Here is a 113,215-nt window from a genome sequence, read left to right as displayed (position 1 = left end):
GGTGTTCTCCGCGGTCGGCATCGTCTTCAAGGGCTCCGGGTTCTACCGCAACGACTCCCGCGGCTCCACGTCGAGCAGCAGCCCGGCGTCGAAGCCGGCCGGCTCGTCGTCCGACGCGAAGTCCTCGACCTCGTCCTCTTCGACGTCGTCGTCCTCGTCTTCGTCGTCTTCGTCGAGCTCCACCAGCAGCTCCGCCGCCTGAGATCTCTCATCCGTGACCCTGCCGTCGTCCGACGGCGGGGTCTTCGGCGTCCCGGCACCGGCCCGGCTGTCCGCGCGACGGCTCCCCCGCCGTTTCGCGGCCCGCTAGTGTGCTGGTCATGGCGAACGCAGAGATCGGCGTAATCGGCGGTTCGGGGTTCTACTCCTTCCTGGACGACGTGACCGAGGTCCAGGTGGACACCCCCTACGGGGCGCCCAGTGACTCCCTCTTCCTCGGCGAGGTCGCCGGGCGGCGGGTCGCCTTCCTGCCCCGCCACGGCCGCGGCCACCATCTGCCGCCGCACCGCATCAACTACCGCGCCAACCTCTGGGCGCTGCGCTCGGTCGGCGTCCGGCAGGTGCTCGGCCCGTGCGCGGTGGGCGGACTGCGCCCCGAGCACGGCCCGGGCACCCTGCTGATCCCGGACCAGCTGGTGGACCGTACGAAGTCCAGGGCGCAGACCTACTTCGACGGGCTGCCGCTGCCCGACGGCACCGTGCCGAACGTGGTCCATGTGTCCATGGCCGACCCCTACTGCCCCACCGGCCGGGCCGTCGCGCTGAAGGCGGCGCGCGGACGGGACTGGGAGCCGGTGGACGGCGGCACGCTGGTCGTGGTGGAGGGCCCGCGCTTCTCCACCCGTGCCGAATCGTTGTGGCACCAGGCCCAGGGCTGGTCGGTGGTGGGCATGACCGGCCACCCCGAAGCGGCGCTCGCCCGGGAACTGGAGCTGTGCTACACCTCGCTGACCCTGGTCACCGACCTCGACGCGGGCGCCGAGACCGGCGAGGGCGTCTCGCACGAGGAGGTCCTGCGGGTCTTCTCGGCCAACGTCGCCCGCCTGCGCGGCGTCCTGTTCGACGCGGTCGCGGCCCTGCCGGCCTCCGACGCCCGCGACTGCCTGTGCGTGAACGCCCTCGGCGGGATGAACCCGGGGTTCGCGCTGCCGTAGGGCGGGGTGGGCGGCGGATTGCCGACGCGGTTTGCCGGCGGGGCTTTGCCGGCGGGACTCGGCTGTCGGGGCTCGGCTGTCGGGCGTGGCGTGGGCTGGGGCAGGGTGGGCTTGGCTGCCCGGGCGTGCCGTGAGCTGGGGGCAGGGTGAGCTCGGGGCAGCGGGAGCCGGGGGACGCGGTCGCCGTGGGGCCTCTGACGTGGCGTCGGCGGGGCGGTCGGGGTGGTCTCGTCGGGGGTGGGGCCGAGCCGGGCGGCGGGCGGACGGTGGGCGGAATCTCTCGTTCGGGTGAGCGAGTTATCCACAAGCCGTTCGTCGTCCACCGGTCCCGGCGGGATCCGGCGGGAGCCGTCATCGTGGCACCGCAAGCCGAAATCCCTCGCCGCAGGCGGTGATCCCATGCCCTCGCCCGTACCTCCGCTCCCCTTCGGCCCGGCCCCGTCCCCCCGCCGGCCCTTCCCGCACCCGCACTCACCCGCCCGCTCCTCCTTCCCATCCCCCTTCCGGCTGCCGCGCCCGCTGGGTACGGACGCCCCGGCGACCCGCGAGGTGCCCCCCTTCGATCCGGTACGGGTGCGCGGCGGGCGGTATCAGCTGCAACGGCTGGTACGGCACCGCAGGCGCGCCCTGGCCGTCGGCCTCGCGGTGACCGCGGCGGCACTGGTGGCCGCGGGCCCCGGGACGGGACCGGAGCCGCCCGGACCGCAGCGGCCCCGCGGGCACCCCGTCGCCGGCCCGGCACGGCCGCGCCCGGCGGCGGAGCTGGTGACGGCCCCGGTGCGGATCGCCGACGCCGCCACGGTGCGGCTGCTGCGGCCCGGCGACCGGGTCGACGTCATCGCGGCGCAGGACCCGCCCGCCAGCGGTGCCCGGGTGCTCGCGCGCGGTGTCCGGGTGACGGAGGTGCCGGAGCCGCCGGACGGCACCGCCGAGAGCGGAGCCCTGGTGGTGCTGTCGGTACCCCGGGCCGCGGCCGCCCGGCTGGTCGGCGCGAGTGCCACCGCGCGCCTGGCGGTGACGCTGTGCTGAACCAGCTTGAACGGTCCGTCGACGGCTTCCTGTCAAGTCGCTCGATCGAGTTACCGGAATGGACACCGGGACCGCACCCTGCCGTAGGTTGCGGAGCGTTTTGTTCCACACCCTGTGCATGCGAGGAGAGTCCCCGAGTTGAGCGCGAAGAAGGAACCGAGCGTCTGGCATGGCTTCAAGGCCTTCCTGATGCGCGGCAACGTCGTCGATCTGGCAGTCGCGGTGGTCATCGGCGCGGCTTTCACCAACATCGTCAACTCGGTGGTGAAGGGGGTCATCAACCCGCTGGTCGGAGCGATCGGCACGCAGAACCTCGACCACTACAGCTCCTGCCTGAAGGACCCGTGCAAGGTGGCCGCCGACGGCACCGTGCAAAGCGGTGTGCCGATCCTGTGGGGCTCCGTCCTGGGCGCCACGCTCACCTTCGTGATCACCGCGGCGGTGGTCTACTTCCTGATGGTCCTGCCGATGTCGAAGTACCTGGCCCGGCAGGCGGACCGGAAGGCGGCGCGCGAGGGCACCAAGGAGGTCGTGGAGGTGAGCGAGCTGGAGGTGCTCAAGGAGATCCGGGACGCCCTGGTCGCCCAGCGCGGCCCGGGACGCGCCGACGAGCGCTAGCGGCGCTCCCACGGCCCGCTCACCGTCGGTCCCCCGCGCACAAGAGGACGCCCGCCCGGAGGCGGTGGACCGCTCGAAGGCGGCGGCCCGTTCAGAGGTGGCGGCCGGTTGAGAGGTGGCTGCCCGTTCAGAGGTGGTGGGGCGGCTTCTCGTCCAGGAAGCGCTTGAGGTCGGCGGCGCTGTCGCCGTCGGTCCGCTCGCCCCACCCGCGGTCGGTGTCGTCCGAGGACTGCTGGTCCAGCGGGTCGTCGAAGACCAGCGCGGGCTTCGGGGCGCGCGGCTCGGGGGAGGGTTCGGGAGCGGTGCTCATGCCACCAGGGTACGGCTCCCGTGCCGGCGGCCCGGCGGGCTGCCCGCCCCAGGCGCCGGACGGCCGGCCCGCCCCTCGTGCGCGGGAGAGCGTGAAGAGGATTTCCCGGCCGGTTTCTGCTGTGCTGGGAATCATGACGTCCCGTTCCGCTTCCCCGCCCGCCCCTTCCGGCGCACCACGGCCCCCGGGTCACCTGCGACGGCTCACCGCACGCGAGCGGGAGGAGGCGCACCGCGTCGCCTCCCCGCTGGAGTTGTTCTTCGACCTGTGCTTCGTCGTGGCGGTCGCGCAGGCGGGCGTACAGCTGGTGCACGCCGTCGCGGAAGGACACGCGGGCACCGGGATCCTGGACTACGCGATGGCGTTCTTCGCGATCTGGTGGGCCTGGATGAACTTCACCTGGTTCGCCTCGGCGTACGACAACGACGACGCGCTCTACCGGATCGTCACCCTGGTGCAGATCGCCGGCGTGCTGGTCCTGGCGGCCGGTGTCTCCCGGGCCTTCACGGTCCACGACTTCCTGCTGGTGTGGCTCGGCTACGCGATCATGCGGCTGGGGATGGTCTGGCAGTGGCTGAGAGCCGCGAGATCAGCCGGGGGCACGGAGCGGACCACGGCCCTGCGGTACGCGGGCGGGGTGCTGCTGTGCCAGGTGGGCTGGCTCGGCCTGGTGCTGCTGCCGGAGCCCGCGCGGCCCTGGGTGTTCCTGGTGATGGCGCTGGTGGAACTGTGCGTGCCGCTGTACGCCGAGCGGAAGCAGATGACTCCCTGGCACCCGCATCACATCGCCGAACGCTATGGACTGTTCACGATCATCGTGCTCGGCGAGACGATCGCCGCGGCCACGGTCGCCGTGAAGTCGGCCCTGGCCGAGCACAGCACCCCGGCCGAGCTGCTGCCCATCGCGGCGGGCGGACTGCTGATCGTCTTCGCCGCGTGGTGGATCTACTTCGTGGTCCCCATCCACGGTCATCTGCGCTCCAGCAGACGGGCGTTCGTCTGGGGCTACGGCCACTACGTGGTGTTCGCCTCGGCGGCGGCCGTCGGCGCGGGGCTGGAGGTGGCCGTGGAGCAGGCGACCGGCAAGGCGCACATCTCCGCCCTGGCCGCGTCGGCCGCCGTCACCCTGCCGACGGCGCTGTATCTGCTGACGGTGTGGGCGCTGCACTCCCGGCACTTCAAGGTGGGGCTCGCCCAGCAGCTGGTGCTGCCGGTCACGGCCCTGCTGGTGATCTGCTGCACGTTCCTCGGCGACTGGGCGGTGCTCGCGGCGGGGCTGGTGTCCGCGGCCTCGGTGGTGACCGGGGTGGTGCTGACGGCGCGCACGGCCGCCCGGGAGCACCGGCCGGGCTCCGCCGCCCCGGCCGGCTGAGCCCTCCGGAGAGGGCACTCGGTCACACTGGCGTCCATGACAGCTGACGCTTTGACGGATGTCGCCGGGCTGCGGGTGGGGCACGCCACCCGGGTCGGCGACGGCTGGCTCACCGGCACCACGGTGGTCCTCGCGCCCGAGGGCGGCGCCGTCGCCGCCGTGGACGTGCGCGGCGGCGGACCCGGCACCAAGGAGACCGACGCGCTCGACCCGCGCAACGTGGTCCAGAGGGTCGACGCGGTGGTGCTGACCGGGGGGAGCGCGTACGGGCTCGACGCGGCGTCCGGGGTGATGGCCTGGCTGGAGGAGCGGGGCCGCGGGGTGCCCGTGGGGCCGGACCCGGCACATGTCGTGCCGGTGGTGCCCGCGGCGTGCGTCTTCGACCTGGGGCGCGGCGGGGACTTCCGGGCCCGCCCGGACGCGGCGACGGGCCGGGCGGCGGTGGAGGCCGCGGCGGCGAGCGCGCCGGGGGCGCCGGTGCCCGAGGGGTGCGTGGGCGCCGGCACGGGCGCGGTCGCCGGGCAGCTGAAGGGCGGGGTGGGCACCGCCAGCACGGTGCTCGGTTCGGGGATCACGGTGGCGGCGCTGGTGGTCGTCAACGCGGCGGGAGCGGTGCTGGATCCGGAGACGGGGGTGTTGTACGGGGAGTTGTTCCAGGGGCGGGTGGCCTATCCGGAGGAACGGGTGCACGAGGCCGCGCGGGAGCGCCTGGCGAAGGCCGCCGCCGGCAACGCGCCGCCGCCGCTCAACACGACGCTGGCGGTGGTCGCGACGGACGCCGCCCTGACCAAGGCACAGGCGCAGAAGCTGGCGGGCACCGCGCACGACGGGATCGCGCGGGCGGTGCGGCCGGTGCACCTCCTGCACGACGGGGACACGGTGTTCGCGCTGGCGACCGGCGACCGCCCCCTCGATACGCACCCGTTGGCGCCGAACGACATCCTGGCGGCCGGCGCGGACCTGGTGACGCGGGCGATCGTACGGGCGGTGCGGGCCGCGGAGTCGGTCGAGGGGCCGGGCGGAGTCTGGCTGTCGTACGCGGAGTTGTACGGGAGGGGGTAGCGCGGGCGGGCCGATTGTCGCGGTTCTGTCACGTGATGGCGTCAACGGGGACCGGTGGGAACCTTCCCCGGCGCCCGCACCCTCTTTCCTCACGACCGGAACGGAACCCGCACATCACACGAACCTGGAGCAGCCCGTGACAACGCCGGACATTGCAGCGCGGCGCGCACTGGTGGCCTGTGCCGCCCTGATGGTCGGCGCCCTCACCCTGACCGCCTGCGGCGGCGACGCCAGTGCCAAGAACGACGGCAAGGGCGGCGATTCCCCCAAGACGTCGGCGGCGAAGATCGCGATATCGGCCAAGGACGGTTCGACCGGGGCGTCCATCAACGCCACCGGGGTGAAGGTCAGCGACGGCAAGCTGACCGAGGTGAAGATGACCGTGGCGGGCTCGGGGCAGGCCGTGCCCGGGGCGATATCGGCGGACGGCCACACCTGGAAGCCGGAGCGGCGGCTGGAGCGCGGGACGAAGTACGAGATAAACGCGACCGCGAAGGACTCCGAGGGGCGCCCGGCGGCGGCGAACGCCATCTTCACCACCGTCAGCCCGGCGAACAGCTTCATCGGCACCTACACGCCGGACGACGGCGCGACGGTCGGGGTGGGCATGCCCGTGTCGTTCACCTTCGACAAGTCGATCACGGACAAGAAGGCCGTGCAGTCGCACATCACGGTCAACACCAGCAGCGGCCAGCAGGTGGCCGGGCACTGGTTCGGCGACCGGCGGCTGGACTTCCGGCCGCAGGAGTACTGGAAGGCCGGCTCCAAGGTCACGATGAACATCGACCTGGACGGCGTACAGGGCGCGCAGGGCGTCTACGGCGTGCAGAAGAAGACCGTCTCCTTCACCGTCGGTCGGTCGCAGGTCTCCACGGTCGACGTCAACACGCAGACGATGACGGTCGTACGGGACGGGCAGACCATCAAGTCGGTGCCGATCTCGGCGGGCAGCCCGGAGCACACCACGTACAACGGGCAGATGGTCGTCTCCGAGAAGTTCACCCAGACCCGGATGAACGGCTCGACGGTCGGCTTCGGCGGGGAGTACGACATACCGGACGTGCCGCACGCGATGCGGCTGACGACGTCGGGGACGTTCATCCACGGCAACTACTGGTACAACAAGGGCAACCCGCCGTTCGGCCGGACGGGTACCAGCCACGGCTGCGTCGGCCTCGCGGACGTGCAGGGGGCGCAGGGCGACACGTCGGCCAAGTGGTTCTACGACAACACGCTCATCGGGGACGTGGTGATCGTGAAGAACTCCCCGGACACCACGGTCGCCCCCGACAACGGCCTCAACGGCTGGAACATGCAGTGGAGCGCCTGGACCGCGGGAAGTGCCGTCTGACCGGCGGTTTTTGACTCAACGGCGGGCCGCGCGGGAACTCTTCGCGCGGCCCGCGCGTTTTCCCGGCGTACGTTTTCCCGGTTCCCGGACATGACGCCCGGGCGAGGGGCTACGGTATGCACCCACAAGGTGACATGCAGCAACGCCGGGAGAAGCCTTGAGCGTTCCGTACGAGACCGAAGCGTACGAACCAGCCGAGTCGCCCGAGTCTCCGGAGGAGCATCTCGCGCGACTCCTCGGCCGTGCCCTGAACTCCTTCGAGCTGCCGGACGAGGTGATACGGCGTCTCGACTGCGCGCTGGCGCACGACAGTTCGCTGCACTCGGCCTACCACAGCTCGGGGCTGCGCCGGGAGACCCACCGGCACACCTGGCTGCTCGCCGACGGCTCGGCGGTCACGCTGTGGGAACTGGTGCACAACTCCACCCCGGGCAGCGAGCCGGAGCACGAGGTGTATCTGGACGAGGAGGAGCTGCGGACCGCCGCGGCCCGGCTCGGGATGCCGACGGACACCCCGGAGGCGGAACTGCCCGCGCTGATGCGGCTGTGGGCGATCCCCGAGCCCCGGCACGTGTTCGCCTCGGACGACTCGGCGGACCACGCGCGCCGGCTGCTGCGCCGGGCGGAGAACCCCGACCGCCCCGGCGCCGAGACGGCGGCGCTGCTGGCGACGGCGACCGCGCACGAGATCACCCAGGCGTTCGGCCGGCCGGGACGGGCCGGCCGGGCGGGTCTGAGCTACGCGCTGTACGAGCACGCCTTCCTGCTGCCGGACGGCACCGAGATCTCCCTGTGGGAGGTGGAGCACACGGCCACGCCCGACGGGCGGCACATGTGCGAGGTGTACAAGTCGGAGGAGGCGGCCCGGGAGGCGATGGAGCGGCGCGCGGCACGGCAGGGGTGACGCGGACGGCCCCGGTGCCCGCCGGGCGCGGGGCCGACCAAGCCGTGCGGCGGCGGCCGGGTGGTGCGGCGGGTCAGCCGTTGGCGAGGTGCCGTACCAGGCCCGCGAAGGCGTCCTGTTCGGCGGGGGTCAGCTCGACGGACTCCCGGGGCGGGCCGACCCGGGTCTGGCGCGGCACGGCCGGGAGCGGCACGGTGCGGCGCCGGGCGCCGGCCGCCCCGGCGGCGAGACCCGCGCGGCGCAGCAGGCGCAGCAGGACGCCGGCCCACACGACGGCCGCCACCGCGAGGACGGTCACGCCGATCAGCTGGAGAATCGGGGCGTGCTCAGGCATACACCCCAGTACACACCACGGTCCGGGACTTCCGCCCCGGACCGTGATGTATCTCGCAGGTGCCGTGAACAACTCACAGCGGTGCAAAGGGACAAGACGCCGTGAAGGGTCACGGCCGCGCGGTCAGGCGGCCACCGGCTGTCCGGTGTCCTCCCGGGCTCCGGCCGGGTGCGCGGCGGGGCCGGCGGTCCCGGACCCGGGGACCTGCCCGCGCATTCCCTTGAGGAGGACCACCAGGGCCGTGGTGACGCACACCCCGGCCGCGATGGCCACCAGGTACAGCAGCGGGCTGCCGATCAGCGGGACCACGAAGACGCCGCCGTGCGGGGCGCGCAGGGTGGCCCCGAAGGCCATCGACAGGGCGCCGGTGAGCGCGCCGCCCGCCATGGCGGACGGGATGACCCGCAGCGGGTCGGCCGCCGCGAACGGGATCGCGCCCTCGGAGATGAAGGACGCGCCCAGCACCCAGGCGGCCTTGCCGTTCTCGCGCTCGGCCGGGGTGAACAGCCGGCCGCGCACGGTGGTGGCCAGGGCCATCGCCAGCGGCGGGACCATACCGGCCGCCATCACCGCCGCCATGATCTGCATCGCCGAGTCGCTGGGGTCGGTGACGGCGATGCCGGCGGTGGCGAAGGCGTAGGCGACCTTGTTGACCGGGCCGCCCAGGTCGAAGCACATCATCAGGCCGAGCAGGGCGCCGAGCAGGACGGCGTTGGTGCCGGTGAGCCCGCTCAGCCAGTCGGTGAGGCCCTTCTGCGCGGAGGCGATCGGCTTGCCGATGACGACGAGCATCAGGAAGCCGGTGACCGCCGAGGAGAGCAGCGGGATCACCACCACCGGCATGATGCCGCGCAGCACCGCCGGGATGCGCACCCGCTGGATCGCCAGCACCACGCCACCGGCGATCAGACCGGCCGCCAGGCCGCCGAGGAAGCCCGCGCCCGCGTCCAGCGCTATCGCGCCGCCCACGAAGCCGGGGACGAGGCCGGGCCGGTCGGCCATGCCGTAGGCGATGTAGCCGGCCAGGACCGGGACGAGGAACTTGAAGGCGACGCCGCCGATCTGGAAGAGCAGCGCGCCCCAGCTGTCGGTCTGCGTCCACACGAAGTGGTCCATGACCGAGGGGGCCTTGTCGACCTGCCAGCCGCCGATCGCGAAGCCGAGGGCGATGAGGAGACCGCCGGCGGCGACGAACGGGACCATGTAGCTGACGCCGGACATCAGCCAGGTGCGGAGCTTGGTGCCGTAGCCCTCGGTGGCGTCGCCCGCGCGTTCGACCGGCGTGCCCGCCGGTGCGTGCGCCGGAGCGCTCACCTCGCCGCGCGCCGCCTTCTCGCGGACCTCGGCGATGAGTTCGGCCGCCCGGTTGATGCCCGCCTTCACGCCCACGTCGACGGTCGGCTTGCCCGCGAAACGGTCCTTGTCGCGTACGGGGACGTCGTGCGCGAGGATCACGCCGTCCGCAGCCGCGATCACCGCCGGGTCGAGCCGGGCGAAACCGGCCGAGCCCTGCGTCTCGACGACCAGCTCGATCCCCGCCTCCCGGCCCGCGTTCTCCAGGGACTCGGCCGCCATGTAGGTGTGGGCGATGCCGGTGGGACAGGAGGTGACGGCCACGATCCGGAAGGGCCGGGGCTCGCCCGGGCCGGGGACGACGCCGGCGCCGGCGGTATCGGTGGCGGGCCGACCGGACGCGACGGGCACACCCGGCTCGGCGGGAGCACCGGTCCCGGCGGACGTACCTGGCTCGGCGGACGTACCTGGCTCGGCGGACGTACCTGGCTCGGCGGCGCTCGCGGCCGCCATCCCGCTCGCGGCCGCCGTCTCCCCCGTACTGCCCGCTGTGGCTCCGGCGGAGGCCGCCGCCGGAGCCACAGCGGTGTCTTCGGCGGCGCCCGGGACGCTCGCGGGCCCCGCTTCCTCACCCGCCGGCGGCTCCTCGCCCCGGATCAGGGCCGCCGCCGTCCCGGCGCTGTCCGCCGCCCGCAGCGCGGCCGTGAACTCGGCGTTCATCAGCTTGCGGGCGAGGGAGGAGAGGATCGTGAGGTGGGCGTCGTCGGCGCCGGCCGGTGCCGCGATCAGGAAGACGAGGTCGGCCGGGCCGTCCGGGGCGCCGAAGTCGATACCGGTGGCGCTGCGGCCGAAGGCGAGGGTCGGCTCGGTGACATGGGCGCTGCGGCAGTGCGGGATGCCGATGCCGCCGTCGAGCCCGGTCGGCATCTGGGCCTCGCGGGCGGCCACGTCGGCGAGGAAACCCTCCAGGTCGGTCACCCGGCCCCGGGCCACCATGCGTGCGGCGAGGGCGCGGGCCGCCGCCTCCTTGGTGTCGGCGGACAGGTCGAGGTCGACCAGGTCCGCGCTGATCATGTCGCTCATCGCGGGCTCCTTCGCGCGCGTGCCGCCGGAGGGCAGGGGCCGGCGGGGGTGGGGACGGGGGTGCGGTCAGGGGGCGGGGTGGTACGGGGGACGGGGCCGGTCTGTCCGCCCAGCCGGCGAAAGCCCGGGCGGGTGCCGTGGCGGACGGGCGGGATCATGAGACCGGCTCCGTCAGTTCGCGGTCGAGCGGAATGTCCGCCGTGACGGTCACCGCCGCCGGATCCAGGTCGGCGGGCGTCGGCATCAGGCTGCCGGGGAGCCCGACCGCGGCGGCGCCGTGGGCGACGGCGGAGGCGAGGGCCTCGGGACCGGTGCCGCCGGCGATGAGGAAGCCGGCCAGGGAGGCGTCCCCGGCGCCGACGTTGCTGCGGACCGCGGACACCCGGGCGCTGCCGAACCAGGCACCGGCATCCGTCACCAGAAGCTGTCCGTCGGCGCCCAGGCTCGCCAGGACGGTGCGGGCGCCCAGCGCGCGCAGTTCCTCGGCCGCCTTGAGCGCGTCGCCGACGGTGGCCAGCGGGCGGCCGACGGCTTCCGCCAGTTCCTCGGCGTTCGGCTTCACCACGTCGGGCCGCGCGCGCAGCGCCTCCAGGAGGGCGCGCCCCGAGGTGTCCAGCGCGATCCGGGCGCCGGCGGCGTGCGCCCGGGTGACCAGGTCGGCGTACCAGGAGGGCGCGAGTCCCCGGGGGAGGCTGCCGCAGCAGGCGATCCAGTCGGCGGCGCGGGAGTGCGACCGTACGGTGTCCAGCAGGAGTTCCTGTTCGGCCGCCGACAGTTCGGGGCCCGGCGCGTTGATCTTCGTGAGCACCCCGTCGGCTTCCGCGAGCGCGATGTTGGAGCGGGTGGCGCCGGCGACCGGGACCGGCGCGACCTCGATGCCCTGCGCGTCCAGCAGGTCGGCGACGAGCGCGCCCGGCGCACCGCCCAGGGGCAGGACGGCGAGCGTGCGCCGGCCGGCGGCGGCGACGGCCCGGGAGACGTTCACGCCCTTGCCGCCGGGGTCCATGCGTTCGCCGTCGGCGCGGATGACCTCGCCGCGCTCCAGGGCGGGCACCTCGTAGGTGCGGTCGAGGGACGGGTTGGGGGTGACGGTGAGGATCATGCGCGTACCACTTCCGTGCCGCCGCGCTCGATGGCGGCGGCGTCGTCCGGGCTCAGCCCGCTGTCGGTGATCAGCAGGTCCACATCGTCGAGGCCGCCGAAGCGGGCGAAGTGCTCCTGGCCGTGCTTGCCGGAGTCGGCGAGCAGCACCACCCGCCGCGCGGCGCCGACCGCGGCCCGTTTGACCGCGGCCTCGGCGAGGTCGGGGGTGGTCAGGCCGTGCTCGGCGGAGAAGCCGTTGGCGGCGACGAACAGCGCGTCGGCGCGGATCTCGCCGTACGCGCGCAGCGCCCAGGCGTCCACGGCGGCGCGCGTACGGTGCCGTACCCGGCCGCCGACCAGGTGGAGCTGGATACCCGGGTGGTCGGCGAGCCGGGCGGCGATGGGCAGGCTGTGGGTGACGACGGTGAGGGACGCCTCCAGCGGGATCGTGGCGGCGAGGCGGGCCACCGTCGTACCGGCGTCGAGGATCACCGTGCCCCCGGCGGGCAGTTCGGCGAGGGCCGCCTTGGCGATGCGGTCCTTCTCGTCGGCGGCGGTGGACTCGCGCTCGGCGAGGTCCGGCTCGAAGTCGAGGCGGCCGACCGGGATGGCACCGCCGTGCACCCGGCGGACCAGGCCGGCGCGGTCGAGGGCCTTCAGGTCGCGGCGGATCGTCTCCGCGGTGACCTGGAACTCCTCGGCCAGCGACAGCACGTCCACCCGGCCGCCGTCCCGGGCGAGCCGGAGGATCTCCTGCTGCCGCTCCGGTGCGTACATGTCCGTTCGCCTCCGCCTCATGCCCGAACGTGTGGTTTCTCAGGGAGGCTACGTCCGGATGCCAGGAAAGTAAACAGGTTCAGACTCCAATCGGGCATGAACGGACTTCGAACCCTCCCTGTCAGCGTCCGGTAGTACGACGAGGGGCCCGGCACCTGACCGGTGCCGGGCCCCTCCTCGTACGCGGTCAGCCCGCCGGCTGCGGCTCGAGCTCCCGTTCCGGCGCCGACGCCTCCTCCCCCGCGCCCTCCGCGTGCTGGGCCGGGCGCTTCGGCAGGGCGCACATCAGCAGGAAGATCACGCCCATGATCCCGGCGACGTACCACAGCGCGTGCTGGAAGGCGTGCACGAAGGCCGGGCCGATCTCGGCGAGGGCGAGCCGGTCGCCGATCTGCCCGTAGAAGACCACCGACACCAGACCCAGCCCGAGCGCGTTGCCCATCTGCTGCACGGTGTTGATCAGCCCGGACGCGGAACCGGCGTGCTCGCGCGGCACCTCCGAGAGCACCGCGTCGGTCAGCGGGGCGACGATCAGGCCCATGCCGAGCCCCATCACGACCAGCGGCAGGGCCATCTGCCAGGAGGTGATGGCGAGGCCGTAGTGGTCGGCCTCCCACAGGTACAGCAGCACGCCAGCGCCCATCACCAGCGCGCCCGTCTGGAGCACCTTGCGGCCGAACCGGGGAACCAGCTGCTGCACCGACAGCCCGGCCGCCGTGGACACCGCGAGCGAGAACGGCACCCCGGTCAGCCCGGCCCGCAGCGCGCTCCAGCCCAGGCCGATCTGCATGTACAGCGTCCAGACCAGGAAGAAGATGCCGAGCGCGACACCGAACACGGTCTGCACGGCGATACCGGCGGCGAAGCTCTTCACCCGGAACAACGACAGCTCGACCAGCGGCGAGCCGTCCCGCGCCGCCTTGCGCCGCTCGTACGCCACCAGCCCCGCGAAGACGACGAAGGCACCGGCCATCGAGACGTACCCCCACAGCGGCCAGCCCAGCTCCCGCCCGCGGGTCAGCGGGTAGAGCAGCATGAGCAGGCCCAGCGTGACCAGGGCGACCCCGACGAGGTCCAGCTTCAGCGCCTTGGGGGCGCGGGACTCGGTGATGAACCGGCGGCCCAGCAGCCAGGCGAGCACGCCGACGGGCAGGTTGATGAGGAAGATGGGCCGCCATTCGAGGCCGAACAGGTTCCATTCCGTCAGCAGCGCGCCGAGCAGCGGACCGGATACCGCGCCGAGGCCGACGATCGCGCCGAACAGGCCGAAGACCTTGCCGCGTTCGTGGGCCGGGAAGGTGGCGTGCACGATCGACAGCACCTGCGGCACCATCAGCGCGGCCATACCGCCCTGGAGGAGGCGGGAGGCGACGAGCATCTCCGGGTTCGCCGCGAATCCGCACAGGGCGGAGGCGAGGGTGAAGCCGCCGATGCCGACGAGGAACAGCCGCTTGCGGCCGTGGATGTCACCGAGCCGGCCGCCGGTGATCAGGCCGGCGGCGAAGGCGAGGGCGTAGCCGGCGGTTATCCACTGGATCTGGCCCACCGAGGCGTGCTCGTTCCGCTGGATCGACGGGATGGCGATGTTGACGATCGTCACGTCCACGAGGTCCATGAAGGCCGCGGTCATGACGATGGCCAGGGCCAGCCAGCGGGTTCGGTCGGAGGGTGGGGCGGAAAGCGCCGTCGGAGTGGTCATGAGGAGGAACCTAGGGCCGCTATAGGTCAGATCCTGACCTATAGGCACGGCATGCTCGTAGGCATGACGACCGACACACCGGCCCGGCTGCTTCAGCTGCTGTCCCTGCTCCAGACGCCCCGTGAGTGGCCCGGGGGCGAGCTGGCCGGCCGGCTGGGGGTGTCCCGGCGGACCGTGCGGCGGGATGTGGACCGGCTGCGGGAGCTGGGGTATCCGGTGCAGGCGACGAGGGGTGCGGACGGCGGGTACCGGCTGGTCGCGGGCAAGGCGATGCCGCCGCTGGTGCTGGACGACGAGGAGGCCGTGGCGATCGCGGTGGGGCTGCGGGCCGGTGCCGGGCACGCCATCGAAGGGGTGGACGAGGCGGCCGTACGGGCGCTGGCCAAGCTGGAGCAGGTGCTGCCGTCCCGGCTGCGCCACCGGGTGTCCACGCTCCAGGCCGCGACGACACCGCTGACGCTCGGCGACGGGCCGGGCATCGCCCCGGAGACGCTGACCGTGATGGCGTCCACGGTGGCGGGCCACGAACGGCTGCGGTTCGCCTACCGCGACAAGGACGGCAGCGCCTCCCGCCGGCTGACCGAGCCGCACCGGCTGGTGTCGACGGGACGGCGCTGGTACCTGGTGGCCTACGACGTCGACCGGGCCGACTGGCGCACCTTCCGGGTGGACCGGGTGAGTGAGCCGTTCGCGACCGGCGTCCGGTTCGCGCCGCGGGAACTGCCCACGGGGAGCGCCGCCGAGTATCTGCGCCAGTCCATCCACCGGCGGCAGGAGACGTACGCCTTCGAGGTGCGGTTCGCCGCGCCGGCGGAACAGGTCTCCGCGCGCCTTCCCGCCTGGCTCGGGGTGCCCGAGGACGACGGCACGGGCGGCTGCGTCCTGCGGGGCACCACGGGCGACCCGATGGAGTGGCTGGCGGTCCGGCTGGCGATGACGGAGGCCGAGTTCGCGGTGCGCGGGCCGGCGGGACTGGTGGAGTGCGTACGGCGGTTGGGCGACCGCCTGACCAGGGCCGCGAACGCCGGACCGGAAGGGGCGGAGGGGGCGTACGTTCCCTAGGGAACCTCAGGGCTGTGGCACGGACGGGGTCCCGGGCCACTCGAAGTCCCGCAGCGCGCGCAGGTTGCGTACGGCCAGGCCGGCCGGGCCCTCGGGGCCGGTGGGGTGGGTCGCCGTGGCGGCCCAGGACTCCACGGCGACGCGTACGGCGGCCCCGGCCACGGCCGCCGCGAACCGCAGCCGCGGGGTGAGCGGCGCCGGGTCCTGGGCGCCGCACTCCACGCCGGGCCGCTCCGGACACGAAATCCCCTGGGGCGTCAGGGTCGCCGGTGCCGTCGGGGCGTTCTCCCGGGCCGCCAGGATCTCCGCCAGCGCGCCCTCCGACGCCTGGCACACCTCGGCCCACACCTTGCGCAGGGCCGGACTGGTGCCGGCCAGGCGGACCAGGGTGCGCAGCCACTCCCAGGAAGCGGCGGAGACGCCGAGGCCAGGGGTGAGGGTGTGGCGGACGGCGTGTTCCAGGGCCTGCGGGACGGGCAGGCCGGCCGGGGCCGTGCGGACCGCCTCGATCCAGCGCTGGGCGCCGGCGGCGTAGAGGGGGGCGACCGCCTCCTCCTTGGTGGCGAAGTAGCGGTAGAACGTGCGCGGTGCGATGCCCGCGGCCTGGGCGATGTCCTCGGCGCGGGTCGCCCGCAGGCCCTGCCGGACGAAGAGGGCCGCCGCCGCCCGGGCGATCTCCATCCGTGTCTCGGCCTTCCGGCGTTCGGTGAGGGACACCGGCGCGGAGGCGGAAAACGGCTGGTGGGCGGGGGTTTGGGTGGTGCTCATGCCCGGCAGGCTATGCCCGTGTGGCAGAATCTGCCATCCGGCGGTCCACCCCGGGGTTCAGGTACGGGGTGGGCCGCCGTTCCAGTACCCGGGGCCCTTACGGGACGGGCCCGGGAGGCTCCTCAGGGGAGAGAACCCCGCCGGGCAGAAGAGGCCGGGCCCCGGCGCCCGGGGGGGGTAGGCGCCGAAGCCCGGCTCGGGAGGTCCCGGCGCCGGGGGGGGGATTGCGTCGGGACGTGGCTTTGCGTGGGTCGGCCGGCGTCGTTGTCGGCCAGGGGTGCGGTGTGGGGGTGTGGGGAGTGCCGGCCCCGGGCCCGCTTGCGGGCCCGGAAGGGTTGTTCCCTCGGGCCCGGGCGTTGAAGCGACGGGACCGCGCCATGTTTGCGCCGTCTTTCGCCACCCGCACCACCCGGCGCGCGCACCGCACCGCGCAGTGCGCCCCGGAACCCTTCCCCAGGGGAGGGGCCCGCCGTCACGCGGCCGCGTCGAACCCCGTGTCGCGGGCCAGCTTCTTCAGCTCCAGCAGCGCGTGCTTCTCGATCTGGCGGATCCGCTCACGGGTGAGCCCGTGCTCCTTGCCGACCTCGGTCAGGGTGCGCTCGCGGCCGTCCTCGATGCCGTACCGCATCTTGATGATGGAGGCCGTGCGCTGGTCCAGGCGGCCGATCAGGTCGTCCAGCTCCTCGCTGCGCAGCAGGGTGAGGACCGACTGCTCCGGGGAGACCGCCGAGGTGTCCTCGAGCAGGTCGCCGAACTGGGTCTCGCCCTCGTCGTCCACCGACATGTTCAGCGAGACCGGGTCGCGGGCCCAGTCCAGGACGTCGACGACGCGCTCCGGCGTCGAGCCCAGCTCCGCGGCGATCTCCGCGGGCTCCGGGTCGCGGCCGTGCTCGCGGTTGAACTCGCGCTGGACGCGGCGGATGCGGCCCAGCTCCTCCACCAGGTGGACGGGGAGCCGGATCGTGCGGGACTGGTCGGCGATGGAGCGGGTGATGGCCTGACGGATCCACCAGGTGGCGTACGTGGAGAACTTGAAGCCCTTGCGGTAGTCGAACTTCTCCACGGCGCGGACCAGGCCGGCGTTGCCCTCCTGGATCAGGTCCAGCAGGGGCAGACCGCTGCGCGGGTAGCGCCGGGCGACCGCGACGACCAGGCGGAGGTTGGAGCGGATGAAGACGTCCTTGGCGCGCTCACCGGCGGCCACCAGGGCCTGAAGCTCCTCGCGGGTGGCGTCGGTGCGGGACTCCTCCTCGCCGTCGAGCACCTGCTGCGCGAAGACACCCGCCTCGATGGTCTGGGACAGCTCGACTTCCTTGGCGGCGTCGAGCAGCGGCGTACGCGCGATCTCGTCGAGGTACATGCCGACCAGGTCGCGGTCTGCGATCTCGCCGCCATGAGCGCGAACACTGCTTGCCGAGTCGGCCGTCTCGCCGGTGGCGGACTGACGACGGGCGACGGCACGGGTTGCCATGCGTGCTCCCTTGCGATGGTGGTCGGGCGGGTGGTCCTGCGAACGCGCGGCACTGAAGGGGCTGTCTCTGGGACTCTCTTCGAGTGCCCTGCATCCGTGGGAAACAACGACTGGAATCAGGACAGAATTCCCAACCCACCCCGCGATTTTTCTGATCATGCAGTACCCTGTCCGCCACACGGGGAGGCCAGATGCCGCCGGAAGACGCCGAAGTGCAGGTCAGGCCGGGAATCGAGGGGGACCTCGACGCTCTGACGTCGATCTACAACCACTACGTCCTTGAGACGGCCATCACATTCGACACCGCCGTGTTCACCCCTTCGGAGCGCCGCCCCTGGCTGCTCTCCCACCCGGAAGACGGCCCGCACCGGCTGATGGTTGCCGCGGACGCCCGCTCACAGCGGATCCTGGGGTACGCCACCTCGAGCCCCTATCGGCCGAAGCCGGGCGTACGGGACGTCCGTGGAGACCTCGGTGTACGTCGCCCCGGGTGCGGGCCGGCGCGGCATCGGCACGCTGCTCTACGACGCCCTGTTCAAGGCCCTGGCCGGACAGGACGTGCACCGCGCCTACGCCGGGATCGCCCAGCCCAACGAGCCCTCCGAGCGGCTGCACGCCCGCTTCGGCTTCCGGCACGTCGGCACGTTCCGCGAGGTCGGCCGCAAGTTCGGCCGCTACTGGGACGTGGCCTGGTACGAGAAGGAACTCTGAGCGGGGCGCTTCCCCCCGCACCGCTCTCTCATCCGAACTGCACGGACCGCTTCGCCATTCCCATCCAGAACCCGTCGATCACCGACTTCTGCGCGTCGAGCTCGCCGCCTGCCTCCGCCGCGCCCATGGTGACGAAGAGCGGGGCGAAGTGTTCGGTGCGCGGATGGGCGTAGCGGCCGGCCGGGGCCTTGTCCAGGAAGTCGAGCAGGGCGTCCCAGTCGCGGGCCTCCAGGGCGCGCCGGCCCCAGTCGTCGAACTCCGCCGACCAGCTCGGCACGCCCGGCCCGGTGTGCCGCAGGGCGGCGAGGTTGTGGGTGAAGAAGCCGGAGCCGACGATCAGCACGCCCTCGTCGCGCAGCGGGGCGAGCCTGCGGCCGAGGTCCATCAGGCGGACCGGGTCGAGGGTGGGCAGGGAGATCTGCAGGACGGGGATGTCGGCGTCCGGGTACATCTCGACGAGCGGGACGTAGGCGCCGTGGTCGAGGCCCCGGTCGGGGATGTCCTGTACGGGGAGCCCGGGGGCGCGCAGCAGCTTGCGGACGGAGTCGGCGAGCGCGGGGGCGCCCGGGGCGGCGTAGCGGACCGTGTAGTAGTGCTCGGGGAAGCCCCAGAAGTCGTAGACGAGCGGGACGGTCTCGACCGCGCCGAGGGCGAGCGGGGCCTCCTCCCAGTGGGCGGAGACCATGAGGATCGCGCGGGGGCGGGGCAGGGCGGCGGACCAGGCGGCGAGCTGGCCGGGCCAGACGGGGTCGTCGGCGAGCGGCGGGGCGCCGTGGCTGAGGTACAGGGCGGGCATGCGCTCCTGGACGGTGGCGGACATCGCGGCGGCTCCCGGGGATCTGACCTTGCTTGAACTCTCAAGTTTCCAGCCCGGAACCCTACCCGTCGCTTGTTCAAATTTCAAGAAGCCGCCTCGTAGAGTGGATGCATGAACAACGCACCGGACTCCGCCGCAGCACCCCGCTGGCTGACCGCCGAGGAACAGCACGTCTGGCGCGCCTACCTGCACGCCACCACCCTCCTGGAGGACCACCTCGACCGGCAGCTCCAGCGTGACGCGGGGATGCCGCACGTCTACTACGGCCTGCTCGTCGGCCTCGCCGAGGCCCCGCGCCGCCGGCTGCGGATGACCGAGCTGGCGATGCAGGCGAAGATCACCCGCTCCCGGCTCTCGCACGCCATCGCCCGGCTGGAGAAGAACGGCTGGGTCCGCCGGGAGGACTGCCCCGCCGACAAGCGCGGCCAGTTCGCCGTGCTCACCGACGAGGGCGTCGAGGTGCTGCGGCGCACCGCGCCCGGCCATGTGGCCGCCGTGCGCCAGGCGCTGTTCGACCGGCTGAGCCCGGAACAGCAGAAGGCCCTCGGCGAGATCATGGAGATCGTCGCCGAGGGCCTCCAGCCCAAGGAAGCGGGTGCGGACCTGCCCTGGCTCCGCTAGCTCACGGTCAGTGGGCCACCACCGGCACCGGGACCTCGTCCTCGGCGCCCTCGCCGCTCATCACGGCGGTCGCGTTCGGACGGCCGGCGTTGACGAAGGTGAAGGCGATCAGCGAGGCGAGCGCCAGGATGCCGACGGCCACCCAGATCGCGGCCGTGTAGCCGTGGACCATGCCCTGGAGCCCCACCAGCTGCTGCTGCGGCTTGCCGGTGGCGCCGGCGATGTGGTCCTTGACGTACGAGGTGGTCGCCGAGGAGGCGATCGTGTTCAGCAGGGCGGTGCCGATCGCGCCGCCCACCTGCTGCGAGGTGTTGACCATCGCGGAGGCGACACCGGCGTCCCGGGGCTGGACACCCTGGGTGGCCAGGGACATCGCCGGCATGAACGCCGTACCCATGCCGAGGCCGAGCAGCAGCATGGCGGGCAGCAGCAGCGCCGGGTACGAGGAGTCCATCTCCAGCTGGGTCAGCAGCAGCATGCCGACGCCGGCGACCAGGAAGCCGGGGCCCATCAGCAGCCGGGCCGGCAGCCGGGTCATCAGCCGGGCGCCGATCTGGGTGGAGCCGGTGATCATGCCGACCACCATCGGCAGGAAGGCGAAGCCGGTCTTGACCGGCGAGTAGCCCTTCACGATCTGCAGGTAGTAGGTCAGGAAGAGGAACAGGCCGAACATGCCGATGATGGCGAGGCCCAGCGAGAGGTAGATACCGCCGCGGTTGCGGTCGGTCACCACGCGCAGCGGCAGCAGCGGGGCCTTGACCTTGGCCTCGACCAGCACGAACGCGAGCAGCAGCACGACGGACGCGACGAACATCGTCACGGTCAGCGTGTCGCTCCAGCCGTCGGACTCGGCGCGGGTGAAGCCGTAGACGAGCGCGACCAGGCCGAGGGTGGAGAGCAGGACGCCCGGGATGTCGAGCGGGTTGCGGTTGCGGCCGCCCTCCGGCTCACGGATGACGAAGTAGGCGCCGGCCGCGGCGACCACGGCGAACGGGATGTTCACGAAGAAGGTCCAGCGCCAGTTCAGGTACTCGGTGAGGAAGCCGCCGAGGATCAGGCCGACGGCACCGCCGCCGCCCGCGATGGCGCCGTAGATGCCGAACGCCTTGGCGCGCTCCCTGGCGTCGGTGAACATCACGGCGAGCAGGGACAGCGCGGCCGGGGCGAGCAGCGCGCCGAAGACACCCTGGAGGGCACGGGCGCCGAACATCAGCGGGCCGGTGGTGGCGGCACCGCCGAGCGCGGAGGCGGCGGCGAAGCCGACCAGGCCGAGCACGAAGGTGCGCTTGCGGCCCCACAGGTCGGCGATCCGGCCACCGAACAGCAGCAGACCGCCGAAGGCGAGCGCGTAGGCCGTGATCACCCACTGCTTGTTGCCGTCGGATATGCCCAGGTCCTCCTGGGCGGCGGGCAGGGCGATGTTCACGATGGTGGCGTCCAGGACGACCATCAGCTGGGCGAGCGCGATGAAGACGAGCGCCTTCCAGCGGTTGGCGTCACCGCCGGGGGCGGCGAGGCCGGCAGCCTTGCGGGCTGTTTCGGACATGGGGATACCCACTTCGGTACTTCGGAGCCTTGGAACTCAGGGCTGGTGACGGACAGCGTGGTGAGAGTCGGCGTGGTGAAAAATGCTGAGAAAACGGGGTAAGGCGGGATGGTGAACAGGAAGGGAACGGCTGTACGAACCGCCGTACTGTCGTTGGACCGGGCGCGGGAGCTGAACTAATCGGTCAGGAGGCGCGCAGCTCCTTGATGCTGAGGGACTGACCCGGCAGGGCGGAGCGGGCGGGCGCCCGCAGGCCGTCGAGGAACAACTGGAGCAGGCGGTGGGCGAAGCGGTCGCCGCGCGGGCAGTCCGTGCCGGCCGGGGGCCGGCTCAGCTGGCCCACGCCGATCATCAGATCGCCCACGCCGATGTCCGGCCGGAGCTGCCCGGCCGCCTTGGCCCGGCCCATGAGCTCCTCGATGAGCCGCTCGACGCGCTCACGGGAGGCCTCCAGGTCGGGGTGGTGCTGGTCGAACGTGCCGGACACCATGGGGCACAGCGCGCCGATCCGCTCGTCCGCGGCGGCGTGCACGAAGTGCTCCAGGGCGGTGAAGGCGTCCCCGCTCTCCGCGAGGGCCAGCTCGGCCGCCGCGGCCGTGCGGTCCATGACGGAGCAGACGACCTCGCGCACGAGGGCGTCGCGGTCGGGGAAGTTGCGGTACACCGTGGCGTTGCCGACGCAGGCCCGGCGGGCGATCTCGTCGATCGGCACGTCCGGGCCGTTCTCGACGATCATCTCCCGGGCGGCGGCGACGATCCGCTCCCGGTTGCGCAGGGCGTCGGCGCGCGGCCGGGTCACCTTGCGCTCGGCGGGGGCGGTGGCGGCGGGCACGGCGTACTCCTTGGATCGAGGGGGCGATCCGGGGAAGGGCTCCCCGTTTCGCGCGGACACAGGGCTAAACGGGGAAAGCGTCCCCGGTTATTTCCCGCCCCGGCGAAGAATCGCTGTGACCTGGGACACAATCTCCGGCCGCCGGGTTTCACCCGGTCGCGGACCCGGTTTCCCACCATCGGTCTCCTCCAGCGCGCGCCCTCCTCCCCGCCGCCCCAGGGTGAGCGCAAGGGTGCAGCCGACAGACCGGCGGCTGCCGTGGCGCGAAAGGTCCCTGCATGCAGCCGCAGCCGCAGCCCCGCCGCCGCATACGCCCGCGCCGGGTGGCCGCCCTGACCCTGGTGAGCGCGCTGACCCTCGCGGTCGGCACCTCGGCCGGGACCGGACACCTGACGGCGCCGACCACCGCAGGGCCGCTCGGACCGGCCCGCTCCTCCGCGCTCCTGCCCTGCATGATCCGTGGCGGTCTGGACGTACAGATGACCGAGGGCCTGCCCACCCCGCCCGGCTACTCCCGCTCCACCGGCACCGTCCATGCCCTGACCCTGATGGTCGACTTCCCCGACGCGCCCGGCGAGGGCGACGCGATGGACCGCTTCCACGAGTTCTTCCCGCGCACCCAGGACTGGTTCCACACCGCGTCGTACGGCCGCCTCGACTACCGTCCCGAGACCCCCGTCACCACCTGGCTGCGCATGCCCAAGCCGTTCCACGAGTACGGCATAGAGCGCGGCGCGCCCTTCGACCCCGGCTACCGCAGCCTGGTGCAGGACCTCGTGGCCGCCGCCGACCCGGCGGTGGACTTCCGCGACTACGACCTGCTCAACGTGCTCGTCACCCCGAACGCCGGGCCCTCCGCCCTGGACACCGTGCTGTCCGTGACCTTCGCCGGCAACGACGACGCCCCGGTGGCCGACGGCGTGCGCATCTCCAACGCCTCCTTCGTCTACTCCCGCCAGGACGACGGCTCCGGGTCCTACGACCGCACCGGGTACCGGGTGCTGCCGCACGAGAACGGCCACACCTTCGGCCTGCCCGACCTGTACACACAGGACGGCGGGGGCGCGGTCGGGCACTGGGACATCATGAGCGAGGACTGGGGGGCCAACAACGACCTGCTCGGCTGGCACAAGTGGAAGCTGGGCTGGCTGGACGGCGGCCAGGTCGGCTGCGCGGCGGCACCGGGCAGCACGGAGTTCACCCTCTCCCCGCTGTACCAGCAGGGCGGCGGAAAGCTGGTCCTCATACCGGTCACCGCGCGCACCACCTACGCGCTGGAGGTCCGCGCCCAGGGCGGCAACGACGAGGCGGTGTGCCGTCCCGGCGTCCTCGTCTACCGGATCGACGCGGCGGTGGACACCGGCCGCGGCCCGGTCACCGTCTTCGACAGCCACCGCGGCAGCGGCGGCTGCACCCGCAGCCCCAACGTCCACGCGGAGCTCTCCGACGCCCCGTTCACCCCCGGCGAGACCTTCGAGGACCCACGGCACGGCGTCAGCGTGCGGGTGCTCTCGACCGACGCGGAGGGCAACTACCGGGTCCGGGTGAGCCGGGGCGGCAAGGTGGTGCAGGCGGCGGACGACTCCTGAGGGGGCGCGGGCGGCGCGGGCCCGGTTTACCGTAGGCGTGCCCCGACGCCGTACCGGAGAGACGATGCCCGCCATGACCGCAGTGGATGCCGACACCCGTGCCGGGGCCGGGGTGCCCGCGGAGGCGGTGGGGCCGCTGGTGCGCGGGGTCGGGGTGCTGCGCCGGCTGGCCGAGGCGGGCGGCACGCTGAGCCCGAGCGCGCTGGAGCGGGCCACCGGACTCGCCCGCTCCACGGTGGACCGGATCACCGCGACCCTGGCCCGCATGGGCTACGTACGCCTCGACGGCCGGGACGTCGTCCTCACCCCCGGCGTGCTGGAGCTGGGCAACGCCTTCCTGGCGGCCCTGCGGCTGCCCGCCCTGCTCGGCGCGCGCGCCGACGCCCTCGCCGACGAGCTGGACGAGTCGGTGTCGCTGGCGGTCGCCGACCGCGACGGCGTCCGCTTCATCCACCAGGCCACCCGCCGCCGGGCGCTGTCGGTCAGCTTCCGCATCGGCGACCTGCTGCCGGCCGAACGGACCGCGCCCGGCGCGCTGTTCGCCACCGAGTGGACGGAGCGGGACTGGGCCCGCTGGCGGACCCGCCGGGCCGAGGACCCGCGGGACACGGCGTTCCCGGCCGTCCCCCCGCGCCCGGAACCCGCCCCCGGCACCGCCCATGCCACCGCCGACGCCGTCGACGCGGCCTTCGCGGACCGGGTACGGGCGGCCCGCCGGGACGGCTGGGCCCTGGACGACCAGCTGATCGAGCCGGGCCTGGTCGCGGTGTCCGCCCCGGTGCGCGACCCCCGCACCGGCCGCGTGGCCTGCGTGGCGAGCGTGGTCAGCCACACCAGCCGGCACCCGGCGGCGGAGCTGCCCGCGACCCTGCTGCCCCGGCTGCGTACGGCGGTCGAGGCGATGGAGGCCGACCTGCGGACCGCGCCCCCGCCCGAGCCGGGCCCCGCACCCGCCGGCCTCGCGACCTGGACCACGGCCTCCAAGCAGGAACTCGGCCGGGACTTCGTGGAGTCGCTGGCCCGGGGCCTGACCGTGCTGACGGCGTTCGGCGAGGGCCGCCCCGCGCTGTCCCTGACGGACGTGGCCCGGGCGACCGGCCTGTCCCGGGCGACCGCCCGCCGGGCACTGCTCACCCACGAGCACCTGGGCCTGGTGACCGCCGCGCACGAGGACCGCGCCTTCACCCTCACCCCGCGCGTCCTGGACCTGGGCTTCCCGCCGCTGTCCCGGACGACGCTGCCCCGCCTGGCCCAGCCGCATCTGCGGGCGCTCGCCGACCGGGTGCGCGAGCCGGCCGCGCTGGCGGTGCTGACCGCCGACGGCACGGAGGTCCAGTACACGGCGGGCGCGGCCACGAGCGGTGTGCTGACCGTACGCATACCGGTGGGCGCGCGCCTGCCGGCCGCGGCGACCTCACTGGGCCGCGTCCTCCTGGCGGACGCGGACGGTCCCCTGTCCCCGGAGCTGACCCAGGTCAGGGCTCAGGGGTATGCCCTGGCCGACGAAGAACTGGAGTCGGGCCTGCGCTCGGTCGCCGTACCGGTCCGGGACCGCACGGGCCGCGCGGTCGCCGCCGTGAACGTGGCCACGCACGCGGCCCGCCGCACCCTGGAGGACTGCGTCCAACGCCTCCTGCCCGCGCTCCGCGCGACCGCGGACGACATCCAGCGCGACCTGCACCAGGTGTCCCGCTTCACCAAGGTCCCTACGACCTGACGTTCGCCGCGCGTCTTTCACCGGACCCGGGCCCGCAGGAGCACCCCGAGGGCGGCCACCGGCGACGGGCTCACCGAGCCGCGTAGCACCCGCGGGCCGCGGGCCCGTACGGCTGCGGCGGTCAGCAACTCCACCTCGACCAGCGCCTCCAGCAACGGCCGGCTGGACGCCGGGACGAGACCGGACACCGCCCGGGCCTGCCGCAGGGCGGCCTCCGCCAGCCCGACCTGGTCCCGGACCAGCTCCCCCACCCCGGGCACCACCCGCCCGGCCGCCAAGTCCTCCCTACGCACCGAGAAGCGCTCCAGCGTCTCGGCCGGGATCCCCAGCCGGCCCTCGGCCAGGTCCTCGGCGATGTCGTGGACGAAGTCCAGCCGCTGGCTGCCGTCGATGAACACCCGGCAGGCGGCGCGATAACGGCCGTCCTCGGCGTCCGGACCGAGCAGACAGCCGACCAGCATGAAGGCGGGCAGGGAGTAGGCGTCCACGTAGCCCTGGTAGTCGTCCTCACCGGCGAACCCGGCGAACTCCAGCTCGGCCGGCGCGGAGACCAGATACTCCTCCAGTGCCGCACGCAGCCGTGGATGAGCGGCAACGGTGTGGACGAGCGCCCGGAGCAGCGGGTCGTCACCGCGCCCCGTCTCCAGCGCCGCCCGCACCCGCCGCTCCCAGACCGCCCATCCGTCCGCCCGGTGCGCTCGCGACCCGGTGTCCAGGAGGTTGTCCCCGTGGTGCATGACGGCGGTCGCCACGACCACGTGGGGCAGCAGCGCCCCCGGCAGCAGCGCCCGAGCCGCCAGATAGGAGGTCCGCCGAAACCGCGCGACCAGCTCCCGCTGGATCCCGTAGTCCCGCCGCAACCCCGGCTCCAGGACACCGGCGGCGTCCAGCCCACGCTTCCACCCACTCACGGGCCCCCACCCTAACGGCGCCGCCGACAGGACCCGCCCCTCGCCCAACCGCACCCCCGGTACACCGAGCACACCACCCGCTACACTGACGACGGCGACCCGACCCTCACCGGTCGATCACCACCCCGCCTTCGTAGCTCAGGGGATAGAGCACCGCTCTCCTAAAGCGGGTGTCGCAGGTTCGAATCCTGCCGGGGGCACAGAGAGAAGGGCCAGCTCAGGAGGGGTTTCCTCCCGAGCTGGCCCTTCGGCCACTACGGGCCCGCAAGACGCCCGTCGGAGGTGCCGGAGGCCACTCCCCCACCGCCCCGGGACCACAACTCCGAGCCGGTCCCGCGATGGCCCGGTCCCGGTCACTGGTCATGTGCTTACAGATCATTGCGCCAGCATCAACGCCGGACTCCCCGGCCAGGTCCGCAACACGGCCTCGGTAACCACGAACCCCGACTCCCGCCCCGGCTCGTACAACACGCTCTGCCGATCGACACGGGCAGCGACAGCCCGACCGACAGCCTCGGGTGTCGAACGAGGGGCGCTCTGGAAGACGTGCCGGGCGTACTCCGCGCTCTGCAACATGGCCGGCAGAACAACGCACTGGAACGAGCGCACCGACCGAGCGGACCGCACCTCTTCGTCAACGGTCGTGCCCTCGGCGACGTCAACGACAGTCGGCTCGGCGTCCTCGGCGGCAACAACGCCCGCGAGCAGCTCCCGCACCTCACGAGAGACCGACTCATCCATGCCGAGGGCGCCCAGGATCCGGTCGAGCACATCCCGGCTCGGCACCATGCGCCCGGTCTCGATCTTGGACACAGTCGGCTGACCCACGCCGGCCCGTTGCGCCAGCACAGCACCCGTCAGACCCGACTCTCCACGAAGCACACGAAGACGCACACCCAGCGCCTTCATCCGCTCCCGCCGCTCACTCCCCATGTCCAGGGTTCTACACCACGAGCCAGCAAGCTCCGGTACGACCAGACACAGCGACCACCAGCCGAGCGTGATTCAAACTTTCTCTACTGGTTCAAGGCGGCTCGCTCCGCTCACCGCGCGCGGCCCGGCCCCCGGCCGGGCCTGCGCTCCTAATGGTGCCGTAAGCGGGTGGGCACGTGGTGATCCGTAGTCGCTCCTGAGGCCTGACCTCTTAAGACAGAGTCGGCCCCACGTGCCTTCCCGCTCTGTGAAGCAGCGCCGGGGGTGGCGGCTCTCGTCCGCGCTCCTGCCTTCGTCCCGCGCGGACCGGCCCCGCCACCCCCGCTCGCACACAATCAGCGGCATCGTTGGCTCTCGTGGTCCAAGCCGTCGCCAGGGAACACCTCTCACCGCTCGGCGAACGCTCCCAGTTCCGCAGCTGACCGAGACCCCTGGCGACCGCTGGGATTGCGAACGGCTAATCGGATGACGGGCCTATGAGCCCTGCCATTAGGGAGACGCGCAACCCCGCCACGGCGACCACTCCACCACCGGCACCCACCCAAGGACACCCGCCATGACCAGCGTGTTCTGCGGCATCGACTGGGCCACCGACCACCACGACATCGCACTGCTCGACGAGGCCGGCACCCTCCTGGACAAGCTCCGCATCGACGACACCCCTACCGGCCTCAACCAGCTCCTGGACCTGCTGGCCCAGCACGGCGACAGCCCAGAGAACCCGATCCCGGTCGCCATCGAGACGTCTCACGGACTCCTGGTCGCCTGCTTACGCGCCACCGGCCGACCCATCTACGTGATCAACCCGCTCACCGCCGCTCGCTACCGCGACCGCTACGCACTCAGCCGCAAGAAGTCCGACCACCTCGACGCCAAGGTCCTGGCCAACATCCTGCGCACCGACCCCGCAGAACACCGGCCCCTGCCCGCGGACAGCCACCTCGCCCAAGCCATCACCGTCCTGGCCCGAGCACACCAGGACGCCGTCTGGGACCGCGTCCAAACCGGCAACCGCCTCCCCTCCCACCTGCGCGAATACTTCCCCGGCTTCCTCACCGTCTTCCGCCACTTCCGCGAAGGCCTCGCCTCACCCGTCACCCGCACCCTGCTCGCCGCGGCCCCCACACCCACCCAGGCCGCCCAGCTCACCCGCCCGCAGCTGCGAGCGATCCTGAAGAAAGCCGGACGCCAGCGCGAGATCACCGGTGAAGTCGAACGCCTCCACGCCCTGCTCCGCGAACCTCAAATGCGGCAACCACCCATGATTGAGCAGGCCATGGGCACCAAAACCCTCGCTCTGCTCCGCCAGTTCGACGCGGCCTGCGCCAGCGCCGACGACCTCGAAGCAGCCACCACCGCAGCCTTCGCCGCCCATCAGGACGCCGAGATCATCATCAGCTTCCCTGGCCTCGGCGCACTAACCGGCGCCCGCGTCCTGGCCGAAATCGGCGACGACCACACCCGCTTCGCCAGCCCACGCGCCCTGAAGGCCTATGCCGGGTCCGCCCCCATCACCCGGTCTTCCGGACGCAAGACCACCGTCCTGGCCAGGCACATCAAGAACCAGCGTCTCGCTTCGGCCGGCTACATCTGGGCCTTCGCCGCCCTCACCGCATCCCCCGGAGCACGAGCCCACTACGACCGCCGCCGCGCAGCCGAAGACCGCCACGTCGCAGCCCAACGCAACCTCTTCAACCGGCTACTGGGCTGCTTGCACCACTGCCTCACCCACCGCATCCCCTACGACGAGCAGACCGCCTTCCCCAGCACCGCTTGACTGATCAACCGCATCGGATGTCTGTCTCCGCCCCGCTCCAGCCCGGCCGGCACCCGCGCCGCGCGCACAGCAGTCAGCCGCTTGCCGTCAGAGAAGGGGTACGTCGTGGCTGGGGCGGTCGGCTCCACGGCTTTAGGCAGCCACTTTGGCGCGAGCCTCGCAGATCATGGCCCCAACGTCGTGCTTTAGCGGGCAGGTCCACAGACTGCCCGACGCGCCGGAAGCTTACGGGGCCATGATCACTCGCGCCAAAGCAGCTCCAGCCCAAAGCCGCTCCACCGACCCCGCGGAAGCCCCCCATCGAGACCGCCTGTGCTTTAAGATTCTCTCTCTGACCACATGTCATGCCATCGAAAGCGGGAAGATGCAAAGCAAGTCGGTTCCGCGTGTTTTCATCTCCTACTCTCACGATTCCGATGAACACAGAGAGCGGGTGCTTGGCTTTATTCAAGCTTTGCGGCGAAACGGAGTGGACGCTTGGGCTGATTTCTTCGTCGAAAGCACCCCACCAACCAACTGGCCCGTTTGGATGCAGCGCCAGGTCGAGAACGCCGAGTACGTACTCAGCGTAGTTACGGAGACGTATGCGAGGAGATTCAATCAGAACGAGATTCCCGGAATCGGCGCAGGGGTCCGCTGGGAGGGAACTCTCATAACAGCAGACATCTACTACAGCACCAACGACAAGGTCAAATACATACCGGTGATTTTCTCGCCGGACGACTTCGAGCACATCCCAACTCCACTCAAGGTGACAAACAGGTACCTCGTATCCCCTGGAGACGATTCCAGCCTTATCCCCCTTCTCCGGCATCTACTGCAAGCGCCAGAGTTCATTCCGGCCCAGATTGGCGAAGCGCCGTCACTGATCAGCCGAGAAATTGGATCATCCGTAAGTCAAAAGATTGACCTGCGGATTGAATCAGCCATTCTCTTGAGTGATACCGATCCGAATGAAGCTCTGGATAATTTGACTGAACTGCTCAACCAGTTGCGTGGGCAGCAGCGCGCCGTTGCTTACTGCGCCATGGGAGAAATCTATCAGCGGATGGGGTTTTGGGCGCCAGCCCTAAGCGTGTACCACCGTGCGCTAGAAAGCGCTCCGGACAAGCAGACCTCGGAGGTGGCGACCAGAAACATACGTCTCGCAATTGAGGCTATGGAGTCATTTTTTCGTGATGGCGGCCCCGTAGACACCGCCCAAAAGTTTGTGCGTGCCGTCAAGAAGGGAAAGTTTAATCGAGCATGGGGGCTACTCACTCCGAAACTCCGACTGGTACTGGCGCAAGCATGGATCTGGGCAAATAAAGATCACGAGTCTCTGGCACCGTTCGACCGGGATGAGCTGGCTAAATCGCTATCTACCATCAAGCCAAATCACCCGCTCGCTAAAAGTTTCACCGCAATCCAACTGTACGAGTTTCAAACTTCCTTCCCGTCGATTGACGAAACGTGGGGAGCTGCCAGTAATCCCAGGCCTATCGGGGTCGATTACGAACTCGTGGTTCTTTCGCCCACCGATGGTGACCTCATGGTTTTCGATGAGAAGTCAGGTCCGGTTCAGACTGCACCGTTCCTCATGAGGCAACTGTTGGGCCAATGGCGCGTGGAGAACTTTTGGCCAGCCTATCCAATCCCTGGATGGCCACCGTCCAGTGAAGAGATCCCCGCAGAGGTGAGCAACCTAAGAATCCTCCAGGTCCCCAAGATTGACGAGGTCGAGAGTGAGTGACGAGTCCAACGAGTCATCCGTGAAGCATCTTGAGTTCATACAATCGACAGTCACTCGACTCGCCAACAACTCATTCCTTATTCGCGGTTGGAGCATAACGTTAACGGGTGCCCTAGCGGCGGCGTCACTGGGAAGCGGAAAGTCTTCACTCGCCATTGCTTCAATTATCCCAACTGCGGGATTTTGGCTTCTAGACTATTTCTACCTGAGGCAAGAAAGGCTTTTTCGCAAACTATACGAGGCTGTCTCTAGAGGGGATCGATCGGTTCCAGCGTGGTCAATGGATGTGACGGGATTCGCTTCACTAGTCAAAAAACGTGAGGTTTTCCTATCTTCTACTCTCTGTCTTTTCTATATCCCCATACTGGCTGTCAATGTGGCGGTATTGCTCTGGCGTTGACGAGCGGTTACCCATACCCAGCCCCACCCCCGTAGCGTCTCTGAACAGGACAGGCCCCGGAGTGCTCCGGGGCCTGACTTGTCGGTATGCGCTCGCTCTGTGCGCCCCCGAGGGACCTCCGTGGGCCGCCGTGCACCGCTGCGCGGAGCGGTGCGCCTTCACAGGGGACATGCGCCCGGCAATCCTGCACTGATCCGCACAACGGTCGAGATCGGGGGGTGGGAGACGTGGCTCGTACGCAGGACAGGTGTGGAGCGCTCACGGAGAAGGGCACTCGGTGCCGGCGGCTGGCGATGGTCGGTGCGTCGCGATGCAACCTGCACCGTGGCGAGTGGTCGTCTTACACCATCGAGAAGCGCAAGGAAGCCGAACGCAAGGCGAAGACACGCAAGCGTCGCAAGTGACCCCAGCCGGTGTGAGGTGACATCCATGGCTGACATCAACGACAGCGGACAGCGGCGGCATAGTGCGGTCTGACACGGCCACGGCCGCCCCGCGCAGCACGGGTGGACAGGCGGTCAGACCGAACTCCTGCAGCGGTGGTCAGCACGATTGCTGTACAACACGGAATTACAGCAACCACCGCAACGAGCCCCGGAACATCACCGGCCCTGAGTGACCGTCTGACGTGCCGGCCAGACCTCTGCGACCACCCTGCCCATAGTTCGGGACAAAGAGGTCGTGCCAGACGCGTGCCAGATCGTGTGGGGAACCGCGGGGAACACCGGGGAAACCAGAGGACCCGCTTACCGGCCGTCAGCACCTTCCACCGCAGGTCAGGTCAACGACAGGTCTCAGATCGTCTTAGCTTCCCAAGCTGATGTTCCTCAGAGCACCGACGGTGGTCACTCTTATGACGAGACCGGCCACCGTCGTAGACGATGGCTGCATGCGACAGCGGACAGCCGCGGCGCAGTGCGGTCTGACACGGCCACGGCCACCCCACGCAGCACGCGGGGACAGGTGGTCAGGCCGAACTCCTGAAGCGGGTGTCGCAGGTTCGAATCCTGCCGGGGGAACACGGTTGAACAGGGGGTAGGCCTCGGAACTCCCAGGCCAGGGGATCCGGGGTCTTTCTCGTACTCCGGAGAGACCGCAGCCTGACTGCACACTCGCTACGCGGTCCGGTCTTCAAAAATCTTCCGGGTCAACGCAGAAGAGAGCATCCCCCGCCCTCTGACCTCGCTCGGATGGCCTCGGTCTCCTCGTCGGCCAGGGCATCGAGGTCGGTGACGGGGATGACGCCCTCCAGGGTGATGATGAGACGGGCCGCCAGGGTCCAGCGGAGGCGCGGGGTGTCCGCGAACGGGACTCGGTGCATGCCGTCCCGGTGCTGGGGAGCGCTGGGCAATCGATCGAGGGTGAGCGGGTCGTAGAGGTGCCCGGCCACTCCCCAGATCGGCGTGTGCCGTACGAGGGCCGCCGTCCAGCCACGGTGGCGCAGCGGCGGACAGTGCTCGACGGCGAGTCGGGCGCACACCGCGTGCACGGGTGGGGACTCCGTCCGTTCCCCGTTCAGGAGCGGGTGGCCGTCGGCGTCGGCCGCGAGGAAGAGTGTCCACTCGTCCTTTCGGGAGCCGACCGTGGGGCCGCCGCAGAGTTGGCAGAGCATGCGGTTCATCGCCTGCCGCTGCCGCAGCGCGTGGACGAGGCCGGGCTGCGGCCGACCGCCGCGCGTCGCCGGCATGCGCATCCAGGACACGCCGAACTGCCGCTCTACGTCGGTCTCGTCCTGGAGGCCAAGAAACGTCGCCGAGGAGCGGTGGACCTTGACCAACTCCTGGGTCGGGATCTCTTCCTTGGACCAGGCGGTGATGAACGGTACCGGGACGCCGTCCCAGTACCGCACGGGACGGATGGGGCTGGTGTCGGTCATCGGCGTAGCTCCAGCAGGAGGTCGTGCAGGGCGCGCCGGGTGTCGCACAGGGCAGTAGGGCCCTTGCACTCGGTGCACCGATCGGGGTGCGTGTTGCGCGCGGCCCGTACGGCGCTCCGGGTACAGCGCAGGCAGGCGCGAGGGAACCAACTGAAGCCGTCGTCGGTCACGTGCTTGCCGAGGTCGATGGCCGTCTCGATGGTCAACCGTTCGCCGCCCCAGACGCACTCGGCGCCCCGCGTCCGGGCGTCGGACAGCAGCTCGAGGCGGGGCAGCACGATGTGCGGCACCAGCGTGGCGGGGATGACCATCAGGCGTGTGCTCGGCGTCGGCGTCTCAGGCACCCTTGGCCACCTTCAAGTCGGCCCAGACGTATTTCTCCCGGGGCAACCGGGTGCAGCCCCACGCCGTCGTCACGGCCTCCACCAGGGCCAGGCCGCGCCCACCACTGCCGAGAGGTCTCGCTGACCGGAGAGCGGGCCAGAGCTCGGGACGCTCGTCGATGACGATGATCCGGATCGCGTCCGAGGGCACCCGGCGCACCACGACCCGCACGCTCGGTGTCTCGGTGTGCCCGAACGCGTTGGTCACCAGTTCGGTCACGACCAGGGCGGCATCGTCCAGCACGCTGACCAGGCCCCAGTCCTTGAGGACGTCGACCACGAAGTGCCTCGCGGCCGGCACGGACGCCGACTCGCGGCACAGTACGCGGACCTGCGGCAGCTGCTGCCTCCATGCCATGGCCGTCACCACCAGTCCTGCCGGAACGGGGTCACTGGACACGCCCCTCGCTCGTCAGCGCCCTCTCCGGCTTCAGGTGACAGCCACACGACACGGCAGTCCACACCCGCTGGCCGGCGCTTCGCTGGACCCGGCCCACTGCCCTCATCCCCCGGACGACCGCGCCGCAGTACCAGCAGGCCCGTCCGTGGAGCCGGGCGATACTGACGGGTCCGGCAACTTTGAACAGCAGCTCGCTGCAATGTCGCATCCTGGCCTCCATCTGCCGTCTGTCTCGGACAGACAGAGGGTGGGCCGCGACAAGGGCTACAAGGGATACAGCGTGTATCCCCTCAGACAGCGCCGATCCACTCGGTGAACGCGGTCAGCGACTCGGCGTCCGCACGCTTCAGCCGGCGAACAGTGGCCGCAGCATCCCGCGCCCACGGGTGCTCGCGAGTGTGCTGCGGTGCGATGGACCGGGCGACCTTCAGCGACTCGAACGCGTCGTCCGGGCGTCCCGCCCACACCTGCGCTCGCGCCAGCTCGATCCAGAACCCGGATCGGCGTTCTGCCGGCATGGAGTCCGGCGGGGTCCACTCCTCGGCGACGTCCAGGGCTGTCTGGATGTGATCGCGGCCAAGGCTGACCGCGACGGACACCTCGTGGGCACGCACGGAGTCGGGGCCGAACCGGGTGCCGTCGTAGTCGGCCTCGGGAATGGTGTCACCGAGCCGGCGGGCTTCCGCCAGGTGGTGCTCTGCGGCCTCGGAGTCGTCGGCGCGGCCGGCGATGACGGCCGCTCGCATATGCAGGGCGCCGCGTGCTGCGGTCGTCTCCCGGCCGATCGGGATGGGACTCGCGTCGATGGCGCGCTCCAGAGCGGTGAGACCTTGGACGTGGGCGCGTGCGGCGAAGAACGTTTCCGTACGGACGTAGGCGGCGGTGGCCTGAGCGATGCGGTCCTCGGTCTGGTCGGCCGCCCATCGCATCAGGTCAACGAGCCTGGCTGACAGGTCCCAGTGCCCGAACTTGTACGCGACCGCGTCCGCTGACCTGGCGGTGACGGCGAGGAGTTGAGCGGCACGCAGTCGGTCCGCGCCGGTGCAGTGGTGCAGCGCGGTCAGAGAGCGGGTGAGGAGCCGGGGGGCGTGCTCGGCGATGCGGGCGTACTGTGCGGCCAGTCTCCACTCGGTCAGCTGGGCCACCTCCGCCGCGAGTTGGTCCAGCGGGAGCGGCGGGACGTCGGCAGGGATGTCGTAGGCGGCGATCGCGGCGGAGATGGCAGGGACGAAGGCGTGCACCCGGCTGTTGGTGCGCGTGCTGCCGGTGATGATGCGGCTCGGGTCGACGGCGAGCGCTGCGGCGATCGAATCGAGGGTGTCGTCACTGGGTGAGCGGGCACCGCGCTCGATGGCCTTGACGGTGGCCAGGGAGACGAAAGCAGCGCGCGCGAGGTCGGCTTGGGTCATCCGTCGGGCGCGGCGGAAGGTGGCGATGCGGCGGCCGACCTCGATGGCTGTGGAGGTGGGCATACGGGCTCTCCGTTCGGTACGTCCACCTCGAACAGTAGCGGCACCGTCACAGAGTGATGAGCGGCTACGGGGCGATGAGCGCCGGGAGTTCGGTGAGGTGGTCGATTCTCCAGTCCGCAGTCGCCACGACATCCGGGTCAGCTGCCCATAGATGTCCCCATGGGCCGCGCCTCAGGTGAGCAGTGCGCAGTCCGGCCGCCGCTGCGGGGATCGTGTCGTTGGCCGGGTGGTCGCCGACGTACAGCGTCTCACCGGGGGGCGCCTGTCCGGCCTCGACGGCTCGCTGGAAGAACTCGGGCCGCGGCTTGGCCACGCCCCACTCTCCGGACGTCGCAATCACGTCGGCCGGCAGGTCGAGGGCTCGCAGCAGTTCCCCCGCGCGAGCGGTCTGGTTACCGGCGATGACGACCCGGACACCGATCCGACGCAGCTCGGCCAAGGCGGGTCGGACGTCGTCGTACAGGTCGCTGTCATCCAGGTGCTCGCCGCGGCCGGCGGCCTCCCGTGCCCGGTACTCGGCCGCAACGTCGATGCCGGGGCGGAGGAGGCGGAGGGCATCGGCATTGTCGCGACCCTGCGCGACGACGGAACCGACGAGCGCGGACAGCGTGTGCCGGGGGACGTCCAGCCAGTCAGCCCACGATGCCCAGTAGCGATCGTCACGGACGAGAGTCTCGCCGACGTCGAAGATCACAGCGCGAATCATGCGGGCAGGGTACCGAGCGCAACGGAGAGGCCCCCCTTCCTGCCCGGAGGCGAGAGGTACACCTCCTGGTCCACGGACAGCCGGGTGAAGCCCCGCGCGCATGACAAGGCAGGGGCTCGGCCCGCGGTCTTCGTCGTGCGCTGGGCCGTGGTCCCGGCAATCATGGAGGTGTGTCCAGCGTCCCCACCCCGGGTGGCGGCACCGCGGAGCACCGGCCGGGCCAGCCGCGGACCGACTACGCGGGTGCGATCTACGGTGCGCTGCTGGCCGCGTCCGTCATTGCCGGGACCGGAGCGGTCGGTCCGTTCTCCCGCCTCGGGCTCGTGCTGTTCCTCCTCGTCACCGGCGTCGTGTTCTGGGCCGCCCATGTCTACGCCCGTCTGGCCGGGGAGCGGGCGCACGGACAACGCCTGAGCTGGAGCGAGGTACGTCATGTGGCCGGGCACGAGTGGCCGGTGGTCCAGGCCGCCGTTCCCCCGGCCGTCGCGGTGGCGATCAGTCCCCTGCTGGGGCTCGGACTCGCCGGAACAGCTTGGTTCGCGCTGGGGGTCGCCCTGTTCGAGCAGGTCATGTGGTCGACCGTTGCCGCCGTACGCGCCGGGGCCTCTCGTCGGCTGGTGGTGGTCTCCGGTCTGGTGAACCTGGCGCTCGGCCTGATCATCGTCGTCGCCAAGACGACCGTCCATCACTGAACAGGCAGCGGGCGCTCCTCCCGGCCGGCCTCCGGGCGCCGGGCCGCCATGGTCAACGTCAGGGTGACGCAGACCGAGCCCGCCGCCATCGCCGTCATCGCCGTCGCCGGTGAGGTGAGTTGGGCCAGGGTGCCCGCCGCTGTCGCGCTGAGGCCCTGGAGGGCCAGCATGCCCGCCGAGTGGAGGCCGAGGGCCTGGCCGGCCATGGTGTCGGGGGTCAGGCGCATCAGCCGCTCCTGCTGTATCAGGGCCGCCCCGAAGCCGGCCGACGCCACGGTCACGCAGGCCGCCGCCACCGGCAGCGGCGGGTGCGCGCAGAAGACCAGGAACGGTGTCGCCAGCAGGAGCAGCAGGGGGGTGGCCAGGCGGGCGCGTACGGGGGCGGGGAGCAGCCTCCCGACCGTCAGGTCCCCGGCGAACATGCCGAGCGCCCCGCACGCGAACAGAGTGCCGGCCGCGTGCGGGGCGTACGCCACGTACAGCGACTCGCAGCCGACGACCATGCCGTTCGGCAGCCACAGGCCCAGGTACGTCAGGCGGCGCGGCCGGGACGACCACAGCGCGGCGTTGACGCGCCAGGTCGCCGATACCGAGGGGCGGCCGGCCGCGCGGGGCGGGCGGGCGGTCAGGCCGAGCCTCAGGACGAGCGCGGCCGTCAGGTACAGGGCCGCCGCCAGCAGCAGGCAGGTGCGCGGGGACACGGCGGCGAGCAGGGCGCCGCCGATGGCGAAACCGGCCACCTGCGACAGCCCGTTCACCATGTTGAACAGCGAACGCCCGGGCAGATAACCGTCCTTGGTCAGGATCTCGTTCAGCAGACCCCAGCGGACCCCGCCGCCGAGCGACGCGACCAGGCCCAGCAGTACGAGGACGGCCAGGAGCGCGCCGGCCGGGAGGCCGGGCAGTGCCTGGGCCGCCGTACCGGCCGCGAAGGCCAGCGCGATCGCCGACAGCGCCGTACGCGGGGGCAGCCGGTCGGCGCCGGAGAGCAGGACGGTGGCGCCCAGCGCCTGGGCGAGCGACTGGCCGAACATGCTCACCGCCGACAGCAGCGGGGAGCCCGTCGCCCGGAACACCAGCGTGCCCAGCGCGAGGCCGCCGATGGTCTGGGCGGCGGTCTGCGCGGCCGTGCCGAGGAAGAGCGGGGTGAACTCCGGGGTGCGGAACAGGGATCGGTAGCCGGTCATGGTCCGGAGTCTCGGCCGGGCCGTCGAGCGCCCGTTATTGTTTCGCCCGCACGCGAAAGGTCATGCCTGGTACGGAACGCCGGGCGCGGAACGTCGTACGCGTGGAGTCCCGGGGGTACGGCTGGCATGGGGTGGTGGCAGCTCGACGCCGACACGCTCGCCCGGAGCCGGTTCGTCGTCTCGCCGCTCGCCGAGACCTTCGGGTGCCTGAAGCTGCTGCACTCCGGGCAGGGGGCACATCCCGGGGAGCACGCCTGGCTGGGTGCCCATCTGCCCGCCTACCGGGCCCGGCTCGCGGCCGACCCCGTGACCGCGCGGCTGGTGCGGGCGGGGCTGGGCCGGGAGTGGATCGCCGACTTCCTGACGCCCACCCCGCGCCCCGGGGAGGACTTCGCCACGGAGGTCGGCCGGGTGCGCGCGGTCGCTCCCGGTGCCGCCCGCGCCCATCTGCGGCTCTCGCTCGCCGGGCCGCTGCCCGCCGTGCTCGACCGGGACGACCTGGCGGAGCGGGCGGCCACGCTGTTGGAGTGGGTGTGGGAGGAGACCGTACGGCCCTCCTGGGAGCGGCGCCGGCGGGTGCTGGAGGCGGATGTGCTGGCGCGGACCGCGCAGGTGAGCCGGGGCGGCTGGGCGAGCGCGCTGGGCGGGCTGCGGCCGGGCGGGACGCGCTGGCTCGGGGACAACCGGTTCCAGGTCAATCTGCACGAGTATCCGCCGCGCGACATCTCCGGCGCCGAGCTGCTCTTCGTGCCGGTGACCCCGCAGCGGCAGGGCTGGGTGTCCTGGGCGGAGCGGGAGCGGTACGCCGTGGTCTACCCCTGCGCCGGCGTGCTGGCCGGGGACGGCGGGCGTACGGTGCCGGCGGGGCTGAGCGCGCTGCTGGGGCCGGCCCGGGCCGGGGTGCTCGTGCTGCTCGGCTCGCCCATGAGCACGACCCAGCTGACCGCCGTGACCGGGCAGGGCCTCGGCTCCGTCGGGCGGCATCTGAAGGTGCTGCGGGAGGCGGGTCTGGTGGAGCGGCGGCGGGCCGGACGGGCGGTGCTGTACGTGCGGACGACGGCGGGGGACGTACTGGTCGAGGCGAGCGGGACCCAGGCATGCGGGACCCAGACAACAACCAGGACTGAGACGGGCGGGCCGGACGCGTAACGCCAACAGCGACAGAGGTGGGGAGGACCGGGGGCTAGCATCCGGTGGCATGACGACTACTGAGCACAGCGGCTCCCCGCTGGACGTCGAGATCGGTGCCCTCCAGGGCGGTTCCGCGGATCTGCCGCGGTTCGCGGGCGACGCCGTCCTCATCGTGAACGTGGCCTCCAAGTGCGGCCTGACCCCGCAGTACTCGGCGCTGGAGGAGCTGCAGAAGCGCTACGCGGCGCGCGGCTTCACCGTGCTGGGCGTGCCCTGCAACCAGTTCCTCGGGCAGGAGCCGGGCAGCGCCGAGGAGATCGCGCAGTTCTGCTCGGCGACCTACGGCGTCACCTTCCCGCTGACCGAGAAGGTGGAGGTGAACGGCCCGGGCCGGCACCCGCTGTACGAGCGGCTCGTCGGATTCGCCGACGCCGAGGGGCACAGCGGGGACATCCGCTGGAACTTCGAGAAGTTCCTGATCGGCCGGGACGGCCGGGTCGTCGCCCGGTTCTCGCCGCAGACCGAGCCGGACTCGGCCGAGGTCGTCGCCGCGATCGAGTCCCAGCTGGGCTGAGCCCGGCGGCCCGTGAAGAGGCAGGAAAAAGGGAGAGCCCTCTCGGCTAGGACGGCGACTGGTCGAGAGGGCTCTTCGGTGCTGCGTATGCGGTTGTCGTGCCGGGCGGTGCCGGGAAGGACCCTTACCGCCTTGCCGGAGGGCCTTACGCCTTGACGGAGGCGACGAAGGCGTTCCAGGCGTCGGCGGGGAAGGCCAGCACCGGGCCCTCGAGGTCCTTGGAGTCACGGACGGCGAGCTCGGCGGCGGTCGGCGCCTTGACCTCGACGCAGGCGCCGTTGCCCCCGGAGTACGACGACTTCATCCACGTCTCCGAAGCGCCCTGAATCAGTGCCATGTCCACTCCTGTTGCGGTTGCGGTGGTCCGGTACGCGCCAACCGTGTCGTCCGATTGGCATGATCGACGCTAGCGGGCAACTTCCTCCGCTGGAGGGGCCGTTCACTCGACCGGATGGCATATTCCGGGCGAGCCTTCCACTGAAGCGGACCGGCGGTGTACGATCCCGCGCCCGTGCCCTCTCGTCTCAGTCGGCGTACCTTTTCGCCGCTTCCGCGATGAACTGCCGGGACACTTCCACATTGTGCGACTGCGCCCGCAAGTGCTCGTACATCACGGCGTACTTCTGCACGTCCTGCGCCTTCTCCAGGTACAGGTCGCTCGTGACGCCCTCCAGGTACACCACGCTGGAGTCGGCCGCGTCGGCGAACTCCAGGATCGCGTACTGGCCGTTGATGCCCGGGTGCGCGCCCACCTCGAACGGCAGCACCTGCACGGTGACGTGCGGCAGCTCGGACAGCTCGATGAGGTGCTCCAACTGCTCGCGCATCACCAGCCTGCTGCCCACCACCCGGTGCAGCGCGGCCTCGTCCAGCACCACCCACAGCCGCAGCGGGTTGCGCTCGGTGGTGATGCGTTCCTGCCGCCGCATCCGCACCTCGCCGCGCTTTTCGATCTCGTCCGCCGAGGTCTCCGGCAGCGCGCCGCGCACCAGCGCCTCGGCGTAGGGACGGGTCTGCAGCAGACCGGTGACGATCTGCGGTTCGTACACCCGCAGCGACTCCGCGTCGGTCTCCAGGCCGATGTACACGCTGTACGGGATGTCCCCGAAGGTGTGCCACCAGCCCTGCTGCCGCGAGTCCCGGGCCATCTCCATCAGCGAGTCGACGATCCGCTTGTCCTCGACCTCGTACACCCCGCACAGGTCGCGCACATCGCGCTGGCTGATGCTCCTCCGGCCGTTCTCCAGCCTGCTGATCTTCGACTGCGACACCAGCAGTCGCTCCGCCACCTCCTCGGCCGTCATGCCCTTGAGCTCGCGGAGTCTGCGCAGCTCCTGGCCCAGTCGGCGTCGCCTTACGGTGGGATTGACATTGGACGCCACGGGACGTGCACCTCCGGCTGCCTGCCTGCCACTCAACACTTTGCGTATCTGCTGTTGAGCAGACTGCCACCAAGGCGCTTGGCCGCGCTGGGAAACGGCGGATATGCAACGCCCATCGACGACGTCCCTCGAAGCCCGTCGAACGGGTGGACGCAGTCGAGCGGGACGGCGGGACCACGACAGCGGTCCCACCGTCCCGCTCCGACCAGCGGCTCCCGAACCGGGTCTGTGCGTACCGGGCGGGTGCGCACCGGGCCTGTGGCCCGGTCCGCGGTCGTGCGTGCGGCTCAGTGGGCCACGGCACGGGCCATGGACCCGTGGCGCGGCTGCATGGGAACCCCGCGTGCGGGTTCCGCCGCGACCCTGGCTCCGGGCGCGGCCTGCCGGCCGGCCGGGGCCGAGCCCCGGCGCGGCTGGGCCGCCGCGCCGTTCTGTACGTCCATGACGGCGTGCGCGACGAGCCCGCCCATGGGGTCGTGCCGGATCAGGTCCCGCAGCCGGGAGCGGGACGAGCGTCCCTCGTTCCCCGGATACAGGTGCTTGCCGAGCCCGACGGCGTGCGCCAGGGCGGCGAGCGCCGCGGTCCGCGGGTCCGGTGGTACGCCGGTGCGGATCGCGGAATCCAGCCGGGCTCGGATCTCCCGGCTGATGGCGGTGTCGGTCGCCTGGTAACGCGTGGTCGGCAGCACCCCGCACATCTGGCCGGGTACGGCGGCGACCATGCCGCACCGCTCCAGATGCGACAGATAGGTCTGCCTGAGCCCCAGCCGGGGCCCGCCGATCCAGTGGACGGCACGTACCGGAGCGCCACGCCTTCGCAGCAACTCCAACGCGCTGTCCAGAGTCGGATCTCCTGTCGGCCGTGGCACCACCACGGCGATACGATCCCCGTCTGGGGCTATCCGTCCGGCCAGCGCCAGCTCCACTAGCTGTGCACCGGCCAGACCGAGGTCGAGCGACTGCGGCTGCGCAGTGGTACCCGTGGCCGGGTCCAGTGCCAGCAACAGAAGCTCCTCCGGAAGTGTTCTGCGGCTCCTGCCCATCCATGCCTCCCCGCGTGGATGAATGACAGGGTGACCCCTCTCACATTGGTCTGTCGAGGGTGCGTGACCGGTTCGTAAGGGAACCGGCAGGTATGTCGTTCTCGTCTACCGCAGGGGCCATGCCCTCACACAGGACACTGGTACATGGTTCGGACAGGGCGCGCGCGCAAGCGCGCGGCGCATGGAGGAGGCATCGGTGGCGGGCGAGTCCCCCGACAGGTCGAAGCAGCGCGAGTCGTCGGCGGAACCGACGTCCCAGAGCGCGGGTTCGGTTCCCGAGACGCGCGATCCGCGGCTGACGGTGGCCCGCGAAGAGGATTCCCCGGCCGGCGGTACGGACACGGCGACGAAGGTCCTGACGGTACGGCCCGGAACCCCGGCCGAGCGTGAGACGCCGGCCGGGCCCGAAGAGCCGTCCGGCGCCGAGGAGTCCGTCCCGGCCGGCGGGGACAAGGAACTGCGCGCGGCCGTCTCGGCGTGGATCCGGAAGCCGGGGACCGACGCGACTGCAAAGGAAACCGGTGCCACGGGGAGCGAGGACGAGGGGTCGTCCAACGAGGCGGCGGTGAGCGGGGGTTCGTCCGACGGGAAGGCCGGGGGCTCGTCCCGCCCTGCGGCCGACCGCGACGCCGACGCCGACGCGGACGCCGACGACTCGCCGAGCGGGAACAACGGGGACGCCGAGGGCGAGAGTGAGAGCGAGGGGGACGAGTCGTCCGACTCGCCCGCCGGGGCCCGTTCTGAGGGGTCGTCCGACACCGGTGCCGGGGACGGCGACGGGACGGATGCCGAGGCGAAGGCCGAGACGAAGGCCGCCGCCGACGACCACGACGACGACCACGTCGACGGCAAGGCCGACACCGACGCCAAGGAGGAAGTCGCCGGCGAGGATGACGCCGACGGCGGCGCTGACGGGGACTCCGCTGCCGCCGCGAAGGACGAGCCGGAGGCGGAAGCCGACGCCGACGTGAAGGGCACGGCGGACGCGAAGGAAGAGGCCGACGCCGAGCCCGACGCGGACGCGGACACGGACGCCAAGGCCGGCATAGACGCAGACGCAAAGAACGACACCGACGCCAAGGCCGACGCGAAGAAGGACGCCACCCCCGGCACCGAGCCCGGCGGCTCCGGCAAGCCCGCTGCCGCCGCCGCGGGCGTCGATCAGCCGACCACCGTCTTCAAGGCCGTACAGCCCAAGAAGCCCGCCGTCGATCAGCCGACCACCATGCTCAAGGTCGGTGACACCGGCAAGCCCAAGTCCGCCGGCCCCGGGCCCGCCGAGTCCGAGTCCGAGTCCGAGCGCACCAGCAAGTTCGTGGCGCTGAAGGACGACATGCGCCCGGGCGGCAAGGCCCCCGCGCCGAAGGACGGCACTCCCCCGGCCGGCAAGGCCCCCGCGTCCGAGGCCACCACCGCCGTCCCCCGGATCGGTCCCGAGCGCACCACCCAGCAGCCGCTGCCGCCCAAGCCCCCGCTGGACCTGCTGGCGGAGCTGACCAACACGCCGCCGCCCCCGGAGACCCCGGTCCGCACGCTCGTGCGCCGGATCAAGATCTGGACCCCGCTGGTCCTGCTCCTGGCGATCATCTTCGCGGTCGTACAGACGTTCCGTCCGCTGCCGGCGCCCGCCCTCGCGCTCACCGCCGAGGACACGTACACGTTCGACGGCGGCGCGACCCGGCTGCCCTGGCCGGGCGAGGGCCAGGGCTGGGTGGACGGCGACGGCATCGGCACGATGGGTCACTTCGGCGACCAGAAGCCGGTGGCCATCGGCTCGGTCGCCAAGACCATGACCGCCTACATCATCCTCCGCGAGCACCCGCTGAAGCCGGGGCAGGAGGGCCCGAAGATCAAGGTGGACGCGAAGGCGGAGAAGGAGGGCGGCTACGACAAGGACGGCGAGTCGACGCTGAACACCGTCAAGGCCGGCGACCACCTCACCGAGAAGCAGGCCCTGTCCGCCGTCATGATCCCCTCCGCCAACAACATCGCGCGGCTGCTCGCGCGCTGGGACGCGGGCTCGGAGGCGGCGTTCGTCAAGAAGATGAACGCCACCGCCAAGGAGCTGGGGATGACCGGCACGACGTACACCGACCCCTCGGGCCTGAAGGAGACCACCGTCTCCACGGCCGAGGACCAGGTGAAGCTCGGCCGCGCGGTCGTCAAGGACCCGGCCCTGGTCGCCATCACCAGCGCGGCGAGCTGGACGGACCCCTCCGGCCACAACTGGCCCAACTACAACGAGCTGCCCTACCGCATCGGCGCGATCGGCATCAAGACCGGCAGCACCACCAAGGCCGGCGGCAATCTGCTCTTCGCCTCCCGCAAGAAGGTCGGCGGGCAGACGGTCACGATCGTCGGCGCCGTCCTCGGCCAGAACAAGGCGCCGATCCTCGGCACCGCCAACGCGGTCAGCAAGACCGCGCTGCTCGCCGCCGAGGAGGCGCTGACCTCGGCGAAGGTCCTGAAGAAGGGCGATGTGATCGGCTATGTGGACGACCGGCTCGGCGGCCACACCCCGGTCGTGGTCACCGAGGACGTCACGGCGGCCGGCTGGGCGGGGCTGAAGGTGCGGCTGACCTTCGCCTCCGGGTCGGTGCCGCACACCGCGAAGGCCGGCACCCGGGTCGGCACGCTCACCGTGGGTGACGGCACGGCCGCCGCGGTCAAGGTCCCGGTCGCCCTCCAGAAGGATCTGGCCGAGCCCGGATTCGGCGCCAAGCTGACCCGTCTGGGCTGATCACCGGCCCACCCCCAGCACCGCACCCCGTCGCCGGGGCAGAACCCGGGAGCCTTTGCGACGGGGTGCGTGCTAGCGTCACGAATCGGGGCAGGTCGCCGGTCACGCGGGACAGGGCCGCGAACTGGACGAAATCGGAAAGCGGCCGGGTACACCGTGGAAGCGGCCGAGAACAGAAGACGGGACACGGGGAGTGCCTTCAGTGGCCACAGCGGAGCCGACACGCGCCGACGACGCCGAACCGGGCCCGGGAGCCGACGCGCGAATACGCCTGTCCGGAAGCGCCGCGGACAGCGGCGCCCCCGGCCGGACCGCGGAACCGCGCACCCGGCTCGGGGCGCTGCGCCGGCGGCTGCTGCGGCACCCCGTGCTGTCGGTCACGGCCCTCGCGGGTGTGCTGCACATCATCTGGTTCTTCACCTTCGCGAACAGCGGTGGTGATCTCGCCGCCCAGGACGCGTGGGCGGAGTTCGTCGGCCGCCACCCGGACTCGGCGTACAACCTCGCCTGGTACGGGGGCATGCACCCGGTGTCGTACAGCGTGGTGTCGCCGTATCTGATGTCGGTGCTCGGCGTCCGTACGACGATGATGGTCGCCGGCACGGTGTCGGCGGGCCTGCTGACGCTGGTGCTGATCCGCTCCCGGGTGGTGCGGAACCCGCTGTGGGCCTCGCTCGCCGGGGTCTTCGCGTTCCTGTGCAACGCGATCTCCGGGCGGGTGACCTTCGGGCTCGGCACGATGTTCGCGCTCGGCGCGGTCGCGGCGGTGTTCTGCTGGCCGCACCGGTGGCGGACCAAGCGCTGGGCGAAGGCCCTGGTCACCGCCCCGCTGGCCGCGCTCGCCACGATGTCCTCGCCGGTCGCGGGGCTGTTCGTGGGGCTGGTCGCGGTCGCCCTGTTCCTCCAGAAGCGGCGGCCCGGCGCCTGGGCGCTGGGGCTCGCGCCGTCGGCGGTGGTCGCGGTGTCGGCCTGGCTGTTCCCGTTCTCCGGCACCCAGCCGATGGGGTTCGGCTCGGTGGTCATGCCGCTGCTGTACGGCCTGCTGTGCCTGTTCCTGGTGCCCAGGAGGTGGGTGACCGTCCGGCTGACGGCGGCCGTCTACAGCGTCGCCGTGGTGCTGGTGTGGCTGATCAGCTCGCAGATCGGGTCGAACATCTCGCGGCTGCCGATGATGTTCGCGGGCGCGGCCCTGATCGCGGCGTTGCCGTACACCGTGCCGAAGTCCCGCAAGTGGTATCTGACCGTGCTGGCCTTCCTCGGGTTCGTCGGCTGGCTCGGCTACAAGTCGGTGGACGACATCATCCACACCACCCCGGCCGCGTCCTGGGCGCGGGAGCTGGCCCCGCTGGTGAACGAGCTGCAGAAGGGCGGCGCCGAGAAGGGCCGCGTCGAGGTGGTCCCGGCCCGCTCGCACCGCGAGGCCTCCGCGCTCGCGCCGTACGTCAACCTGGCCCGCGGGTGGAACCGGCAGGCCGACATGGAGCGCAACCCGCTCTTCTACGACGACACGCTGAACTCGGCGAACTACCACGAGTGGCTGAAGCGCTGGGCCGTGCACTACGTCGTGCTGCCCAAGGACGACCTGGACGGCTCCGGCGGCCAGCGGGAGCGGGAGCTGCTGCGCAGCGGGATGCCGTATCTGAAGCAGGTCTGGGGCGACGCCAACTGGCAGCTGTTCAAGGTGACCGACCCGGCGCCGCTCGCCGAGCCGAACGCGGTGGTGGACCGTGCCGACCAGGTGGAGATGACCCTGCGGGTGCGCAAGCCCGGCCGGGTGCTGGTGCGGATCCCGTACTCGCCGTGGCTGAGCGTCGTGGACGAGCACGGCAAGAGCCTGAAGCCGCCGCAGGAGTCCTCCGGTGCGCCCAAGACATACCGGAACGTCAACGGATGTCTTACGCACACACCGGAGGACGCGAACGGGGACCGTTGGACGGTGCTGGTGGCGCCGAAGGCCGGGACGTACCGGCTGGCCGCGCCGTACCAGCTGCCGCGCGGTACGCCGTGCCCGGACGGGCTGAAGTGACGGCGGCGGTCAGTCGCGCAGCTCGGTGACGTAGGTGTCCGTGCCCGGGACCGTCGGCAGGAACGGTGCCACCAGTTCCACCCGGCCCAGGCCGGACGCGGCCACCTGCTCGTCCAGCCCGGTGAAGTGCTCCGCCCAGCACTCCCCGGGGTCCCGTTCCAGGAACCACAGCAGGGTCAGCCGGGTGTCCACGCCCTCGACCTGGCGGACGTAGGTCATCCGGTCGCCGGGCAGAGGGGTGGGCCGGAAGACCGTCACCATCGCGGCCGGTGAGCCTGCCAGCCGCCGGGGCAGGTGGCGGGCGCGCAGCCAGTCCAGCAGCCCGGCCCGTCGCCCGGCCGACTCGGCGTCGACGACCTCCAGCACCAGGCCCCGGTAGGGGTGGTCGAGGGCGTGGACGTCGCGCGGTCCGGCGGCGCCGTCCCGGTACACGGTCGTCTCGTGGTCCTGGAAGGCCGTGAAGACGTGGGTGCGGTCGTGGCAGACGCGGCCGTCCCGGTCGAGGCGGCGGTTGATGGCGACGGTCCACTTCATGTGCTCGTCGTAGCGGCCCTCGGTGATCCAGTAGGTGGACAGGTAGCAGCCCGTGGTGACCGGCCGGGCGACGGCCGAGTCCTCCGGGTAGCGCAGGAGCTGGAGCTCCCGGGTCGCCACCCAGCGCCGGCCCGCGTACATCCAGGGCATGGCCATCGCGCCGGCGTAGTAGTGGTCGTCCTCGTACCAGCGGTTGTAGGCGTACTCGTGCCCGGGGTGCGGTTCGACCAGGGTGATCAGGGCGTGTCCGGGGCGGACGCCGTACGGTCCTACGGCGGCCAGTTCGGCGTACCGCTCGCTGTGGGTGTCGTCGTGCACGCGGTTCCCCTTTCCTGCGGTGGCCCATACTCTGACGCTCCGTCAGATGAAGTGCCATACCGGGGGAGGCTCCGATGTCCCTGCTCGCGGGCAAGACCGTCGTGGTGTCGGGGGTCGGGGCCGGGCTCGGCCGGCGGGTCGCCGCGGCCGTCGTACGGGAGGGCGGGAACGCGGTGCTCGGGGCGCGCACCGGGGCCGCCCTGGCCGGGGCGGCGGCCGCGATCGACCCGGAGGGCACGCGCACGGCGTACCGGGCGGCCGACATCACCGACGAGGGCCGGTGCGAGGCGCTGGCGGCGCTGGCGCTGGAGCGGTTCGGCGGGATCGACGCGGTGGTGCACGTGGCGGCCCTGGATTCCCACTTCGGCGGGCTGGCGGACGCCGACTTCGCGGCCTGGCGGGCGGTCCTGGACGTGAACCTGCTGGGGACGCTGCGGATGACCCGGGCGTGCCTGCCGGCGCTGCGGGCGGGCGGGGGCGGGTCGGTGGTGTTCATCGGGACGCAGTCGGCGCTCGCCGCACCGACCGAGGTGCGGCAGGCCGCGTACGCCGCCTCGAAGGGGGCGCTCACCAGCGCGATGTACTCGCTGGCGCGGGAGCTGGGGCCGGACCGGATCCGGGTCAACACCGTGCTGCCGGGCTGGATGTGGGGGCCGCCGGTCCGGGCGTACGTGCGGCTGACCGCGCGGGCGGAGGGGGTGCCGGAGGAGGAGGTGCGGGCGCGACTGACCGAGCGGATGGCGCTGCCGGACCTGGCCACCGACGGGGACGTGGCCGAGGCGGTGGTGTTCCTCGCCTCGGACCGGGCGCGGGCGATCACGGGGCAGTCGCTGCTGGTGAACGCCGGGGAGGTGATGCGGTAGTCCGGCAGGACGGGCCAACAGGCGCGCTCATTCAAGGATATGAATCGGGGTCACTACAACGAACGATTTTACCGTGACTTGACCTTCCTGTTGCTTGTCGCGTTCATGTGAGCGGAACCACGATCGGGCACATGAACAGTCTCGACTGGGCCGTGCTCATCGGCTACTTCGGTGTGATGGTCGCGATCGGCGTCTGGTCGCACAAGCGCGTGGACAACGTCTCCGACTTCTTCACGGCCGGCGGCAAGATGCCCTGGTGGCTGTCCGGCATCTCGCACCACATGTCGGGCTACAGCGCCGTGATGTTCACCGGGTACGCGGGCATCGCCTACACCTACGGCGTCACCTCCTTCATCACCTGGTCCTTTCCCATCGCGCTCGGCATAGCCATCGGGTCGAGGCTGTTCGCGCCGCGCATCAACCGGCTGCGCTCCCGGCTCCACGTGGCCTCCCCGCTGGAGTACCTGAAGAACCGCTACAACCTGCCGACCCAGCAGGCGCTCGCCTGGTCCGGCATGCTGCTGAAGATCGTGGACGTGGGCGCCAAGTGGGCGGCGATCGCCACGCTGTTGTCGGTGTTCACCGGGATCTCGCTGAACCAGGGCATCCTCATCACCGGCGCGATCACCGCCGTCTACTGCACGATCGGCGGCCTGTGGGCGGACGCGCTGACCGAACTCGGCCAGTTCGTCATCCAGTTGCTGGCCGGGCTGTCCATGTTCATCGCGGTCGTGGTGAAGCTGAACGAGAAGAACATCGGCTTCCTCGGGGCCTGGGACCAGCCCGCGCTGCACGGCCACGAGAAACCGCTGGTCGGCCCGTACGGCACGGTGTTCCTGCTGGCGTTCCTGTTCATCAAGCTGTTCGAGTACAACGGCGGCATGCTGAACCAGGCCCAGCGCTACATGGCCACCGGCAGCGCCCGTCAGGCCGAGCGCTCGGCCCGGCTGTCGGCGATCCTGTGGCTGGTCTGGCCGGTCGTGCTGTTCTTCCCCATGTGGATGTCCCCGCTGCTGGTGCACGCGCGGAAGCCGGACGGCTCCGACTCCTACGCGCTGATGACCGAACAGCTGCTGCCGCACGGCCTGCTGGGCCTGGTCATCGTCGGGTTCTTCTCCCACACCATGGCCATGTGCTCCTCCGACGCCAACGCCATCGCGGCCGTCTTCACCCGGGACCTCGCGCCGGTGCTGTCGGCCAGGGCGCGGGGCTGGGGCGAGCGTTCGGGGCTGATCGCGGCCCGGGTCACCACGGTCGTCTTCCTCGGCCTGTCCATGGCGGTCGCGACCCAGGTCAACTCCCCCGCGTTCAAGGACATCATCACGGTCGTCATCAAGTGGGTGGCGGGCCTGATGGGGCCGATCGCGATCCCGATGATGCTCGGGCTGCTGCGCACCTTCCGCCGCTCCGGGCCGACGGCGGCGCTCACCAGCTGGGCGGCCGGTCTGCTGGCCTTCTGGCTGGTCAACTACCCCATCAGCTGGCAGGTGGACGGCGGCGTGCCGCTCCAGTACCAGGTCTCGGTGCCGCTCGCGGTCTCCCTGGTCCTGTACATCCTCATCGGTTGCCTGAAGCCGGAGGACACACCGGAGCGGCTGGCGGTCATCGAGAAGGTGAACACCGACGGCGACGGGGCGGCGGCGGTCCCGGTGCCGGCCAAGGCGGGGGACGACGTGGTGGGGGCGCCGTAGGGGGTCTCACGCCCGGGGGTAGCGCGCCAGCCACCCCGGGGACGCCCCGGCGGGTCCGTGCAGCGCCGGGCCCTGGGTCATCTCCATCGCGAAGTCGTCGGCGAGTTCCAGGAGCGTGGGGCGGCCCTCCAGTTCGGCCAGCCAGGCCGGCGGGAGGGCCGTCTCTCCGTGCAGGGCGCCGAGGAGGCCCCCGGTGAGGGCGCCGGCCGCCGCCGACGGGCCGCTCTGGTTGACCGCGAGGCACAGCCCGTGCCGTACGTCCTCCCCCACCAGCGCGCAGTACACGGACGCGGCCAGCAGCCCGTCCGCCCTGCCCTCGCCGGCCAGCTCCTCCACCCGGGCCGGGGTCGGCATGCCCTGCCGTACCGCGCCGAGGGCGTGCTGGAGGGCGTCGCACACCGGCTGGTGGCCGGGGCGGGCGGTGAGCAGGGCGAGCGCCCGCTGCACGGCGCCGTCCAGGCTGTCGCCCCGGGCCAGCGCGTGCACGATCACGGCGTACGCGCCCGCCGAGAGGTAGGCGACGGGATGGCCGTGGGTCTGGGCCGCGCACTCCACGGCCAGCTGGACGACGAGCTGCGGCTCCCAGCCGACGAGCAGCCCGAAGGGTGCCGAGCGGGCGACCGCCTCGGGGCCCGGCTCGTCCGGGTTCTTCGGGGACTCCAGCGTGCCCATGGTCCGGTCGCCGAACCCGATGAGCAGGGCCCGGGTGGGGTCGCGGCGGGCGTACAGCCACTCCTCGCGGGCCAGCCAGCCGTCCTCCGCGCGGCGCTCGTCCGGGCCCCAGTCCCGCTGGGTGGCCGCCCAGCGCAGATACGCCCGGTGCAGGTCGGTCGGCGGGTGCCAGGCGCCGGTGTCCCGCCGTACCTGGGCGCGTATCAGCCCGTCCACGGTGAACAGGGTCAGCTGGGTGTGGTGGGTGACGGTGCCGCGCCGGCCGTGCCCGGGGGCCAGGTCGAGCAGCCCCTCGGCGCCGTACGCGGCCCGTATCCCGTCCAGGGAGAGGGCGTCGGCGGGCGCGCCGAGCGCGTCGCCCACCGCCACCCCGAGCAGGGTCCCGCGCACCCTGCTGCGATAGTCCTGCTGTTCGGCACGGCCCCAGACGGCACCGGTCGTCACCCTCACCAGACCTCCCCTGGCACCGCCCGCCTGTACGACGCGCAGCACTGTAATCGACCGTGAACGGCCCGTTCAGCGGGACAAAACCGTCCCCACGGGTCGTTGTCCGGCGGACCGGCCGCGTTCGCCCCAGCGATCCGCGGAGTTCACCGGTCCTCTGGCTCAATACCCGTGGACGAGGCCGGTGTTGGACGGGAGAGAATCCAGCCATGACCACCACTCCCACCCGCCCCACGGGCCTCCGGCTCGCCGCCGGGGCGCTCACCGGCATACTCGCCCTCTACATCACCCTGGTCGCGTTCGGGAACATCACCGACTTCGGGACCAATCAGGATTACGTCCGGCACGTGCTGTCGATGGACACGACGTTCAAGGACAGCGACCTGAAGTGGCGGGCCGTGACGAGCACGGCCCTGGAGGACACCGCCTACGTGCTGATCATCGCCTGGGAGAGCGTGGCGGCCCTGCTGCTGATCTGGGGGACGTCGCTGTGGGCGCGGGGCAGGGACGATTCCGCGCGGCGCTGGTCCACCTACGGGCTGCTGATGCTGATGCTGCTGTTCGGCGGCGGGTTCATCGCGATCGGCGGCGAGTGGTTCGCCATGTGGCAGTCGGAGGCGTGGAACGGGCTGGACGCGGCGACCCGGATCTTCCTGATCAGCGGGGTCGCGCTGATCGTCAACCAGCTTCCCGCCCGGCCGCCGCGGACGGGAACGGACGCTAGTTGACCACCGCGACCCGCGTGCCCTGGTCGCCGAAGGACCACAGCGCGGCCCCGTCCTCCTTGTGCAGGCGGATGCCGCCCAGCTTCTGGCCGTTCGCGGGGGGCGGGGAGGAGCCGTCCAGCGCGTTGGAGAAGGCCACGTTCACGCCGTCCGCCTTGGTGAAGTACATGACGTGCTCGATCTCCACGCCGTCCGAGCCCTTGAGGGACTGGGTGCGCAGGGTGATCGAGTAGCGGCCGGGCCGCGGGGCGACCGTGCCCGGCCACACCGGGAACGTGCGGATCGGCTTGCCCGTCGCGTCGACCAGCCACACCCGCTTGGCGCCCAGCGAGTAGACGATCCGGCGGCCGTCGCCGGAGTCGTCCGGCAGCTCGGGCGCCTGCGGGGCGTGCGCCGAAGCGGACGGGTGCGGGCTCGCCGACGCCGACGGGCCGGGCCGGGCCGCGGCGGCGGCCGTGGGATGCGGCCCGGCGTCCGCCTGTACGGCGAGGGCGACGACGACCGCGGTCGCCCCCGCCGTCAGACCGGTGACCCAGGCCCACGAGGGCAGTCGGGCAGCCACGGGACGCATCTCCTCCGCTACGGGGCCCCGTCCAGCATCGGGGGTCGGACAATCGTACTCAGTCCAGGACCGGCAGCAGATCGGGCAGGTGCCCGTCGGACGCCTCGGCGACCCGCTGCCGCTCCTCGGGGACCTCGCCGTAGAGGGTGGTGCGCGGCCTGGCCGGGCGGCCGGCCGCCTCGGCCACCGTGATCAGGTCGCGGATCGACTTGTACGAGCCGTAGGAGGAGCCCGCCATGCGGGAGATCGTCTCCTCCATCAGGGTGCCGCCGAGGTCGTTCGCGCCGGAGCGGAGCATCTCCGCCGCACCCTCCGTGCCCAGTTTGACCCAGCTCGTCTGGATATTGGGGATCCAGGGGTGGAGCAGGAGCCGGGCCATCGCCGTCACCGCCCGGTTGTCCCGCAGGGTCGGGCCCGGGCGGGCGATCCCCGCCAGGTACACCGGGGCGTTGGTGTGGATGAACGGCAGGGTCACGAACTCCGTGAAGCCGCCCGTCTCCCGCTGGATGCCGGCCAGCGTGCGCAGATGGCCGAGCCAGTGCCGGGGCTGGTCCACATGCCCGTACATCATCGTGGACGAGGAGCGGATGCCCAGCTCGTGCGCGGTCCTGATCACCTCGATCCAGGTGGCCGTGGGCAGCTTGCCCTTGGTGAGCACCCAGCGGACCTCGTCGTCCAGGATCTCCGCCGCCGTACCGGGGATGGAGTCCAGGCCCGCCTCCTTGGCGGCCGTCAGCCACTCGCGGATCGACATGCCGGTGCGGGTCGCCCCGTTCACCACCTCCATCGGCGAGAAGGCGTGCACGTGCATGCCCGGGACGCGCTCCTTGACCGCCTTCGCGATGTCGAAGTACGCGGTGCCCGGCAGATCGGGGTGGATGCCGCCCTGCATGCACACCTCGACCGCGCCGACCTCCCACGCCTGCTGGGCGCGGTCCGCCACCTGCTCCAGCGACAGCGTGTAGGCGTCGGCGTCCGTGCGGCGCTGGGCGAAGGCGCAGAACCGGCAGCCGGTGTAGCAGACGTTGGTGAAGTTGATGTTGCGGGTGACGATGTAGGTGACGTCGTCGCCGACCGCCGACCTGCGCACGTCGTCGGCCACCCGGCACAGCGCGTCCAGCGCCGGGCCGTCCGCGTGCAGCAGGGCCAGCGCCTCGGCGTCGGTCAGCCGGGTCGGGTCGTCGGCGGCCGTGCGCAGCGCCTCGCGCACATCGGCGTCGATCCGCTCCGGGGCCATGCCGGGGGCCGCCGCCTCACGCAGCGCCTCCCAGTCGCCGTAGACCTCGTCGAAGTCGGCGCGCCGGTCGCCGGTGCGGCCCTCGGAGTCGATGGCCGTGTGCAGGTCGGTGCGGCCGGTGGCGGTGAACACCTCCTCCGGCTCCTGCCAGGGGCGGCCCTCCACGACCGCGTCCGGCAGGGCCAGGCCCGTCTCCGGGTCGGCGAGGGCGGACACGTGCGGGCGCAGCCGCGGGTCCAGCCAGGGCTCGCCCCGGCGCACGAACTCCGGGTACACGCACAGGCGTTCGCGCAGTTCGAAGCCGGCCGCCCGGGACCGCTCGGTGAGTTCCTCGATCTGCGGCCAGGGGCGCTCGGGGTTGACGTGGTCGATGGTCAGCGGGGAGACCCCGCCCCAGTCGTCGATGCCGGCGCCGATCAGCCGCTCGTACTCGGCGTCGACCAGGTTCGGCGGGGCCTGGAGGCAGGCGCTCGGGCCCATGATGTGCCGGGCGACGGCCACGGTGGCGACCAGGTCGTCCAGTTCGGCGTCCGGCATGCCGCGCATCGCCGTGTCCGGCTTGGCGCGGAAGTTCTGGATGATCAGCTCCTGGATGCCGTGGTAGGCGCGGGCCACCTTCCGCAGCGCGAACAGCGACTCCGCGCGCTCCTCGTACGTCTCGCCGATGCCGATCAGCAGGCCGGAGGTGAACGGCACGGAGGAGCGGCCGGCGTCCTCCAGGACGCGCAGCCGGACGGCCGGTTCCTTGTCCGGGGAGCCGTAGTGCGGGCCGCCGGGCTCGGACCACAGCCGGGTCGCGGTCGTCTCCAGCATCATGCCCATGCTCGGCGCGACCGGCTTCAGCCGCTGGAAGTCCGTCCACGTCATGACGCCCGGGTTCAGGTGGGGCAGCAGGCCGGTCTCCTCCAGGACGCGGATGGAGATGGCGCGGACGTAGGCGATGGTGTCGTCGTAGCCGTGCGCGTCCAGCCACTCGCGCGCCTCGGGCCAGCGGTCCTCGGGCTTGTCGCCGAGGGTGATCAGGGCTTCCTTGCAGCCGAGGGCGGCACCCTTGCGGGCGATGTCCAGCACCTCGTCGGGCGACAGGAACATCCCGTGGCCGGCCCGGCGCAGCTTGCCGGGGACGGTGGCGAAGGTGCAGTAGTGGCACTTGTCCCGGCACAGCCGGGTGAGGGGGATGAAAACGCTCTTGGAGTACGTGATGACGCCGGGCCTGCCCGCCGCCTCCAGGCCCGCGTCCCGCACCCGGGCGGCGGAGGCGGCGAGGTCGGTCAGGTCCGCACCGCGTGCCTGGAGGAGCACCGCCGCCTCGGCGACGTCGAGGGCGACGCCTTCCCGGGCACGTTTGAGGGCGCGACGCATGGAGTTCTCGGTGGGGCCGGTTCCGGAGGTCGCGGAAGTCGTCATCTCTTGAGCATACGGTCGCGGTGATCAGTGCCGACGGGGGTGGGGCGCCGGGGCGGGTTGCTCGCCGTGGGTACGCGCGGGTTGTCCGTGGCTGGTCGTGCCCGCGCGGCGGAGGCGCGAATTGACACTGTCCCGCCCCCCTTGGGCCGGCTTACGTTGACGGTGTGACGACCTTGCGCGGCACCTTCGCACCCGGCTCGCCCGACTTCGCGTATCTCCCCTTCGAAGTCCCGCCGGGCACGGCAGAGTTGAAAGTCGCCTACACCTACGACAAACCCCCCGTCCCGCCCGGCACCCCCGGCAACGCGCTCGACATCGGGCTGTTCGACCCGCGCGGGACCGAGGTCGGCGGGCGGGGGTTCCGGGGCTGGTCGGGCGGGGCGCGGAGCGAGTTCTCCGTGCGGGCCGACGCGGCGACCCCCGGCTATCTGCCCGGACCGCTCACCCCCGGCACCTGGCACATCGCCCTCGGCCCCTACACCGTCGCCCCGCAGGGGCTGGCCTACGAGGTGACCGTCACCCTGACACCGGGGCCGGCCGCAACGCCACCCGATCCGGTGTACCCGCCGGACCGGGCCCGGGGGCGGGGGCGGGACTGGTACCGGGGCGACTGCCATCTGCACTCCTGGCACTCCGACGGCCGCCGCACCCCCGCCGAGATCGCGGCGCTGGCCCGCGCCGCCGGGCTGGACTTCGTCAACAGCTCCGACCACAACACCAACGCCGCGCACCCCCACTGGGCCGACGCCGCCGGCGACGACCTGCTGGTGCTGCTCGGCGAGGAGGTCACCACCCGCAACGGGCACGTGCTCGCGCTCGGCACCGACCCGGGCACCTTCGTCGACTGGCGCTACCGGGCCCGCGACGGCCGCTGGGCGCACTTCGCGCGGGCGATCCGACGGGCCGGCGGTCTGGTCGTACCGGCCCATCCGCACGGCGACTGCGTGGGCTGCTCCTGGCGGTTCGGGTTCGCGGAGGCGGACGCCGTGGAGGTGTGGAACGGGGTGTGGACGCCCGACGAGGAACTGGCGCTCGCGGGCTGGGACACGCGGCTGGTGGCGGCGGCGCGGGGCGAGCGGGCGTGGCTGCCCGCGATGGGCAACAGCGACGCCCACCGTGATCCGGACGTGGTCGGGCTGCCCCAGACGGTCGTCCTCGCCGACGGCCTGACCCGGGAGGCGATCCAGGAGGGCCTGCGGGCCGGGCGGTCCTACGTGGCCGAGTCGCGCCATGTCTCGCTGGACTTCTCCGTGACGGCGGAGGGGGGCGGGCGGGCCGGGATCGGGGAGCGGCTGGCGGTGGCCCCGGACACCCCGGTGACCGTGCGGCTCCAGGTGTCCGGCGCGCCGCGCTGCGCGGTGCGGTTCCTCACCGACCAGGGCCTGGTGTTCACCGGCGAGCCGCTGCCGGTGTCCGGCACGGGGACCGTGGAGTGGCGCACCTCCCCGGCCCGCGCGGCCTATGTCCGCGCCGAGGTGCGGCACGAGACGGCGCTGGGTCCGGTGCCGGGGGCGATGGCCGCGTTCACCAACCCGGTGTTCCTCGGGCCGGTCAGCGGCGGGTGGCCCGGCGCAGCGCGATGATCTCGGCGACCGCCTCCAGCCAGCGGGCGGCGCGTTCCTCGGCCCCCGGGGTGGCGGCGGCCGGCGCGGCGCCGGTCAGCCACTGACGCAGCAGGGCGGCCGGTTCCGGGGAGGGCAGCGGCTCGGGCAGCCCGGCGGCGTACCCGAGCCCGCCCGCCCGGACGATCCCGGCGAGGAACACCAGGGAGCGGGGCAGCACGCCGAGCCGGTCCAGGGTGACCGCGGCGGCCACCGCCCCGTCGCCGAACAGGGCGGTGCGGAGGGCGTCCTGGGTCAGGCCGTGGCGCAGCAGGGCGGCGACGTCGGTGGCGGCCAGGACCTCGTCGTCGGTGCGGGAGTCGGGCGCAGGGGGCATACGGGCCTCGGTTCCGGTCCGGGTCAGCGGACGGTGATCGTGAAGACGTAGAAGCCGGCGCCGGTGCCGTGGGCGTGCGGGTCGGCGGTCAGCGTGGGGTACGGGGTCGGGGAACCGCTGGGGCTGGGGCCGAGGGTGGAGCGGTCGTCGGGGCCGGGGCCGGTGCACGTGTACAGCGGGCAGTGCAGCAGCCGTACCGTCGTACGGCCCTCGGCCAGCGCGGTGAAGTCGAAGGAGCGGGTGGAGCCGGTGCTGCCGTCGGCCTCGCTGTTGTCGCCGGTGGTGTGTTCGCCCCGAAAGGCCAGCACCGCCTTGTCGGGGCGCGGGTCGGCGAGGTACCAGTGCTCGCCGAGGGTGGGGGCCGAGGGGACGGTGAGGGAGAAGCGCTCGCCCGGCCGTACGGTGATGTCCCGCCGCTCGATGCCGTACTCGGTGCCGCCGCCGCCCGGTGCGGCCCGCAGGGTGCTGGTGCTGGTGCCGCCGACGGTGGGGGCGGGCGCGCCGGTGGTGCCGCCGTCCGTGCCGCAGCCGGTGAGGGCGAGCAGGGCGAGGAGCGCGGCCGGGGCGAGCCGGGTGGTGCGGGAAGTCATGGTCGGTCTCTCAGTCCTGGGGCAGGTGCACCGCGTAGGCGTCGGGCAGTTGGCTGTTGCTGGCCTTCGCCATGCCGCCGTTGACGAAGTCGTCCTCGCTGACCCAGGTGGTCTGGCCCCACGGGTTGTAGATCTCCAGCTTGTCACCCTCCTGACCGATGATCATCATGGCGTGTCCGTGCCGGGTGCCGTCCGCCTCGTAGCCCTCGACGCCGATCGGCACCGGCCTGCCCTCGGCCACCGCCTTCTCTATCTCCGGCAGGACGTTGCGCCGGGCCTCCGCGCTCTTGACCTCGTGTAGTTCGTAGGCGCTTCCGGTCTCGGGGCTGATCTCCTTGTTGACGACCTCGGTCTTGCCCTCGAGGACCATGCCGTCCCAGTCGGCGCCGCCGTGGCCCTCGGTGTGCACCCGGTGCTGTTCGTCCACCAGGCGGCGGCGGAAGGCGGCGGGGTCGTTCTCCTGGCCGCTGGGGCCGCCGGTGAGCGAGAGGGCGTACACGGGGTCGACCATGGCGCGGGCGGTGACGGTGGAGGAGGCCACGCAGGTGCCCTCGCGGCCGTCGCCGCCCTGCGCCCACTGCTGGCCGCGGAAGCTCTGCAGGTCGGTGTTGACGTTGGCACCGCTGCCCGCGTCGACGCCCTCGTCCTTCAGGCTGTCGCCCTGGGTGACGATCGGGGACAGGTGCTGCTGGAGCCAGGCCGGGTCCTTGCCGTGGATCTTCTGGCCGAACGTCTCGATGTCGTCCACGCTGTGGCCCGCGGCGAGGGCCTTCATCAGGTACGCCTTCTCCTGCGGGGACCCGGCGCCCGCGAGGAGGTGGTCCATCCGGGCCCGGTCGGCCGCCGGCAGCCGGTCCATGGCCTGCCCGGAGCGCTCCAGGTCATTGGCGGTGAGGATCTCGTTGTAGTCGGCGGCGCCGGCCTTGCCGCTGGTGTCGGAGAGCATCAGCCGGTCCACCGCGGACAGTCCGCCGGTGCGCAGCTTCCCGGCGCGGGCCTCGGCCGCCCACTTGTTCAGGTCCCGGGTGGCGGCGCGTACGGCGTCGTCGGCGGCGACGGCGGCCTTGTGCATCAGGTCGACGCCGTCGGTGGCGACCGACCGGGCCGCGGCGAGGGCCTGCTTCTCCTCGTCGGTCTCGATCATGCGGTCGACGACGTCGAAGAAGCCCTCCCTCGGGCCGAGTCGCCGTCTGGCCTCCTCCAGGCGGGCGCGGCCGTCGGCGTCCTGCCGCCGGGCGTGGCCGAGGGCGTCGGCGAGCGCGAACAGCGCCTTGGCGCCGCCGTCGAACGCCTCGGCCATGTCCGTCGCGGCCCGCGCGGCGGCGGCCACCCCGTCGGAGGCGAGGACGCTCGTCTTTCCGGTCCACACCTCGGGCAGGCCCTTGCGGGCCACCTTGTTCACCCGGTCGTGCAGATCGCCGGCCTTGTCGACCTGGCCGCGGTAGCGCTTGCCCAGCGACTCCAGGGTCGCGGGGTCGCCCTGTGGCGCGGGGACGAACAGGGCGCCTTCGATCTGGTCCAGCAGGTCGTTCTTGGAGGCGGCCTCGGGGATGCTGTCGCGCAGGCCGGACAGCCAGGAGCGGCGGGCCGCCGGGGAGTCCAGCGGGCCGAGGAATCCGGTCATCGTCGGCCCCTCAGTAGCGGGAGAGGGCCGACGGCCGCTCGGCGTACACGGGCATGGTGGTGACGGCGCCGCCGCCCGCCGGCGTGGGCATGGTGGTCACGGCACCACCACCGGCCGGGGTCGGCATCGTGGTGAGGCCGCCGGGGACGGCCGCGGCGCGGGTCGCCACCGTGTGGTCGGCGCCGCCGTACGCGCCCTTGGCCAGGCGGACCTTGCCCGCCAGCTCGTGCAGCGCCGACTCCAGCGTGGTCGCCTCCGACTCCCAGGCGGCGGCGAACGCGTCGAACGCCGCCGCCGGCTCGTCGCCGCCCAGCGTGTCCGCGGACTGGTTCCCGGCGGGGCGGACCGCCTCGGCGATGTGCCCGGCGTCGTCGCCCGCGCCGTCCAGTTCCGTCGCCTGCCCGGCCATGCCGGACCTGACCGTGTAGCCGTCCGTGGACGCGCCCATGAAGCTCCCCCGTCGCGTTGGTCCCTGGCTGCGGGAGGCTAACACGCTTGGTCCCGGGGCCCGTCGACGTGTCACAGGCCCCGCACGGGCCCGCCACACCCTTCACGCGCGGGCCGGGTCAGCCCGGCCACACCAGCGCCTGGACCTCGCTGTAGGCGTGCAGCGCGTACACGCCGACGTCCCGGCCGACCCCGCTCATCTTGAACCCACCGAACGGGGCCTCCATGTTGCGTCCGACCGTGTTGACGCCCACCCCGCCGGCCCTCAGTCGCCGCGCCACCCGGAAGGCGCGGGCCACGTCACCGGACCACACGTAGTCGAGGAGGCCGTAGTCGGAGTCGTTGGCCAGGGCCACGCCCTCCTCCTCGTCGTCGAAGGGGATCACCGTCACCACCGGCCCGAAGATCTCCTCCCGGGCCACCCGCATGTCGTTGCGGCCGTCGGCGAGCAGGGTCGGGGCGACGTAGAAACCCCGGTCGGACGGCGGGCGTTCACCGCCGGTGACGACCACCGCGCCTTCCCGGCGGCCGAGTTCGACGTACGACTCGATCCGCGCCCGGTGCTCCGCCGAGATGACCGGCCCCACCACCGTGCCGGGGTCCCGCGGGTCCCCGACCTTCAGCCGGCGCGCGTACCCGGCCAGTCGCTCCACCAGCCGGTCGTACACCCCGCGCTGGGCCAGGACCCGGGTCGGCGCGGTGCAGATCTGGCCGCTGTAGAAGGAGAAGGTGGTGCCGATGCCGGCGACGGCCGAGGCGAGGTCGGCGTCGTCGAAGACGAGCGCGGCGCCCTTCCCGCCCAGCTCCATCAGCTGCCGTTTCATGTCCCGCCCGCACACCTCGGCGATGCGCCGGCCGACCGCCGTGGACCCGGTGAAGCTGACCATGTCGACGTCGGCGGACCCCACCACCGCCTCGCCCACCGCGACCGCACGGCCGGAGACGACGTTCACCACGCCGGGCGGCACCCCGGCCTCGGCCAGCGCCTCGGCCATCCGGTACACCGACAGCGGGTCCTGCGGGGCGGGCTTGACCACCACGGTGTTGCCCATGGCCAGCGCCGGGGCGATCTTCCCGGCCGGGTTGGCCCACGGGTTGTTGTACGAGGTGACGCACGCGACGACCCCGACGGGCTGGCGTACCGCGAGCGCCCCCATCACCGCGGCCTTCCCCATCGGCCCGGCCTCGTTGATCTGCGGGGCGATGGGCCACTCGGCGGGCTCCGCCCGCGCGTACCGGGCGAAGCGGGCGGCGGCCACCCCGACCTGCATCGCCCGGGCGGTCCCGGTGGTCGCGCCCGTCTCGGCGCGGGCCAGGTCGGCGTACGGCCCCAGCCGGTCCCGGATGATCCCGGCGGCCCGCCCGAGCAGCGCCGCCCGCTCCCCGGGCGGGGTCCGCGACCAGGCGCCGAACGCCTCCCGGGCCGCCGCGCAGGCCGCCCGCGCCTGTTCCGGGGACGCCTCCGGCGCCCGGCCGACCCTCTCCTCGGTGGCCGGGTCGGTCACCGGGTAGTGCCCGCCGTCCGGGGCCACCCACTCCCCGCCGACGAACAGCGCCTGCCCCTCGCGGGTCACCGTGTACTCACCGTCCGGGTGTCCCGCCCGGAGCGCAGGACCCGGCCCGGCACGGCCCCCGTCACCACGCCGTCGCGGATCGTCTCCGCCCCGTTCACCCACACCGCCCGCACACCGATCGCCTCCGAGTGCAGCCGGGGGCCGCCGCCGGGCAGGTCGTGCACCAGCCGGGCCGGGCCCGCGTCGACGCGCTCCGGGTCGAACAGCACCAGGTCGGCGTGGAATCCCTCGGCCACCCGGCCCCGGTCCCGCAGCCCGAAGAGGCGGGCCGGGTCGTCGGTGAGCATCCGCACCGCCTGCTCCAGCCCGGCCAGTCTCCGGCCGCGCAGGCAGTCCCCGAGGAACCGGGTGGTGTACGGCGCCCCGCACATCCGGTCCAGGTGGGCGCCCGCGTCCGAGCCGCCGAGCAGGACGTCCTCGTGCCGCCAGGTCTCGGCGCGCAGCGCCCAGGAGGCCGGGTCGTTGTCGCTCGGCATGGGCCACAGCACCGTGCGCAGCCCGTCGTGGGCGCAGATCTCGACCAGGCAGGCGAAGGGGTCCTGGCCGCGTTCGGCGGCGATGTCCCGCACCACCCGGCCGGTGAGCCCCTGGTTGGCCGCGCTGTAGGTGTCCCCGATGACGTACCGCCCGAAGTCGGCGAGCCGCCGGAACACCCCGGCCTCCTCGGACCGGGCCCGGCGCAGCAGCTCCTCCCGTACCGCGGGGTCGCGCAGCCGGTCGACGCGCTCGGGCACCGGCAGGGCGAGGACCGCCCCCCAGCCGGGTATGAGGTTCAGGGCGCAGAACGTGCCCAGGGACATGTTCATCGGGGTGAGGATCGGCATGGTGAGCGCCACCACCCGCCCGCCGGTCTTCCGGGCCCGTTCGCTCGCGCTCAGCTGGCGGGGCACGCGGTCCGGGACGGCGGCGTCGACGGTGAGGACGTTCCAGTTCAGGGGCCGGCCGGCCGCCGCGCTCAGCTCGGCCAGCAGCTCGATCTCGTCGTCGGCGAAGCGGTCCAGGCAGCCGGCGACGATCGCCTCGATCTGGGTGCCCTCGTGCTCGCCGACGGCCCGGGCGAGGGCCAGCAGCTCCGCCGGCCGCGCGTACCGGGAGGCGACCGGGCGGCCGTCCCCGTCGGAGTGGGTCCCGGACCGCGTGGTGGACAGCCCCCAGGCGCCGGCGTCCATGGCGTCGTGCAGCAGCCGGAGCATGGCGCGCAGCTGCTCCCCGGTGGGCTGCCCGCCGACGGCCTCCGCACCCATCGCACAGCGGCGCAGCGCGCAGTGCCCCACCATGAACCCGGCGTTCACGGCGATCCGGCCCTCCAGGGCGTCCAGGTACTCCCCGAAGGAGTGCCAGCTCCAGGGCGCGCCCCGCTCCAGCGCGACCAGGGACATCCCCTCCACCCTGGACATCATCCGCCGGGTGTAGTCGGCGTCCTCGGGCCGCGAGGGGTGCAGGGGCGCGAGGGTGAACCCGCAGTTCCCGCCGACCACGGTGGTCACCCCGTGGCCGAGCGAGGGGGTGGCGTACGGATCCCAGAACAGCTGGGCGTCGTAGTGGGTGTGGGGGTCCACGAAGCCGGGGGCGAGGACGAGTCCCCGGGCGTCCTCGGCGGTACGGGAGGCTTCGTCCGCCTTTCCGACGGCGGCGATCCGGCCGCCCCGGATACCGACGTCGGCGGTGAAGGCGGGGGCACCGGTGCCGTCGACGACGGACGCGCCCCTGATGACGTGATCGAACACTGGGTGACTCCTTCGATACCGGAGGCGCTGACCTACCCAGGGGCGCGGGGAACCGCGCGACCAGCTGCAACGCACCCGCACCCGCCAACGGCGCTCACCCGGCGGCCCGGAACCGCGAGGTCCGGTGCACCGGATCCGTGTCGATCTTCGGGATCACGTGCTCCCCGATCAGCCGTATCGTCCGCAGCGTCTCCTCCTTCGGCACCCCCACCGGCAGCCCGAAGGTCAGCTGGTCCGCCCCGGCCCGCTCCCACCGCTCGCACTGGCGCAGTACCTCGTCGGGGTCGCCGCAGATCAGCAGCTCCTCCTCGATCAGCAGCTCCACGAACTCGGGTGTGTACTCCGGCAGGGTCTCGGGCCACACCGGGAACCCCTCCGGCCGGGGGAAGGTGTCGTGGTAGCGGAACACCAGCGAGGGCAGGTAGTGCAGCCCGCCGCCGACCGCGGTCTCGACGGCCTCGGCGTGCGTGGGCGCGCAGATCGCGGTCGTGGTGACCATGACGTTGTCGTTGACGAAGTCCCCCACCGGCTCGGCGTCCACGATCGCCGTCTTGTACTGCTCCAGCACCCACTCCATGTCGGAGACCTTCTGGACGCTGAAGCCGAGCACCCCGAGCCCCTTGCGCGCGGCCATGGCGTACGACGGCGGGGACCCGGCCGCGTACCACATCGCCGGGTGGGACTTCCCGTACGGCTTCGGCAGGACCTTGCGCGGCGGCAGCTGCCAGTGCTTGCCCTGGAAGCCCGCGTACTCGTCCTGGAGCCACATCTTGGGGAACTCGGCGATCGTCTCCTCCCAGATCTCCTTGGTGTGGTTCATGTCGGTGATGCCGGGCAGGAAGCCGAGGATCTCGTGCGAGCCGGCGCCGCGCCCGCTGCCGAACTCGAAGCGGCCCTCGGTGAGGTGGTCCAGCATGGCGACCTTCTCGGCCACCTTCACCGGGTGGTTGACCGGGGCCAGCGGGTTGAAGATGCCGGAGCCCAGGTGGATCCGCTCGGTGGCGTGGGCGAGGTAGCCGAGGAAGACGTCGTTGGCGGACAGGTGCGAGTACTCCTCCAGGAAGTGGTGTTCGGAGGCCCAGGCGTACTTGAAGCCGGACTTGTCCGCCTGGATGACGTACTCGGTCTCCTCCATCAGCGCCTTGTGCTCGGCCAGCGGGTCGGTCTCGGCGCGCTTGCCCACGTATCCCTGTACAAAGATCCCGAATTCCACGGCGGTTCACCGTCCTCAAAGTTTCTGACACACCGTCAGATACGGCTGTCGGCCGACTGTCGCACCGGCCGCCGTGACCGTCAAGGGACGACGGCCGGTCAGATCACGCTGACCCCGGCCAGCCATCCCCCGTCGATCACGAACGGCTGCCCGGTGATGTAGGAGGAGTCGTCCGAGGTGAGGAAGAGGGCGAGCCGGGCCACCTCCTCCGGCTGCCCGATCCGGCCGAGCGGAACGAGCCCCCGGTAGAGCTCCTCCAGCGCCCGGCTCGTCTCCTCCGGGTCGGCGTCCGGGTCCAGCCGGGCCGGGTTGGACATCGCGGTGTCGATCGCGCCCGGGCAGATGGCGTTGACCCGGATCCGCCGCGAGGCCAGCTCCAGCGCGGCCACCCGGGTCAGCCCGAGCACGGCGTGCTTCGTCGCCGCGTACGTGCCCACGGCCGCCATGCCGGTCAGGGCCGTGTACGAGGCGGTGTTGACGATGGTCCCGCCGTCCGCGAGTTCGGGCGCGACGGTCTTCATCCCGAGGAAGCAGCCGACCTGGTTGACCTGCACGACCTGCATGAACTCCTCCAGCGGGGTGTCCACCAGGGCGTTGAAGCGCAGGATGCCCGCGTTGTTGACCAGCCCGTCCAGGCGCCCGTACGCCCGCTTGACCTCGGCCACGGCCTGCCGCCAGCCGTCCTCGGTGCCCACGTCGAGGTGGACGTAGAGCGCGCCGATCTCCTCCGCGAGGGCCGCCCCCCGCTCGTCCAGCACATCGGCCACGGCCACCCGGGCGCCCTCCGCACGGAACAGCCGCGCCTCCTGCTCGCCCTGCCCGCGCGCCGCCCCGGTGACGAGGACGACCCGCCCGTCCAGCTTGCCCATACCGTCTCCTCAGTCCAGCCGGGGCGCGACCTCGGCCCCGAACACGCCTATCTGGTCGATGAGTTCGGCCCGGCTCCGGCTGCGCAGCCGCACCTGGACCTGGTGCGCGCCCAGCGCCCGGTAGGCGCGCAGCGAGGCGGCGATCTCCTCCGGGGGCCCGGTGAGCGTGCGCGGGCCGACGTCCCAGCCGGGCCGGCCGACGTACAGCGGCCCGGCGAGGGCGCCGACCGTGTACGGGCCGTCGAGTCCGGCCTCCTCGCGCAGCCGCCGGATCCGGGCGGCCCGCTCGGCCAGCCGCTCGGGCGGGTCCCCCTGCGGCAGCCAGCCGTCGCCCTTCAGCGCGGCCCGGCGGACGGCGGCGGGCGAGGAGCCGCCGACCCACAGGGGGACGCGCGGCTGCGCGGGGCGGGGGCGCTGGCCGAGCCCGGCGAAGTCGTAGTACGTCCCGTGGTGCTCGGGGAACTCCTCGGGGCCCAGCGCGGCCCGCAGGGCGTCCATCGTCTCGTCCAGTACGGCCCCGCGCCGCGCGAAGTCCACCCCGAGCGCCTCGAACTCCTCCCGGACGTGCCCGGCGCCCACCCCGAGGACCAGCCGTCCGCCGGAGAGGTGGTCCAGGGTGGCGTACTGCTTCGCGGTGTGCAGCGGATGGCGCAGCGCGACCACGGCCACATGGCTGAGCAGCCGGATCCGCGTGGTGACGGCGGCGAGGTGGGCGAGGGTGGCCACCGGGTCGTACCAGACCGTGCCCATGGCCCCGGCCAGGCGGCGCGGAACCGCCACGTGGTCGCAGCAGGCGACGTAGGCGAACCCCGCCGCCTCGGCCGCGCGGGCGACGGCGACCAGGTCCGCCGGGCCGGCGGCGGCCTCCCACGGCTCGGCGTACAGGGTGCTCTGCGACTGCACGGGCAGCTGGATGCCGTACGCCGGCGCGCTCACCGCCACAGTCCCTGGGGGGTGAGCCCCAGCAGCTCGATGGCGTTGCCCCTCACGATCCGCTCGACCACGTCCGGCGCGAGATGCCCCATCTGTGCCTCGCCGACCTCGCGGGACCGCGGCCAGGTGGAGTCGGAGTGCGGGTAGTCGGTCTCGTACAGGACGTTGCCGGCGCCGATGGCGTCCAGGTTGCGCAGCCCGAAGGCGTCGTCGAAGAAGCAGCCGTAGACGTGCTCGGCGAACAGTTCGGACGGCGGCCGGCGCACCTTGCCGGCGACCCCGCCCCACCCCCGGTTCTCCTCCCACACCACGTCCGCGCGCTCGAGGATGTAGGGGATCCAGCCGATCTGCCCCTCCGCGTACATCACCCGCAGATTCGGGAAGCGCTCGAACTTGCCGCTCATCAGCCAGTCGACCATCGAGAAACAGCAGTTGGCGAAGGTGATGACGGAGCCGACGGCGGGCGGGGCGTCGGCGGAGGTGGAGGGCATCCGGCTGCTGGAGCCGATGTGCATGGCGATCACCGTGCCGGTCTCGTCACAGGCCGCGAAGAACGGATCCCAGTAGTCGGCGTGCACCGACGGCAGGCCCAGGTGCGGGGGGATCTCGGAGAAGGCGACGGCCCGCACCCCGCGCGCGGCGTTGCGGCGCACCTCCCGGGCGGCCAGCGCGGCGTCCCACAGGGGGACGAGGGTCAGCGGTATCAGCCGCCCGCCCGCCCGCGGCCCGCACCACTCCTCCACCATCCAGTCGTTGTAGGCGCGCACGCACAGCAGGGCCAGCTCCTTGTCGGCGGCCTCGGCGAAGGTCTGCCCGCAGAAGCGGGGGAAGGTGGGGAAGCACAGGGCGGACTGGACGTGGTTGACGTCCATGTCGGCGAGGCGCGCGGACACGTCGTACGACCCCGCCCGCATCCGCTCGTACGTGATGACCTCCAGCCGGACCTCGTCCCTGGCGTAGCCGACGGCGGTGTCCAGCCGGATCAGGGGCCGGCGCAGGTCCTCGTAGACCCACCAGTCGCCGACCGGCCCCTCGTCCCCCGGGGTGCCCATGACGGGCTTGAAACGGCCGCCCAGGAAGGTCATCTCCTTCATCGGCGCCCGTACGATCCGGGGCCCGGTCTCCCGGTACCGGCTCGGCAGCCGCTCCTGCCACACACCGGCGGGCTCCACGGTGTGGTCGTCCACGGAGATGATCGGCGGGAACTGTGTGGTCTCCATGCGGTTCACGGTAGCGCCGATCTGACGGTCCGTCAGCTACGTGTACGGGCCGTCCCCGGCGCGCGAAGGGGTGTGAGAACCCTGTGGAACGCGTGAGGGCCTTGTGCCCCGGTGGCCGCGCCCTTGTGATCGGTGTCTCGCACGGCTGACGCAACCGCCCGGAACAAGGCAAACTGACGGGGTTGTTCGTGACGCCGAGGGGGACGAACGCATGGACGGTGGGCCGCGAGTACCCGAGCAGCGGCGCGCCGGCTCCGCGGGCACCGCGGAGACCGGCACGCTGCGCTTCGGCGTGCTCGGTCCGGTGCGGGCCTGGCGCGGCGAGAAGGCGCTCGGCACCGGCTCCCCGCAGCAGCGCGCCCTGCTGGCCGCGCTGCTGCTGCGGGAGGGCCGTACGGCCACGGCGGCCGAGCTGATCGACGCGCTCTGGGGATCCGAGCCGCCGCCCCAGGCGCTGGCGGCGGTGCGCACGTACGCGTCCCGGCTGCGCAAGATCCTGGACCCCGGGGTCCTGGTCAGCGAGTCCGGCGGGTACGCCGTGCGCGGGCTCGGCGAGGGCGCGCTGGACATGTCGAGGGCGCAGGACCTGGCGGCGGAGGCGGAGAAGGCGCGGGGCGCCGGCGATCTCGGCACGGCCCGGGGGCTGCTGCGGCAGGCGCTGGCGCTGTGGGACGGCGAGCCGCTGGCCGGGGTGCCCGGCCCGTACGCGGAGACCCAGCGGGCCCGCCTGGAGGAATGGCGGCTGCAGCTCCTCGAATCCCGCCTGGACATGGACCTGGAGCAGGGCGGCCACGCCGAGGCGGTCTCCGAACTGACCGCCCTGACGGCGGCGCACCCGCTGCGGGAACGGCTGCGCGAACTCCTCATGCTGGCGCTCTACCGCAGCGGCCGGCAGGCGGAGGCCCTCGCGGTGTACGCCGACACCCGCCGCCTGCTGGCCGAGGAGCTCGGGGTCGACCCGCGCCCCGGCCTCAGCGACCTCCAGCAGCGCATCCTGCGGGCGGACCCGGCCCTGGCCGAGCCCTCCGCGCCGGTGACGGAACAGGCGGCGGCGCCGGTCCGGCCCGCCCAGCTGCCCGCGACCGTGCCCGACTTCACGGGCCGCGCGTCCTTCGTCGCCGACCTGAGCGCCGTGCTGTCCTCCGCGTCCGAGGCGGAGGGCCGGGTGATGGCGGTGTCCGCGCTGGCCGGCATCGGCGGCGTCGGCAAGACCACCCTGGCGGTGCACGTCGCCCACCGCGCGCGGTCCGCCTTCCCCGACGGGCAGCTGTACGTCGACCTCCAGGGCGCCGGTCCGCGCCCCGCCGAACCGGAGACGGTCCTCGGCTCCTTCCTCCGCGCGCTCGGCACGGCGGACTCGGCGATCCCGGACTCCCTGGAGGAACGGTCGGCGCTGTACCGCTCGGTGCTGGACGGCCGGCGGGTGCTGGTCCTGCTGGACAACGCCAAGGACGCGGCCCAGGTACGGCCGCTGCTGCCCGGTACCGAGGGCTGCGCGGCCCTGGTGACCTCCCGCGTCCGCATGCTCGACCTCGCGGGCGCCCATCTGGTCGACCTCGACGTGATGTCCCCCGACGAGGCCCTGTGCCTGTTCACCAAGATCGTGGGCGAGGAGCGGGTGGCGGCGGAGCGGGAGGCCGCGCTCGACGTCGTGGCGGCCTGCGGCTTCCTGCCGCTGGCGATCCGCATCGCCGCGTCCCGCCTGTCGGCCCGCCGCACCTGGACGGTCTCGGTGCTGGCGGCCAAGCTCGCCGACGAACGGCGCCGGCTCGACGAACTCCAGGCGGGCGACCTCGCGGTCAAGGCCACGTTCGAACTCGGCTACGGCCAGCTGGAGCCGGCCCAGGCCCGCGCCTTCCGCCTCCTCGGCCTGGCCGACGGCCCCGACATCTCCCTGGCCGCGGCGGCAGCGGTCCTGGACCTCCCGGCCGAGGACACCGAGGAACTCCTCGAATCCCTGGTCGACACGTCCCTCCTGGAATCCGCGGCCCCCAACCGCTACCGCTTCCACGACCTGGTCCGCCTCTACGCCCGAGCCTGCGCAGAACGCGACGAGGCCCGCCCGAGCGAACGGGAGGCGGCGATGTCGCGGTTGCTGGACTTCTATCTGGCGACGACGGCAGGGGTGTACGCGGTCGAGCGGCCTGGGGACCGGCTGGTGGACGATCTGGAGCCGACGGAGTACGCCGGGCTGCGGTTCACCGAGGCGACGGCGGCGCTCGACTGGCTGTACACCGAGGCCGCCCCTCTCCTGGCCTGCGTCAGGCAGACCGCCGGGACCGACCGACTGCGGCGCGGAGTCGACCTGCTGTGGGCGGCCAAGGACCTGACCGAGTCCGGAGCCAACTCCCACCAGTACGAGATGACGGCTCGGGCGATGTGCGAGGCGACTCACGCAGCACGGGACGCCCGGGCGGAGGGCAGGGCACGCACCGTGCTGACCGACGTCCTGCTCGTTTCCGGACGCATTCGGCAAGCGGAGGCAGAAGCCCGTATCGCGCTCGAACTGGCCGAAAGGGTGGGCGACTCGACCGCTGAGAGCTGGGTCGCGAACAACCGGGGACTCCTGTGCCTTCACGAGGGGAGGCACGCGGAGGGCAAAGCCTTCTTCGAGAGGGCCATAGAAGGGCTTCGAGCAGCGGGCAACCGGCCGTTCGAAGCAACCAGCCTCGGGAATCTGTCACGGGCCTACCTGGGGATGGGCGACATCACCCGAGCGGTGGAGATCGCTCAGCGCGGAGTCGCCGCACACAGCGAGATCGGCCGGACCGTGCGCCTCGCCAACAGCCACTACGCGCTGGGGGTCGCCATGATTCAGGCAGGCCGCCACAGTGAAGCCCTCAACCAGTTCTCCGACGCCTTGCGGATCTTCGGCGACCACCGGCAGCGGCTGTGGGAGGGAACGACCAACTTCCGTATCGCGGAGGTGCACCTGGCCGCCCTTCGCCCGGCACAGGCCGCCCAGTACGCGGAGCAGGCTCTGGCACTGGGCTGCATCGGTGGCGACCGCATGCGCGGCAACGTACTGATGCTCCTGGGGCGGGCATTGACCAAGCTCGGCCAAATAGACCGCGCGAGGGCGTGCTGGCGCGAGGCGCTCAACCTGTACGAGCAGACGGGGGCACCGGAGGCCGACAGCGTGCGCGCACTCGTCGCACCGACCTCCGCCCATTGAGACGCGCGTTCACGCCCACGTTCAGCATTCGTTTATCAGCAGCAGGCAATCTCTTACGTGCCGGACCGTCGCGTCGGGGGGCAGACGGTCTGACATGGAGCCCGACCCAATAGAGTGCGGCTCCGAACGCCCGTCCGGTGGCCCTCGGGGGAGCCCCTGGGCGGGCGTTCGTCACTCGTCACAACAGCGGAGGAACAAAGATCATGACCGACCAGACGAAGGACGCGGCGGCCACTCCGCAGGACAACGCCATGCCCACGCCGCCTGCCGCCGACGACGCCATCACCACTCTCGACAACGCGATGCCGTCGGGTCCCCTCAAGGACACCATCAAGACGATGGACAACGCCATGCCGGCCCCGCCGCGCGCCCTGGACCTGAACGACAAGTAAGCCACCAACCCGACGGGGGATCGGCCGCGGCGGCGCGGAGGGGGAGTCGTCGTGGCCGGGGTGTGAACGGGGGGTCGAGGGGCCGGGTCGGGGGACCCGGCCCCTTGGCATGCCGGCCGGGCGGTCAGCCCCGCGCCCGAAGCTCCCCCTTCAGTATCTTTCCGCTCGCGTTCCGGGGGAGGGTCGGGAGGAATTCCACTGATCTCGGGGCCTTGTAGTTGGCCATCTCGTGGCGGGACCAGGTGATCAAGGTGTCCGGGGTCAGGGGGGAGCCGGGGCGGGGGACCACGTAGGCCTTGGCGACCTCGCCCAGGCGGGGGTCGGGGACGCCGATGACCGCCGCTTCCGTGACGTCGGGGTGGGTCAGGAGGAGGCGTTCTATTTCGGCGGGGTAGGCGTTGAAGCCGCCGACGATGAACATGTCCTTCAGGCGGTCGGTGATGCGCAGGTTTCCCGAGGGGTCCAGGACGCCCACGTCGCCCGTGCGCAGCCAGCCGTCCGGGGAGATCGCCTCGGCGGTGGCCCGGGGGTCGTCGTCGTAGCCGCGCATGACGGTGAAGCCGCGGACCAGGACCTCGCCGGGCGCGCCGGGCGGCAGGGGGGCGCCGTCGGTGTCCGCCACCCGCACCTCGGTGCCGGGGATCGCCCGTCCGGAGGTGGACGCGATCACGGACGGGTCGTCGCCGCGGCGGCACATCGTGACGAGGCCGGACGCCTCGGACAGGCCGTAGGCGGTCAGGACGGTCGCCACGCCCAGCTCCGTACGCAGGCGTTCCACCAGTGACAGCGGCACCACCGACGCGCCCGTCACCACCAGCCGCAGTGTCGACAGGTCGTGGGCGTGCCGGGCCGGGTGGTCCAGGAGCTGCTGGTGCAGGGCCGGCGGGCCGGGCAGGACGGTGATCCGTTCCGTCGCGATGTTCGCCAGCACCGTCTCCGCGCCGGACACCGGCTGCGGGATCATCGTCGCCCCGCGCGTCAGGCACGCGATCACCCCGGCCTTGTAGCCGAAGGTGTGGAAGAAGGGGTTGACGATCAGGTAACGGTCGCCGCGGCGCAGGCCCGCGAGGTCCGCCCAGATGTCGTAGGCGCGCAGGGTCTGGCCGTGGGTGGTCACCACGCCCTTGGGACGGCCCGTCGTACCCGAGGTGTAGGTGATGTCCGACGGGGCCGTGCCCGTCAGGTGCCGGCTTCGGGTGCCGACTTCCGACGCGGGTACGGACTCCCCTGCCGTCAGGAAGTCCTTCCAGGTGCGGAAGGCCGGGGGCGCGTCCGTCGCGAAGACGACCACCTGTTCCAGGTCGGGCAGGGCCGGCAGGGGGCGGTCCGTCGCGGGGCCGGTGCCGGCCGCCCGGCGCAGGGCCGCGACGTAGGACGTGCCGAGGAAGGTGCCCGTCACGAACAGCAGCCGGGCCCGGCTGCGGCGCAGCACGTCCGCCGCCTCGGCCCCCTTGAAGCGGGTGTTCAGCGGGACCAGGACGGCGCCGGCCGAGACCGCGCCCAGGGCCGCGACGATCCACTCCGCCGAGTTGGGGGCCCAGACGGCCACCCGGTCGCCGGCCCGTACCCCGCTCGCCAGGCAGGCCGCCGCCGCGCGCTCCACCCGGGCGCCCAGTTCGGCGTAGCTGATCCTGGTCCGGCCGTCGGCCACGGCCTGGGTGTCCGCGTACCGTTCGGCCGCCGACCGGACCAGTTCCGGGATGGTCTCCCACTCGCTCACGGACCGTCCTCCCCCGCACGGGAACAAGTGCTGACAGCTTGTCAGGTTAGCTGTAATCTGACGGGCTGTCAGGAGAGAGGGGTGCCATGGCAGCACCAGGGACCGCACCGGGGATCAAGGACGCCGCCGCCATCGTCGGGATCGGGCAGACCGCCTTCGCCCGGCACCTCGCCGAGGACGAGCGGACGCTCGCCTGCCGGGCCGTGCTCGCCGCGCTCGACGACGCGGGGATCGCGCCCGGCGAGGTCGACGCGCTCGCCTCCTACACCATGGAGGACACCGACGAGGTGGAGCTGGCGAAGGCCGTCGGGTTCGGGGACCTGACCTTCTTCGGCAAGGTGGGCTACGGAGGCGGCGGTTCCTGCGCGACCGTCGCGCACCTGGCCGCCGCCATCGCCACCGGGCAGGCCACCGTGGGCGTGGCCTGGCGGTCGCGCAAGCGCGGCAGCGGACCCCGGCCGTGGACGAACACGACCGCGCAGCTGCCCACCCCGGCCCAGTGGACCCGGCCCTTCGGACTGCTGCGGCCCGCCGACGAGATCGCCATGCTGGCCCGGCGCTACATGCACGAGTACGGCGTCACCCGCGACCACCTGTTCAACGTGGCGCTGGCCTGCCGCAACCGGGCCAACCAGAACCCGGCCGCCGTCATGTACGACCGGCCGCTGACCCGGGAGATGTACATGACCTCCCGGTGGATCAGCGAGCCGCTGTGCCTGTACGACAACTGCCTGGAGACGGACGGGGCGCTCGCCTGCGTGGTCGTCGGGCGGGAACGGGCCCGGGACTGCCGGCAGCGGCCCGTGTATGTGCACGCCGCCGCCCAGGGGCTGCCCGCCCAGCACCACGGCATGGTCAACTACTGGACCGACGACCCGCTGACCGGCCCCGCCTGGACCGCCGCCCGGCACCTGTGGAAGCACGCCGACCTCACCCCGCGGGACGTCGACGTGGCGCAGATCTACGACGCCTTCACCCCCCTGATCCCGCTGTCCCTGGAGGGCTACGGCTTCTGCGCGCGCGGCGAGGGCGGCGCCTTCACCGAGCAGGGCGCCCTGGAGACCGGCGGCCGGCTGCCGGTCAACACCGCCGGGGGCGGGCTCAGCGAGGCCTATGTGCACGGCTTCAACCTGATCACCGAGGGCGTGCGGCAGCTGCGCGGGACCAGCACCGCCCAGGTGCCCGGCGCCGCCGCCTGCCTGGTCACGGCCGGTGAGGACGTACCCACCTCCGCCCTGCTGCTGAGGAGCTGACCGCCATGCTGACCCCCGTCACCGACGCCGACGGCGCGCCCTTCTGGGAGTACGCGGCCCGCGGCGAGCTCCGCGTCCAGGCCTGCGCCGACTGCGGGGAGGCCCGCTTCCCGCCCCGGCCCTGCTGCCCGCACTGCCAATCCTTCGCGTGCGAGTGGCGGCCGGTGCCGGGGCGCGGGCGGGTGTGGTCGTACGTCGTGGCGCATCCGCCGCTGCTGCCCGGCTACGCGGAACAGGCGCCGTACAACGTGGTCGTCGTGGAGCTGGAGGAGGCCCCGCGGATCCGGCTCGTGGGGAACGTGGTCGCGCACGCCGGGGCCCGGCTGGACTCCGTCGATCCCGGCCGGCTGCGGATCGGCGCCCGGGTACGGGCCGTCTTCTCCGGCGGGCTGCCGCAGTGGGTGCTCGCGTGAACGGCGTCCGCCTCGACGTCGACGAGGACACCCGGGTCGCCGTCGTCACCCTGGACCGGCCGGACCGGCTCAACGCCATCGACCTGGGGATGGCCGCCGGACTGAGGGACGTCTGGCGGACGCTGCGGTTCGCGGAGCGAGTGCGGGCCGTCGTACTCACCGGGGCTGGGGAACGGGCCTTCTGCACGGGCATCGACCGGGACGCCGTCGTACCGCAGCCCCCGTCGCCGTACATGCGGGACGATCCGCTGCTGGACGTCGGGCCGAAGGCGAACGGGCTGTGGAAGCCGGTGGTGTCCGCCGTGCGCGGGATGGCCTGCGGCGGGGCCTTCTACCTGCTGGGCGAGAGCGACTTCGTCGTGGCCGACCCGACGGCCGAGTTCTTCGACCCGCACACCACGTACGGCATGGTCAGCGCGTACGAGTCCGCGCTGATGGCGCTGCGGATGCCGTACGGGGAGGCCGCGCGGATGATGCTGATGGGGACGGCCGAGCGGATCTCCGCGCGGCGGGCCCACGAGATCGGCCTGGTCTCCGAAGTGACCGGGGAGGGCGGGGCGTTGGCCGGTGCGGTGCGCTGTGCGGCCGTGCTCGCCGGGTATCCGCCCGAGGGGGTGCAGGGGACCGTGCGGGCGCTGTGGGCGGCCCGGGAGGCGGCGCTCGCGCAGGCGTTCGCGCAGGCGCCGCACCTCGTCGCGCTGGGCAATCTGCCGGCCGAGCGGCAGGCGGAGCTGTTCGCCGGCCGGCGGCGGGAGTACCGGGTGCGCTAGCCGGCGGCGGGAACACCCGGTGCCGGTGCCCGGGGGGCGTCGCGTAGTCCGGCCGGTGCCCGGGGCGTCAGGTGGTCCGCGCCGTGCCCGTGCCCTTCTCCGCGTCCAGCGCGTACACGCACCGGTCCTTGCTGCACGCGTAGACCACACCGTCCCTGACCACCGGGGAGCCGGTGATCTCACCGCCGGTCGCGAGCTTCCAGCGCAGCCGGCCGTCGTCGGCCTTCAGGGTGTACAGGAGGTGGTCGGTGGAGCCGAAGTGGATCCGGCCCTCGGCCACCGCGGGCGCGCCCACGACGTCGCCGCCCGCCTGGAAGCGCCACTTGGGGGTGCCGGTGACCGCGTCCAGGGTGTACAGGCCCTTGCCGCTGCCGACGTGCACATGCCCGGCGGCGACCAGCACCGGATCCACGGAGGAGCGGGCCTCGGTGGCGATGCGCCAGCGGTCGCGGCCGTCGGCGGCGTCGAGGGCGTAGACCGTGCCGAGGTAGTCGGCGAGGTAGACGCCGCCGCCGGTGACGGCCGGGCCGGGGGCGAAGGCGGGCGGGCTGAGGAAGACCGCCGGTGCCTCGAAGTGCCAGCGCACCCGGCCGCTCACCGCCTCCACGGCGAGGACACGGGTGCCGGCCGAGATGTAGACGCACCCGTCGGGCGCCGGGGCCAGGCGCACCGGGACCCCGCCGCAGGAGGCCGCGTCGCCGATGGGGTACGACCAGCGCTCCTCGCCGGTACGGGCCTCGAGCGCGCGCAGCCGGGCGTCCTGCCAGACGTAGACCGTGCCGTCGTGCACGACCGGGCCCGCCTCGGGGGACTCGAAGTCGGTCTGGCAGCCGGTGATCTCCCACAGCTTCCGCCCGCTGGACGCCTCCCACGCCTGGACGCCGCCGCCGCGGGTGCCGGTGACGACCGTGCCCCGGTCGGCCTTGAGGCAGTACACCCAGGCGTCCGTGGACAGCCGCCACAGGTCGGTGCCCTCGCGGCCGTCCAGCGCGTACAGGGTGGGTCCGTCGGAGGCGTGGATACGGCCGTCCGCGACCGCCATCGACCAGGCGACGTCCCGGGTCTTGAAGCGGCGGCGGCCGGTGGCCACGTCCAGGGCGTGCACCTCGAAGGAGGTGACGTAGACCAGGTCGCCGGCCACGCCCGGGGTGCCCCACACATCGTTCGACATGCGGAACCGCCAGGGCCGCCAGCCGCTCGCGGGCTCCGGGGGCACGGGCGGGGCGGGCGGGGCGGGCGGTACGGCGGGGTCGGCGGTGGCCGTGCCGGGGCGGGGCCGGGACCAGCTGGCCACCAGGCCGGCCTCGGGCGGCGGCGCCTTGACGGCGGCGGCGCGGGCGTCGGCGACCCGGGGTCCGGGGCCGATGGGGACGGAGGCGCCGGCCAGCCTGACCGGGCCGGTGTCGGGGGCGCCGACCGGGACCGGCACGGGGGCCGAGGGCGCCACCGGCATCGGCACGGGGCCCGGCATGGACACGGGCGCCGAGGGCGGCACCGGGACCGGCGGGTCGTACGGCGGGGGCGGGGGCACCGTCTGCCGGACGGCGGCCCGCGGACCGCCGGTCGGGGCCGGGGCGGGCGGTACGGCGGGGCGTCCGCCGCGGCGGGCCTCGATCAGCGCGACGGCCTTCTCCGGCAGCCAGGCGGATGCGGTGCCGCTGTCGTCGGAGCCGGAGCCGAACAGGTGCGGGGCGAGCTGGGCCTGGAGGTCGGCCGGGGTGGGCCGGGCGGTGGCCTCCATCTGCATGCACGCCTCGATCAGCGGGCGCAGCTCGTCCGGCAGGCCGGTGAGGTCGGGGCCCTCGCGCAGCAGCATGAAGACGGTCTCGACCGGGTTGGCGCCGTGGAAGGGCGGGTGTCCGGTGGCCGCGAAGACGAGGGTGGAGCCGAGGGAGAAGACATCGCTGGCGCCGGTGACGCTGCGGGAGTCCTTGGCCTGCTCCGGGGACATGTAGGCGGGGGTGCCGACGGCGACGTTCGTCATGGTCAGCCGGGTGTTGGAGACCCCGGAGGCGATGCCGAAGTCGATCACCCGGGGGCCGTCCTCGACCACGAGCACGTTGGAGGGCTTCAGGTCGCGGTGGACCAGCCCGGCGCCGTGGATGGACTGGAGGGCCTCGGCCACGCCCGCGGCGAGCCAGCGCACGGCCTGCGCCGGCAGCGGCCCGCACTCGTTCACTATCTCTTCCAGCGAGGGCGCGGGGACGTAGGCGGTGGCCAGCCAGGGCACGGCGGCGCGGGGGTCGGCGTCGACCACGGCCGCGGTGTAGAAACCGGAGACCGCGCGGGCCGCCTCCACCTCACGGGTGAAGCGGACCCGGAAGAGCTGGTCCTCGGCCAGTTCGGTGCGCACCGTCTTGATCGCCACGCGCCGGCCGGACGCCGAGCGCGCGAGATAGACCAGCCCCATGCCGCCGGCCCCCAGCCGGCCCAGCACCTCGAACGGCCCGATCCGCCGCGGATCGTGCTGCGTCAGCTGATCCACCACTTGCCTGCCACCTCCCCGTACGAGCCGCGCCACCCCATATGTACGCGACCGAAGTGCAGCGTCTCACCACCGCACCGCCATGGCGGCACGCACCCCGATTCTTCCTGGCCGGGCGGCTGGTTGCGAACCCGGTGACAGTCGGGGTGTCTCACATTAATTCATCCCAAAAGCGGATGGATCATCGCTGGAGCAGCGCGAACGACGCCCCCTGATTGTCGGTGACGACGGCCACCCTGCCGTACGACGCGGTGAAGGGCGGCGCCTGCACCCGGCCGCCGAGCCGGTGCACGGTCCCGAGGGCGTCGTCCAGGTCCGCGACCCCGAAGTGGGCGACGAAATGCGGGGGCATCTCGGCCGGGAACACCTCGGTGACGTCCGCGCGGCCGAAGTCGGGCGCGGCACCGGAGCCGAACAGGGCGTCGTGGAAGAGGTCGCCGTAGAAGGCGTTGGCGGCGGCCGTGTCCCGGGTGTACAGCTCCGCCCATACGAAGGTGCCCGGCGCGCGCCGGCGCCCGAAGCCGCGGTGGGTGCCGGGCTGCCACAGCCCGAACACCGCGCCGCCGGGGTCGGTGGCCAGGGCGGCGGTGCCGAGGTCGCCGACCGGGTACGGGTCCGTGATCATCCGGCCGCCGGTCGCCGTGAGCCGCCGGGCGAGGGCCTCGGCGTCCGGGGTGGCGAAGGAGACCGTCCAGACGGTGGGCATACGGCCGTCCGTCTTGGGGGCCAGCGCCGCGACCCGGTCCCCGTCCAGCAGCGCCCACACCGCGGAGCCGTACGCCTCCTGGAAGGTCCACCCGAAAAGCTCACCGTAGAACCGCTTGCCCGCCTCGACGTCGGGCAGTTGGGCGTCGACCCAGCAGGGGACGCCCTCCCCGTATGTCTCTTCGTTCGTGGATGCCCTGTTTTCGGCCATGCGGCAAAAGTAACCGGGACGCGCGCACGCCGCAGACCAGGCACACCACCCCCGATCCCCCCGCACACCCCATTTGCAGTCGGCCGAATCGCGCTCCCATCACCCCTCGGTAAGCTGACGGCATGACAGGACAAGTGCGTACCGTCGACGGCCGCGTGGCCGGCCGGCGTGGGCAGGCGACCCGGCAGAAGCTGCTCGACTGCCTCAGCGAGATGCTCAGCTCCTCCCCCTACCGGGACGTCAAGGTCATCGATGTCGCCCGGAGGGCGGGCACGTCGCCCGCGACCTTCTACCAGTACTTCCCCGACGTCGAAGGCGCCGTCCTGGAGATCGCCGAGCAGATGGCGGCCGAGGGCGCGGGGCTGACCGAACTGCTCGCGGGGCGCGCCTGGACCGGCAAGTCGGGCTGGCAGACCGCGCAGGAACTCGTGGACGGTTTCCTGGAGTTCTGGCGCCGCAACGACGCGATCCTGCGGGTCGTGGACCTGGGCGCGGCCGAGGGGGACAAACGGTTCTACAAGATCCGTATGAAGATCCTGAACTCGGTCAACAACTCGCTGGCCGACTCCATCGCGGAGCTCCAGGCCAAGGGCCGGGTGGACAAGGACGTGAACCCGGCGGCGGTGGCCGGTTCGCTGGTGGCGATGCTCGCGGCGGTGGCGGCCCACCAGAAGGGGTTCACCTCCTGGGGCGTGAAGCAGGCCGAACTCAAGCCGAACCTGGCGCTGTTGGTGCACCTGGGCGTGACCGGCAAGAAGCCGTCCAAGTAGGCGCCCGCGCCCTTCGTACCCCTTTATACAGATCCAAGTCCTGTCTCGCGGGCGGTGGTTCATCCCCTGAACCACCGCCCGCCGTCTATGCCGGCAGCGGACGGTCCCGCACCACGTGCTTCATCACCAGCGTCGAGGTCAGCCGCTGCACCCCCGGCAGGGTCGCGAGCCGCTCGTCGTACAGCCGCTGGAAGGCGGCCAGGTCGGCGGTGGCCACCCGGAGCAGATAGTCCGGTTCGCCGAACAGCCGCTGGGCGTCCAGCACATGCTCCAGTTCACCGACCGCCCGCTCGAACTCGGCGACCGTGTCCCGGTCCTCCTGGCGCATGGACACGAAGACCAGCGCCTCGAAGTTCAGGCCGAGCGCGGCCGGGTCCACCACCGCACGGTAGCCCCGGATGGCGCCGGCCCGCTCCAGCTCGCGCAGCCGCCGGTGGCAGGGGGAGACGCTGAGCCGCACCCGGGCGGCCAGCTCGGTCACGGTCAGCCGCCCGTCCTGCTGGAGCTCGGCAAGGATTTTCCGGTCCACGTCGTCCATGGAGAAGATCTTTGCGCACAACTGGCGATCATGAGCAAATTTCGGGAACACTTTCGGGTAATTCGCACCTAATGTGCCCGACATGGACTCGGGACTGCTCTTCTCCTTCCTCGCCGTGGACCTGCTGCTGGTGTGCGTACCGGGCGCCGACTGGGCGTACGTCATCACGACCGCCCTGCGCGGCGGCCGGACACCGCGCGCGGTGGCGGGCCTGGTCTGCGGCTACGCCCTCCACACCGCCCTGGCCACGGCGGGCCTGGCGGTCCTGGTGGCAGGCTCCCCCGGCCTGCTGACGGCCGTGACGGTGGCGGGCGCGGGATACCTGCTGTGGCTTGGCTGGGGAGTGCTGCGCCGGCCGGCGGTGCCGGGGGCGACGGGACCGGCGGCCACGGGGACGGTGCCCGGGGCGTCGGGTCCGGCGTCCGCGGGGACGGACGCGGCACCGGCGGCCGACGGCCGGCCCTTCCTGCGCGGTGCGACGATCAGCGGCCTGAACCCCAAGGGCCTGCTCCTCTATCTCTCCGTACTCCCCCAGTTCCTCACCCTGCGCGGCGCGCACCTCCCCGTCCCGGCGCAGACGGCGGCGCTCGGCCTGCTCCACATGGCGTGCTGCGCGGCCGTCTACCTCACCGTCGGCGCCCTCGCCCGCGCCCTCCTCGCGGCCCGCCCGGCGGCGGCCCGCGCGGTGACCCGCACCTCGGGCGCGGCGATGCTCGGCATCGGAGCGTTCCTGCTCGTGGAACGGCTCGCGACGCTCTAGGGTTCCCGCGCCTCCGGCTCGCTCCGCGTGAGCCGGAAGAGGCGGATCTCGCGCTCCACCCGGGACTGGTACACCGCGTACGGCGGCCAGAAGGCGAGGGCCGCCCGCCAGGCCGCCGTGCGTTCCGCTCCGGTGAGGAGACGGGCCGTGACCGGGATGGCCCGGCCCCGCCAGTCGATCGTCGCGTCGGGGTGGGCGAGGAGGTTGCGGGTCCAGACGGGGTGGCCGGGCCGGCCGAAGTTGGACCCGATCAGCAGCCAGCCGCCCCCTTCCTCCGGTAGGCAGGCCAGCGGGGTGCGGCGGGGCAGTCCGCTGCGCGCACCGGTGGAGGTGAGGATCACCCCCGGCAGCATCCGCGAACTGAGCAGCACCCGGCCGCCGGTGACCCGGTGCACGGCCCGGTCGAGGGCGGGGACCACCCGGGGGGCCACCTGGGCGAAGAGCCGGGTGGAGGACACCTTCTGGACGAGGCGGAGACCGAGGGGGCGGGGGCGCAGGGGCCCGGGGCCGGTGGCGGAGGGCTCGGGCCCGGTGGCGCGGGCCATCAGAGGGCCGCCTCGGCAGCCTCACCCGGCGCCGCCCCCTCGCCCCCCATGAACAACCCCGCCCCCTCACCCCTCGTGAACAGCCCCTCCCGCTCCGCCGCCCGCTCGCGCAGGCGGTGGGGTGGGCCGAAGAGGAGGTCGTCGGCGGCCGCTCGTTTGAAGTAGAGATGGGCGTCGTGTTCCCAGGTGAAGCCGATGCCGCCGTGCAGCTGGATCGCCTCGGCGGCGGCGTGCCGCAGGGCCTGGAGGGACTGGGCGAGGGCGAGGCCGCCCGCGCCCGGGCCGCGGGCCGCCGCCCACGCGGCGTGGTACGCGGTGGACCGCGCCGCCTCCACGGCCACGTACACGTCCGCCAGCCTGTGCTTGACCGCCTGGAACGAGCCGATGGGCCGCCCGAACTGCCTGCGCTGACCGGCGTGTTCCACGGTCCGCTCCAGCACCCGGCCGGCCGCCCCGACGGCCTCGGCGGCGAGGACGGCGGCCACGGTGTCCCCGGTCGCGGCGAGGGCGGGGAGCACGTCGGCCTCCTCGGAGCCCAGCAACTCGGCCGGGGCATCACGTAGTTGTACGCGGCCTTGCGGGCGGGTCGCGTCCAGCGCGGTCTGCCGGGTCCGGGTCAGGCCCGGCGTCCCGGCCGGCACCAGGAACAGCAGGGTGCGGGACCGGGCGAAACCCCCGGTGTGCGCGGCGACGAGCAGCAGCCCCGCGCTGTGCCCGTCCAGCACCTGCGCGGCCTGGCCGTACAGCCGCCAGCCGCCGTCCGCCCGCCGCGCCTGCATCCCGCCGGCCCGTCCGCCGCCGGCGCTGTACCCGCGGTTCGGGCCGGTCAGGTCGAGGGCGGTGGCGAGGGCGGGCCCGGCGACGGCGAGGGCGGCGGTGAGGGTCCCGGCGGCGAGGGACGGCAGCAGCCGGGCGCGCTGGGCCTCGGTACCGAGGGCGAGGATCAGCGGGGCGGCGAGGGCGCAGGTGGCGAGCAGCGGCGTGGGGGCCAGGGCGCGGCCCGTCTCCTCGCAGGCGAGGGCCAGTTCGGTGACCGAGCAGCCGACGCCGCCGTAGGCCTCCGGGAGCGCGAGGCCCGGCAGGCCGAGTCCGTCGGCGAGGGCGGACCACAGCCGGGGGTCGTGGCCGGCCGGGGTGTCGACGGCAGCCCGCACCGCGGCCGGACCGCAACGGCTGCCCAGCAACCCCCGCAGGGTCCGGCGGATCTCCTCCTGCTCGGCGGTGAGGCGCGTGTCCATGGCCTTCCCTCCCCATCTGACGGAGCGTCATATTAGGAGGGCGGCAGCGAGAAGCCCAGAGGGAGGAGTCCGCTCATGAGCCACGGCAGCCGGAGGGTGGCGGTGGTCGGCGCGGCCCTCGCCGACTGCGGGCGGCTGGGCGACGCCACGCCGTACTCCCTGCACGCCCAGGCGGCCCGCCGGGCCCTCGCGGACGCCGGCCTGGACCGCGCCCGGGTGGACGGCTTCGCCTCGGCGGGCCTCGGCACGCTGGCGCCCGTGGAGGTCGCCGAGTACCTGGGCCTGCGCCCCACCTGGGTGGACTCCACCTCGGTCGGCGGCGCCACCTGGGAGGTGATGGCGGCGCACGCGGCGGACGCGATCGCGGCGGGTCACGCCCGCGCGGTGCTGCTGGTGTACGGCTCGACGGCCCGGGCGGACATCAAGGCGGGCCGGCGCACCGGCACCCTGTCCTTCGGCGCCCGCGGCCCGCTCCAGTTCGAGGCGCCGTACGGCCACACGCTGATCGCCAAGTACGCGATGGCGGCCCGCCGGCACATGATCGAGTACGGCACGACGGTCGAGCAGCTGGCCGAGGTGGCGGTGCAGGCGCGGGCGAACGCGGCCCTGAACCCGGAGGCGATGTTCCGCGATCCGGTCACGGTCGACGACGTGCTGTCCGGCCCGCCGATCGCCGACCCCTTCACCCGGCTCCACTGCTGCCTGCGCTCGGACGGCGGCGCGGCGGTGCTGCTGGCGGCCGAGGAGTACGTACGGGACTGCCGTACCGCCCCGGTGTGGGTCCTCGGCACCGGCGAGCACGTCTCCCACGCCACCATGTCCGAGTGGCCGGACTTCACCCGCTCCCCGGCGGCGGTCAGCGGGCGCCTGGCGTTCGGGCGGGCGGGGGTCGGCCCGGCGGAGATCGACTTCGCGGAGCTCTACGACGCCTTCACCTACATGACCCTGGTGACCCTGGAGGACCTGGGCTTCTGCGCCAAGGGCGAGGGCGGGGACTTCGTGGCGGGGGGCCGGCTGCGGGTACGGGGCGGGGAGCTGCCGGTGAACACCGACGGGGGCGGCCTGGCGGCCCAGCATCCGGGGATGCGGGGGCTGTTCCTGCTGGTGGAGGCCGTACGGCAGCTGCGGGGCGAGGCCGGGGAGCGCCAGGTACGGGCCCGGGACGGCGCCCTGCCCCGGCTGGGCGTGGCCTCGGGCACCGGCGGCTGGTTCTGCTCCTCGGGGACGGTGGTGCTGGGCCGGGAGTGAGCGCGGGGCTGTGAGAGAGTCCACCGGTACCGGCGGGACTGGGCGCGGCACCGGCGGTGATACTCCCCCCATGGCACAGCACGATCTTCACGAACTGCTCCGCTCGCTGCGGGTCTGGGACCCCGAGGTCACCCGGCTGCCGCCGTTCGACCCGGACACCGCCCCGCCCACCCCGCTCGCCCTGTTCACGGACTGGTTCGCCGACGCGGTGGCGGCGGGGCAGCCGGAGCCGCACACCATGTCGCTGGCGACCTCGGACGAGGAGGGCCTGCCGGACGTGCGCATCGTGATGCTGCACGGCGCCGACGCGGACGGCTGGTCGTTCGCCACGCACGCCACCAGCCGCAAGGGCCGCGCGCTGGCCGCCCGGCCGTACGCGGCCCTCGCCTTCTACTGGCCGGTGCTGGGCCGCCAGGTACGGCTGCGCGGACCGGTCGCCTCCGCCCCGGCCGAGGAGAGCCAGGCCGATCTGCACGCGCGGTCCACGGGCGCGCTGGCCGCCGCGCTGACCGGCCGGCAGAGCGAGGAGCTGGACTCGCTCGCGGAGCTGCGCGGGGCCTCGGAGGCGGCCTGGGAGCGGGCCCGGGAGAACCCGGCGGAGCCGTCGCCGACCTGGACGCTGTACCGGCTGCGCCCGGAGTCGGTGGAGTTCTTCCAGGGCGACCCGGAGCGGCGGCACGTACGCCTGGAGTACCGCAGCACCGGGTTCGGCTGGAGCCGGACGCTGTTGTGGCCGTGAGGAGTGCCCACTCCCGCGGCCGATGCGCGGGCGTCCTTCGTCAGGGCGCCGGCACCGCCGGCCGGAACACCGGGATGCCGTCCCGGAAGGTGACCGTCAGCGGCATCCCGGCCCGTACCGCGTCCGGGGGGCAGTCCACCAGTTCCGTCATCATCCGGGGGCCCTCGGCCAGGTCGACCACCGCGGCCAGATAGGGGGTCCGGCCGGTGAACGGGGGGAGGTCGTTGTGGTGGACGGCGGACCAGGTGTAGAGGGTGGCCCGGCCGGCCGCCTCCTCCCAGGTCACCTCCTCGCTCCAGCAGTGCGGGCAGAACTCCCGGGGGTAGTGGTGGGCCCGGCCGCAGGCCCCGCAGCGGCGGATCAGCAGCCGGCCCCGCGCCGCCGCCTCCCAGTAGGGGCGGGTGAGGGCGTCGGGCTCGGGCAGGTCGTGGCGCGGGCCGGTCGTCACAGCCACCCCAGCGCCGCGTCGAGCGACCAGGTCTGCCAGGACATGCCGAAGAGGCCGACGGCGGAGATCAGGGCCATCATCGAGTTCTGTCCCTGTTCCGCCCAGTCGTGGATCATCAGCACGAAGTAGACGGCGTTCAGCAGCAGGCCGCCGATCAGGGCGGCCGGGGTCAGGAACCCGGCGATCAGGCCGAGCCCCAGGGCCAGTTCGGCGTAGGCGACGACGTGGGCCATCAGCCTCGGCCGGGGGCGCACCACCGTATCGAAGCCCGCGCGGACCGGCGCCCAGCGGTGTTTCGCCGCCACGTCCGCCGCCCAGGCGATGCCGCTGCCCCGCTCGAACCAGGCCTTCTTGTCCTTGTGCCGCCAGCTCTCCAGCCACCACAGGCCGAGACCGATCCGCAGCACCGCGAGCCACTGCGCGCCGTCGAGCCATATCGAGTCCATGGATCTGACGGTACGTCAGATGACGGGCGAAGCCCACCCGTGAGCCGACCCGCCCCGAGAAGCGCCGGGGGCGGGCCCGTTCACGTCCGGCGCACCCTTCCCGCACACCCGTGATCAATCCGCAACCAATTCCGGTCTTGACCGAGACCCATCAACCGGGTGGGTGATTACGCTCCCGCTCATGGCCGCCTCCCACCCCGCCGACGCCCCCCGCCCGCCGCTCCCCGCCGAACCCCCGGTCTACGTGATCGGCGCCGGACCGGGCGGCCTGGCCGTCGCCCGGGAACTGCGGGAACGGAACGTACGGGCCGTGGTCCTGGAGAAGTCCGACCGGGTCGGCGCCTCCTGGCGCGGCCACTACGACCGGCTGCGGCTGCACACCACCCGGCGGCTGTCCGCGCTGCCCGGCCTGCCCATGCCCCGCAGGTTCGGGCGCTGGGTGTCCCGGGACAACGTGGTGCGCTACCTGGAGAAGTACGCCGAACACCACCGGTTGGAGATCGTCACCGGGGTCGAGGTGCACCGCGTCGAGCGGACCGCGGACGACAGCGGGTGGCTGCTGCGCGCCTCCGGGGGCCGGGAGCTGACCGGCAGCGCGGTGGTCGTCGCCACCGGCTTCAACCACACCCCGCGACTGCCCGACTGGCCGGGCCGCACGGAGTACGCCGGTGAGCTGCTGCACGCCTCCCGCTACCGCGACGCGACTCCGTACCGGGGGCGGGACGTGCTCGTCGTCGGCGTCGGCAACACGGGCGCGGAGATCGCCGTGGACCTGGTGGAGGGCGGGGCCGCGCGGGTGCGCCTCGCGGTACGCACGCCCCCGCACATCCTGCGCCGCTCCACCCTCGGCTGGCCCGCCCAGTACACCGGCGTCCTCGTCCGGCGGCTGCCGGTACGGCTGGTGGACCGGCTCGCGGGGCCGGTGGGGCGGCTGAGCACCCCCGACCTGTCCGCGCACGGGCTGCCGCGCCCGGACACCGGCCTGTACAGCAGGGTGAGGCAGGGGGCGATCCCGGTCCAGGACGTCGGCCTGGTCGACGCCGTCCGCAGGGGCAGGGTGGAGGTCGTGGCCGCCGTGGAGGCGTTCGAGGACGGCGCGGTGGTCCTCGCCGACGGCAGCCGGATCACACCGGACGCGGTGATCGCGGCCACCGGGTACGTCCGCGCGCTGGAGGGGCTGGTCGGACACCTGGGCGTGCTGGACGGGCGCGGCCGGCCGGTGGTGCACGGCGGCCGGACGCACCCGGGGGCGCCCGGCCTGTTCTTCACCGGGTTCACCAACCCGATCAGCGGGATGCTGCGCGAGCTGGCGATCGACGCGGGGCGGATCGCGAAGGCGGTGGAGAAGACGGTCACGAAGGCGACCGGGAAGCCGGGCACGAAGGCGACCGGCAGGTCGGGCTCGAAATCGGCCGCCGGGTCCGCCGCGAAATCCGCCGCGAAGCCGACGGGCACATCGGCGGGCACATCGGCGGCGAAGTCGGTCTAGACGACGACCGCGAGTACGCGGGCGCGAAACCCGGGGGCCCACCCGGCACGGAGTTTGGCACGAGCAGCTACCCAGCCGGCGCCGATAACTTTGCCCCTCCGGGCCATTCCTGACTTCTTGTCGGTTCAGTAACCTGACACGGCGTCAGTTAGTGCTGTCTCACAGGGAGGCGGGCGGAACGATGCTCGGTTCGACCCACGGCACCCTCACCACCGACTCCCGCCAGGCCCGGGTCATCGCCTGCGGCGGGCAACGGCCCGGCCCCGCCGTCCACGACCGCGTGGCGGACCTCGACGTCAGCGGGCGCCCGCTGCACGCGGACGTACCCGACCTCGCCCGGTTCTTCCGGCCCGGGTCCGTCGCCGTGATCGGGGCCTCCGACGCCGAGGGGCGGCCGAACACCGGCATCACCCGGCAGCTGCTCGACTGGGCCGGCCGGGTCGGGGCCCGGGTGCACCCGGTGCATCCGACCCGCGGGTCCGTCTTCGGCCTGCCCTGCGTGCCCTCCGTCGACCGGCTGCCCGAGCCGGTCGACCTGGCCGTGCTGCTGGTCGCCGACCCGCTGCCGGTGATCGGGGAACTCGACGGGGCCAGGGCGCGGTTCGCGGTCGTCTTCGCCTCCGGGTTCGCCGAGACCGGGCGGGCCGGCGCCGAGGCGCAGGAGCGGCTCGCCGAGGCGGCGCGGGGCGCGGGGGTCCGGCTGCTCGGCCCCAACACCAACCTCAACGCCTTCGAACGGTTCCGGGAGGACCTGACCGGGCCGGCCATCGCGCTGATCACCCAGTCCGGGCACCAGGGCCGGCCCGTCTTCGCCCTCCAGGAGTTGGGCATCCGGCTCTCCCACTGGGCGCCCACCGGCAACGAGGCCGACCTGGAGACCGCCGACTTCCTGTCCTGGTTCGCCGAGCAGCCCGAGGTCGGCGCGATCGCCTGCTATCTGGAGGGGCTCAAGGACGGCCGGGCCTTCCTGCTGGCCGCCGACCGGGCCGCCCGGCGCGGGGTGCCGGTGGTCGCCGTGAAGGTGGGCCGGACCGAGGCCGGCGCCCGGACCGCCGCCTCGCACACCGGCAAGCTCACCGGCGCCGACGACGTGGTGGACGCGGCCCTGCGGCAGTACGGCGTGATCCGCGTCGACGCCCTGGACGAACTCCAGGACACCGCCGCCCTGCTGGCCCGGGCCCGGCCGCCGCGCTCGGACGGGGTGGTCGTCTACTCCATCTCGGGCGGCACCGGGGCGCACGTCGCCGACCTGGCCGCCGGGGCGGGGCTGCGGCTGCCGACGCTGTCGGCGGAGAAACAGGCCGAGCTGCACCAGTGGATACCGGACTACCTGAACGTGGCCAACCCGGTGGACAACGGCGGTCACCCGGTGGGTGACGAGCGGGGCCGGAAGATCATCGACGCGCTGCTCGCCGACCCGGCGGTCGGGGTGCTGATCTGCCCGGTCACCGGTCCCTTCCCGCCGCTCAGCGACCGGCTGGTGCGCGATCTGGCCGACGCCGCCGAGCAGACCGACAAGCTGGTGTGCGTGGTGTGGGGGTCGCCGGCCGGGACCGAGCCGGCGTACCGGGAGGTGCTGCTCGGCTCCTCCCGCGTGGCCACCTTCCGCACGGTCGGCAACTGTCTGCACGCCGTCCGCGCCTGGCTGGACCACCACCGCTTCACCGGCGACTACCGTTCCCCGTTCGACGCGGCCCCGCGCACCCCCTCCCCCTCGTTCCGCAAGGCGGAGGCGCTGCTGCGGCCCGGCGCCCGGCTCAGCGAGCACGCGGCCAAGCAGCTGCTGCGGGCCTACGGCATCCGGGTGCCGCGCGAGCAGCTGGTGACCAGCGCGGCGGCGGCCGTGCGGGCGGCGGCACAGGTGGGCTACCCGGTGGTGATGAAGGCGTCCGGCGCTCGGATCGCGCACAAGACCGAGCTGGGCCTGGTGAAGATCGGCCTGACCTCGGCGAGCCAGGTCCGCGACGCCTACCGCGAGCTGACCGACATCGCCCGCTACGAGGGCGTCGGGCTGGACGGCGTCCTGGTGTGCCAGATGGTCGAGCGCGGCGTGGAGATGATGGTCGGCGTCACCCACGACGAGCTGTTCGGGCCGACGGTGACGGCCGGGCTCGGCGGCATCCTGGTCGAGGTGCTGCGCGATGTGGCGGTCCGCGTGCCGCCCTTCGGCGAGGAGCAGGCCCGCGCCATGCTCGGCGAGCTGCGCGGCCGGGCGCTGCTGGACGGGGTGCGGGGCCGCCCGCCGGCCGACGTGGACGCGCTGGTGGAGGTCGTCCTGCGGGTCCAGCGGATGGCCCTGGAGCTGGGCTCGCACCTGGCCGAGCTGGACATCAACCCGCTGATGGTGCTGGACCGGGGGCAGGGCGCGGTGGCACTGGACGCGCTGGTGGTGTGCCGGTGACGGGCGTCCGGCACGAGGTGTGCGACGGGGTCTCGTATCTCACCCTGGACCGCCCCGAGGCGCTGAACGCCCTCACCCCGGACATGCGGGAGCGGTTGATCGGGCTGCTGGAGCGGGCGTCGGCCGATCCGGCGGTGCGGGCGGTGGTGCTCACCGGCACCGGGCGCGGCTTCTGCGCGGGCGCGGACCTGCGGGGCGGGGCCGGGACGGGTGAGCGGGCCGCGGGGGACGCGGCGCCGGTGCCGGGAGACGGGGCGCGGGTGGCGGGGGATGTGGCGCGGGTGCTGCGGCTGGGGGCGCAGCGGCTGATCGCGGCCGTGCTGGACTGCGAGAAGCCGGTCCTGGCGGCGGTGAACGGCACGGCGGCCGGGCTCGGCGCACACCTGGCCCTGGCCTGCGATCTGGTGCTGGCCGCCGAGTCGGCCCGGTTCATCGAGGTGTTCGTACGGCGCGGTCTGGTCCCGGACGGCGGCGGCGCCTATCTGCTGCCCCGGCTGGCCGGCCCGCACCGGGCGAAGGAGCTGATGTTCTTCGGTGACGCGGTGGAGGCGGAACGGGCCGAGCGGCTGGGACTGGTCAACCTGGTCGTCCCGGACGCCGAGCTGACGGCGACGGCCCGGGCGTGGGCGGCCCGGCTGGCCTCGGCGCCGACGCGGGCGCTGGCCCTGACCAAGCAGCTGGTGAACGCCTCGCTGGACACCGGCCGCGCCGCCGCGTTCGCCGCGGAGTCCTGGGCCCAGGAGATCAACATGACGACGCGGGACGCCCAGGAGGGGCTGCGGGCGTTCACGGAGCGCCGGGCGCCGCACTTCGACGGCCGCTGACCTTCCCATCTCACGGACCGTCAGTTTCAATGAGGGAATGATGGGTCACGCGGGGGCGGCGGCGGCCGCCGTGCGGTACCTGGGACACGGGCCGGTGAAGCCGCCGGCCCGGCCGCGGTTGCGGTGCGTCCCGGCGGACGAGCGGGCGCCGGAGGCCGGGCGGGCACCGGAGGACGAGCGGGCGCCGGTGGACCCGGCGGAGTTCCGCCGGGTGCTGGGGAACTTCGCCAGCGGTGTCACGGTCGTCACGGCTCCGGCGCCGCGGGACGGACCGGGACCGGCCGGTGTGCCGGTGCCGGAGGGCGGACCGGGACCGGCCGGTTTCGCCTGCCAGTCCTTCGCCTCGCTCTCCCTCGACCCGCCCCTGGTCTGCTTCATGGTCGGCCGCGCCTCCACGACCTGGCCGCGCATCGCCCGCGCCGGGGTGTTCTGCGTCAACGTGCTCGGGGCCGGGCAGGACGAGCTGTGCCGGGCGTTCGCGGTGAGCGGCGCGGACAAGTTCGCCGGCGTCGCCCACGACCCGGCGCCCGTCTCCGGCGCGCCACGGCTGGCCGGCGCCGTCGCCTGGATCGACTGCGCCGTGCACGCCGTGCACACCGGGGGCGACCACCTGATCGTCGTCGGCCGGGTGACCGCCCTCGGCACCGACGGCACGGACCGGCCCCTGCTGTTCCACCGGGGCCGGTTCGCCCGGCTCGCCGACGACTGAACCCCGCTCAGCGCGGCACCAGCCGCCACAGGGACGTGACCTCGGCGGCGCGGGCCGCGTGCAGCGGGTCGCGCGGATCGGCCGCCCGGGGATGGCGCGGGCGGGTGTCGATCCGGCCGGCGATCCGCAGCCCCGCCGCCTCGATCACCGTCAGCAGGTCGGCGCGGGTGCGCAGACCGAGGTGCTCGGCCAGGTCGGAGAGGATCAGCCAGCCCTCACCGGCCGGCTCCAGATGCTCCGGGAGGTCCGCCAGGAAGGCGCTCAGCATCCTGCCCGACGGGTCGTACACGCCCTGCTCCAGCGTGGAGACGGGGCGGCCCGGCAGCCAGGGCGGGTTGCAGACGACGAGACCGGCCCGGCCGTGCGGGTAGAGGGCCGGGCCGGTGACCGTGATCCTCTCCGCCAGCCCCAGCCGGTGCGCGGTGTCCCGGGCGCAGGCCCGGGCCCGGGCGCTGATGTCCGTGCCCACCACCCTGCCGATCCCGCGCCGGGCCAGGACGGCCGCGAGGACACCGGTGCCGGTGCCGAGGTCGAAGGCGGTGCGCACGGGCGGCAGCGGGGCCCGCGCCACCAGGTCGACGTACTCTCCGCGCACCGGCGCGAAGACTCCGTAGTGCGGGTGGACACGGGCGCCCAGCGCGGGGACCTCGACACCCCGTTCCCGCCACTGGTGGGCGCCCAGGACACCCAGCAGTTCGCGCAGCGGGACCAGGCGCGGGCCCTCGGGCGGGCCGTAGGCGGCGGTGCAGGCGGCCCGGACGTCGGGGGCGCGGCGCAGGTCCAGACCGTGGTCCGGGCCCAGCAGGACGGTGAGCCGGCCCAGCACCCGGGCGCGGTGCGCGCGGAAGCGGCGCTGGAGACGGAAGGTCTCGGCCGGGGCGGCGGCGGGCCCGGGCGCCGTCCGGTCGACGCGGCGCTCCAGGGCGCGCAGCAGGCGGCGCGCGCCCTGGTAGTCGCCCCGCCACAGCAGTGCGGTGCCCTCGCAGGCGAGCCGGTGGGCGGTGGCGGCGCGGATACGGTCGTCGGCGACGACCAGGCGGCGGGGTGCGGGCAGTCCGCTCTCAGAGTGCCAGCGGGCGGGCAGGGGTTCGTCGGCGGACGGGTCGTTCGTCGGCACGGTGTGCTCCTCGGGGTGTTCCGGCGTGGGCGGGCACGAGGAACACGTCGAAGAGGACCATGCCGAGTGTCACTGAACTTCCTTTCGTCGCCTGTGGGTTCAGGATACGGCGGGTGCCACGGCCGGGGCCGTGCGCCGTATGACCAGGGACATCAGGGCGGCCGCCGCGCACAGGGTGCCGGAGGCGTACCAGACCAGGTCGTAGGAGCCGAAGACGTCCCGGGCGAGGCCGCCGAGGTAGGCGACGAGGGCCGCGCCGATCTGGTGGGCGGCGAGCACCCAGCCGAAGACGATGGCGCTGTCCTCGCCGAACTGCTCGCGGCACAGGGCGAGGGTGGGCGGGACGGTGGCGACCCAGTCCAGTCCGTAGAAGATGATGAAGAAGATCATCGACGGCTTTATGGAGGGGCCGAGCAGCATCGGCAGGAAGAGCAGGGACAGTCCGCGCAGGGCGTAGTAGACGGCGAGCAGGCGGCGCGGTTCGAAGCGGTCGGTGAACCAGCCGGAGGCGATCGTGCCGGCGACGTCGAACACGCCGATGACCGCGAGCAGCGAGGCCGCCGTCGTCACGGGCATGCCGTGGTCGTGCTCGGCGGGCACGAAGTGGGTCTGCACCAGGCCGTTGGTGGAGGCGCCGCAGATCGCGAAGGTGCCGGCCAGCAGCCAGAAGGTGCCGGTGCGCACGGAGCCGGACAGCACGGTGAGCGTACGGCGGGCGGCGCCGGTGACCGGCGGCGGCTTGGGCACGAACTCGCCCGCGCCGTACGGCTTGTCGCCCACGTCGGCCGGGTGGTCGCGCAGCAGCAGCCAGACCAGCGGGACCACGGCCAGCGCGGTCAGCGCGACCGTGACGGCGGCGGGCCGCCACCCGTGGTCCTCCACGACCCAGGACAGCAGCGGCAGGAAGATCAACTGGCCTGAGGCGGAGGCCGCGGTGAGGATGCCGCTGACCAGGCCGCGCCGCGCGGTGAACCAGCGGTTGGTGACCGTCGCGGCGAACGCCAGCGCCATGGATCCGGTGCCCAGCCCCACCAACAGTCCCCAGCACAGCAGCAGTTGCCAGGGCGCTGTCATCCACACGGTCAGCAGGGAGCCGAACGCGATCACGGTGAGCGCGGCGGCGACCACCCGGCGGATGCCGAAACGATCCATCAGAGCGGCGGCGAACGGCGCGGTCACGCCGTACAGGGCAAGGTTGATGGAGACGGCCGCGCCGATCGTGCCGCGCGACCAGCCGAACTCCTGGTGCAGCGGGTCGATGAGCAGACCGGGCAGCGAACGGAAGGCCGCCGCGCCCGTGATGGTGACGAAGGTGACGGCGGCGACGAACCAAGCGCGGTGCACTCGGCGGCGCCGGGCGGGCGGGGCCTGGACGGGGGCGGCGGCTGGGCTTGTCTGAGTCACATCACGAGACTCCGATGTGCGCACCTGTCACATCGAGTGGCCCGAAGGACAGCCTTCGTTAGGATCGGGCCATGACCTACGAAGGCGAATTCCGCCCGCACCGGGTCGCCGTTCTCGCCCTGGACGGCCTGCTGCCCTTCGAACTGGGCATCCCGCACCGGATCTTCGGCCGCCCCCGGGACGCGCAGCGGCGCCGCCTGTACGAGGTCGTCACCTGCTCCGTCCGCCCGCCGGGCCGGGTCGACACGGACGCCGACTTCGCCCTCCACGTCCCGCACGGCCCGCAGGCGCTGGCGACCGCCGACACGGTGATCATCCCGGCCTCGTACGAGCTGGGCCCGGTCTACGAGGAGGGCAGGCTCACCGACGAACTCGCCATCGCCCTCTCCCATGTCCGCCCCGGCACCCGGCTCGCCTCCATATGCACCGGCTCCTACGTCCTGGCCGCCGCCGGCTATCTGGACGGCCGCCCGGCCACCACGCACTGGGCCGACGCCGAGCGGTTCCAGCGGATGTTCCCGAAGGTCGAGGTGGACGCCAACGTGCTGTTCATCGACGACGGCGACGTGCTGACCTCGGCCGGGGTGGCCGCCGGGATCGATCTGTGCCTGCACATGGTCCGCCGCGACTTCGGCTCGGCGGTCGCCAACGAGGTCGCCCGGATCACGGTCGTACCGCCCCACCGCGACGGCGGCCAGGCCCAGTACGTCCAGCGTCCGGTGCCCGATCCCCAGCTCGCGACGACGGCGACCGCCCGCGCCTGGGCGCTCGGCCGGCTGCACGAGCCGATCCAGCTGCGGGACATGGCGGCGCAGGAGGCGATGTCGGTGCGCACCTTCACCCGGCGCTTCCGCGAGGAGGCGGGCATCAGCCCCGGCCAGTGGCTCACCCAGCAGCGCGTGGAGCGGGCCCGGCAACTGCTGGAGTCCACCGGGCTGTCGATGGACCAGGTGGCCCGGGAGTCCGGCTTCGGCACGGCCCAGTCGATGCGCCAGCACCTACAGGCCGCGCTGGGTGTCACCCCCACCGCCTACCGGCGCACCTTCCGCACCGGCGCCACCGGCGAGCGGCCCGGCGGCGACACCGTCCCCGGCACCCCGCGCTGACCGGCCGGCGCGTATCTCACCCCACCAGCCGACCGCCGTCAGCAGCAGGGTCAGGGCCACGCCCGCCAGGATCGCCGTCGAGGGCGTGGTGTGCGGCAGCAGGGCGCCGGCCAGCGAGCCGGTGGCCGCGTATCCGGCGCTGACGGCGGCGTACATGACCGAGTAGCCGGCCGCCAGCGCGTGCGGCGGGAGCGCCTCGCGCAGGGACAGGTTGCGGGTGAGCAGCGCCCCGGACTGGAGCAGTCCCGCCACGGCCAGCGCCACCGCCATGCCCGGCGCCGCCGGTATCAGGGCGACCAGGCACACCGCGGCCGACATCCCCGCCATGAGCACCACGCTGCGGGTGGCGAGCCGGCCCGGCCAGGACCGCAGCCCGTACCCGAAGGCGCCGGCGGCGGAGGCCACCGACATCACCGTGAGCAGCGGGCCCGCCCAGCCCACGCCGATGCCGCGCTGTTCGAGCAGGGCGGGCAGGATCAGTTCGGCCAGCGACAGCAGGGACAGCCCGGCCGCGCCCGTGACGTACACCGGCCAGGCGCGGGCCAGCACCCGCAGCTTCGACGCTCCCCGCCCCCCGGGTCCGTCCGGCTCCGCCGCCCAGCCCGCCGGCAGCAGCCACAGGCCCAGCGCCGCCGCCGCCATCAGGGCGGCTTCGAGCAGCAACGGCAGGCGGGGGCCCATCCCGAGGGCGAGGCCGGCGACGGCGGCCGGGGCGACGGCCCAGACGCCGAACGTGAGCATCGTCTCGACGGACAGCGCCTGGGCCGCCGCGTGCCGGGGGACCAGGGAGGTGAGCAGGGCCCGCAGCCCGCCGGACACCGCGGCGGGGCCGGCACCGGCGAGGAAGGCGAAGGCGGCGAGCAGCGCGTCGGGCGCGTCGGCGAACGTCCCGAGGCAGGCGAAGCCGACGGCGCCCGCGACCAGGCCCGCGACCAGCTGAGGCCGGGCCCGGCCGGGGTCCAGGCGCATGCCGAGCACCGGGGCGCCGACGATCTCGCCGACGACGTAGGCGGCGGCCAGGGCCGCGCCCAGGGCATAGCCACCGGGGCGCTCGCGGGCCAGGAAGACCAGCGCCAGCGGGGCCATGGCCACCGGCATCCGGGCGCCGACGGCCACCAGGGCCCAGGCCAGGACCCGCCGGGAGACGACATCGCGGTAGCTCATGCCTCGACGGTAGGGGGCGGCACCGACAACCGCCTCCCCCATTTCCGGCGCCTGTGGACAACTCCGCCCGGCGCCTCGTCCGTTGCGCCTGCGGAACCCGACGCCCGCTCACAGCCGGCCCTCAGAACGTGAGCACCGCCCGGGCCACCCGTCCCTCCTCCGTGTCCGCGCGGGCCTCGGTGAAGTCCTCCACCGGGTAGACGGCCGTGACCAGTTCGTCCAGCAGCAGCCGGCCCTGGCGGTACAGCTCGGCGTACCGGGTGATGTCCCGTTGCGGGCGCGAGGAGCCGTAGCGGCAGCCGAGGATCGACTTGTCGAGGTAGAGGGAGGTGACCGGGAAGGACGCCTCGGCCCCGGCGGGCGGCACGCCGAGCAGGACGGCCTGGCCGTGCCGGTCGAGCAGCCCGACGGCCTGCTCGATCAGCTCCACCCGCCCGACGCACTCGAAGACGTGGTCGGCACCGGCCGGCAGCAGGTCCCGGACGCCCTGAGCCGAGGTCAGGAACTCGGTGGCGCCGAACCGCCGGGCCACCGCCTCCTTGGCCGGGTTGGCGTCCACGGCCACGACGGCGGCGGCGCCCGCGAGCCGCGCGCCTTGCAGGACGTTCAGCCCGATCCCGCCGGTGCCGATGACGACCACGCTGTCCCCGTGCTCCACCCGGGCCCGGTTCAGCACCGCGCCGACGCCGGTGAGCACCCCGCACCCGATCAGCGCGGCGGACGTCAGGGGGATGTCCGCCGGTATCCGCACCGCCTGCACGGCCTTGACGACCGTGCGCTCCGCGAAGGCGGAGTTGGCCGCGAACTGGTACACCGGACCGGCGCCCCGCCGGAACGGGGTGCCCGGATGCCCGATCGCCCGCCGGCACATGGTGGGCCGGCCCCGGTCGCAGTCCGGGCAGGTCCCGCAGTTGGCGAGCGTGGACAGGGCCACGTGGTCACCGGGGACCACATGGCCGACTCCGGCACCCACCGCCTCCACGATCCCGGCGCCCTCGTGGCCCAGCACCACCGGCACCGGGAACGGAATGGTGCCGTCCACCACCGACAGGTCGCTGTGGCACAGCCCGGCCGCCGCGATCGCTACCAGCACCTCGCCCGGCCCCGGCTCCCGTACCGCGAGATCGCCGACCACCTCGGTCCGGCTGCCGTCGAACACCACCGCGCGCATCACACGGCCCCCTTCGCCTCTGCCGGCAGGCCGAGCACGCGCTCGGCGATGATGGTGCGCTGGATCTGGTCCGAGCCGCCGTAGATGGTGTCGGCGCGGCTGAACAGGAACAGGTGCTGGGCCGCGTCGATCTCGTACGGCGCCCCGGCGGACCAGTCCGCGGGCCCGGCGGCCGCCTCCGCTCCCCTGACCTGGACGGCCAGTTCGCCCAGCCGCTGGTGCCAGTTCGCCCACAGCAGCTTGGCGACGCTGGGCGCCCCGGGGCCGCCCGGGCCGCCGAGGGTGCGCAGGGCGTGCAGCCGCATGGCGCGCAGCTCGGCCCACTGCCGTACCAGCCGGGCGCGCAGCACGGGGTCCCGCGCGGCCCCGGACTCGACGGCCGCGGCCACGACCTGAGCCAGTTCCCGGGCGAAGCCGATCTGCTGGGCCAGGGTGGACACCCCCCGCTCGAACCCCAGCAGGCTCATCGCCACCCGCCAGCCCTGGCCCTCCGCGCCGACGACGTGCTCCACGCGCGCGCGTGCCCCGTCGAAGAAGACCTCGTTGAAGTCGCTGGTGCCGGTCAGCTGGCGGATGGGCCGCACCTCGATCCGGCCGGGCTGGTCCATGGGCACGAGCAGGAAGCTCAGCCCGTGGTGCCGGCGCGAGCGCGGGTCGGTCCGGGCCAGTACGAAGCACCAGTCGGCCTCGTGGGCGAGCGAGGTCCAGATCTTCTGCCCGCTGATCCGGTAGTACGCCCCGTCCCGTACCGCGGCCGTGCGCACCCCGGCGAGGTCCGATCCGGCGCCGGGTTCGCTGTAGCCCTGGCACCACAGTTCCTCGCCGGCGGCGACGGGCGGCAGGAAGCGCCTCTTCTGCCCGGTGTCGCCGTGCGCGAGGAGGGTGGGGGCGAGCAGGTTCTCGCCGATGTGCCCGGAGCGCGGCGGGGCGCCGCAGCGGGCGTACTCCTCGGCCCAGACGACCTGTTGGGTGAGGGTGGCGGTGCGGTTGCCGTACCCGGTCTCGGGCCAGCCGAGCCCGATCCAGCCGGCCGCGCCGAGCGCCCGCTCCCAGGCGCGGCCGCGCGTGGCCGTGCCCCGGTGGGCCGCCAGCCAGGCGCGGGCCTCGGCCCGGAACGCCTCGTCCCGCGCGCCGAAGGCGAAGTCCATGCCGGCCGCCTCAGGCGTTGGGCCGCGAGCCGCCGCGCGCGGCCCGCTCCATGGCCGCCACCTCCGGCAGCAGCGGCATCGGGTCGGTGCCCACCGTCCCCGGCAGGAACTCCGCGATGCGCTCCGGGGTCCAGGGGCCGCCCTCGGCGTAGGCGGCGCGCAGTTCCCTGGGCTGGGCCCATACGGCGATCTTCGGTCCGGCCACGGTGTAGACCTGCCCGGTGACGCCCTGGGCGGCGGCCCGCTCGGACAGCAGGTAGACCACCAGCGCGGCCACGTCCTCGGGCTCGCCCAGCTCGGCCAGGCGTGTGGGCACGCCCGCCGACATCCGGGTACGGGCCACGGGTGCCACCGCGTTCGCGGTCACCCCGTACTTGTGCAGGCCGAGCGCGGCGCTGCGCACGAGCGAGATGATCCCGCCCTTGGCCGCGCTGTAGTTGGCCTGGGAGACGGAGCCCTGGTGGTTGCCGCTGGTGAAGCCGACGAGGGTGCCCGAGCGCTGCCGGCGCATGACGGCCGAGGCGGCCCGGAACACGGTGAACGTGCCCTTCAGATGGGTGGCGAGGACCGGGTCCCACTCCTCCTCGGTCATGTTGAACAGCATCCGTTCCCGCAGGATGCCCGCCCCGCACACGGCGCCGTCGAGGCGGCCGTAGGTCTCCACGGCCGTGTCCACGACCCGCTGTCCACCGGCCATGGTGGAGATGTCGTCGGCGACCGCGACGGCCTCGCCGCCCGCCGCCGCGATCTCCTTGACGACGGCTTCGGCGACCTCGCTGGTGGGCGAGGCGCCGTCCACCGCCACGCCGTAGTCGTTGACGACGACCTTCGCGCCCTCGGCCGCCGCCGCCAGCGCGACCGCCCGGCCGATCCCGCGCCCGGCCCCGGTCACGGCGACCACCTTGCCTGCCAAGAAGTTCCCCACGCCCGGCCCCTTCCCGCGGTTTCTGACGGTCCGTTAGATTCTTGGCCCGGCGGACGCGCGGACACAAGCCCCGGGGAGGCACCGGATGGCACTGCCCAAGGAGTTCCACGAGATCGCCCGGCGCGTGAACAACTGGGGGCGCTGGGGCGCCGACGACGAGACCGGCACCCTGAACCTGATCACCGACGAGGTGGTGCGGGCGGCGGCCGGCGAGGTGCGCACCGGACGGCGCGTCCCGCTGGCCCTGCCGCTGCGGCAGGACGGGGTGCAGAGCGGGGTGATCCCGGGCCGGGTCAACCCGCTGCACACTATGGTGCAGCTCAACCAGGAGCTGTTCGGCCCGGGGACGGTGGCGTGCAGCGACGACGTCGTGACGATGGGCCTCCAGGCGGGCACCCACTGGGACGCGCTGACCCACGTCTCGCACTCCGGGACGCTGTACAACGGGCGCCCGGCGGACACGGTCACCGCGCACGGCGGCGCGGAGTTCGCCGGCATCGACAAGATGCGGCACCTGGTCTCGCGCGGGGTGCTGCTGGACGTGGCGGGCGCGCGGGGCGTGGAGCGGCTGGCCGGGAACCACGCGGTGACGCCGGAGGACCTGGCGGCGGCCGAGGAGTTCGGCCGGGTCCGGGTGCGGGCCGGGGACGTCGTGCTGGTGCGGACCGGGCAGGTGCGGGTGTACCTGGCCGGGGACCGGCACGGGTACGGCCATCCGTCGCCGGGGCTGTCGGTGCGCTGCCCGGAGTGGTTCCACGCGCGCGATGTGGCCGCGGTCGCGAACGACACGCTCACATTTGAGATCTTTCCGCCCGAGATCGAGAATCTGTGGCTGCCCGTGCACGCCCTGCATCTGGTGGAGATGGGCATGCCGCAGGGCCAGAACTGGAATCTCGAAGAGTTGTCCACAGCCTGTGGAGAAACCGGCCGGTACGCGTTTCTGCTGTCGGCGATGCCCGAGCCGTTCGTGGGGGCGACGGGCACGCCGGTGGCACCGGTGGCAGTCCTGTGACCGACGGCACCGGCGCGTCCGCGGCGGTCCACGACCCGCGGCACCGGTGTGTCCGCGGTGGTCCATGACCCGCGGCACCGGTGCGCCAGTGGCCGTCTCGTGAACGGCGGCACCGGTGCGTCCGCGGCCGTCGCGCGATCGGTGGCGTCCGGGCCGCTACACCGCTTCGAAGGCGAAGCCCTCGTACGCGGGCAGTCCACACCCGTACGTCAGCGCCGCGTTCTGCCGGGGCGGTGAACAGCGGTCCAGTTCGCACCAGATGCTCTTGCCGGCGCCCTCGGGGCTCCAGCCCCAGCGGTCGGCGAGACACTCCACGAGGGCCAGGCCCCGCCCGCCGGTGGCGTCGTCGCCGGCGCACCGGGGCTGGGGCGCCCGGGTGCTGGTGTCGGCGACCTCCACCCGTACCGGGGCCGGCGCGCCGCTCCCGGCCGCCGCGCCCGGCAGGCACAGCCGCAGCACGGCCGGCCGGCCGGTGTGCACCACGGCGTTGGTCACCAGCTCGGAGACGAGCAGGATCAGGGTCTCGGCCAGCGGCTCGTCGGCCGTTATGCCCGACCCGGCGAGCCGCGAGCGGGCCCACCGCCTGGCCCGCCCCACCTCCGCGGGGTCGGGCCGGATCTCCAGCTGCACTCGAAGCACCTGCACCGCTCACACCATCCGAACCGGCGGACACATGACCCCGCGCCGTCCGCGCGCCACGGCGTCCGCCGCGGCGACGATCACGACGAGGGCCACGATCGTAGCCATTTTCTGCATGGCCAGGACAACGACCAGAGCCGGGAGTCACGGACTGTGACTCCCTTACTGCACAGCATGGTTGACTGACAGTCACGCCAACAAGCGCTTCGGGCATATTCCCGCGTGAAGGAGTACGTATAGGGGATACTGTGCGACGCTCGTGACGCCGAGTCGAACAAACCCGGAGCGCGATCCCCAACCGCCGTACGAGCAGCGGCGGGCACCGCCTGGCCCGAAACCGCCCCGGCCCGGCCCGTCCGCACGGCCCCGCACCGCGCCCTCACGGCACCGGAGCGGCCGGGCGACTACGGAGTGTGACGAGTCCAGGGAGGGCGTTACCGACCGTGGACTCTTCGTTACCCACGAGTGCCACGATCGGTAACATCGCTGGCCAACGCCTCACCGTCGACGGCCCCGGAAACCGCCACCGGCCCGTCCGTCAGCGCGGCGGCCAGCCGTTCCTCGCTCCACGCGCTCCCTCCGGCCCGCCGCGCCCGCACCCAGGCCCGCTTCAGGTGCAGATGCACATCCGCCTCCCAGGTGAAGCCCATGCCCCCGTGCACCTGGAGGCAGTCCCGGGCCCCGCGCACGGCGGCCTCGTCGGCGAGCAGCCGGGCGGCGGCGATGTCGGCGGGGTCGGCGGTCACGGCGGCGGCGTAGACGGCGGCCCGGGCGGTCTCGGCCCGCACCAGCAGCTCCGCGCACAGGTGCTGCACGGCCTGGAACGCCCCGATCGGCCGCCCGAACTGCTTCCGCGTCCGCGCGTGCTCCACGGCCATCTCGCACACCCGCCCGGCCGTCCCCAACTGCTCGGCGGCGGTGAGGAGAACGGCGACGGGGTCCGGAGCGGGGCAGCGATCCGCCGGGAGCCGGTGCAGCGGTGTCAGCGGGTCCACGGACCGCAGGGGTACGGCGCCTCGGGCGTCCCCGCGCACGGTGTCCGCCGCGTCCAGCCACTCCACCAGCTCCCCGTCCACGGCCGTCACGACCGTCTCCCCGTGCGCGGCGCCGGGTACGGAGTCCGCCGCGAGGTGGGTGGCCACGAGGGGGCCGGGCAGCAGCGCCCGGCCCGCCTCCTCGAAGACCAGGACGGCCTCCGGCAGGCCCCCTCCGGCCCCGCCGTCCGCCTCCGGCAGCCGCAGCGAGAAGAACCCGGCCGTGCCGAGGGTGCGCCACAGCTCCCGGTCGAGCCGGCCCGGCGCGTCCACGGCCGCCCGCAGCCGCTCGCGCCCGAAGCACCGCCCCAGCAGTTCCCGTACCCCCGCCCGCAGGGCGAGTTCGTCGTCGTCGAGCCGGAAACGCACGGTCATCTCCCCCTGGGCAGGCCGAGGATCCGCTCGGCGACGATGGAGCGCTGGATCTGCGAGGTGCCGGCGGCGATGGTGTACGCCAGCGCGGACAGCCGGGCCGGCACCCAGGGCCGGTCCAGGTCGAGGGCGTCGGCGCCGAGGACGTCGGCCGCGGTGTCGTACAGCTCCTGACGGGCGTGCGAGTAGCGGAGCTTGAACACCGAGCCGCCCGCGCCCGGTACCCCGCCGGCCGCCTCCGCCTCGCTCACGTTCCACTGGACCAGCCGCCACAGCGCCCGGAACTCCGCCTCCAGCCGGGCGAGCGCGCGCCGCAGCACCGGATCGTCCCAGCGGCCGTTCTCCCGGGCGGCGCGGGCGAGCGCGGTCAGCACCCGGCGGCAGGCGACGACCTCGCCGGCGAAGGCGGTGCCGCGCTCGAAGGAGAGGGTGACCCGCGTGACCCGCCAGCCGTCGTTCTCCTCCCCCACCCGGTGGGCGACCGGCACCCGCACCTCGTCCAGGAACACCTCGGCGAACTCCGCCGGCCCGGCGAGCGTGCGCAGCGGCCGTACGGTGACCCCCTCGGCGTCCATGGGCAGCGCCAGCCAGCTGATGCCCCGGTGCCGGGGGGCGTCCGGGTCGGTGCGGACCAGCAGTTCGCACCAGTCGGCGACCTCGGCGTGCGAGGTCCAGATCTTGGACCCGGTCACCACGTAGCAGTCGCCGTCCCGCCACGCGCGCGTGCGCAGCGACGCGAGGTCCGAGCCCGCCTCCGGTTCGCTGAACCCCTGGCACCACACCTGCTCGCCGCGCAGGATCGGCGGCAGCCAGCGCGCCCGCTGCTCGGCGGTGCCCTCGGCGGCGATCGTGGGCCCGGCGTGCAGCAGCCCGACGAAGTTGGCGCCCACGTAGGGCGCGCCGGCCCGTTCGGTCTCCTCCAGGAAGATCAGCCGCAGGACGGGCGAGGAGTCCCAGTGCACACCGGCGTACCCGGCGTCGTACAGCATCCGCTGCCAGCCCAGGTCGTAGGCGCGGCGGGCGGGCCAGTCGTCCGGGGACGGCCTGGCGGGCAGGCCGGGCAGTGCCGTGGCGAGCCAGGCGCGCAGCCGGGCCCGGAACTCCTCTTCCTGAGGGGTGTACGAGAGGTCCATCAGTCCAGGTCCAGGCCGAGCATGCGGATGGCGTTGCCGCGCATCAGCTTGTGCACGGTCTCGTCGTCCAGGTCCTTGACGTGGTCCAGGGCGACCTCCTTGGTGTGCGGGAAGGTGGAGTCGACGTGCGGGTAGTCGGTCTCGAAGGTGGCGTTGTCGCGGCCGACGGCGTCCAGCGAGGCGATGCCGTGCCGGTCGCGGAAGAAGCAGCAGTAGATCTGCCGGTAGTAGTACGTCGAGGGCGGCTCGGGCACCAGGTCGCGCACCCCGCCCCAGGCGCGATGCTCCTCCCACACGTCGTCGGCGCGTTCCAGGGCGTACGGGATCCAGCCCATCTGGCCTTCCGAGTAGGCCAGCCTGAGCCGGGGGAAGCGCACCAGGACCCCGCTGAAGAGGTAGTCCGTCATCGAGGCCATCGCGTTGTTGAAGCTCAAGGCGGCCTGGACGGCGGGGGGCGCGTCCGGGGAGGCGGCGGGCATCTGGGAGCTGCTGCCGATGTGCATGGCGACGACCGTCTCCGTGTCCTGGCACACGGCGAAGAAGGGGTCCCAGTAGCCGGAGTGGATGGAGGGCAGCCCGAGGTGGGTGGGGATCTCGGAGAAGGTGACGGCCCGCACCCCGCGCGCGGCGTTGCGCCGGATCTCCGCGACGGCCAGCCCCACGTCCCACAGCGGGATCAGGCACAGCGGGATCAGCCGGCCGCCGCTGTCCCCGCACCACTCCTCCACCATCCAGTCGTTGTAGGCGCGGACGCAGGCGAGGGCGACCTCCTTGTCGTGGGCCTCGGCGAAGGTCTGCCCGCAAAAGCGCGGGAAGGTGGGGAAGCAGAGGCTGGCCTCGACGTGGTTGAGGTCCATGTCCGCCAGCCGCGCCTTGGGGTCCCAGCAGCCGCGCCGCATCCGCTCCCGGGTGATGCCCTCCAGCGTCATCTCGTCCCGGTCGAAGCCGACGGCGGCGATGTTGCGCTTGTACGGGAACTTCAGGTCCTCGTAGATCCACCAGTCGGTGGGCGGGCCCTCGGGGTCCATGGTGATCTGGTACTTCCCGCCCACGTAGGCGAGTTCCCCGATCCCGGCGGTCAGCGGCCTGGGGCCCCGGTCCCGGAAACGGGCGGGCAGCCAGGTCTCGAAGAGGTGGGCGGGCTCGATCACGTGGTCGTCGACGCTGATGATGCGGGGCAGTTCTCTCGCCATGGTCCCCTCCGCCGGACGGTACTTATCTGATGGTCCGTCAGATAGCATCGCAGCTGACGAGTCGTCAGCCAAGCAGGGGGCAGCCGTGAACGAGACCCCGCACACCCTCGCTTCCGCCCGCACGCTGTGGGAGCTGGTCACCCGCCGCGCCGCGCTCACGCCCGGCCGCCCGGTGCTGCTCCAGGGAGACCGGGCGCTCACCTTCGGCGAGCTGCGCGACCGCGCCGAACGCGTCGCGGCCGGCCTGTACGGCATGGGGGTGCGTCCCGGCACGGTCGTCGCCTGGCAGCTGCCCACCCGCGTCGAGACCGCCCTGCTGTCCCTCGCGCTGGCCCGCCTGGGCGCCGTGCAGTCCCCGCTGATCCCCTACTACCGGGACCGGGAGGCCGGCTTCGCGCTGCGCGCCGCCGAGGCGGAGTTCTTCGCCGTACCGGGCGTCTGGCGCGGCCACGACCACACCGCGATGGCCCGCCGGCTCGGCGCGCCGGGCGTGTTCGAGGCGTACGGCACCCTTCCCGACGGCGACCCGGCCGTGCTGCCCCCGCCGCCCGCCGAGGGCACCTCGGTCCGCTGGATCTACTGGACCTCGGGCACCACCGCCGACCCCAAGGGCGTGCTGCACACCGACCGCTCCCTGATCGCCGCCGGCTCCTGCCTGGCCCACGCGCTGCGCCTGACCCCGCACGACGTCGGCTCCATGGCCTTCCCCTACGCCCACATCGCCGGGCCCGACTACACGGTGATGCTCCTGCTGTACGGCTTCCCGGCGGTGCTGTCCGAGCGGTTCGCGCTGCCCGACGCGCTCGCGGAGTACCGGCGGCACGGGGTGACGGTGGCGGGCGGCTCGACGGCCTTCTACTCGATGTTCCTGGCCGAGCAGCGCCGGCGGCCGGGCGAGCGGCTCATCCCCTCGCTGCGGCTGCTCGCGGGCGGCGGCGCGCCCAAGCCGCCCGGGCTGTACCACGCGGTGGTCCGCGAACTGGGCGTGCAACTCACCCACGGCTACGGCATGACCGAGGTCCCGATGATCACCATGGGCGATCCCGAGGACACCCCGGAGAACCTGGCCACGACCGAGGGACGGCCCCCCGAGGGCATGGAGATCCGGATCGTCGACGGCGAGATACGGCTGCGTGGCGAGGCCGTCTGCCAGGGCTATCTGGACCCCGCCCAGACGGCCGCCGCCTTCGACACCGACGGCTTCCTGCGCACCGGCGACCTGGGGCACCTGACCGCCTCCGGGCACCTGGTCATCACCGGCCGCCGCAAGGACGTGATCATCCGCAAGGGGGAGAACATCTCCGCCAAGGAGATCGAGGACCTGCTGGCCGCGCACCCGGCGGTGACCGACGCGGCGGTGATCGGCCTGCCCGACCCCGAGCGCGGGGAACTGCTCTGCGCGGTCCTCGAACACCGGCCGGGCACCCCGCCGCCGACCCTCGCGGAGATCGTGTCCTTCCTCCGGGCGGCGGGGCTGTCCGTGCACAAGCTGCCGGAACGGCTGGAGGTGCTGGCCGAGCTGCCGCGCAACGACACGCTGCGCAAGGTGCTCAAGTACCGGCTCCGCGAGCGGTTTTCGTCCTCCTGAGCAAGACGGCGCGCGGCCGGTCGCGGTTGTCCGCCTCCGGGACCATTCGCCCTGCCGTTTCTCCGACCCGGGTGCCGTGAAACGCGACTTCAGGGAGGATTCGCTCGACTCCCGCGCGCGCGAGGGTGGATGGGTTGTCCGTCCACCGACCCGAGGACTCCCTTCGTGCGAAGCAGTAGAACCGCCTCCCTGCTGGCGGCCGGTGCCGCCGCCGTCATGGTGCCCGTACTCCTCCCGGCCACCGCCTCCGCCACACCGTCCGCCGCCGGTCCGCTCGCCCGGTACCTCACACAGAAGCCGGCCTGGCACCGCTGCGACCCGGACACACCGGCCGCCTACCAGTGCGCCACGATCAAGGTGCCGCTCGACTACGGCCGGCCCGGCGGCAGGAAACTGGACCTCGCGATATCGAGGTGGAAGACCAGCACCAAGAAGCAGCACCGGGGTGCGCTCCTGCTCAACCCGGGCGGCCCGGGCGGCTCCGGCCTCGACATGCCGCTGTACATGGGCGACGTACTGCCCGCGTCCGTGAAGAACACCTACGACCTCGTCGGCTTCGACCCGCGGGGCGTCGGCCGGAGCTCCCCGGTCGGCTGCGGTCTGACCGACAAGGAGCTGAACTGGGAACGCCCCTACAAGGAGGCGACGTTCGCCAAGGACGTGGCCTGGGCCCGGACCGTCGCCGAGAAGTGCCACGCCAGGCAGGGCGACAAGCTCCGCCACATCTCCACCCGCGACACCGCCCGGGACATGGACGTGATCCGTGCCGTGCTCGGCGAGAAGAAGATCTCCTACCTCGGCTACTCGTACGGCACCTACCTCGGCGCGGTCTACACGCAGATGTTCCCCCAGCGCACCGACCGGTTCGTCCTGGACAGCGCCGTCGACCCGGCCCGGGTCTGGCGCGGCATGATCCAGGTCTGGGCGGAGGGCGCCGAACCCGCCTTCACCCGGTGGACCAAGTGGACCGCCGAGCGGAACTCCGCCTACCGGCTGGGCGCGACCCCCGAGGCCGTCCGCAAGACCTTCTACGACCTGGTCGCCCAGGCCGACCGCAAGCCGATCGACGTCGACGGCACGCGGATGACCGGCGACGACATCCGCCTCACCAGCCGCGCCGCGTTCTTCAGCGTGCGGGACGCCGCCGAGTGGGTCGTCACGCTGAAGAAGGCCGCCGCCGGCACACCCGCCGGCCGGGGCCTCAAGACTCCGGCGCCCGTTGCGCCGTCGTTCGCCCGTGCCGTGCCCGAGGACAACGGCGACGCCGCCTTCTGGTCGGTCCTCTGCGCCGACCAGCGCGACTGGCCGCGCGACCCGGAGCGGTACCGCGCCGACGCGATCCGCGACAAGAAGAAGTACCCGCTGTACGGCGACTTCGGCTCCAACGTCAAGCCGTGCGCCTTCTGGAAGACCGGCGGCGAGCGCACCACCAAGGTCGACAACAAGGTCCGCGCGCTGATCCTGCAGAACGAGTGGGACCCCCAGACGCCGCTGACCAGCGGGCAGGGCCTGCGCCGTGCCATGAAGGGCGCGAAGATGGTCACCGTCGCCGGGGGTGTCGGACACGGCGTCTACGGCAACAAGTCGTGCGCCGACAAGACGGCCACCGCCTACCTGACCACCGGCAGGCTGCCGTCGAAGGACATCACCTGCAAGGCCACGCCCCAGGCGGCCGAGCGCGGCAGCCTGCTCCCGCTGCCGCTCCCGGGCTCCCGGGGCCTGCCGGGTCCGGGCGGCCGTTTCTGACGCCGCTCACATCCGGCTGAGGCTCACGCCGTTCACATCCGGCTGAGGCTCGCGGCCGCGTACAGCACGTCCCGGATCGCCCGGCGGTCGCCCTCCTAGCCCGCCGCGGCGTCCTCCGGGGACACATGGCCGGCCGCGAGCTTGCAGAACTCGGCTCCGTCGAGCACCAGGCGGGCCACCTCCAGTTCCGCGGAGCCCCGTGCCGCCGGCGAGTCCAGCGGGATCAGCCACTCGCCTCCGGCGTCGCCCTCGATCTCCAGCCGCAGGCTGCGGCCGGGCGCGCCGGCCGGCACCAGGTGCGGGGTGTGACGGGCCGGCTCGGACAGGCCCGCGCGGCGGCGCTCGGCGAGCACCGTCGGCAGCACGCGGGCCGCGAGGTCGATCATCCGGTGCAGATGCCGGGGCGCCGGCACCGCGTACGGGTAGTCCACCGCCTTGGCGATGTCCTCGGCGTGCACCCAGCACTCGAAGGCCCGGTCCAGCATCGCGTCGTGCAGCGGCAGCGTGAACTCGCCGTAGGACACCGGCAGTCCGCCCGTGCGGCCGCCGGTGAAGGACACCGTGCGCACCAGGGCGTGGCTCTGCTCCCGCCAGGCTCCGCGCACCGCGTGCGCCGGCGGCAGGTGCGCGGAGCGCCAGTAGACCTCCGTGCGGCCGGCCGGTCCCGCCGCGCCCGCTCCGGCCGGACCGGCCGGACCGGCGGCCCGGGCCAGCGGGTCGGCGAGGCCGAGCGCGGCGGCGATCAGCCCGTCCACCGCGAGCAGGTGCGCTATGACGCCGGCGACGGTGGTACGGCGGCCCGCCGGGAGGTCGTTCTCGAACCAGCGCAGTTCCACCGGCGCCCGCCACTCCGCGTCCCTGAAGTCCTGGAGCAGCGCGTCCAGCCGGGCGGTCTCGGCGTCGTACGGCGCGGCCCAGTCGGGGACCGGGATGCGCGGCGGCCGGCGCCGCAGGCAGCTCTCCAGGACCCGGGTGCGCAGACCGGGGTCCAGGTCCAGACTCTCCGGCTGGTGCAGCAGGCCGACCGCCTCGCGCAGCCGGCGGGCCTCGTCGGCACAGGCACCGCAGCCGCCCAGGTGTTCCTCCACGGCCGCCGTCTCCGCGGCCGAGCAGGCGGTCAGCGCCCAGGCGCCGAGCAGCGACTTCAGGACGTCGTGCGACAGATCGAGCGGCGGCACGGGTGCGAGGTCCCCCAGGTCGGCGCGGGCGGGGAGCGGAAGTCCGCTGTCCTCCACGGAGGTTCGGGGCGTGGGTATGCGCGGGCCGGGCACCGCCCCGGACCGTCCGGCGCCCGCGGCGGCACCGCCCGGCGGCCCGAAGCGCCCGCCGGAGCCGGCCGGGCCGCGGTGGCCTCCGGAGCCGGTCCGGCCGCGGTGCCCGCCGGTGCCGCCTTCCCGGTGCTCCCCGGGCTCTTCGTCGTCCCGGCGGCCGTCCGCCGCGCCGTGGGCGTTCCCGTGCGCCCCCTCGAAATCGTGCGCCCCCTCGGAGCGGTGCGGGCCGTTCACACCGCACCCCGGTATCCCGGCGGGGTGCCGGCGTCGTGGGCGGTGGCCAGGAGCTGGAGGCCGAGGCGGAGCCGGCGGCGCGCCTCGTCCTCGGTGACGCCGAGGCCGGCGGCGGTCTGGCGGTAGTCGCGGCGCTGGTTGTAGGCCAGGTCGAGGGCGGCCCGCAGCGGGGCGGGCATGGAGTGGACGATGTAGTCGGCGCGGGCGGCGACCGAGGCGCGCCGCACCGTGCCCTCCCGTTCCTCGCGCAGCGGCTGCTCCAGTTCCTCCCGGTCCCGCAGCCGCTGTACGGCGACCCGCTGGGTGACCTCGGCGAGCCAGGAGCGCAGCGGGCCCTCCCTGGGGTCGTAGGTCTCGGGGTGCTCCCAGACGTGGGCGAAGACCTCGCGGGTGACGGAGTCGGCGGCCCGCTCGTCGTCCAGGACGCGGTGGGCCAGGTTGTGCACGAGGGAGGCGAACCGGTCGTACATCTCGCCGAGGGCCGCCGCCTCACCGCGGGCGAGCCGCTGTTGCATCTTGCGGTCCCACCGGGGCGACAGATCGTTCCTGGCCATGCGGTCCCCTCCCCTCACCGTCCAGCGGTCACCGGGCCGGTCGGCCCCGCCCTCTCGAATGTAGTCGGCCCCTCCGACAGCGCACGCCCCTTTGTGCCAATGTGCGCCCCCGAAGCCACCTCCCGTGATAGTGCCCTCTTCACACAACCTTCACGCGAGTCACGCGCACACTTGATCAAAGACGATCGTTGATGACTGGAATAAGCCCCTTATTGATCACCCGCCGTTTGCGGCGTCACGTTTCAGGGAACGGCCGCTGGGCAGCCGCGCGACAGGAAACGTAGGAACTGCTTCCGTTTCCGGGCGGTTCCGGGACATCCCGCGAGCGGAGGGGCATGGCCGTGGCATTCAAGGTGACCGGCGTCGAACAAGGCCGGTGGGCCGTGCTCCGGGTCTCCGGGGAACTGGACCTGATGACCTCGCCGGTGCTGCGCCAGCACGTGCACGACGCCGTCGCCGAGGGACACCACAGCCTCGTCGTCGACCTCTCCGACGTGTTCTTCTGCGATTCCAGCGGGGTCGGCGTGCTCATCGCCGCCCGCCGGCTGATCCGCTCCTGCCAGGGCCGGCTGCGGCTGATCCTGCCGGACCGGGGCGCCGTCGACGGCTCGCACGTCAACCGCGTCCTCGGCGCGCTCGGCGTCCGCCGCCTCTTCGACGTCCACCCCGACCTCGACTCCGCCACCACGGACGAGGCCGGACCGCTGTCCGCCTGATCCCCCTCCGGGTGTGACAACGTCCCGGCCGGGACACGGCGTTGTCGCGGAATTCCCCCGGTCTTGGCACAGTCGTCGGTTTTCCGCCATCCGACGGCCATCCGCGTCGTACGCTCCCAGCCAGGCCCACGGACCCGCCCGGTCCCGCGGTCCCCCCATGTACGACGCACACGTAAGGCGGCCCCCCACATGGCCAGCACCGAGTACGAACGCCGGATCGCCGCCCGGTTCGCCGGATTCGACCAGGACGGCAACGGCTACATCGACCGCGAGGACTTCAGCGCGGCCGCCAAGGCCCTGCTCGCCGAGTTCGCCGTGCCCGCCCGCTCCGCCACGGGCCAGGCGCTGTACGCCGGCGCGGAGGCGTTCTGGCAGGGCATGGCCGGCATCGCCGACCGGGACGGCGACCAGCGCATCACCCGCCAGGAGTTCGTCACCGGCGCGGTCAAGCGGCTGCGCGACAATCCCGGCCGGTTCGCCGAGATCGCCCGCCCCTTCCTGCACGCGGCTCTGGCGGTGGCCGACACGGACGCCGACGGGCGGATCACCGTCCCCGACGCCGCCCGCGTCCTGCGCGCCCTGCACGTACCGGCCGGCCCGGCCGAGACGGCCGCCGCCGCGCTCGACACCGACGGCGACGGAAGGATCGACGAGCGGGACGTCGTCCCGGCCTTCGCCCGCTACTTCACGGTGCCCGAGCAGGCGTGAGCTTCACGGTGCCCGAGCAGGCGTGAGGGCCGCCCGGACCACCCGGGCTCAGGGGCCCAGGGGTTCGGAGGCCCAGGAGTTCAGAGGCTCAGGCGAACACCACGGTCCGGCGGCCGTTGAGCAGGATGCGCCGCTCGGCGTGCCACTTGACGGCCCGCGCCAGCGCCTGGCACTCCACGTCCCGGCCGATGGCCACCAGCTGGTCCGGCGTCACACCGTGCCCGACCCGCTCGACCTCCTGCTCGATGATCGGCCCCTCGTCCAGGTCCGCGGTGACGTAGTGCGCCGTCGCGCCGATCAGCTTCACGCCCCGCGCGTGCGCCTGGTGGTACGGCTTCGCGCCCTTGAAGCTCGGCAGGAACGAGTGGTGGATGTTGATGATCCGGCCGCTGAGCTGCTTGCACAGGTCGTCCGAGAGGACCTGCATGTAGCGGGCGAGGACGACCAGTTCGATCCGCTCCTCGCGCACCAGCTCCAGCAGCGCGGCCTCGGCCTCGGGCTTGGTGTCCTTGGTGACCGGGATGTGGTGGAAGGGAATGTTGTACGAACCCACCAGCTCTTCGAAATCGGTGTGATTCGACACCACGCCGACGATCTCCACCGGAAGCGCGCCGATCCGCGCCCGGAACAGCAGGTCGTTCAGGCAGTGCCCGAACTTGCTGACCATGAGCAGGACGCGCATCTTCTCGTCGGCCCGGTGGATCTGCCAGTCCATGTGGAAGGAGTCCCCGACCGCGGCGAAGCTCGCCCGCAGCTTCTCCACCGTCACCGGCGCCTCGGCCGAGAAGTGGACGCGCATGAAGAACAGTCCCGTGTCGTGGTCGCCGAACTGCTGGCTGTCCTCGATGTTGCAGCCGGTCATGAACAGGTAGCTGGACACGGCGTGCACGATGCCCTGCTTGTCCGGGCAGGAGAGCGTCAGGACGTACTGGTCGGCCGGGGCGGCGGCGGAAGCGGACTGATCTGTCATGCACCACAGGGTCCCATACCGGGCACCCCGCGCGTGCCGCCGTCCGCTAAACGGAACGCGTCAGGATGCGCAGGACCTCCAGGCTCTTCGGGGCCGCGTCCGGGTCGTCCCCGTCGCTCACCGACATCCGTACGTGCGCGTCCCGCGCCGCCCGCACCGCGTCCGGCCAGCCGGGGTTGTCCAGGTAGGCGGCGACCGGCGCGTCCGGGCCGACCTGGTGCATGATCCGCAGCAGCCGCAGCACGGCGGTGTCGACGAGCGCCGCCTCCTGCGAGTCCCGGAATATGGTGCCGACGTACTTCTCCGCCGACCAGTTGTCCAGCCAGGTGTCCTCCACCAGCCGGTACACGGCGTCCGTGACGTCGCCGTAGCCGTCGGCCCCGGCCAGCCAGACCTCGCGCTGGAACACCGGGTCGGAGAGCATGTGCAGCGCCGAGCGCACATTGCTGCGCCACCGCCACCACGGCATGTCGTTGAGGGGCATGCCGCCCATGGTGGAGGAGCGGCGGCCGCGACGGGAAGAGTTCTCCGAACCTTGCACGGTCACCGATCGTACGTTCCGCGGCCGCCCCCGCCCACCGGCCCCCGTAATTCACCTCGCCGTCACCCTTCGTTGACCAAGGGTCACTCAGGGGTTAGCGGTGTGAGGGAATCGTGCGTGTCCATGACCGGCAGGCGACGCACTCGCACCATCCCCGTTCCCGCCTCTTCCCGCTCTTCCCGCCCCGTCCGGGCCACGGTGCTCGCCGCGTGTGCCGTGGCCCTGTGCGCGTCGCTCACCGCCGCGTGCGGGCTCGTCCCCGGTGCCACGGGGGGCTCCGGGGACGAGCCGGTCACGGTGATGACCTGGGCCCCGCAGGACACCGACGCGACCAACAAGCCCGGCATGCCCGCGATGGCCCTCGCCTACGCGAAGTGGGTCAACGCGCACGGCGGCATCAACGGCCGCGAGCTGAAGGTGCTGACCTGCAACGACCACAACGACAGCGTGGGCGCCGCGAAGTGCGCCAAGCGCGCCGCGGCCGAGAACGTGGTCGCCGTCGTCGGCTCCTACAGCCAGTTCGGCGACTCCTTCCTCGCCCCGCTGGAGGGCGCCGGCATCCCCTACATCGGCGGCTACGGCGTCACCAACGACGAGTTCACCGGCACCATGTCCTACCCGGTCAACGGCGGCCAGCCCGCCCTGCTGGCCGGCCTCGGCAAGGCCCTCGCGGCCGGCTGCGGCAACGTCGCCCTGGTCCGCCCCGACAGCATCGCCGGCGACCAGCTGCCCGCGCTGCTCGACTCGGGCCTTCGGGCCGGCGGGCACGCGGACGCCGACGACCAGCTCGCCGCCGAGGACGCCACCGAGTACGGCGACCAGGCCGAGCGGGCGCTGCGCCACGCGACCGCCGACCCGGCCCGCGAGGGCTGTGTGGTGCCCGCGCTCGGCGACCGCACGGACACCTTCATGGACTCCTTCCGGCGGGTCCGCGCGAACCACCCGGACGTGCGTACGGCGACCGTGCTCGGCAGCGTCGACCAGACGGTGATCAACGCCACGGGCGGGGCCTCCGGGCCGTACGAGGGGGCGTA

The 113,215-nt window shown here is 73.0% G+C and carries 99 protein-coding genes, 1 tRNA gene and 3 pseudogenes (2 of these 103 cut by a window edge); 45 read left to right on the top strand and 58 right to left on the bottom strand.

The window, feature by feature from the left end; all coding sequences use genetic code 11:
- The 4 genes from IE251_RS07015 to mscL form a co-directional block, all read left to right on the top strand.
- On the top strand, positions 1-202 hold the 3' portion of the coding sequence (locus IE251_RS07015) for an FmdB family zinc ribbon protein (protein ID WP_078637431.1). The gene continues 113 nt to the left of window position 1, outside the view; only the last 202 of its 315 coding nucleotides appear in the window; its start codon lies beyond the left edge, outside the window; it ends in the stop codon at positions 200-202.
- A gap of 118 nt (positions 203-320) precedes the next feature.
- Positions 321-1,154, top strand: a complete 834-nt coding sequence (locus IE251_RS07010; protein WP_189752010.1) for an S-methyl-5'-thioadenosine phosphorylase — start codon at positions 321-323, stop codon at positions 1,152-1,154.
- Between the two features lie 399 nt (positions 1,155-1,553).
- Positions 1,554-2,183: an RcpC/CpaB family pilus assembly protein gene (locus IE251_RS07005; RefSeq protein ID WP_229896642.1), complete on the top strand. Its 630-nt coding sequence runs from the start codon at positions 1,554-1,556 to the stop codon at positions 2,181-2,183.
- Between the two features lie 138 nt (positions 2,184-2,321).
- Entirely contained in the window at positions 2,322-2,801 is a 480-nt protein-coding gene (mscL, locus tag IE251_RS07000; protein WP_189752009.1) for a large conductance mechanosensitive channel protein MscL, read from the top strand.
- 127 nt (positions 2,802-2,928) lie between these two features.
- Here mscL and IE251_RS06995 read toward each other — a convergent pair whose 3' ends face one another.
- Positions 2,929-3,111 carry a hypothetical protein gene (locus tag IE251_RS06995; protein ID WP_189752008.1) on the bottom strand — a complete coding sequence of 61 codons (183 nt, stop codon included), beginning with the start codon at positions 3,109-3,111 and terminating at the stop codon, positions 2,929-2,931.
- A gap of 133 nt (positions 3,112-3,244) precedes the next feature.
- Here IE251_RS06995 and IE251_RS06990 point away from each other — a divergent pair, with 133 nt between their 5' ends.
- The 4 genes from IE251_RS06990 to IE251_RS06975 all read left to right on the top strand — a co-directional run bounded on the left by IE251_RS06990 (position 3,245) and on the right by IE251_RS06975 (position 7,800).
- Positions 3,245-4,483, top strand: a complete 1,239-nt coding sequence (locus IE251_RS06990) for a low temperature requirement protein A (RefSeq protein ID WP_189752007.1) — start codon at positions 3,245-3,247, stop codon at positions 4,481-4,483.
- Positions 4,484-4,519: 36 nt separating this feature from the next.
- Positions 4,520-5,545: a P1 family peptidase gene (locus IE251_RS06985; RefSeq protein WP_189752006.1), complete on the top strand. Its 1,026-nt coding sequence runs from the start codon at positions 4,520-4,522 to the stop codon at positions 5,543-5,545.
- Between the two features lie 136 nt (positions 5,546-5,681).
- Positions 5,682-6,896: a L,D-transpeptidase gene (locus tag IE251_RS06980; RefSeq protein WP_189752005.1), complete on the top strand. Its 1,215-nt coding sequence runs from the start codon at positions 5,682-5,684 to the stop codon at positions 6,894-6,896.
- A 157-nt stretch (positions 6,897-7,053) separates the two neighbouring features.
- Positions 7,054-7,800 (top strand): DUF6227 family protein, encoded by a 747-nt coding sequence (locus IE251_RS06975; RefSeq protein WP_189752004.1) that lies wholly within the window; start codon positions 7,054-7,056, stop codon positions 7,798-7,800.
- 73 nt (positions 7,801-7,873) lie between these two features.
- On the opposite strand, the gene IE251_RS06970 is transcribed toward IE251_RS06975, so the two are convergent.
- The 5 genes from IE251_RS06970 to IE251_RS06950 all read right to left on the bottom strand — a co-directional run bounded on the left by IE251_RS06970 (position 7,874) and on the right by IE251_RS06950 (position 14,069).
- A complete protein-coding gene (locus tag IE251_RS06970) occupies positions 7,874-8,134 on the bottom strand; it encodes a hypothetical protein (RefSeq protein ID WP_189752003.1) in 261 nt (86 codons plus the stop codon).
- 123 nt (positions 8,135-8,257) lie between these two features.
- The gene (locus IE251_RS06965) at positions 8,258-10,510 is read right to left on the bottom strand and encodes a PTS fructose transporter subunit IIABC (protein ID WP_189752002.1); all 2,253 of its coding nucleotides are present in this window, start codon (positions 10,508-10,510) and stop codon (positions 8,258-8,260) included.
- A gap of 154 nt (positions 10,511-10,664) precedes the next feature.
- Entirely contained in the window at positions 10,665-11,612 is a 948-nt protein-coding gene (pfkB, locus tag IE251_RS06960; protein WP_189752001.1) for a 1-phosphofructokinase, read from the bottom strand.
- Positions 11,609-12,370 carry a DeoR/GlpR family DNA-binding transcription regulator gene (locus tag IE251_RS06955; RefSeq protein ID WP_189752000.1) on the bottom strand — a complete coding sequence of 254 codons (762 nt, stop codon included), beginning with the start codon at positions 12,368-12,370 and terminating at the stop codon, positions 11,609-11,611. Before IE251_RS06955 ends, pfkB begins: the two co-directional genes overlap by 4 nt.
- A gap of 187 nt (positions 12,371-12,557) precedes the next feature.
- The gene (locus tag IE251_RS06950; RefSeq protein WP_189751999.1) at positions 12,558-14,069 is read right to left on the bottom strand and encodes an MFS transporter; all 1,512 of its coding nucleotides are present in this window, start codon (positions 14,067-14,069) and stop codon (positions 12,558-12,560) included.
- 63 nt (positions 14,070-14,132) lie between these two features.
- Between IE251_RS06950 and IE251_RS06945 the strand changes: the two genes are divergently transcribed.
- A complete protein-coding gene (locus IE251_RS06945; protein ID WP_189751998.1) occupies positions 14,133-15,131 on the top strand; it encodes a helix-turn-helix transcriptional regulator in 999 nt (332 codons plus the stop codon).
- Positions 15,132-15,137: 6 nt separating this feature from the next.
- On the opposite strand, the gene IE251_RS06940 is transcribed toward IE251_RS06945, so the two are convergent.
- Both IE251_RS06940 and IE251_RS06935 read right to left on the bottom strand, forming a co-directional pair.
- The gene (locus IE251_RS06940) at positions 15,138-15,812 is read right to left on the bottom strand and encodes a TetR/AcrR family transcriptional regulator (RefSeq protein WP_189752178.1); all 675 of its coding nucleotides are present in this window, start codon (positions 15,810-15,812) and stop codon (positions 15,138-15,140) included.
- A gap of 559 nt (positions 15,813-16,371) precedes the next feature.
- The gene (locus IE251_RS06935) at positions 16,372-17,370 is read right to left on the bottom strand and encodes a sigma-70 family RNA polymerase sigma factor (protein WP_189751997.1); all 999 of its coding nucleotides are present in this window, start codon (positions 17,368-17,370) and stop codon (positions 16,372-16,374) included.
- 191 nt (positions 17,371-17,561) lie between these two features.
- Here IE251_RS06935 and IE251_RS06930 point away from each other — a divergent pair.
- Positions 17,562-18,081 (top strand): annotated as a pseudogene (locus tag IE251_RS06930) (GNAT family N-acetyltransferase).
- A 28-nt stretch (positions 18,082-18,109) separates the two neighbouring features.
- Here the strand turns inward: IE251_RS06930 and IE251_RS06925 are convergent.
- Positions 18,110-18,901, bottom strand: a complete 792-nt coding sequence (locus IE251_RS06925; protein WP_189751996.1) for a dioxygenase family protein — start codon at positions 18,899-18,901, stop codon at positions 18,110-18,112.
- A gap of 108 nt (positions 18,902-19,009) precedes the next feature.
- On the opposite strand from IE251_RS06925, the gene IE251_RS06920 reads away from it, so the two are divergent.
- Positions 19,010-19,519, top strand: a complete 510-nt coding sequence (locus IE251_RS06920; RefSeq protein ID WP_189751995.1) for a MarR family winged helix-turn-helix transcriptional regulator — start codon at positions 19,010-19,012, stop codon at positions 19,517-19,519.
- A 7-nt stretch (positions 19,520-19,526) separates the two neighbouring features.
- Here the strand turns inward: IE251_RS06920 and IE251_RS06915 are convergent, their stop codons facing one another.
- Together IE251_RS06915 and IE251_RS06910 are read right to left on the bottom strand one after the other, a co-directional pair.
- Positions 19,527-21,065, bottom strand: a complete 1,539-nt coding sequence (locus IE251_RS06915) for an MFS transporter (RefSeq protein ID WP_189751994.1) — start codon at positions 21,063-21,065, stop codon at positions 19,527-19,529.
- A gap of 184 nt (positions 21,066-21,249) precedes the next feature.
- The gene (locus IE251_RS06910) at positions 21,250-21,897 is read right to left on the bottom strand and encodes a TetR/AcrR family transcriptional regulator (RefSeq protein ID WP_189751993.1); all 648 of its coding nucleotides are present in this window, start codon (positions 21,895-21,897) and stop codon (positions 21,250-21,252) included.
- A 278-nt stretch (positions 21,898-22,175) separates the two neighbouring features.
- On the opposite strand from IE251_RS06910, the gene IE251_RS06905 reads away from it, so the two are divergent.
- Together IE251_RS06905 and IE251_RS06900 are read left to right on the top strand one after the other, a co-directional pair.
- The gene (locus IE251_RS06905; protein ID WP_189751992.1) at positions 22,176-23,486 is read left to right on the top strand and encodes a M6 family metalloprotease domain-containing protein; all 1,311 of its coding nucleotides are present in this window, start codon (positions 22,176-22,178) and stop codon (positions 23,484-23,486) included.
- Between the two features lie 64 nt (positions 23,487-23,550).
- Positions 23,551-25,203: an IclR family transcriptional regulator domain-containing protein gene (locus tag IE251_RS06900; RefSeq protein WP_189751991.1), complete on the top strand. Its 1,653-nt coding sequence runs from the start codon at positions 23,551-23,553 to the stop codon at positions 25,201-25,203.
- Between the two features lie 17 nt (positions 25,204-25,220).
- Here the strand turns inward: IE251_RS06900 and IE251_RS06895 are convergent, their stop codons facing one another.
- Positions 25,221-26,114 (bottom strand): phytoene/squalene synthase family protein, encoded by an 894-nt coding sequence (locus IE251_RS06895; protein WP_189751990.1) that lies wholly within the window; start codon positions 26,112-26,114, stop codon positions 25,221-25,223.
- Positions 26,115-26,241: 127 nt separating this feature from the next.
- Here IE251_RS06895 and IE251_RS06890 point away from each other — a divergent pair.
- A tRNA-Arg gene (locus IE251_RS06890) sits at positions 26,242-26,314 on the top strand.
- 178 nt (positions 26,315-26,492) lie between these two features.
- On the opposite strand, the pseudogene IE251_RS06885 reads toward IE251_RS06890, so the two are convergent.
- Positions 26,493-27,047, bottom strand: a pseudogene (locus IE251_RS06885) (Scr1 family TA system antitoxin-like transcriptional regulator); the annotation flags it as partial.
- A 556-nt stretch (positions 27,048-27,603) separates the two neighbouring features.
- On the opposite strand from IE251_RS06885, the gene IE251_RS06880 reads away from it, so the two are divergent.
- Entirely contained in the window at positions 27,604-28,824 is a 1,221-nt protein-coding gene (locus IE251_RS06880) for an IS110 family RNA-guided transposase (protein WP_189751988.1), read from the top strand.
- Between the two features lie 235 nt (positions 28,825-29,059).
- On the top strand, positions 29,060-30,556 hold the full coding sequence (locus IE251_RS06875; protein WP_189751987.1) for an SEFIR domain-containing protein: 1,497 nt from the start codon (positions 29,060-29,062) through the stop codon (positions 30,554-30,556).
- A 1,547-nt stretch (positions 30,557-32,103) separates the two neighbouring features.
- Here IE251_RS06875 and IE251_RS06870 read toward each other — a convergent pair.
- The 5 genes from IE251_RS06870 to IE251_RS06850 all read right to left on the bottom strand — a co-directional run bounded on the left by IE251_RS06870 (position 32,104) and on the right by IE251_RS06850 (position 35,793).
- Positions 32,104-32,832 (bottom strand): hypothetical protein, encoded by a 729-nt coding sequence (locus tag IE251_RS06870; protein WP_189751986.1) that lies wholly within the window; start codon positions 32,830-32,832, stop codon positions 32,104-32,106.
- The gene (locus IE251_RS06865) at positions 32,829-33,176 is read right to left on the bottom strand and encodes a hypothetical protein (RefSeq protein ID WP_229896641.1); all 348 of its coding nucleotides are present in this window, start codon (positions 33,174-33,176) and stop codon (positions 32,829-32,831) included. The genes IE251_RS06870 and IE251_RS06865 overlap by 4 nt, the downstream gene beginning before the upstream one ends.
- Positions 33,169-33,573 (bottom strand): ATP-binding protein, encoded by a 405-nt coding sequence (locus IE251_RS06860; protein ID WP_189751985.1) that lies wholly within the window; start codon positions 33,571-33,573, stop codon positions 33,169-33,171. The genes IE251_RS06865 and IE251_RS06860 overlap by 8 nt, the downstream gene beginning before the upstream one ends.
- A 332-nt stretch (positions 33,574-33,905) precedes the next feature.
- Positions 33,906-35,087 carry a helix-turn-helix domain-containing protein gene (locus tag IE251_RS06855; protein WP_189751984.1) on the bottom strand — a complete coding sequence of 394 codons (1,182 nt, stop codon included), beginning with the start codon at positions 35,085-35,087 and terminating at the stop codon, positions 33,906-33,908.
- A 64-nt stretch (positions 35,088-35,151) separates the two neighbouring features.
- Positions 35,152-35,793, bottom strand: coding sequence for an HAD family hydrolase (locus IE251_RS06850; RefSeq protein WP_189751983.1), 642 nt, complete (start codon positions 35,791-35,793; stop codon positions 35,152-35,154).
- A gap of 170 nt (positions 35,794-35,963) precedes the next feature.
- Here IE251_RS06850 and IE251_RS06845 point away from each other — a divergent pair, with 170 nt between their 5' ends.
- Complete coding sequence (locus IE251_RS06845) at positions 35,964-36,485, top strand: hypothetical protein (protein ID WP_189751982.1); 522 nt, start codon at positions 35,964-35,966, stop codon at positions 36,483-36,485.
- Here the strand turns inward: IE251_RS06845 and IE251_RS06840 are convergent.
- The gene (locus IE251_RS06840) at positions 36,479-37,672 is read right to left on the bottom strand and encodes an MFS transporter (protein WP_189751981.1); all 1,194 of its coding nucleotides are present in this window, start codon (positions 37,670-37,672) and stop codon (positions 36,479-36,481) included. The two genes, IE251_RS06845 and IE251_RS06840, sit on opposite strands and share 7 nt — an antisense overlap.
- Before the next feature lie 126 nt (positions 37,673-37,798).
- Here IE251_RS06840 and IE251_RS06835 point away from each other — a divergent pair, with 126 nt between their 5' ends.
- Both IE251_RS06835 and IE251_RS06830 read left to right on the top strand, forming a co-directional pair.
- A complete protein-coding gene (locus IE251_RS06835; protein ID WP_189751980.1) occupies positions 37,799-38,821 on the top strand; it encodes an ArsR/SmtB family transcription factor in 1,023 nt (340 codons plus the stop codon).
- 49 nt (positions 38,822-38,870) lie between these two features.
- Positions 38,871-39,377: a glutathione peroxidase gene (locus IE251_RS06830; RefSeq protein WP_229896640.1), complete on the top strand. Its 507-nt coding sequence runs from the start codon at positions 38,871-38,873 to the stop codon at positions 39,375-39,377.
- Positions 39,378-39,522: 145 nt separating this feature from the next.
- Here the strand turns inward: IE251_RS06830 and IE251_RS06825 are convergent, their stop codons facing one another.
- From IE251_RS06825 to IE251_RS06815, 3 genes are all read right to left on the bottom strand, one after another.
- Positions 39,523-39,714 carry a DUF397 domain-containing protein gene (locus tag IE251_RS06825; RefSeq protein WP_030779218.1) on the bottom strand — a complete coding sequence of 64 codons (192 nt, stop codon included), beginning with the start codon at positions 39,712-39,714 and terminating at the stop codon, positions 39,523-39,525.
- 187 nt (positions 39,715-39,901) lie between these two features.
- Positions 39,902-40,759: a helix-turn-helix domain-containing protein gene (locus IE251_RS06820; RefSeq protein WP_189751979.1), complete on the bottom strand. Its 858-nt coding sequence runs from the start codon at positions 40,757-40,759 to the stop codon at positions 39,902-39,904.
- Between the two features lie 287 nt (positions 40,760-41,046).
- A complete protein-coding gene (locus tag IE251_RS06815) occupies positions 41,047-41,802 on the bottom strand; it encodes a GOLPH3/VPS74 family protein (protein WP_189751978.1) in 756 nt (251 codons plus the stop codon).
- Positions 41,803-41,983: 181 nt separating this feature from the next.
- On the opposite strand from IE251_RS06815, the gene IE251_RS06810 reads away from it, so the two are divergent.
- Entirely contained in the window at positions 41,984-44,542 is a 2,559-nt protein-coding gene (locus IE251_RS06810) for a D-alanyl-D-alanine carboxypeptidase family protein (protein WP_189751977.1), read from the top strand.
- Positions 44,543-44,744: 202 nt separating this feature from the next.
- Complete coding sequence (locus IE251_RS06805; protein ID WP_189751976.1) at positions 44,745-46,568, top strand: DUF8823 domain-containing protein; 1,824 nt, start codon at positions 44,745-44,747, stop codon at positions 46,566-46,568.
- 9 nt (positions 46,569-46,577) lie between these two features.
- On the opposite strand, the gene IE251_RS06800 is transcribed toward IE251_RS06805, so the two are convergent.
- The gene (locus tag IE251_RS06800) at positions 46,578-47,420 is read right to left on the bottom strand and encodes a hypothetical protein (protein ID WP_189751975.1); all 843 of its coding nucleotides are present in this window, start codon (positions 47,418-47,420) and stop codon (positions 46,578-46,580) included.
- A gap of 74 nt (positions 47,421-47,494) precedes the next feature.
- Between IE251_RS06800 and IE251_RS06795 the strand changes: the two genes are divergently transcribed.
- The gene (locus tag IE251_RS06795) at positions 47,495-48,283 is read left to right on the top strand and encodes an SDR family oxidoreductase (RefSeq protein WP_189751974.1); all 789 of its coding nucleotides are present in this window, start codon (positions 47,495-47,497) and stop codon (positions 48,281-48,283) included.
- 131 nt (positions 48,284-48,414) lie between these two features.
- Complete coding sequence (locus tag IE251_RS06790) at positions 48,415-49,974, top strand: sodium:solute symporter family protein (protein WP_189751973.1); 1,560 nt, start codon at positions 48,415-48,417, stop codon at positions 49,972-49,974.
- Positions 49,975-49,980: 6 nt separating this feature from the next.
- On the opposite strand, the gene IE251_RS06785 is transcribed toward IE251_RS06790, so the two are convergent.
- Complete coding sequence (locus tag IE251_RS06785; RefSeq protein ID WP_189751972.1) at positions 49,981-51,096, bottom strand: ADP-ribosylglycohydrolase family protein; 1,116 nt, start codon at positions 51,094-51,096, stop codon at positions 49,981-49,983.
- 203 nt (positions 51,097-51,299) lie between these two features.
- Between IE251_RS06785 and IE251_RS06780 the strand changes: the two genes are divergently transcribed.
- Positions 51,300-51,818, top strand: a complete 519-nt coding sequence (locus IE251_RS06780) for a DUF2165 domain-containing protein (RefSeq protein WP_189751971.1) — start codon at positions 51,300-51,302, stop codon at positions 51,816-51,818.
- Here the strand turns inward: IE251_RS06780 and IE251_RS06775 are convergent.
- Positions 51,811-52,377, bottom strand: a complete 567-nt coding sequence (locus IE251_RS06775) for a L,D-transpeptidase (protein WP_030779243.1) — start codon at positions 52,375-52,377, stop codon at positions 51,811-51,813. The genes IE251_RS06780 and IE251_RS06775 overlap by 8 nt on opposite strands.
- A 58-nt stretch (positions 52,378-52,435) precedes the next feature.
- Positions 52,436-55,021, bottom strand: a complete 2,586-nt coding sequence (locus IE251_RS06770; protein WP_189751969.1) for a bifunctional FO biosynthesis protein CofGH — start codon at positions 55,019-55,021, stop codon at positions 52,436-52,438.
- A gap of 164 nt (positions 55,022-55,185) precedes the next feature.
- Between IE251_RS06770 and IE251_RS06765 the strand changes: the two genes are divergently transcribed.
- Complete coding sequence (locus IE251_RS06765) at positions 55,186-56,604, top strand: CehA/McbA family metallohydrolase (protein ID WP_189751968.1); 1,419 nt, start codon at positions 55,186-55,188, stop codon at positions 56,602-56,604.
- Here the strand turns inward: IE251_RS06765 and IE251_RS06760 are convergent.
- The 10 genes from IE251_RS06760 to IE251_RS06715 form a co-directional block, all read right to left on the bottom strand.
- Positions 56,573-56,959 carry a hypothetical protein gene (locus IE251_RS06760; protein WP_189751967.1) on the bottom strand — a complete coding sequence of 129 codons (387 nt, stop codon included), beginning with the start codon at positions 56,957-56,959 and terminating at the stop codon, positions 56,573-56,575. The two genes, IE251_RS06765 and IE251_RS06760, sit on opposite strands and share 32 nt — an antisense overlap.
- A 23-nt stretch (positions 56,960-56,982) precedes the next feature.
- The gene (locus tag IE251_RS06755) at positions 56,983-57,549 is read right to left on the bottom strand and encodes a protease inhibitor I42 family protein (RefSeq protein ID WP_189751966.1); all 567 of its coding nucleotides are present in this window, start codon (positions 57,547-57,549) and stop codon (positions 56,983-56,985) included.
- A 10-nt stretch (positions 57,550-57,559) separates the two neighbouring features.
- Entirely contained in the window at positions 57,560-59,173 is a 1,614-nt protein-coding gene (locus IE251_RS06750) for a peptidoglycan-binding protein (protein ID WP_189751965.1), read from the bottom strand.
- A gap of 10 nt (positions 59,174-59,183) precedes the next feature.
- Positions 59,184-59,621, bottom strand: a complete 438-nt coding sequence (locus IE251_RS06745; RefSeq protein WP_189751964.1) for a hypothetical protein — start codon at positions 59,619-59,621, stop codon at positions 59,184-59,186.
- Positions 59,622-59,739: 118 nt separating this feature from the next.
- Positions 59,740-61,194 carry an aldehyde dehydrogenase family protein gene (locus IE251_RS06740; RefSeq protein ID WP_229896639.1) on the bottom strand — a complete coding sequence of 485 codons (1,455 nt, stop codon included), beginning with the start codon at positions 61,192-61,194 and terminating at the stop codon, positions 59,740-59,742.
- Entirely contained in the window at positions 61,191-62,996 is a 1,806-nt protein-coding gene (locus IE251_RS06735; RefSeq protein ID WP_189752174.1) for an N-acyl-D-amino-acid deacylase family protein, read from the bottom strand. Before IE251_RS06735 ends, IE251_RS06740 begins: the two co-directional genes overlap by 4 nt.
- Positions 62,997-63,015: 19 nt before the next feature.
- Positions 63,016-64,134, bottom strand: a complete 1,119-nt coding sequence (locus IE251_RS06730; RefSeq protein ID WP_189751963.1) for an LLM class flavin-dependent oxidoreductase — start codon at positions 64,132-64,134, stop codon at positions 63,016-63,018.
- 98 nt (positions 64,135-64,232) lie between these two features.
- Positions 64,233-65,003, bottom strand: coding sequence for an SDR family NAD(P)-dependent oxidoreductase (locus IE251_RS06725; protein WP_189751962.1), 771 nt, complete (start codon positions 65,001-65,003; stop codon positions 64,233-64,235).
- A gap of 9 nt (positions 65,004-65,012) precedes the next feature.
- Positions 65,013-65,939: a TIGR03619 family F420-dependent LLM class oxidoreductase gene (locus IE251_RS06720; RefSeq protein WP_229896637.1), complete on the bottom strand. Its 927-nt coding sequence runs from the start codon at positions 65,937-65,939 to the stop codon at positions 65,013-65,015.
- Positions 65,936-67,156, bottom strand: a complete 1,221-nt coding sequence (locus IE251_RS06715; protein ID WP_189751960.1) for an amidohydrolase family protein — start codon at positions 67,154-67,156, stop codon at positions 65,936-65,938. The genes IE251_RS06720 and IE251_RS06715 overlap by 4 nt, the downstream gene beginning before the upstream one ends.
- A 211-nt stretch (positions 67,157-67,367) precedes the next feature.
- Here IE251_RS06715 and afsR point away from each other — a divergent pair, with 211 nt between their 5' ends.
- Positions 67,368-70,331, top strand: coding sequence for an SARP-family global regulator AfsR (gene afsR / locus IE251_RS06710; RefSeq protein WP_189751959.1), 2,964 nt, complete (start codon positions 67,368-67,370; stop codon positions 70,329-70,331).
- A 203-nt stretch (positions 70,332-70,534) separates the two neighbouring features.
- A complete protein-coding gene (gene afsS, locus IE251_RS06705) occupies positions 70,535-70,723 on the top strand; it encodes a regulatory protein AfsS (RefSeq protein ID WP_189751958.1) in 189 nt (62 codons plus the stop codon).
- A gap of 124 nt (positions 70,724-70,847) precedes the next feature.
- On the opposite strand, the gene IE251_RS06700 is transcribed toward afsS, so the two are convergent.
- Complete coding sequence (locus IE251_RS06700) at positions 70,848-72,443, bottom strand: FadD3 family acyl-CoA ligase (protein WP_189751957.1); 1,596 nt, start codon at positions 72,441-72,443, stop codon at positions 70,848-70,850.
- Between the two features lie 86 nt (positions 72,444-72,529).
- On the opposite strand from IE251_RS06700, the gene IE251_RS06695 reads away from it, so the two are divergent.
- Genes IE251_RS06695 through IE251_RS06685 form a run of 3 tightly spaced genes read left to right on the top strand, consistent with a single transcriptional unit; the run spans position 72,530 to position 74,879 of the window.
- Positions 72,530-73,696, top strand: coding sequence for a lipid-transfer protein (locus IE251_RS06695; protein WP_189751956.1), 1,167 nt, complete (start codon positions 72,530-72,532; stop codon positions 73,694-73,696).
- 5 nt (positions 73,697-73,701) lie between these two features.
- Positions 73,702-74,109: a Zn-ribbon domain-containing OB-fold protein gene (locus tag IE251_RS06690; RefSeq protein ID WP_189751955.1), complete on the top strand. Its 408-nt coding sequence runs from the start codon at positions 73,702-73,704 to the stop codon at positions 74,107-74,109.
- Positions 74,106-74,879, top strand: coding sequence for an enoyl-CoA hydratase/isomerase family protein (locus tag IE251_RS06685; RefSeq protein WP_189751954.1), 774 nt, complete (start codon positions 74,106-74,108; stop codon positions 74,877-74,879). The genes IE251_RS06690 and IE251_RS06685 overlap by 4 nt, the downstream gene beginning before the upstream one ends.
- Before the next feature lie 67 nt (positions 74,880-74,946).
- Here IE251_RS06685 and afsK read toward each other — a convergent pair whose 3' ends face one another.
- Both afsK and kbpA read right to left on the bottom strand, forming a co-directional pair.
- The gene (gene afsK / locus IE251_RS06680; RefSeq protein WP_189751953.1) at positions 74,947-77,367 is read right to left on the bottom strand and encodes a protein serine/threonine kinase AfsK; all 2,421 of its coding nucleotides are present in this window, start codon (positions 77,365-77,367) and stop codon (positions 74,947-74,949) included.
- A 178-nt stretch (positions 77,368-77,545) separates the two neighbouring features.
- Complete coding sequence (gene kbpA, locus IE251_RS06675; RefSeq protein ID WP_189751952.1) at positions 77,546-78,280, bottom strand: AfsK-binding protein KbpA; 735 nt, start codon at positions 78,278-78,280, stop codon at positions 77,546-77,548.
- 134 nt (positions 78,281-78,414) lie between these two features.
- Here kbpA and IE251_RS06670 point away from each other — a divergent pair, with 134 nt between their 5' ends.
- Positions 78,415-79,050, top strand: coding sequence for a TetR/AcrR family transcriptional regulator (locus IE251_RS06670; protein ID WP_189752173.1), 636 nt, complete (start codon positions 78,415-78,417; stop codon positions 79,048-79,050).
- A gap of 85 nt (positions 79,051-79,135) precedes the next feature.
- Here IE251_RS06670 and IE251_RS06665 read toward each other — a convergent pair whose 3' ends face one another.
- Complete coding sequence (locus IE251_RS06665) at positions 79,136-79,588, bottom strand: Lrp/AsnC family transcriptional regulator (RefSeq protein ID WP_189752172.1); 453 nt, start codon at positions 79,586-79,588, stop codon at positions 79,136-79,138.
- An 82-nt stretch (positions 79,589-79,670) separates the two neighbouring features.
- Between IE251_RS06665 and IE251_RS06660 the strand changes: the two genes are divergently transcribed.
- Positions 79,671-80,348: a LysE family translocator gene (locus IE251_RS06660; protein WP_189751951.1), complete on the top strand. Its 678-nt coding sequence runs from the start codon at positions 79,671-79,673 to the stop codon at positions 80,346-80,348.
- On the opposite strand, the gene IE251_RS06655 is transcribed toward IE251_RS06660, so the two are convergent.
- Both IE251_RS06655 and IE251_RS06650 read right to left on the bottom strand, forming a co-directional pair.
- Positions 80,345-80,893: a nitroreductase family deazaflavin-dependent oxidoreductase gene (locus IE251_RS06655; RefSeq protein ID WP_189751950.1), complete on the bottom strand. Its 549-nt coding sequence runs from the start codon at positions 80,891-80,893 to the stop codon at positions 80,345-80,347. The two genes, IE251_RS06660 and IE251_RS06655, sit on opposite strands and share 4 nt — an antisense overlap.
- Complete coding sequence (locus IE251_RS06650; protein ID WP_189751949.1) at positions 80,893-82,131, bottom strand: acyl-CoA dehydrogenase family protein; 1,239 nt, start codon at positions 82,129-82,131, stop codon at positions 80,893-80,895. Before IE251_RS06650 ends, IE251_RS06655 begins: the two co-directional genes overlap by 1 nt.
- A gap of 75 nt (positions 82,132-82,206) precedes the next feature.
- Between IE251_RS06650 and IE251_RS06645 the strand changes: the two genes are divergently transcribed.
- On the top strand, positions 82,207-83,379 hold the full coding sequence (locus tag IE251_RS06645) for a thiolase C-terminal domain-containing protein (RefSeq protein WP_189751948.1): 1,173 nt from the start codon (positions 82,207-82,209) through the stop codon (positions 83,377-83,379).
- 70 nt (positions 83,380-83,449) lie between these two features.
- Positions 83,450-84,118: a pyridoxine/pyridoxamine 5'-phosphate oxidase gene (locus IE251_RS06640; protein ID WP_189751947.1), complete on the top strand. Its 669-nt coding sequence runs from the start codon at positions 83,450-83,452 to the stop codon at positions 84,116-84,118.
- A gap of 40 nt (positions 84,119-84,158) precedes the next feature.
- Here IE251_RS06640 and IE251_RS06635 read toward each other — a convergent pair whose 3' ends face one another.
- Complete coding sequence (locus tag IE251_RS06635; protein WP_189752171.1) at positions 84,159-84,566, bottom strand: Zn-ribbon domain-containing OB-fold protein; 408 nt, start codon at positions 84,564-84,566, stop codon at positions 84,159-84,161.
- A complete protein-coding gene (locus IE251_RS06630) occupies positions 84,563-85,012 on the bottom strand; it encodes a DoxX family protein (RefSeq protein WP_189751946.1) in 450 nt (149 codons plus the stop codon). Before IE251_RS06630 ends, IE251_RS06635 begins: the two co-directional genes overlap by 4 nt.
- 181 nt (positions 85,013-85,193) lie before the next feature.
- Here IE251_RS06630 and IE251_RS06625 point away from each other — a divergent pair, with 181 nt between their 5' ends.
- From IE251_RS06625 to IE251_RS06610, 4 genes are all read left to right on the top strand, one after another.
- Positions 85,194-86,501, top strand: coding sequence for a flavin-containing monooxygenase (locus IE251_RS06625; protein ID WP_189751945.1), 1,308 nt, complete (start codon positions 85,194-85,196; stop codon positions 86,499-86,501).
- Positions 86,502-86,682: 181 nt separating this feature from the next.
- The gene (locus IE251_RS06620) at positions 86,683-88,902 is read left to right on the top strand and encodes an acetate--CoA ligase family protein (RefSeq protein WP_189751944.1); all 2,220 of its coding nucleotides are present in this window, start codon (positions 86,683-86,685) and stop codon (positions 88,900-88,902) included.
- A complete protein-coding gene (locus IE251_RS06615; RefSeq protein ID WP_189751943.1) occupies positions 88,893-89,726 on the top strand; it encodes an enoyl-CoA hydratase/isomerase family protein in 834 nt (277 codons plus the stop codon). The genes IE251_RS06620 and IE251_RS06615 overlap by 10 nt, the downstream gene beginning before the upstream one ends.
- Before the next feature lie 40 nt (positions 89,727-89,766).
- Positions 89,767-90,435, top strand: a complete 669-nt coding sequence (locus IE251_RS06610) for a flavin reductase family protein (protein ID WP_189752170.1) — start codon at positions 89,767-89,769, stop codon at positions 90,433-90,435.
- Between the two features lie 7 nt (positions 90,436-90,442).
- Here the strand turns inward: IE251_RS06610 and IE251_RS06605 are convergent, their stop codons facing one another.
- On the bottom strand, positions 90,443-91,552 hold the full coding sequence (locus tag IE251_RS06605) for a methyltransferase (RefSeq protein ID WP_189751942.1): 1,110 nt from the start codon (positions 91,550-91,552) through the stop codon (positions 90,443-90,445).
- A 99-nt stretch (positions 91,553-91,651) separates the two neighbouring features.
- Positions 91,652-92,956, bottom strand: a complete 1,305-nt coding sequence (locus IE251_RS06600; protein WP_189751941.1) for an MFS transporter — start codon at positions 92,954-92,956, stop codon at positions 91,652-91,654.
- A gap of 71 nt (positions 92,957-93,027) precedes the next feature.
- Here IE251_RS06600 and IE251_RS06595 point away from each other — a divergent pair, with 71 nt between their 5' ends.
- The gene (locus IE251_RS06595) at positions 93,028-94,062 is read left to right on the top strand and encodes a GlxA family transcriptional regulator (RefSeq protein ID WP_189751940.1); all 1,035 of its coding nucleotides are present in this window, start codon (positions 93,028-93,030) and stop codon (positions 94,060-94,062) included.
- Here IE251_RS06595 and IE251_RS06590 read toward each other — a convergent pair.
- From IE251_RS06590 to IE251_RS06575, 4 genes are all read right to left on the bottom strand, one after another.
- Positions 93,955-95,226, bottom strand: a complete 1,272-nt coding sequence (locus tag IE251_RS06590) for an MFS transporter (protein WP_189751939.1) — start codon at positions 95,224-95,226, stop codon at positions 93,955-93,957. The two genes, IE251_RS06595 and IE251_RS06590, sit on opposite strands and share 108 nt — an antisense overlap.
- Positions 95,227-95,347: 121 nt before the next feature.
- Entirely contained in the window at positions 95,348-96,397 is a 1,050-nt protein-coding gene (locus tag IE251_RS06585; protein WP_189751938.1) for an alcohol dehydrogenase catalytic domain-containing protein, read from the bottom strand.
- Entirely contained in the window at positions 96,397-97,545 is a 1,149-nt protein-coding gene (locus IE251_RS06580) for an acyl-CoA dehydrogenase family protein (RefSeq protein WP_189751937.1), read from the bottom strand. The genes IE251_RS06585 and IE251_RS06580 overlap by 1 nt, the downstream gene beginning before the upstream one ends.
- A gap of 10 nt (positions 97,546-97,555) precedes the next feature.
- Positions 97,556-98,470, bottom strand: a complete 915-nt coding sequence (locus IE251_RS06575; protein WP_189751936.1) for an SDR family NAD(P)-dependent oxidoreductase — start codon at positions 98,468-98,470, stop codon at positions 97,556-97,558.
- 85 nt (positions 98,471-98,555) lie between these two features.
- On the opposite strand from IE251_RS06575, the gene IE251_RS06570 reads away from it, so the two are divergent.
- On the top strand, positions 98,556-99,482 hold the full coding sequence (locus tag IE251_RS06570; RefSeq protein WP_189751935.1) for a cyclase family protein: 927 nt from the start codon (positions 98,556-98,558) through the stop codon (positions 99,480-99,482).
- A 156-nt stretch (positions 99,483-99,638) separates the two neighbouring features.
- Here the strand turns inward: IE251_RS06570 and IE251_RS06565 are convergent, their stop codons facing one another.
- From IE251_RS06565 to IE251_RS06550, 4 genes are all read right to left on the bottom strand, one after another.
- On the bottom strand, positions 99,639-100,112 hold the full coding sequence (locus tag IE251_RS06565; protein WP_189752169.1) for an ATP-binding protein: 474 nt from the start codon (positions 100,110-100,112) through the stop codon (positions 99,639-99,641).
- Positions 100,113-100,576: 464 nt separating this feature from the next.
- Entirely contained in the window at positions 100,577-101,530 is a 954-nt protein-coding gene (locus tag IE251_RS06560) for an acyl-CoA dehydrogenase family protein (RefSeq protein WP_234471430.1), read from the bottom strand.
- On the bottom strand, positions 101,527-102,660 hold the full coding sequence (locus tag IE251_RS06555) for an acyl-CoA dehydrogenase family protein (RefSeq protein ID WP_189751934.1): 1,134 nt from the start codon (positions 102,658-102,660) through the stop codon (positions 101,527-101,529). Before IE251_RS06555 ends, IE251_RS06560 begins: the two co-directional genes overlap by 4 nt.
- Positions 102,660-103,853 carry an amidohydrolase family protein gene (locus IE251_RS06550; protein WP_189751933.1) on the bottom strand — a complete coding sequence of 398 codons (1,194 nt, stop codon included), beginning with the start codon at positions 103,851-103,853 and terminating at the stop codon, positions 102,660-102,662. The genes IE251_RS06555 and IE251_RS06550 overlap by 1 nt, the downstream gene beginning before the upstream one ends.
- 85 nt (positions 103,854-103,938) lie before the next feature.
- Between IE251_RS06550 and IE251_RS06545 the strand changes: the two genes are divergently transcribed.
- Together IE251_RS06545 and IE251_RS06540 are read left to right on the top strand one after the other, a co-directional pair.
- The gene (locus IE251_RS06545) at positions 103,939-105,441 is read left to right on the top strand and encodes a class I adenylate-forming enzyme family protein (RefSeq protein WP_189751932.1); all 1,503 of its coding nucleotides are present in this window, start codon (positions 103,939-103,941) and stop codon (positions 105,439-105,441) included.
- Between the two features lie 165 nt (positions 105,442-105,606).
- Positions 105,607-107,187 (top strand): alpha/beta hydrolase, encoded by a 1,581-nt coding sequence (locus IE251_RS06540; RefSeq protein ID WP_373301974.1) that lies wholly within the window; start codon positions 105,607-105,609, stop codon positions 107,185-107,187.
- Positions 107,188-107,219: 32 nt separating this feature from the next.
- Here IE251_RS06540 and IE251_RS06535 read toward each other — a convergent pair.
- Both IE251_RS06535 and IE251_RS06530 read right to left on the bottom strand, forming a co-directional pair.
- Positions 107,220-108,692, bottom strand: a pseudogene (locus IE251_RS06535) (zf-HC2 domain-containing protein).
- Complete coding sequence (locus IE251_RS06530) at positions 108,689-109,246, bottom strand: sigma-70 family RNA polymerase sigma factor (RefSeq protein WP_189751930.1); 558 nt, start codon at positions 109,244-109,246, stop codon at positions 108,689-108,691. The pseudogene IE251_RS06535 and the gene IE251_RS06530 overlap by 4 nt, the downstream one beginning before the upstream one ends.
- A 335-nt stretch (positions 109,247-109,581) precedes the next feature.
- On the opposite strand from IE251_RS06530, the gene IE251_RS06525 reads away from it, so the two are divergent.
- Positions 109,582-109,962 (top strand): STAS domain-containing protein, encoded by a 381-nt coding sequence (locus tag IE251_RS06525; protein ID WP_181795815.1) that lies wholly within the window; start codon positions 109,582-109,584, stop codon positions 109,960-109,962.
- 189 nt (positions 109,963-110,151) lie between these two features.
- Positions 110,152-110,670 (top strand): EF-hand domain-containing protein, encoded by a 519-nt coding sequence (locus tag IE251_RS06520; RefSeq protein WP_189751929.1) that lies wholly within the window; start codon positions 110,152-110,154, stop codon positions 110,668-110,670.
- Between the two features lie 88 nt (positions 110,671-110,758).
- Here IE251_RS06520 and purU read toward each other — a convergent pair whose 3' ends face one another.
- Together purU and IE251_RS06510 are read right to left on the bottom strand one after the other, a co-directional pair.
- A complete protein-coding gene (purU, locus tag IE251_RS06515; RefSeq protein WP_189751928.1) occupies positions 110,759-111,640 on the bottom strand; it encodes a formyltetrahydrofolate deformylase in 882 nt (293 codons plus the stop codon).
- A 46-nt stretch (positions 111,641-111,686) separates the two neighbouring features.
- Positions 111,687-112,187: an SCO4402 family protein gene (locus tag IE251_RS06510; protein ID WP_189751927.1), complete on the bottom strand. Its 501-nt coding sequence runs from the start codon at positions 112,185-112,187 to the stop codon at positions 111,687-111,689.
- A 117-nt stretch (positions 112,188-112,304) separates the two neighbouring features.
- Here IE251_RS06510 and IE251_RS06505 point away from each other — a divergent pair, with 117 nt between their 5' ends.
- On the top strand, positions 112,305-113,215 hold the 5' portion of the coding sequence (locus IE251_RS06505; protein WP_189751926.1) for an ABC transporter substrate-binding protein. The gene runs 424 nt beyond the window's last position; only the first 911 of its 1,335 coding nucleotides appear in the window; its start codon is at positions 112,305-112,307; its stop codon lies beyond the right edge, outside the window.

The sequence above is a fragment of the Streptomyces eurythermus genome (genome assembly GCF_014649115.1).
Classification (GTDB): Bacteria; Actinomycetota; Actinomycetes; order Streptomycetales; family Streptomycetaceae; genus Streptomyces; species Streptomyces eurythermus.
Note: the sequence above shows the minus strand (reverse complement) of the source record. Positions and strands in the feature narration are given on the sequence as shown.

What these genes read in the sequence shown, in the direction of transcription:
- IE251_RS07010 (WP_189752010.1), top strand. Translation starts at nt 321, where the DNA reads ATGGCGAACGCAGAGATCGGCGTAATCGGCGGTTCGGGGTTCTACTCC.
- IE251_RS07005 (WP_229896642.1), top strand. Translation starts at nt 1,554, where the DNA reads ATGCCCTCGCCCGTACCTCCGCTCCCCTTCGGCCCGGCCCCGTCCCCC.
- IE251_RS06995 (WP_189752008.1), bottom strand. Translation starts at nt 3,111, where the DNA reads ATGAGCACCGCTCCCGAACCCTCCCCCGAGCCGCGCGCCCCGAAGCCC.
- IE251_RS06990 (WP_189752007.1), top strand. Translation starts at nt 3,245, where the DNA reads ATGACGTCCCGTTCCGCTTCCCCGCCCGCCCCTTCCGGCGCACCACGG.
- IE251_RS06985 (WP_189752006.1), top strand. Translation starts at nt 4,520, where the DNA reads ATGACAGCTGACGCTTTGACGGATGTCGCCGGGCTGCGGGTGGGGCAC.
- IE251_RS06970 (WP_189752003.1), bottom strand. Translation starts at nt 8,134, where the DNA reads ATGCCTGAGCACGCCCCGATTCTCCAGCTGATCGGCGTGACCGTCCTC.
- IE251_RS06965 (WP_189752002.1), bottom strand. Translation starts at nt 10,510, where the DNA reads ATGAGCGACATGATCAGCGCGGACCTGGTCGACCTCGACCTGTCCGCC.
- pfkB (WP_189752001.1), bottom strand. Translation starts at nt 11,612, where the DNA reads ATGATCCTCACCGTCACCCCCAACCCGTCCCTCGACCGCACCTACGAG.
- IE251_RS06955 (WP_189752000.1), bottom strand. Translation starts at nt 12,370, where the DNA reads ATGTACGCACCGGAGCGGCAGCAGGAGATCCTCCGGCTCGCCCGGGAC.
- IE251_RS06950 (WP_189751999.1), bottom strand. Translation starts at nt 14,069, where the DNA reads ATGACCACTCCGACGGCGCTTTCCGCCCCACCCTCCGACCGAACCCGC.
- IE251_RS06945 (WP_189751998.1), top strand. Translation starts at nt 14,133, where the DNA reads ATGACGACCGACACACCGGCCCGGCTGCTTCAGCTGCTGTCCCTGCTC.
- IE251_RS06940 (WP_189752178.1), bottom strand. Translation starts at nt 15,812, where the DNA reads ATGGAGATCGCCCGGGCGGCGGCGGCCCTCTTCGTCCGGCAGGGCCTG.
- IE251_RS06935 (WP_189751997.1), bottom strand. Translation starts at nt 17,370, where the DNA reads ATGGCAACCCGTGCCGTCGCCCGTCGTCAGTCCGCCACCGGCGAGACG.
- IE251_RS06925 (WP_189751996.1), bottom strand. Translation starts at nt 18,901, where the DNA reads ATGTCCGCCACCGTCCAGGAGCGCATGCCCGCCCTGTACCTCAGCCAC.
- IE251_RS06920 (WP_189751995.1), top strand. Translation starts at nt 19,010, where the DNA reads ATGAACAACGCACCGGACTCCGCCGCAGCACCCCGCTGGCTGACCGCC.
- IE251_RS06915 (WP_189751994.1), bottom strand. Translation starts at nt 21,065, where the DNA reads ATGTCCGAAACAGCCCGCAAGGCTGCCGGCCTCGCCGCCCCCGGCGGT.
- IE251_RS06905 (WP_189751992.1), top strand. Translation starts at nt 22,176, where the DNA reads ATGCAGCCGCAGCCGCAGCCCCGCCGCCGCATACGCCCGCGCCGGGTG.
- IE251_RS06900 (WP_189751991.1), top strand. Translation starts at nt 23,551, where the DNA reads ATGCCCGCCATGACCGCAGTGGATGCCGACACCCGTGCCGGGGCCGGG.
- IE251_RS06880 (WP_189751988.1), top strand. Translation starts at nt 27,604, where the DNA reads ATGACCAGCGTGTTCTGCGGCATCGACTGGGCCACCGACCACCACGAC.
- IE251_RS06875 (WP_189751987.1), top strand. Translation starts at nt 29,060, where the DNA reads ATGATCACTCGCGCCAAAGCAGCTCCAGCCCAAAGCCGCTCCACCGAC.
- IE251_RS06870 (WP_189751986.1), bottom strand. Translation starts at nt 32,832, where the DNA reads ATGACCGACACCAGCCCCATCCGTCCCGTGCGGTACTGGGACGGCGTC.
- IE251_RS06860 (WP_189751985.1), bottom strand. Translation starts at nt 33,573, where the DNA reads ATGGCATGGAGGCAGCAGCTGCCGCAGGTCCGCGTACTGTGCCGCGAG.
- IE251_RS06855 (WP_189751984.1), bottom strand. Translation starts at nt 35,087, where the DNA reads ATGCCCACCTCCACAGCCATCGAGGTCGGCCGCCGCATCGCCACCTTC.
- IE251_RS06850 (WP_189751983.1), bottom strand. Translation starts at nt 35,793, where the DNA reads ATGATTCGCGCTGTGATCTTCGACGTCGGCGAGACTCTCGTCCGTGAC.
- IE251_RS06840 (WP_189751981.1), bottom strand. Translation starts at nt 37,672, where the DNA reads ATGACCGGCTACCGATCCCTGTTCCGCACCCCGGAGTTCACCCCGCTC.
- IE251_RS06835 (WP_189751980.1), top strand. Translation starts at nt 37,799, where the DNA reads ATGGGGTGGTGGCAGCTCGACGCCGACACGCTCGCCCGGAGCCGGTTC.
- IE251_RS06830 (WP_229896640.1), top strand. Translation starts at nt 38,871, where the DNA reads ATGACGACTACTGAGCACAGCGGCTCCCCGCTGGACGTCGAGATCGGT.
- IE251_RS06825 (WP_030779218.1), bottom strand. Translation starts at nt 39,714, where the DNA reads ATGGCACTGATTCAGGGCGCTTCGGAGACGTGGATGAAGTCGTCGTAC.
- IE251_RS06815 (WP_189751978.1), bottom strand. Translation starts at nt 41,802, where the DNA reads ATGGGCAGGAGCCGCAGAACACTTCCGGAGGAGCTTCTGTTGCTGGCA.
- IE251_RS06810 (WP_189751977.1), top strand. Translation starts at nt 41,984, where the DNA reads ATGGAGGAGGCATCGGTGGCGGGCGAGTCCCCCGACAGGTCGAAGCAG.
- IE251_RS06795 (WP_189751974.1), top strand. Translation starts at nt 47,495, where the DNA reads ATGTCCCTGCTCGCGGGCAAGACCGTCGTGGTGTCGGGGGTCGGGGCC.
- IE251_RS06790 (WP_189751973.1), top strand. Translation starts at nt 48,415, where the DNA reads ATGAACAGTCTCGACTGGGCCGTGCTCATCGGCTACTTCGGTGTGATG.
- IE251_RS06780 (WP_189751971.1), top strand. Translation starts at nt 51,300, where the DNA reads ATGACCACCACTCCCACCCGCCCCACGGGCCTCCGGCTCGCCGCCGGG.
- IE251_RS06770 (WP_189751969.1), bottom strand. Translation starts at nt 55,021, where the DNA reads ATGACGACTTCCGCGACCTCCGGAACCGGCCCCACCGAGAACTCCATG.
- IE251_RS06760 (WP_189751967.1), bottom strand. Translation starts at nt 56,959, where the DNA reads ATGCCCCCTGCGCCCGACTCCCGCACCGACGACGAGGTCCTGGCCGCC.
- IE251_RS06755 (WP_189751966.1), bottom strand. Translation starts at nt 57,549, where the DNA reads ATGACTTCCCGCACCACCCGGCTCGCCCCGGCCGCGCTCCTCGCCCTG.
- IE251_RS06750 (WP_189751965.1), bottom strand. Translation starts at nt 59,173, where the DNA reads ATGACCGGATTCCTCGGCCCGCTGGACTCCCCGGCGGCCCGCCGCTCC.
- IE251_RS06745 (WP_189751964.1), bottom strand. Translation starts at nt 59,621, where the DNA reads ATGGGCGCGTCCACGGACGGCTACACGGTCAGGTCCGGCATGGCCGGG.
- IE251_RS06725 (WP_189751962.1), bottom strand. Translation starts at nt 65,003, where the DNA reads ATGGGCAAGCTGGACGGGCGGGTCGTCCTCGTCACCGGGGCGGCGCGC.
- IE251_RS06715 (WP_189751960.1), bottom strand. Translation starts at nt 67,156, where the DNA reads ATGGAGACCACACAGTTCCCGCCGATCATCTCCGTGGACGACCACACC.
- afsR (WP_189751959.1), top strand. Translation starts at nt 67,368, where the DNA reads ATGGACGGTGGGCCGCGAGTACCCGAGCAGCGGCGCGCCGGCTCCGCG.
- afsS (WP_189751958.1), top strand. Translation starts at nt 70,535, where the DNA reads ATGACCGACCAGACGAAGGACGCGGCGGCCACTCCGCAGGACAACGCC.
- IE251_RS06695 (WP_189751956.1), top strand. Translation starts at nt 72,530, where the DNA reads ATGGCAGCACCAGGGACCGCACCGGGGATCAAGGACGCCGCCGCCATC.
- IE251_RS06690 (WP_189751955.1), top strand. Translation starts at nt 73,702, where the DNA reads ATGCTGACCCCCGTCACCGACGCCGACGGCGCGCCCTTCTGGGAGTAC.
- kbpA (WP_189751952.1), bottom strand. Translation starts at nt 78,280, where the DNA reads ATGGCCGAAAACAGGGCATCCACGAACGAAGAGACATACGGGGAGGGC.
- IE251_RS06665 (WP_189752172.1), bottom strand. Translation starts at nt 79,588, where the DNA reads ATGGACGACGTGGACCGGAAAATCCTTGCCGAGCTCCAGCAGGACGGG.
- IE251_RS06660 (WP_189751951.1), top strand. Translation starts at nt 79,671, where the DNA reads ATGGACTCGGGACTGCTCTTCTCCTTCCTCGCCGTGGACCTGCTGCTG.
- IE251_RS06655 (WP_189751950.1), bottom strand. Translation starts at nt 80,893, where the DNA reads ATGGCCCGCGCCACCGGGCCCGAGCCCTCCGCCACCGGCCCCGGGCCC.
- IE251_RS06650 (WP_189751949.1), bottom strand. Translation starts at nt 82,131, where the DNA reads ATGGACACGCGCCTCACCGCCGAGCAGGAGGAGATCCGCCGGACCCTG.
- IE251_RS06645 (WP_189751948.1), top strand. Translation starts at nt 82,207, where the DNA reads ATGAGCCACGGCAGCCGGAGGGTGGCGGTGGTCGGCGCGGCCCTCGCC.
- IE251_RS06640 (WP_189751947.1), top strand. Translation starts at nt 83,450, where the DNA reads ATGGCACAGCACGATCTTCACGAACTGCTCCGCTCGCTGCGGGTCTGG.
- IE251_RS06630 (WP_189751946.1), bottom strand. Translation starts at nt 85,012, where the DNA reads ATGGACTCGATATGGCTCGACGGCGCGCAGTGGCTCGCGGTGCTGCGG.
- IE251_RS06625 (WP_189751945.1), top strand. Translation starts at nt 85,194, where the DNA reads ATGGCCGCCTCCCACCCCGCCGACGCCCCCCGCCCGCCGCTCCCCGCC.
- IE251_RS06620 (WP_189751944.1), top strand. Translation starts at nt 86,683, where the DNA reads ATGCTCGGTTCGACCCACGGCACCCTCACCACCGACTCCCGCCAGGCC.
- IE251_RS06610 (WP_189752170.1), top strand. Translation starts at nt 89,767, where the DNA reads ATGGGTCACGCGGGGGCGGCGGCGGCCGCCGTGCGGTACCTGGGACAC.
- IE251_RS06595 (WP_189751940.1), top strand. Translation starts at nt 93,028, where the DNA reads ATGACCTACGAAGGCGAATTCCGCCCGCACCGGGTCGCCGTTCTCGCC.
- IE251_RS06590 (WP_189751939.1), bottom strand. Translation starts at nt 95,226, where the DNA reads ATGAGCTACCGCGATGTCGTCTCCCGGCGGGTCCTGGCCTGGGCCCTG.
- IE251_RS06585 (WP_189751938.1), bottom strand. Translation starts at nt 96,397, where the DNA reads ATGCGCGCGGTGGTGTTCGACGGCAGCCGGACCGAGGTGGTCGGCGAT.
- IE251_RS06580 (WP_189751937.1), bottom strand. Translation starts at nt 97,545, where the DNA reads ATGGACTTCGCCTTCGGCGCGCGGGACGAGGCGTTCCGGGCCGAGGCC.
- IE251_RS06570 (WP_189751935.1), top strand. Translation starts at nt 98,556, where the DNA reads ATGGCACTGCCCAAGGAGTTCCACGAGATCGCCCGGCGCGTGAACAAC.
- IE251_RS06560 (WP_234471430.1), bottom strand. Translation starts at nt 101,530, where the DNA reads ATGACCGTGCGTTTCCGGCTCGACGACGACGAACTCGCCCTGCGGGCG.
- IE251_RS06555 (WP_189751934.1), bottom strand. Translation starts at nt 102,660, where the DNA reads ATGGACCTCTCGTACACCCCTCAGGAAGAGGAGTTCCGGGCCCGGCTG.
- IE251_RS06550 (WP_189751933.1), bottom strand. Translation starts at nt 103,853, where the DNA reads ATGGCGAGAGAACTGCCCCGCATCATCAGCGTCGACGACCACGTGATC.
- IE251_RS06530 (WP_189751930.1), bottom strand. Translation starts at nt 109,246, where the DNA reads ATGGCCAGGAACGATCTGTCGCCCCGGTGGGACCGCAAGATGCAACAG.
- IE251_RS06525 (WP_181795815.1), top strand. Translation starts at nt 109,582, where the DNA reads ATGGCCGTGGCATTCAAGGTGACCGGCGTCGAACAAGGCCGGTGGGCC.
- IE251_RS06520 (WP_189751929.1), top strand. Translation starts at nt 110,152, where the DNA reads ATGGCCAGCACCGAGTACGAACGCCGGATCGCCGCCCGGTTCGCCGGA.
- purU (WP_189751928.1), bottom strand. Translation starts at nt 111,640, where the DNA reads ATGACAGATCAGTCCGCTTCCGCCGCCGCCCCGGCCGACCAGTACGTC.